The organism is Gelidibacter gilvus (genome assembly GCF_004115975.1).
In the GTDB taxonomy this organism is placed as follows: domain Bacteria; phylum Bacteroidota; class Bacteroidia; order Flavobacteriales; family Flavobacteriaceae; genus Gelidibacter; species Gelidibacter gilvus.
Genome location: NZ_SDDZ01000001.1, coordinates 57,672 through 173,014, shown reverse-complemented (window position 1 = coordinate 173,014; position 115,343 = coordinate 57,672). Strand labels below are relative to the sequence as shown.

At 37.9% G+C, this 115,343-nt stretch carries 100 protein-coding genes and 2 tRNA genes (2 of these 102 cut by a window edge); 51 read left to right on the top strand and 51 right to left on the bottom strand.

Annotated elements, in window-relative coordinates; genetic code table 11:
* Window positions 1-151: the final stretch of a hypothetical protein gene (locus ESZ48_RS00750; protein ID WP_129015399.1), read on the top strand. The gene continues 239 nt to the left of window position 1, outside the view; 151 of the gene's 390 nt are visible here — the last part of the coding sequence; its start codon lies off the left edge, out of view; its stop codon occupies window positions 149-151.
* Window positions 152-279: 128 nt separating this feature from the next.
* Window positions 280-1,146: a TraB/GumN family protein gene (locus tag ESZ48_RS00745; protein ID WP_129015398.1), complete on the top strand. Its 867-nt coding sequence runs from the start codon at window positions 280-282 to the stop codon at window positions 1,144-1,146.
* 88 nt (window positions 1,147-1,234) lie between these two features.
* On the opposite strand, the gene ESZ48_RS00740 is transcribed toward ESZ48_RS00745, so the two are convergent.
* The 5 genes from ESZ48_RS00740 to ESZ48_RS00720 all read right to left on the bottom strand — a co-directional run bounded on the left by ESZ48_RS00740 (window position 1,235) and on the right by ESZ48_RS00720 (window position 4,665).
* A complete protein-coding gene (locus tag ESZ48_RS00740) occupies window positions 1,235-1,888 on the bottom strand; it encodes an HD domain-containing protein (protein WP_129015397.1) in 654 nt (217 codons plus the stop codon).
* 61 nt (window positions 1,889-1,949) lie between these two features.
* Complete coding sequence (locus tag ESZ48_RS00735; protein WP_129015396.1) at window positions 1,950-2,939, bottom strand: acyl-ACP desaturase; 990 nt, start codon at window positions 2,937-2,939, stop codon at window positions 1,950-1,952.
* A 12-nt stretch (window positions 2,940-2,951) separates the two neighbouring features.
* Window positions 2,952-3,689 (bottom strand): lysophospholipid acyltransferase family protein, encoded by a 738-nt coding sequence (locus ESZ48_RS00730; RefSeq protein ID WP_129015395.1) that lies wholly within the window; start codon window positions 3,687-3,689, stop codon window positions 2,952-2,954.
* 35 nt (window positions 3,690-3,724) lie between these two features.
* Entirely contained in the window at window positions 3,725-4,120 is a 396-nt protein-coding gene (locus tag ESZ48_RS00725; protein WP_129015394.1) for a hypothetical protein, read from the bottom strand.
* 134 nt (window positions 4,121-4,254) lie between these two features.
* The gene (locus ESZ48_RS00720) at window positions 4,255-4,665 is read right to left on the bottom strand and encodes a BrxA/BrxB family bacilliredoxin (protein ID WP_129015393.1); all 411 of its coding nucleotides are present in this window, start codon (window positions 4,663-4,665) and stop codon (window positions 4,255-4,257) included.
* A 200-nt stretch (window positions 4,666-4,865) separates the two neighbouring features.
* Between ESZ48_RS00720 and ESZ48_RS00715 the strand changes: the two genes are divergently transcribed.
* From ESZ48_RS00715 to ESZ48_RS00700, 4 genes are all read left to right on the top strand, one after another.
* Window positions 4,866-5,633 (top strand): TerB family tellurite resistance protein, encoded by a 768-nt coding sequence (locus ESZ48_RS00715; RefSeq protein WP_129015392.1) that lies wholly within the window; start codon window positions 4,866-4,868, stop codon window positions 5,631-5,633.
* A 205-nt stretch (window positions 5,634-5,838) separates the two neighbouring features.
* Window positions 5,839-6,849: a dipeptide epimerase gene (locus ESZ48_RS00710; RefSeq protein ID WP_129015391.1), complete on the top strand. Its 1,011-nt coding sequence runs from the start codon at window positions 5,839-5,841 to the stop codon at window positions 6,847-6,849.
* 6 nt (window positions 6,850-6,855) lie between these two features.
* Complete coding sequence (locus ESZ48_RS00705) at window positions 6,856-7,896, top strand: aminotransferase class I/II-fold pyridoxal phosphate-dependent enzyme (protein WP_129015390.1); 1,041 nt, start codon at window positions 6,856-6,858, stop codon at window positions 7,894-7,896.
* 284 nt (window positions 7,897-8,180) lie between these two features.
* A complete protein-coding gene (locus tag ESZ48_RS00700) occupies window positions 8,181-9,497 on the top strand; it encodes a D-alanyl-D-alanine carboxypeptidase/D-alanyl-D-alanine-endopeptidase (RefSeq protein WP_223266321.1) in 1,317 nt (438 codons plus the stop codon).
* Between the two features lie 9 nt (window positions 9,498-9,506).
* Here the strand turns inward: ESZ48_RS00700 and ESZ48_RS00695 are convergent, their stop codons facing one another.
* The 6 genes from ESZ48_RS00695 to ESZ48_RS00670 all read right to left on the bottom strand — a co-directional run bounded on the left by ESZ48_RS00695 (window position 9,507) and on the right by ESZ48_RS00670 (window position 16,416).
* Complete coding sequence (locus tag ESZ48_RS00695) at window positions 9,507-10,973, bottom strand: M14 family zinc carboxypeptidase (RefSeq protein WP_129015389.1); 1,467 nt, start codon at window positions 10,971-10,973, stop codon at window positions 9,507-9,509.
* 90 nt (window positions 10,974-11,063) lie between these two features.
* Window positions 11,064-11,726: an N-acetylmuramoyl-L-alanine amidase gene (locus ESZ48_RS00690; RefSeq protein ID WP_129015388.1), complete on the bottom strand. Its 663-nt coding sequence runs from the start codon at window positions 11,724-11,726 to the stop codon at window positions 11,064-11,066.
* 269 nt (window positions 11,727-11,995) lie between these two features.
* Entirely contained in the window at window positions 11,996-13,156 is a 1,161-nt protein-coding gene (locus ESZ48_RS00685) for a metal ABC transporter permease (RefSeq protein WP_129015387.1), read from the bottom strand.
* Complete coding sequence (locus tag ESZ48_RS00680; RefSeq protein WP_129015386.1) at window positions 13,149-14,276, bottom strand: metal ABC transporter permease; 1,128 nt, start codon at window positions 14,274-14,276, stop codon at window positions 13,149-13,151. Before ESZ48_RS00680 ends, ESZ48_RS00685 begins: the two co-directional genes overlap by 8 nt.
* A 243-nt stretch (window positions 14,277-14,519) precedes the next feature.
* Complete coding sequence (locus ESZ48_RS00675) at window positions 14,520-15,245, bottom strand: metal ABC transporter ATP-binding protein (RefSeq protein ID WP_129016029.1); 726 nt, start codon at window positions 15,243-15,245, stop codon at window positions 14,520-14,522.
* Window positions 15,246-15,504: 259 nt separating this feature from the next.
* A complete protein-coding gene (locus tag ESZ48_RS00670; protein ID WP_129015385.1) occupies window positions 15,505-16,416 on the bottom strand; it encodes a metal ABC transporter solute-binding protein, Zn/Mn family in 912 nt (303 codons plus the stop codon).
* A 363-nt stretch (window positions 16,417-16,779) separates the two neighbouring features.
* On the opposite strand from ESZ48_RS00670, the gene ESZ48_RS00665 reads away from it, so the two are divergent.
* The 3 genes from ESZ48_RS00665 to ESZ48_RS00655 all read left to right on the top strand — a co-directional run bounded on the left by ESZ48_RS00665 (window position 16,780) and on the right by ESZ48_RS00655 (window position 21,880).
* A complete protein-coding gene (locus ESZ48_RS00665) occupies window positions 16,780-17,445 on the top strand; it encodes a metal-dependent transcriptional regulator (protein WP_129015384.1) in 666 nt (221 codons plus the stop codon).
* An 89-nt stretch (window positions 17,446-17,534) separates the two neighbouring features.
* Complete coding sequence (locus ESZ48_RS00660; protein WP_129015383.1) at window positions 17,535-19,559, top strand: S9 family peptidase; 2,025 nt, start codon at window positions 17,535-17,537, stop codon at window positions 19,557-19,559.
* Between the two features lie 350 nt (window positions 19,560-19,909).
* Complete coding sequence (locus tag ESZ48_RS00655) at window positions 19,910-21,880, top strand: aconitate hydratase (protein WP_129015382.1); 1,971 nt, start codon at window positions 19,910-19,912, stop codon at window positions 21,878-21,880.
* An 83-nt stretch (window positions 21,881-21,963) separates the two neighbouring features.
* Here ESZ48_RS00655 and ESZ48_RS00650 read toward each other — a convergent pair.
* Window positions 21,964-22,045 (bottom strand) — tRNA-Leu (locus tag ESZ48_RS00650).
* A gap of 154 nt (window positions 22,046-22,199) precedes the next feature.
* Between ESZ48_RS00650 and ESZ48_RS00645 the strand changes: the two genes are divergently transcribed.
* From ESZ48_RS00645 to ESZ48_RS00625, 5 genes are all read left to right on the top strand, one after another.
* Window positions 22,200-23,141 carry a ribose-phosphate pyrophosphokinase gene (locus ESZ48_RS00645; RefSeq protein WP_129015381.1) on the top strand — a complete coding sequence of 314 codons (942 nt, stop codon included), beginning with the start codon at window positions 22,200-22,202 and terminating at the stop codon, window positions 23,139-23,141.
* A 125-nt stretch (window positions 23,142-23,266) separates the two neighbouring features.
* Window positions 23,267-23,929: a 50S ribosomal protein L25/general stress protein Ctc gene (locus ESZ48_RS00640; RefSeq protein WP_129015380.1), complete on the top strand. Its 663-nt coding sequence runs from the start codon at window positions 23,267-23,269 to the stop codon at window positions 23,927-23,929.
* A 523-nt stretch (window positions 23,930-24,452) separates the two neighbouring features.
* On the top strand, window positions 24,453-25,085 hold the full coding sequence (gene pth / locus ESZ48_RS00635) for an aminoacyl-tRNA hydrolase (RefSeq protein ID WP_190246175.1): 633 nt from the start codon (window positions 24,453-24,455) through the stop codon (window positions 25,083-25,085).
* A 166-nt stretch (window positions 25,086-25,251) separates the two neighbouring features.
* Window positions 25,252-26,454 (top strand): porin, encoded by a 1,203-nt coding sequence (locus tag ESZ48_RS00630; RefSeq protein ID WP_129015378.1) that lies wholly within the window; start codon window positions 25,252-25,254, stop codon window positions 26,452-26,454.
* Window positions 26,455-26,523: 69 nt separating this feature from the next.
* A complete protein-coding gene (locus tag ESZ48_RS00625) occupies window positions 26,524-28,842 on the top strand; it encodes an inorganic phosphate transporter (RefSeq protein WP_129015377.1) in 2,319 nt (772 codons plus the stop codon).
* 367 nt (window positions 28,843-29,209) lie between these two features.
* Here ESZ48_RS00625 and ESZ48_RS00620 read toward each other — a convergent pair whose 3' ends face one another.
* From ESZ48_RS00620 to ESZ48_RS00605, 4 genes are all read right to left on the bottom strand, one after another.
* Window positions 29,210-32,710 (bottom strand): efflux RND transporter permease subunit, encoded by a 3,501-nt coding sequence (locus tag ESZ48_RS00620; RefSeq protein ID WP_129015376.1) that lies wholly within the window; start codon window positions 32,708-32,710, stop codon window positions 29,210-29,212.
* A complete protein-coding gene (locus ESZ48_RS00615; RefSeq protein ID WP_129015375.1) occupies window positions 32,703-33,890 on the bottom strand; it encodes an efflux RND transporter periplasmic adaptor subunit in 1,188 nt (395 codons plus the stop codon). Before ESZ48_RS00615 ends, ESZ48_RS00620 begins: the two co-directional genes overlap by 8 nt.
* Before the next feature lie 137 nt (window positions 33,891-34,027).
* The gene (locus ESZ48_RS00610; RefSeq protein WP_129015374.1) at window positions 34,028-35,371 is read right to left on the bottom strand and encodes a TolC family protein; all 1,344 of its coding nucleotides are present in this window, start codon (window positions 35,369-35,371) and stop codon (window positions 34,028-34,030) included.
* A gap of 4 nt (window positions 35,372-35,375) precedes the next feature.
* Window positions 35,376-35,978 carry a TetR/AcrR family transcriptional regulator gene (locus ESZ48_RS00605; protein ID WP_129015373.1) on the bottom strand — a complete coding sequence of 201 codons (603 nt, stop codon included), beginning with the start codon at window positions 35,976-35,978 and terminating at the stop codon, window positions 35,376-35,378.
* A gap of 120 nt (window positions 35,979-36,098) precedes the next feature.
* Here ESZ48_RS00605 and ESZ48_RS00600 point away from each other — a divergent pair, with 120 nt between their 5' ends.
* A complete protein-coding gene (locus ESZ48_RS00600) occupies window positions 36,099-37,073 on the top strand; it encodes a polyprenyl synthetase family protein (protein ID WP_129015372.1) in 975 nt (324 codons plus the stop codon).
* A 6-nt stretch (window positions 37,074-37,079) separates the two neighbouring features.
* Window positions 37,080-37,433, top strand: a complete 354-nt coding sequence (locus tag ESZ48_RS00595) for a hypothetical protein (RefSeq protein ID WP_129015371.1) — start codon at window positions 37,080-37,082, stop codon at window positions 37,431-37,433.
* A gap of 79 nt (window positions 37,434-37,512) precedes the next feature.
* Here the strand turns inward: ESZ48_RS00595 and ESZ48_RS00590 are convergent, their stop codons facing one another.
* Window positions 37,513-38,004, bottom strand: coding sequence for an alpha-ketoglutarate decarboxylase (locus ESZ48_RS00590; protein ID WP_129015370.1), 492 nt, complete (start codon window positions 38,002-38,004; stop codon window positions 37,513-37,515).
* A gap of 164 nt (window positions 38,005-38,168) precedes the next feature.
* On the opposite strand from ESZ48_RS00590, the gene ESZ48_RS00585 reads away from it, so the two are divergent.
* Window positions 38,169-40,955, top strand: a complete 2,787-nt coding sequence (locus ESZ48_RS00585; protein WP_129016028.1) for a 2-oxoglutarate dehydrogenase E1 component — start codon at window positions 38,169-38,171, stop codon at window positions 40,953-40,955.
* Window positions 40,956-40,984: 29 nt separating this feature from the next.
* A complete protein-coding gene (gene odhB, locus ESZ48_RS00580) occupies window positions 40,985-42,253 on the top strand; it encodes a 2-oxoglutarate dehydrogenase complex dihydrolipoyllysine-residue succinyltransferase (RefSeq protein WP_129015369.1) in 1,269 nt (422 codons plus the stop codon).
* A 775-nt stretch (window positions 42,254-43,028) separates the two neighbouring features.
* On the opposite strand, the gene ESZ48_RS00575 is transcribed toward odhB, so the two are convergent.
* Together ESZ48_RS00575 and ESZ48_RS00570 are read right to left on the bottom strand one after the other, a co-directional pair.
* Window positions 43,029-43,664: a response regulator transcription factor gene (locus tag ESZ48_RS00575; protein WP_129015368.1), complete on the bottom strand. Its 636-nt coding sequence runs from the start codon at window positions 43,662-43,664 to the stop codon at window positions 43,029-43,031.
* Window positions 43,665-43,724: 60 nt separating this feature from the next.
* On the bottom strand, window positions 43,725-44,180 hold the full coding sequence (locus ESZ48_RS00570) for a retropepsin-like aspartic protease (RefSeq protein WP_129015367.1): 456 nt from the start codon (window positions 44,178-44,180) through the stop codon (window positions 43,725-43,727).
* Window positions 44,181-44,556: 376 nt separating this feature from the next.
* Here ESZ48_RS00570 and ESZ48_RS00565 point away from each other — a divergent pair, with 376 nt between their 5' ends.
* From ESZ48_RS00565 to ESZ48_RS00530, 8 genes are all read left to right on the top strand, one after another.
* Window positions 44,557-45,324, top strand: coding sequence for a TatD family hydrolase (locus tag ESZ48_RS00565; RefSeq protein WP_129015366.1), 768 nt, complete (start codon window positions 44,557-44,559; stop codon window positions 45,322-45,324).
* Between the two features lie 2 nt (window positions 45,325-45,326).
* A complete protein-coding gene (locus ESZ48_RS00560; protein ID WP_129015365.1) occupies window positions 45,327-46,358 on the top strand; it encodes an asparaginase in 1,032 nt (343 codons plus the stop codon).
* Between the two features lie 72 nt (window positions 46,359-46,430).
* A tRNA-Ser gene (locus ESZ48_RS00555) sits at window positions 46,431-46,518 on the top strand.
* A gap of 196 nt (window positions 46,519-46,714) precedes the next feature.
* Entirely contained in the window at window positions 46,715-47,497 is a 783-nt protein-coding gene (locus ESZ48_RS00550) for a MotA/TolQ/ExbB proton channel family protein (RefSeq protein WP_129015364.1), read from the top strand.
* 21 nt (window positions 47,498-47,518) lie between these two features.
* Window positions 47,519-47,971 (top strand): hypothetical protein, encoded by a 453-nt coding sequence (locus ESZ48_RS00545; RefSeq protein ID WP_129015363.1) that lies wholly within the window; start codon window positions 47,519-47,521, stop codon window positions 47,969-47,971.
* A 2-nt stretch (window positions 47,972-47,973) separates the two neighbouring features.
* Window positions 47,974-48,573: an ExbD/TolR family protein gene (locus ESZ48_RS00540; protein ID WP_129015362.1), complete on the top strand. Its 600-nt coding sequence runs from the start codon at window positions 47,974-47,976 to the stop codon at window positions 48,571-48,573.
* 21 nt (window positions 48,574-48,594) lie between these two features.
* Entirely contained in the window at window positions 48,595-49,074 is a 480-nt protein-coding gene (locus ESZ48_RS00535; RefSeq protein WP_129015361.1) for an ExbD/TolR family protein, read from the top strand.
* 104 nt (window positions 49,075-49,178) lie between these two features.
* Complete coding sequence (locus tag ESZ48_RS00530; protein WP_129015360.1) at window positions 49,179-49,877, top strand: porin family protein; 699 nt, start codon at window positions 49,179-49,181, stop codon at window positions 49,875-49,877.
* Window positions 49,878-49,922: 45 nt separating this feature from the next.
* On the opposite strand, the gene ESZ48_RS00525 is transcribed toward ESZ48_RS00530, so the two are convergent.
* The 12 genes from ESZ48_RS00525 to mutY form a co-directional block, all read right to left on the bottom strand.
* Complete coding sequence (locus ESZ48_RS00525) at window positions 49,923-50,531, bottom strand: hypothetical protein (protein ID WP_129015359.1); 609 nt, start codon at window positions 50,529-50,531, stop codon at window positions 49,923-49,925.
* Window positions 50,528-51,988 carry an RNA polymerase factor sigma-54 gene (gene rpoN / locus ESZ48_RS00520; RefSeq protein ID WP_129015358.1) on the bottom strand — a complete coding sequence of 487 codons (1,461 nt, stop codon included), beginning with the start codon at window positions 51,986-51,988 and terminating at the stop codon, window positions 50,528-50,530. The genes ESZ48_RS00525 and rpoN overlap by 4 nt, the downstream gene beginning before the upstream one ends.
* Before the next feature lie 142 nt (window positions 51,989-52,130).
* On the bottom strand, window positions 52,131-53,564 hold the full coding sequence (asnS, locus tag ESZ48_RS00515) for an asparagine--tRNA ligase (RefSeq protein WP_129015357.1): 1,434 nt from the start codon (window positions 53,562-53,564) through the stop codon (window positions 52,131-52,133).
* 106 nt (window positions 53,565-53,670) lie between these two features.
* Window positions 53,671-56,070, bottom strand: coding sequence for an efflux RND transporter permease subunit (locus ESZ48_RS00510; protein ID WP_129015356.1), 2,400 nt, complete (start codon window positions 56,068-56,070; stop codon window positions 53,671-53,673).
* A 50-nt stretch (window positions 56,071-56,120) separates the two neighbouring features.
* A complete protein-coding gene (locus tag ESZ48_RS00505; protein WP_129015355.1) occupies window positions 56,121-57,404 on the bottom strand; it encodes a hypothetical protein in 1,284 nt (427 codons plus the stop codon).
* 58 nt (window positions 57,405-57,462) lie between these two features.
* On the bottom strand, window positions 57,463-58,020 hold the full coding sequence (frr, locus tag ESZ48_RS00500; protein ID WP_129016027.1) for a ribosome recycling factor: 558 nt from the start codon (window positions 58,018-58,020) through the stop codon (window positions 57,463-57,465).
* Window positions 58,021-58,078: 58 nt separating this feature from the next.
* The gene (gene pyrH / locus ESZ48_RS00495) at window positions 58,079-58,786 is read right to left on the bottom strand and encodes a UMP kinase (protein ID WP_129015354.1); all 708 of its coding nucleotides are present in this window, start codon (window positions 58,784-58,786) and stop codon (window positions 58,079-58,081) included.
* A 60-nt stretch (window positions 58,787-58,846) separates the two neighbouring features.
* Window positions 58,847-59,425: a gliding motility lipoprotein GldD gene (gldD, locus tag ESZ48_RS00490; protein ID WP_129016026.1), complete on the bottom strand. Its 579-nt coding sequence runs from the start codon at window positions 59,423-59,425 to the stop codon at window positions 58,847-58,849.
* Entirely contained in the window at window positions 59,425-60,756 is a 1,332-nt protein-coding gene (locus tag ESZ48_RS00485; protein WP_129015353.1) for a gliding motility-associated protein GldE, read from the bottom strand. Before ESZ48_RS00485 ends, gldD begins: the two co-directional genes overlap by 1 nt.
* A 25-nt stretch (window positions 60,757-60,781) precedes the next feature.
* On the bottom strand, window positions 60,782-61,216 hold the full coding sequence (locus tag ESZ48_RS00480) for a single-stranded DNA-binding protein (RefSeq protein WP_129015352.1): 435 nt from the start codon (window positions 61,214-61,216) through the stop codon (window positions 60,782-60,784).
* Window positions 61,217-61,314: 98 nt separating this feature from the next.
* Window positions 61,315-61,692 carry a GxxExxY protein gene (locus ESZ48_RS00475; protein WP_129015351.1) on the bottom strand — a complete coding sequence of 126 codons (378 nt, stop codon included), beginning with the start codon at window positions 61,690-61,692 and terminating at the stop codon, window positions 61,315-61,317.
* Between the two features lie 166 nt (window positions 61,693-61,858).
* Window positions 61,859-62,902, bottom strand: a complete 1,044-nt coding sequence (gene mutY / locus ESZ48_RS00470) for an A/G-specific adenine glycosylase (RefSeq protein WP_129015350.1) — start codon at window positions 62,900-62,902, stop codon at window positions 61,859-61,861.
* A 134-nt stretch (window positions 62,903-63,036) separates the two neighbouring features.
* Here mutY and ESZ48_RS00465 point away from each other — a divergent pair, with 134 nt between their 5' ends.
* A complete protein-coding gene (locus ESZ48_RS00465; protein WP_129015349.1) occupies window positions 63,037-63,327 on the top strand; it encodes an HU family DNA-binding protein in 291 nt (96 codons plus the stop codon).
* Window positions 63,328-63,645: 318 nt separating this feature from the next.
* The gene (locus ESZ48_RS00460; RefSeq protein WP_129015348.1) at window positions 63,646-65,187 is read left to right on the top strand and encodes an Rne/Rng family ribonuclease; all 1,542 of its coding nucleotides are present in this window, start codon (window positions 63,646-63,648) and stop codon (window positions 65,185-65,187) included.
* Between the two features lie 98 nt (window positions 65,188-65,285).
* Here the strand turns inward: ESZ48_RS00460 and ESZ48_RS00455 are convergent, their stop codons facing one another.
* The 6 genes from ESZ48_RS00455 to ESZ48_RS00430 form a co-directional block, all read right to left on the bottom strand.
* Entirely contained in the window at window positions 65,286-67,613 is a 2,328-nt protein-coding gene (locus ESZ48_RS00455) for a transglycosylase domain-containing protein (protein ID WP_129015347.1), read from the bottom strand.
* Window positions 67,614-67,704: 91 nt separating this feature from the next.
* Entirely contained in the window at window positions 67,705-68,397 is a 693-nt protein-coding gene (locus tag ESZ48_RS00450) for a DUF4369 domain-containing protein (protein ID WP_129015346.1), read from the bottom strand.
* 97 nt (window positions 68,398-68,494) lie between these two features.
* On the bottom strand, window positions 68,495-69,709 hold the full coding sequence (locus ESZ48_RS00445; RefSeq protein WP_223266351.1) for a DUF819 family protein: 1,215 nt from the start codon (window positions 69,707-69,709) through the stop codon (window positions 68,495-68,497).
* Window positions 69,710-70,261: 552 nt separating this feature from the next.
* On the bottom strand, window positions 70,262-70,447 hold the full coding sequence (locus ESZ48_RS00440; protein ID WP_129016025.1) for an Arc family DNA-binding protein: 186 nt from the start codon (window positions 70,445-70,447) through the stop codon (window positions 70,262-70,264).
* A gap of 141 nt (window positions 70,448-70,588) precedes the next feature.
* Window positions 70,589-71,449 carry an SPFH domain-containing protein gene (locus ESZ48_RS00435; RefSeq protein WP_129015344.1) on the bottom strand — a complete coding sequence of 287 codons (861 nt, stop codon included), beginning with the start codon at window positions 71,447-71,449 and terminating at the stop codon, window positions 70,589-70,591.
* A gap of 227 nt (window positions 71,450-71,676) precedes the next feature.
* On the bottom strand, window positions 71,677-72,606 hold the full coding sequence (locus ESZ48_RS00430) for an alpha/beta hydrolase (protein WP_129015343.1): 930 nt from the start codon (window positions 72,604-72,606) through the stop codon (window positions 71,677-71,679).
* A 572-nt stretch (window positions 72,607-73,178) separates the two neighbouring features.
* On the opposite strand from ESZ48_RS00430, the gene ESZ48_RS00425 reads away from it, so the two are divergent.
* Entirely contained in the window at window positions 73,179-73,694 is a 516-nt protein-coding gene (locus ESZ48_RS00425; RefSeq protein ID WP_190246174.1) for a DUF5004 domain-containing protein, read from the top strand.
* Window positions 73,695-73,765: 71 nt separating this feature from the next.
* On the opposite strand, the gene ESZ48_RS00420 is transcribed toward ESZ48_RS00425, so the two are convergent.
* The 3 genes from ESZ48_RS00420 to ESZ48_RS00410 all read right to left on the bottom strand — a co-directional run bounded on the left by ESZ48_RS00420 (window position 73,766) and on the right by ESZ48_RS00410 (window position 76,764).
* On the bottom strand, window positions 73,766-74,800 hold the full coding sequence (locus tag ESZ48_RS00420) for an aldo/keto reductase (RefSeq protein WP_129015341.1): 1,035 nt from the start codon (window positions 74,798-74,800) through the stop codon (window positions 73,766-73,768).
* Window positions 74,801-74,934: 134 nt separating this feature from the next.
* On the bottom strand, window positions 74,935-75,891 hold the full coding sequence (locus ESZ48_RS00415; RefSeq protein WP_129015340.1) for an OmpA family protein: 957 nt from the start codon (window positions 75,889-75,891) through the stop codon (window positions 74,935-74,937).
* A gap of 108 nt (window positions 75,892-75,999) precedes the next feature.
* Window positions 76,000-76,764 carry an exodeoxyribonuclease III gene (locus tag ESZ48_RS00410; RefSeq protein ID WP_129015339.1) on the bottom strand — a complete coding sequence of 255 codons (765 nt, stop codon included), beginning with the start codon at window positions 76,762-76,764 and terminating at the stop codon, window positions 76,000-76,002.
* Between the two features lie 140 nt (window positions 76,765-76,904).
* Between ESZ48_RS00410 and ESZ48_RS00405 the strand changes: the two genes are divergently transcribed.
* The 5 genes from ESZ48_RS00405 (at window position 76,905) to ESZ48_RS00385 (ending at window position 88,270) form a co-directional block, all read left to right on the top strand.
* Window positions 76,905-80,315, top strand: a complete 3,411-nt coding sequence (locus tag ESZ48_RS00405; protein ID WP_129015338.1) for a hypothetical protein — start codon at window positions 76,905-76,907, stop codon at window positions 80,313-80,315.
* Between the two features lie 52 nt (window positions 80,316-80,367).
* The gene (locus tag ESZ48_RS00400) at window positions 80,368-80,757 is read left to right on the top strand and encodes a hypothetical protein (protein WP_129015337.1); all 390 of its coding nucleotides are present in this window, start codon (window positions 80,368-80,370) and stop codon (window positions 80,755-80,757) included.
* 68 nt (window positions 80,758-80,825) lie between these two features.
* Window positions 80,826-85,136, top strand: a complete 4,311-nt coding sequence (locus ESZ48_RS00395) for a CusA/CzcA family heavy metal efflux RND transporter (RefSeq protein WP_129015336.1) — start codon at window positions 80,826-80,828, stop codon at window positions 85,134-85,136.
* Window positions 85,136-86,281 carry an efflux RND transporter periplasmic adaptor subunit gene (locus ESZ48_RS00390; protein WP_129015335.1) on the top strand — a complete coding sequence of 382 codons (1,146 nt, stop codon included), beginning with the start codon at window positions 85,136-85,138 and terminating at the stop codon, window positions 86,279-86,281. The genes ESZ48_RS00395 and ESZ48_RS00390 overlap by 1 nt, the downstream gene beginning before the upstream one ends.
* A 9-nt stretch (window positions 86,282-86,290) precedes the next feature.
* A complete protein-coding gene (locus tag ESZ48_RS00385) occupies window positions 86,291-88,270 on the top strand; it encodes a heavy metal translocating P-type ATPase (protein WP_129015334.1) in 1,980 nt (659 codons plus the stop codon).
* Window positions 88,271-88,372: 102 nt separating this feature from the next.
* On the opposite strand, the gene ESZ48_RS00380 is transcribed toward ESZ48_RS00385, so the two are convergent.
* On the bottom strand, window positions 88,373-89,914 hold the full coding sequence (locus ESZ48_RS00380; RefSeq protein WP_129015333.1) for a glycine--tRNA ligase: 1,542 nt from the start codon (window positions 89,912-89,914) through the stop codon (window positions 88,373-88,375).
* A 62-nt stretch (window positions 89,915-89,976) separates the two neighbouring features.
* The gene (locus tag ESZ48_RS00375; RefSeq protein ID WP_129015332.1) at window positions 89,977-90,858 is read right to left on the bottom strand and encodes a hypothetical protein; all 882 of its coding nucleotides are present in this window, start codon (window positions 90,856-90,858) and stop codon (window positions 89,977-89,979) included.
* Window positions 90,859-90,947: 89 nt separating this feature from the next.
* Here ESZ48_RS00375 and ESZ48_RS00370 point away from each other — a divergent pair, with 89 nt between their 5' ends.
* Together ESZ48_RS00370 and ESZ48_RS00365 are read left to right on the top strand one after the other, a co-directional pair.
* Complete coding sequence (locus ESZ48_RS00370; protein WP_129015331.1) at window positions 90,948-91,628, top strand: ComF family protein; 681 nt, start codon at window positions 90,948-90,950, stop codon at window positions 91,626-91,628.
* A 53-nt stretch (window positions 91,629-91,681) separates the two neighbouring features.
* Complete coding sequence (locus tag ESZ48_RS00365) at window positions 91,682-93,313, top strand: Ig-like domain-containing domain (protein ID WP_129015330.1); 1,632 nt, start codon at window positions 91,682-91,684, stop codon at window positions 93,311-93,313.
* Here the strand turns inward: ESZ48_RS00365 and ESZ48_RS00360 are convergent.
* The 3 genes from ESZ48_RS00360 to ESZ48_RS00350 form a co-directional block, all read right to left on the bottom strand.
* Window positions 93,273-94,052, bottom strand: a complete 780-nt coding sequence (locus ESZ48_RS00360; protein WP_129015329.1) for an amidohydrolase — start codon at window positions 94,050-94,052, stop codon at window positions 93,273-93,275. The two genes, ESZ48_RS00365 and ESZ48_RS00360, sit on opposite strands and share 41 nt — an antisense overlap.
* 8 nt (window positions 94,053-94,060) lie before the next feature.
* Window positions 94,061-94,528, bottom strand: a complete 468-nt coding sequence (locus ESZ48_RS00355; protein ID WP_129015328.1) for a hypothetical protein — start codon at window positions 94,526-94,528, stop codon at window positions 94,061-94,063.
* Between the two features lie 106 nt (window positions 94,529-94,634).
* Window positions 94,635-95,777: a methionine aminotransferase gene (locus ESZ48_RS00350; RefSeq protein ID WP_129015327.1), complete on the bottom strand. Its 1,143-nt coding sequence runs from the start codon at window positions 95,775-95,777 to the stop codon at window positions 94,635-94,637.
* A 437-nt stretch (window positions 95,778-96,214) separates the two neighbouring features.
* On the opposite strand from ESZ48_RS00350, the gene ESZ48_RS00345 reads away from it, so the two are divergent.
* Window positions 96,215-98,347 carry a S46 family peptidase gene (locus tag ESZ48_RS00345; protein WP_129015326.1) on the top strand — a complete coding sequence of 711 codons (2,133 nt, stop codon included), beginning with the start codon at window positions 96,215-96,217 and terminating at the stop codon, window positions 98,345-98,347.
* A 71-nt stretch (window positions 98,348-98,418) separates the two neighbouring features.
* Here ESZ48_RS00345 and ESZ48_RS00340 read toward each other — a convergent pair whose 3' ends face one another.
* Both ESZ48_RS00340 and ahcY read right to left on the bottom strand, forming a co-directional pair.
* Window positions 98,419-98,889: a very short patch repair endonuclease gene (locus ESZ48_RS00340; protein ID WP_129015325.1), complete on the bottom strand. Its 471-nt coding sequence runs from the start codon at window positions 98,887-98,889 to the stop codon at window positions 98,419-98,421.
* 224 nt (window positions 98,890-99,113) lie between these two features.
* Window positions 99,114-100,430, bottom strand: a complete 1,317-nt coding sequence (gene ahcY / locus ESZ48_RS00335; RefSeq protein WP_129015324.1) for an adenosylhomocysteinase — start codon at window positions 100,428-100,430, stop codon at window positions 99,114-99,116.
* Window positions 100,431-100,587: 157 nt separating this feature from the next.
* Between ahcY and ESZ48_RS00330 the strand changes: the two genes are divergently transcribed.
* From ESZ48_RS00330 to ESZ48_RS00295, 8 genes are all read left to right on the top strand, one after another.
* Window positions 100,588-101,211 (top strand): 4'-phosphopantetheinyl transferase family protein, encoded by a 624-nt coding sequence (locus ESZ48_RS00330; RefSeq protein ID WP_129015323.1) that lies wholly within the window; start codon window positions 100,588-100,590, stop codon window positions 101,209-101,211.
* A gap of 188 nt (window positions 101,212-101,399) precedes the next feature.
* On the top strand, window positions 101,400-102,170 hold the full coding sequence (locus tag ESZ48_RS00325) for a geranylgeranylglyceryl/heptaprenylglyceryl phosphate synthase (protein ID WP_129015322.1): 771 nt from the start codon (window positions 101,400-101,402) through the stop codon (window positions 102,168-102,170).
* A gap of 92 nt (window positions 102,171-102,262) precedes the next feature.
* Complete coding sequence (locus tag ESZ48_RS00320; RefSeq protein ID WP_129015321.1) at window positions 102,263-102,523, top strand: thiamine-binding protein; 261 nt, start codon at window positions 102,263-102,265, stop codon at window positions 102,521-102,523.
* A complete protein-coding gene (gene pnuC, locus ESZ48_RS00315; RefSeq protein ID WP_129015320.1) occupies window positions 102,507-103,139 on the top strand; it encodes a nicotinamide riboside transporter PnuC in 633 nt (210 codons plus the stop codon). Before ESZ48_RS00320 ends, pnuC begins: the two co-directional genes overlap by 17 nt.
* Window positions 103,100-103,666 carry an AAA family ATPase gene (locus ESZ48_RS00310; RefSeq protein WP_129015319.1) on the top strand — a complete coding sequence of 189 codons (567 nt, stop codon included), beginning with the start codon at window positions 103,100-103,102 and terminating at the stop codon, window positions 103,664-103,666. The genes pnuC and ESZ48_RS00310 overlap by 40 nt, the downstream gene beginning before the upstream one ends.
* Window positions 103,663-105,216 carry a DUF4301 family protein gene (locus ESZ48_RS00305; protein ID WP_129015318.1) on the top strand — a complete coding sequence of 518 codons (1,554 nt, stop codon included), beginning with the start codon at window positions 103,663-103,665 and terminating at the stop codon, window positions 105,214-105,216. Before ESZ48_RS00310 ends, ESZ48_RS00305 begins: the two co-directional genes overlap by 4 nt.
* A gap of 62 nt (window positions 105,217-105,278) precedes the next feature.
* Window positions 105,279-105,683 (top strand): alternative ribosome rescue aminoacyl-tRNA hydrolase ArfB, encoded by a 405-nt coding sequence (gene arfB / locus ESZ48_RS00300; protein ID WP_129015317.1) that lies wholly within the window; start codon window positions 105,279-105,281, stop codon window positions 105,681-105,683.
* Window positions 105,684-106,267: 584 nt separating this feature from the next.
* A complete protein-coding gene (locus ESZ48_RS00295; RefSeq protein WP_129015316.1) occupies window positions 106,268-108,733 on the top strand; it encodes a TonB-dependent receptor in 2,466 nt (821 codons plus the stop codon).
* Here ESZ48_RS00295 and ESZ48_RS00290 read toward each other — a convergent pair.
* Window positions 108,730-109,152 carry a Rieske (2Fe-2S) protein gene (locus tag ESZ48_RS00290; protein ID WP_129015315.1) on the bottom strand — a complete coding sequence of 141 codons (423 nt, stop codon included), beginning with the start codon at window positions 109,150-109,152 and terminating at the stop codon, window positions 108,730-108,732. The genes ESZ48_RS00295 and ESZ48_RS00290 overlap by 4 nt on opposite strands.
* A gap of 152 nt (window positions 109,153-109,304) precedes the next feature.
* Here ESZ48_RS00290 and greA point away from each other — a divergent pair, with 152 nt between their 5' ends.
* Together greA and ESZ48_RS00280 are read left to right on the top strand one after the other, a co-directional pair.
* The gene (greA, locus tag ESZ48_RS00285; RefSeq protein WP_129015314.1) at window positions 109,305-109,778 is read left to right on the top strand and encodes a transcription elongation factor GreA; all 474 of its coding nucleotides are present in this window, start codon (window positions 109,305-109,307) and stop codon (window positions 109,776-109,778) included.
* Between the two features lie 204 nt (window positions 109,779-109,982).
* Complete coding sequence (locus ESZ48_RS00280) at window positions 109,983-110,372, top strand: HIT family protein (protein WP_129015313.1); 390 nt, start codon at window positions 109,983-109,985, stop codon at window positions 110,370-110,372.
* Between the two features lie 2 nt (window positions 110,373-110,374).
* Here ESZ48_RS00280 and ESZ48_RS00275 read toward each other — a convergent pair whose 3' ends face one another.
* Window positions 110,375-110,728: a hypothetical protein gene (locus tag ESZ48_RS00275; RefSeq protein ID WP_129015312.1), complete on the bottom strand. Its 354-nt coding sequence runs from the start codon at window positions 110,726-110,728 to the stop codon at window positions 110,375-110,377.
* A 9-nt stretch (window positions 110,729-110,737) separates the two neighbouring features.
* The gene (locus ESZ48_RS00270; protein ID WP_129016024.1) at window positions 110,738-111,889 is read right to left on the bottom strand and encodes a sensor histidine kinase; all 1,152 of its coding nucleotides are present in this window, start codon (window positions 111,887-111,889) and stop codon (window positions 110,738-110,740) included.
* A 181-nt stretch (window positions 111,890-112,070) separates the two neighbouring features.
* On the opposite strand from ESZ48_RS00270, the gene ESZ48_RS00265 reads away from it, so the two are divergent.
* The 3 genes from ESZ48_RS00265 to aat all read left to right on the top strand — a co-directional run bounded on the left by ESZ48_RS00265 (window position 112,071) and on the right by aat (window position 114,182).
* A complete protein-coding gene (locus ESZ48_RS00265; RefSeq protein WP_129015311.1) occupies window positions 112,071-112,940 on the top strand; it encodes a flavin reductase family protein in 870 nt (289 codons plus the stop codon).
* 99 nt (window positions 112,941-113,039) lie between these two features.
* Window positions 113,040-113,414: a DUF3127 domain-containing protein gene (locus ESZ48_RS00260; protein WP_129015310.1), complete on the top strand. Its 375-nt coding sequence runs from the start codon at window positions 113,040-113,042 to the stop codon at window positions 113,412-113,414.
* Window positions 113,415-113,546: 132 nt separating this feature from the next.
* Window positions 113,547-114,182 (top strand): leucyl/phenylalanyl-tRNA--protein transferase, encoded by a 636-nt coding sequence (gene aat, locus ESZ48_RS00255; RefSeq protein ID WP_129015309.1) that lies wholly within the window; start codon window positions 113,547-113,549, stop codon window positions 114,180-114,182.
* 344 nt (window positions 114,183-114,526) lie between these two features.
* Here aat and ESZ48_RS00250 read toward each other — a convergent pair whose 3' ends face one another.
* Window positions 114,527-115,093, bottom strand: a complete 567-nt coding sequence (locus tag ESZ48_RS00250; protein ID WP_129015308.1) for a DNA-3-methyladenine glycosylase I — start codon at window positions 115,091-115,093, stop codon at window positions 114,527-114,529.
* An 88-nt stretch (window positions 115,094-115,181) separates the two neighbouring features.
* Between ESZ48_RS00250 and ESZ48_RS00245 the strand changes: the two genes are divergently transcribed.
* Window positions 115,182-115,343 carry the start of a thioredoxin family protein gene (locus ESZ48_RS00245; RefSeq protein ID WP_129015307.1) on the top strand. The gene runs 462 nt beyond the window's last position, so only the first 162 of its 624 coding nucleotides appear in the window; the start codon lies at window positions 115,182-115,184; the stop codon falls past the right edge of the window.

Below are 115,343 nucleotides of genomic sequence, written 5' to 3'. Positions count from 1 at the left end.
CTATGCCAATTTTGATGCTGAAGTAGCACGTATTGATGGATTGTTGAAAGCCAAGGTGATTCGATTTGAATCCATTGATCTTATGACCCTGGATTTTATATCTGAAAGTGGAAAACGAAAAATAACCATCGCTAACGGCAAAATTAAATAGTTATGAAAGTAGATCAAAAAACAAATCAAAAAATCAGAACTATTAAATTTCTCCTTGGTATTGTAGCAGGAGTAGCTATTTATTTCACATTAGAATTATTATTTTAACTTTAAGCACTATATAAAATTATGAATACATTAGTAAAAATCATTGTAACCGTAACCCTGAGCATACTTTCTTTGACGTTAAGTGCTCAGGAAAACAAGAGTTCAAACCTTTGGAAAATTGAGGGAGACAACATCAAGACTTCCTATCTTTTTGGCACTATGCACCTTATTCCGCAAAAAGACTTTCAGTTGAAAGACAAAGTGAAATCTGCATTTGAAGCCTCTGAACAAGTTGTTTTGGAATTAGATATGACAGGTCCAGAATTTATGAAAGATATGATGGCGCATTCTTATTTAGAGAAAGGAACAGAGCTGAAGTCTTACATGGACGAGAGTGAGTACGAATTATTGGATAACTTTTTAAAGGAAAAAACGGGAAACGGCATGCCAATGTATAGCACCATGAAACCCTTTATGCTCATGTCTGTTATTATAATGGCATCGGTGGATGAACCTTTGGCAAGTTTTGAAATGACCTTGATGCAAATGGCAAAAGAAGCCAATAAGGAAATTGAGGGCTTAGAAACTCTCGCATCTCAAGTAGCTGTTTTCGATGCCGCACCTTATGAAAAACAGATAGATGATCTTGTTGAAATGATTAGCAAGCCAGAGGAAAATGCTGAGATTTTTAACAAAATGGCACAACTCTACGTTTCCGAAGATATTGAGGCAATGTATGGTTATATGGATGAATATATGAAAGGTGATATTGTAATGATGGAGAAATTTTTAGATGAAAGAAATAACAATTGGATTCCAGAAATTGCTAAATTCTCTAAAGAGGCTCCTACATTTTATGGTGTTGGTGCAGCTCATCTTGGAGGAGATCAAGGTGTTGTCAACCTATTAAGAGAAGCGGGTTATAGGGTGACGCCAGTAATGGATTAAGATCCACTAAACAGCTTAAGCAACTTAATTTTCTCCAGACCTCACAGGTTTTCCTCCTTCGGCGGACAGGTAAAACCTGTTAGGTCTCTTATTTTTCGCCATCCCACTCCGCATAAAATTGCTCAAGAAATTGCACCATAAATTGGTGCCGCTCTAAAGCGATTTTACGTCCTGTTTTGGTGTTCATCATGTCTTTTAACAACAATAGCTTTTCATAAAAATGATTAATGGTTGGTGCATTTGAAGCTTTATACTCTTCTTTGGACATGTCCAAATTTGGAAGTATTGAAGGATCGTAAAGGGTTCTATTTTTAAAGCCACCATAATTGAACGTTCGTGCAATGCCGATAGCGCCTAAGGCATCCAATCGGTCGGCATCTTGGACGACATCAAGTTCCGGGGATTTGAATTTTTGAACTTCATTGCCACCACCAAAGGAGATGTTCTCAATGATCTTGATGACGTGATCCATAACTACAGCATCCACATCGACGGTCGTTAAAAACTGACGGGCGATCTTTGGTCCGACGGTTTCATCCCCATTATGGAATTTACTGTCGGCAATATCATGAAGAAGTGCGCCGAGCTTTACCACGAAAACATCAACGTCTTCATTCTTCGCAATCAATAAGGCATTTTTATAAACCCGTTCAATGTGAAACCAATCGTGACCGCCTTCGGCATTCTTTAATTTTTCTTTTACGAAAGCGATGGTTTTCTCTATTATCAGATCTTCAGTCATATCTTAAATAAAAAATTCCTTTTAGATAGTTAAAAGGAATTTTGTATGTTTTTGTACTAGGTTATTTTAGACTAGCAGGTTCCACCCATTTAAATTGATAAGAGTTTTCAGGAATTCTCATACGGTCTGCCAAACGTTTCATACGGTCAGGAAGTTTCATGAGATAATCTCTAGCTTTTTCGGCGTCGTCAGAAAGATTTTTAATATTGCCAATTTCCCAACGGGCGATCAGTTTTTCCAAAATATCGACATAATCCGCAGAAGTATAAACCCCTATCCGTTGTGCAGTATTGGAGAATTCTTCAAAGGCGGTTCCTATTTCATTACCAGATTCTCTCAGGAAATGTGCAGGCATGGTGATTTTCTGCTTCATCATGGTTTGAAAGGCAATCATCATTTGGTTAGGATCTACCGCGAAAATGCGTTCTACAAATTCAGAGTAGGCATGGTGGTGACGCATCTCATCGCCGGCAATGATATTACACATTCTAGCGAGTGATCTATTGCCTTTTTCTCTAGCCATTTTTCCCACACGATTATGAGAAACATAAGTGGCCAATTCTTGGAAACTGGTATAAATAAAGTTTTTATAAGGATCTCTATCGGTGCCAATATCAAATCCGTCAGCAATTAAATGTTGTGTCGTCTTTTCAATTTCTCTCATATTCACGCGACCAGACAAGTAAAGATACTTGTTGAGCACATCTCCATGTCTGTTTTCTTCAGCAGTCCAATGGCGTACCCATTTTCCCCACGAATTTCGGCCTACCTGATCCACACCTTCTACATCCATCAACCACGATTCGTAAGTTGGTAAAGCTTCTTCCGTAATCATATCACCCACTAAAACCACCCAAAAGTCATAGGGTAAGTCTTTGGACAATTCACGAATTTCCCTAACATCGTCATAAAAGCTGTCGCTTTCTGAATCTGGTAAAAAATCGGTGGGCTGCCAAATTTTATCTATGGGAATTAAATATTTTTCTATAAGTGATTCGACGTCTTTTTCCAAGTGTTGCATCACTTCTAATCTCACATTTTTTAAAGACATAATCTTGTAATTTTAAGGATGAATATTAGAAGAAATCGTCTCTTCAACAGATCGGATTAATTCTTGCTTATCTACAAAGGTAGCAATTTTGATAGGTTGATGTACAGTGAATTTCAAATGATTTCCAATCCCCATAGGAAATTTTCCGTAGCGCAACATTTTCCAGGAATTGTTGATACTGATAGGAACTATGGTAGCCGAAGGGGCTTTTTTGATCATCATTTCCAATCCTTTTGTTTGAAAAGGTTTTGGAACACCTGTTTTACTTCTCGTGCCTTCCGGAAAAATAACGGCAGCGCGTTTGTTGTTTTCGATATATTCACCAAACTTCATAATGGCAGTTATGGCTTGCCTCGGATTTTTACGATCGATCAATACGGAGCCCCCATGACGTAAGTTGTAAGAAACACTTGGGATACCTCTCCCCAGTTCTTTTTTTGAAATAAATTTGGGATGATGCTTGCGCATATACCACATAATTGGAGAAATGTCGTACATACTTTGATGGTTGGCCACAATGATAAGCGGTTGGTCTGTGTCAATATCATAAGGGTTGGTGAAGGTGAATCGCGTTCCTAAAACATTAAGGCAGCGTATCAAAAAAAACTGAAGCCAATCCACGCTAATTTTATGCGCTTGATAACCAAACACATTGAAGCAAATCCATTGAATGGGATGGAATACAATCAGAGTGATTCCAAAACAAATGAAATATAAAACGGTCAAAGGATAAGCCAATATTTTTCGCATGCTACAAATTAAGAAAAACTCAACCTAAAAACCTATTAATAAATGGCAATGCATTTATTGTTTTCACATTCCAATCGAAGGGGTGGACTTACGAACATGCAATCTGAATATTGTTGACAGGCCACATTATACTCTTGTTCCATTTTGTTATAAGCATCCACGAGACTTCGGAGTTCCAAAGTGTCTATGGCTGTAGAATAGACTAAGTAACTCCACGGTCCGCCGCAGGGTTTGCTCCCAAACGCCAAAAAATGACATTCTAAATCTTTATTACATTCGGAAGTTTCGACAAGAGTTTCAATCTTAGTTCTTATGTCTTCTAGTTTTGAAACATAGTCTTCGCAGGACCTGTCATCCTGATCATCACAGGTAAAAGCGGTTAGTAATAGGAACAGAACAGCTAATTTTAAAACAAATGTTGATTTTCTCATAATAAAGTGCTTTTAATGAAGATGCATTTTGTTCTAAATGGTTGCGTATGAACAAAAAAACCACGATAGATTTACCGTGGTTTTTAAAATTTAAATCTAAAACTTCAAGCTTCGTGCTTCAAGCTGCTTGCTTTTTAACAATACTGGTTATAAGCATCCACAAGGTTTTCTGCAATCAATTCTGCAGGTCTTCCTTCGATATGATGACGCTCTAACATGTGCACCAATTCGCCATCTTTAAACAAAGCCATACTTGGTGAGCTTGGAGGAAATGGAACCATGTGCTGTCTAGCTTGGGCAACAGCATCTTTGTCAACGCCTGCAAATACAGTTACTGTATGGTCAGGATGTTTTTCGTTTTGCAAACTCATTCGCGCTCCCGGGCGTGCATTTGCAGCCGCGCAGCCACAAACTGAATTTATGACTAATAAGGTAGTGCCCTCTTTCGCTAAAGCGGTATCAACGTCTTGAGCGGTATGTAATTCTTCAAATCCAACCTTGGTCAAGTCTTCTCGCATTGGTTTTACTAATTCTGCTGGATACATATATTATAATATTTAAAAGATTAATAATTAATCCCGAAGTTCGGGACTGCAAAGATAAGAAAAAATCGCCTTATTACAGTTGTCGTGTGTTGGTAGTTTGAATGGTAGTATTTCTGTTGTCAATGGAAATTTAAGTAATTATTTAGAACATCAAATGACGAACTATAGTATATTTGGACTACTAAAAATAAAACAGATAGATGAGTTTTTCAAAATGGATAGGCGCAGGATTAGGCTGGTCTTTTGGTGGGCCAATTGGAGCCATCATTGGATTGGTATTGGGAAGTATTATAGATTCAGTTTCTGATAGTGGCACACCACTTTTGGGCGACTGGCAGACCAAGCAGAAAAATCAGCCAACGTACAGAAGACAAGCGCAACCGCAAACGCAGCCCGGCGATTTTGAAGTGAGCCTTTTGATCCTGGCGTCGGTGGTGATTAAAGCCGATGGCCATCAGGACCAACGCGAACTGGATTTTGTCCGACAGCAATTCGTGAATATGTACGGACAGGAACGCGCCAATAAAGCATTTAAATTGTTTAAGGGTATTAATCAGCAACAAATCCCTGTGCGTCAAGTGTGTATGCAGATCCAGCAAATGATGGATCATGCCTCGCGCTTGCAATTGTTGCATTTCCTCTTCGGAATTGCCAAAGCCGATGGGATGGTGACGGATCCAGAAGTGAATCAAATTCATACTATTTCAGGATATATGGGCATCAGCTCTCGGGATTTTGAAAGTATCAAAGCGATGTTTTATGACAGTAGTGACAATGCTTATAAAATCCTTGAAATCACAAAGGAAGCCACAACTGATGAAATTAAGGCGGCTTATAGGAAAATGGCAAAGAAATATCATCCAGATCGTGTGATCCACTTAGGTGAGGCACATCAAAAGGGCGCTGTGGAAAAATTCCGACAAGTTCAGGAAGCTTACGAGAAATTACAAAAGGAGCGTAGGTTTTAAATCCTGTTCTAAAAAAATCAATAGGTTTGAAATCGACTCTGGACGGTAATGGTCTCAGGTTTTTTCACGTTAAAAATCGCTCGGTTTTGGTCTTATATATTTATTCTTTCGTAACTCTTCAAACACTTATAAATTCATTAATTTAGTTTTTTATAAATAGACATTTTATTGATGTTAATTCAAAAAATGTATTAAATCTTATACTATGCAATTGATATTAAGACCCTATGTCTTAAAACTAAGACACACGTTTACCATTTCAAGAGAGTCTCGAGACGAGCAACCTTCATTGATTGTTGAATTAAAAGAAGATGGTATCTCTGGATTCGGGGAAGCCACTTCAAATCCCTATTACAATATAACCATCAAAGGAATGATGAATGATTTGCAGCAATTGGAGCCGCTTATCGCAGATTCCTCTGGCATGGCTCCCGAAGAATTTTGGGAGAAAATGAAGTCGCAGTTAACTCATGATATGTTTGCCCTGTGTGCTCTAGATTTAGCCTACAACGATCTTTATGCCAGAAAAGAAGGCAAAAAACTGTATGAATTGTGGGATTATGACATCAGCCACAATCCGCTAACAGATTATACCATTGGCATCGATACTATTGAAAAAATGGTCTCTAAGATGAAAGAAATGCCATGGCCGATTTATAAGATCAAATTAGGTTCGGATCGGGATATTGAAATCATTACCGAATTGCGTAAACATACCGATGCCATTTTTAGGGTAGATGCCAATTGTGGTTGGACAGCAGATGAAACCATTGCCAATGCCATAGCACTTAAGGAATTGGGAGTAGAGTTTATAGAGCAACCATTACCAGCCGACGATTGGGAAGGCCATAAAAAGGTGTTTGAACATTCTGTACTGCCAATTATTGCTGACGAAAGTTGCCAGGTAGAAGCAGATGTTGATAAATGCTTCGAACATTTCCATGGGGTGAATGTGAAGTTGACCAAATGTGGAGGACTGACACCTGCACGACGTATGTTGGTCAAGGCGAGACATCTGGGAATGAAAACCATGGTGGGCTGTATGACTGAATCCACTGTGGGGATTTCTGCCATTGCTCATTTATTACCACTTTTAGATTATGTAGATATGGATGGCGCTCTATTGTTGGCCAATGATATTGCTACTGGGGTGCGCATTGAAGATGGTGAGATTTTTTATAGTGATTTGCACGGAACCGGTGTGACCTTAACCTAATAATCAATGACTGTTGATCAATTTCCGGATCGGACCATTTTAGTTGATGGCAAAACCTATCTTTATTTTGGAGGCACTTCCTATTTGGGGATGGCTACTAACCCTGATTTTCAAAACCTGCTTTTTGACAGTATCAAAACATGGGGCACCTCTTACGGGAGTTCGCGGAATTCTAATATTCAGTTAAGAATATACCAAGAAGCAGAGGCCTTATTATCGAAAAACTCTGGCGCTGAAGCGGCGCTTACGGTTTCATCAGGGACGTTGGCTGGAAGACTAGTGATTGATTATTTGACAGAAACACACCAACATTTTTATCATTATCCAAAAACACATCCCGCCATTCTTGAAAATTCAAGTCGGCCTTTGTTTATTGATGGAGAATTACATCCAGGATTGAGAGATGAAGTAAAAGAAGCCGTTGTGGTTACTGCAGATGCGCTTTTATCCTTAGCGGTCAAACCTACAAACTTCGATTTCTTGGACGACATTTCTTCAAGTAAAACCATCACGTTATTAATCGATGAATCACATAGTTTGGGCATTGTCGGCAAAGACGGTACAGGCATTTTTAAAACGATTACCCATCGAAGTATTTCGCAAAAAATAATGATCAGTTCCTTGACCAAAGCTTATGGCTGTTCTGGAGGTGTTATTGTTGGAAATAAAAGGCTTGTTGACAGCATAAGAAATGCTGTGGTGTTTATCTCGGCTGCAGGAATGAATCCAATCTTTTTACAAACCTTTGTAAAAGGCCAGGACATCATCCAGGATCAACTTAAAAAATTGCGGGAGAACCTAAAGTTTGTATATGAAGATGGTTTGCCACCTCAATCTTATTATGATCAGGATTACCCTGTGATCTATTCCCATAGTAATGTCATTTTTGACTATTTGAAATCCAAGGGCATCATCATCACTAATTTTAAATATCCCAATTATGAGGCTTTGATGAATCGGATTGTCATCACTGCCAACCATACAAATTCCGATTTGGAAAAATTGAAATCAGCTTTGAGATTATTCCAAAAAGAAACCCTTCACTAAAATTTGTGAAGGGTTTTTTATTCCATTGAAAACAGATTTAATTTTGAGCGTCCCACCATACCGGCGTGACTGGAGTATTTTTTTGCATAATTTGAATTATTTTTATTAAAGTAGCACGGTAAATGTAATAAAATAATAGATAAGGTGCATTTTTGGCAATTCTTTAGACCGATTATAAATAGAATCGTACTTTGGCGATGATAAATTGATTTTCTTTACTGATTTCGCTTTTTTCAAAATTATCAACTAACTTTCGGAATATTAATATTTGTGTTTTATTTGATATGAAAAATTCCAGTAAATTCAAGAGTTTTGAAAGTGTGATAAACGTCAATTCAATGGTGCGTTTTAGTTTTTTGATACTCTTTTCCCTTCTTTTTGTTAACTGTAAATCGGCTAAAGTTTCCAAACACTTGGAAAACTCGTTGAACTCAAATTTTTTTGAAAATCAGTTTACGGGCCTCATGGTTTATAATCCCAGAACCAAGGACACGGTTTTTAATCATAACGCCGAACGCTATTTTACACCAGCGAGCAACACCAAAATATTTACTTTATTTACAGCTTTACAGTATTTGCCTGAAAAAGTTCCAGCCTTTAAATATGCAGTGCATCAAGACACATTAATTGTAAGAGGAACGGGTGATCCAAGTTTCTTGCATCATTATTTTAAGGACAGTACGGCTTTGGAGTTTATGAAAAATTATAAAGCCATAAAATTGGTGACAGATAATTACGCCAATGACAAATTTGGTCCAGGTTGGGCATGGGAAGATTATGACATGTATTACAGTCCAGAACGCAGTGCTTTTCCTCTGTATGGAAATGTCTTGTCAATTTCAAGTACTGGAGATTTGAATACTTATCCCGAAATTTTAAAACCTCAGGCAACTTTTACGTCAATGAATAAGCGCAGGGATTTTAATGAGAATAATTTTTATTACAAACTTACTCGTAAAGACACAATTGAAGTCCCATTTGTATTGGATACAACTCTAGTCAAACAACTTTGGAGTGATTTGTTGCCGGGTAAAGTAGAATTCATCCCTTATTCTACCGCCAAAACCGATCAAGTACTCTACAGCATTCCTTCAGACAGTTTATACAAACGAATGATGCATGTGAGTGACAATTTTTTGGCAGAACAGATCTTAATTTTGACATCCTCAACCGTTTCTGATACCTTGGATGCGGATCCTATTCGGAAATCGATTCTCGAAAATCAACTCAAAGATTTGAAACAAAAACCGAAATGGAGGGATGGCTCCGGGTTGAGTAATTACAATCTCTTCACGCCGTTATCCTTTGTTCAGGTTTTGGAAAAGCTTTACGACGAAATTCCAAGGGAACGCCTGTTCAACTTTTTTCCGGCCGGTGGTGTTAGTGGCACTTTGAAAAATTGGTATGCGGGACCTAATGGCCCTTACGTGTTTGCCAAAACCGGCACGTTGTCTAGCGCGAGTACTTTAAGTGGCTATTTGCTGACTAATTCTGGAGACGTTTTGATATTTAGCTTTATGAACAATAACTACAATACATCTACCAATAAGGTCAAAGAACATATGCAGGCTGTACTGGAATATTTAAGGGATAATTACTAAATGAGAGTTTTACTTTCCATAAAAAATAGCATTCTTAAAGTTACTCTCCTCGGTTTTTAGATCAATCAAGAATCCGTTGACCACCGCATAATCTACGCTGCCATCTTTTTGCAAAACAAAATTAGGGTTGTTGCCTATGTTCACATAAAAACCTGGAACTTTTTGATCTTTGTCCAAAATGTTTATCGGGAGCGAAACGTCTTTATCTTTTTGTGAAAAGTCCGCCAATCGGACATAGGTGTAGCCTGATTTGAGAAGTTCGTAAATGTCCATAGCTTCCAAATCTTTCATGGTCTGGATAGTTTCTGGATAAACCTTTCCTTCAATTAAGCGATACCCGGTAGCATCTACAGTTTCATATCCATAAAAGGTTGAGAGGTCGCCTTTTTCAACAATGCTGCCCACGTTATAAAAACTGTCGTAATTTTTGTCTTGGACTTCCAAATGATTGATTCCGATATCTAAAATATAATCCTTTCCTAAAAGATTATGGGTGAAACGTTCTATTTTTAAATCGAATAATTTGCGATCGTTTTGAGGGATTTTTTCATAATCGTCAATAGAGATATTTTTATAATTTCCATTGGCAATGGTATAACATGCCGATAAAATAGACACAAAATTGAGCTTTCTGATTTCCTGTTTTTCAACGTCATTTTTATAACCGCCGGATTCAATCAATATGGCACTCGTGCCCCATTTTTGAATGTTGTCGCCGAAAGCGCGAGGCTCAAAATCGTCGTTGTAGCGCCCCACTTGTCCTGGAGCATATTTTTGGATGATGCTGTTCATAAAGACAATAACCTTCATGGCATTTCCACGGACGTCATTGATGTCTTTTTCATAATTGTAAGCAGGTGCCAGATAAGAAATGGTCGCTGGTTTAGGCGTACGCTCGGCATTGTAATATGTGCTTTGGTCGTGAAGGTTGAAACCAAAATCGGCATCTAAACTGTCGCGGATGCGTTTTAAAACTTGACCTTCTGGAGACTGTAGCATGAGCGCATCTCTGTTAATATCAATGCCCAAGGCGTTACGTCTGGTAAACACTTCTGCACCATCGGGATTGAGCATTGGCATAAAATGAACCGTCAATTTGCTTAACAATTCTTTTTTTTCAGCTTTAAAATCGTTGCTGTTCAAAAAGTTAAAAATATCGAAAATAGCTTGGGTTGCGGTAGGTTCATCGCCATGCATTTGTGACCATAGAAAAACGTTGACAGCTCCCGTTCCAACACTGATCAAATTGATGTCTTTTCCTTTGATGCTTTCTCCTACTTTTTGAACCGTATAAGATGGATTGTTTTTAAGCTTGAGGATTAAAGGTTGGATGTCTTCATGTTTGATCCGACGTTTGTCCAAGCTTGGTTCTTTGTATTTTGAATAGCTGTCGTATAGACTTGTGGTCATATCATTGACCTGACCCATCATAGAGAATGAGAAAATGGCAAGTACTAAAGTGAAAATAGATTTCATTTGTTGCATTTTATTTGTTTTATTGATCAAAGGACTGTTCGGATAAGACAATCGGTTTATCCTAAATTCTGGAATAAACATATATCATCCTTAATTATTTCTTTTTACCGGAGCTGATTTCAATTTAAGTTTTCGTGTTTTTTTTCTGACGGCTCTCATAAAATCCTCGCCAGGATCAACCTTTTCGGTTCTATAGCCATCATCCTTCTCAAGCCATAACTCATGACCTTCAAAATTAGTATACTCATAGTGGCCAATAAGGTATTCAATAGGATATTTTTTACTCAAATAGTTGACCAACCAGATGTTTGCTTTTATTTGCTCATGGGTCAGAGGTACATCTTTAGTCCCTCCAACATTTTCAACCCCAATGGCGGTGTGGTTTAAACCAATCACATGTCTCGCCATGGTTAATTCTGGCATCAATCGGTAAATGGTACCATCCTGATCTACTAAAAACTGTGAGGATACATTTAAAGCACTTGCTGTAGCAATATCAGGTCTGCTTGGAAGTTGCGATGTGTAGAACGCATCAAAAGATTCTTGGAGTGTTGGGATTTCCGTCCAATGCAATACAATCATTTTGGGTACAATAATCGGTTTGTCTTGTTCTAAACCATAGCGTGTAGATAGATATTCTTTGGTGAGTTGGATCCGCTCTGCATCAAAAACAATCGGTTTATCCACTATTTTTTTGGAAGTGCCGCAAGAAAATAACAAAAACAGACTGATGCAAAAGAGTGCGTATTTCATTATAATAAATTAGGTGAAAATCAAAGTTAGCGAAATTATTTGTTACCAAAGATATTTGAAATATTTAACCGGTATACAAACGCGGTGATTAACTTAAGCTACGTGTCTGACTGACCATTCGGTGAAGTTTCACATCTATTTTTATCATTTGAATTCGTACCCTAATTTTTTAAGATTTACCTCAGGAATGCACAATGAATTCAGCTCATGGATTAGTGTTGATTTGTGGAATTCATGTCTAAAAAACAAAAAGCCGGTTTGGAAAGTCTTTACCCTCTAAATAAAAAGAAATGCTTTTTCATATCTTCAATCTGGGTGTCTTCATTGGTAATGATATAATCGATGGCCTGTGAGGTGAATTCATCACCTTTTTTGGTGAGCGAAACGATTTTATTGTTAATGAGGATCATATTGTTTTTAAGCGCCAAATCCAACACCGTTTTACTTTTCACTTTTTGCCAATTGATATGCTCGTTGAGATGATTGACATGGCGTTCTTCCTCTTCACTGTGATTTTTAAGATGGAGTAAAAAAGTCAACAATGAGACTTCAATGCGTTGTCTTTTTTCTCTGTACATCACGGCAATCAATCCTTTACTTGGGGCAAATAAATACACAAGAAAAAACACGACCCCGAGCATGGTTGCAATGGATCCCGCAATTGAAGCATCCAGCCAATGTGCCACCCAATATCCCGAAATGGCTCCAAAAACCCCGAAAAATATGGCGAGTCCGAGCATTTTCTTTAAATCTGTGGTCAGTAGATAAGCACAGGCAGCCGGGGCAATCATAAGTGCCACAACCAAAATTGCGCCAACGGCATCAAAAGCACCAACAGTCGTAATGGAAGACATGGTCATAAGGCCGTAATGAATGACTACTGGCGAAAAACCTAAGGAGGCGGATAATCCGGGATCAAAAGTGCTGACCTTTAATTCTTTAAAAAACGCGATTAAAAGCGCGACCGTAGCCAGTAAAATAATTCCAATAACCCATAAGGATTTCGGGCCTATATCTGTGCCGCCAATCGTGAGTCGGTCAAAAGGTGCAAAAGCCAATTCACCTAACAACACCGCGTCCACATCCAAATGTATATCATTAGCGTTTTTCGCAATCATGATGACCCCAATACTGAACATTGCAGGAAATACCAATCCGATGGCAGTATCTTCCTTTACCAAACCTGTTTTTTGAATGCGCTCTACTAAAATAACGGTAATAACTCCCGTAAGTGCGGCCAATAAAATGAGGAGTGGCGAGTTGAGGTCCTGTGTGATGAAAAAACCAACGACTAGACCTGGTAAGATAGAGTGGCTAATGGCATCACTGATCATCGCCATTTTTCGGAGCACCAAAAAGGTTCCAGGAATGGCACAGGCAACGGCAACCAAACTAGCAATGAGCTGTATTTCCAATTGGGCGTTACTCATGTTTCTTGAAATTTTGGTTGTATAAATTGGCCGCGGTTTCAAAACCTTCTTCTGTCAAACTCCACATAGCACCATCTAAGGTTACATAGTTTTTATCGGCTAATTTTTGAAGTGTCTTTCGTGTAAAACCTTGAAAGTTGTTTAATATTTTAATGGTATGCGGATGCGAAATATCCTCGTGGGTTTCGGCAATATGATACATAAAGGCGAGGGTTTTTTGAAATTCCAAATCTCTTCTGTTTTTAATAAATCGGATTTGACGAAACAATAAACCTCTTCCTGGTGAAAAGACGAAAGAGAAAATCACAAATACTGACGCCACAATAACAATGACCGGTCCAGTAGAAAGGTTGTCTTGACTGGCACTGATGGCCGTTCCAAAAACTCCTGAAAACGCTCCGAAAATTGCCGCTAAAAACACCATTGTACCTAGACTATTGGTCCATTGTCTTGCAGCTGCGGCAGGAGCCAATAACATGGCGCTCATCAAAACGACGCCCACGGTCTGCAACCCCAAAACGATGGCCAATACAATAAATGTAGTAATCAAAATATCTATGAATTTGGTGTTGAAACCTAAAGTCTTGGTATAGTCTGGATCAAAAAGTAAAAGCTTGAATTCCTTCCAAAATAACAGCATGACGATCAGACAAATTCCTGTGACGATAGCCATTAGCCAAACATCACTTTCCACCAAGGTTGCTGCCTGTCCGAATAAATATTTGTCCAATCCTGCTTGATTGGCATTGGGTTGTTTTTGGATGAAAGTGAGCAACAACATCCCAAATCCAAAAAACAGGGAGAGGATAAGACCCAAAGCAGTATCCGATTTTAAATGTGTTTTGGTCACGATACCCCGGATCCAAAAAGTGCCCACAAGGCCGCTGACCAAAGCGCCAAGAAGTAAGGTGTTGGTGTCTTTGGCACCGGTAATCAAAAATGCCAAGGCGATTCCTGGAAGGGCAGCGTGTGAAATGGCATCACCCAGCAAACTTTGTTTTCGCAACACTGCGAAACTACCGAGCATTCCCGTAACAGCACCCAAAATGGCGGTGCCGAAGGTGATGGTGCGAAGCGTGTAATCGCTAAAAACTAGAGAAAAATAGTCTTGTAAATTCATACCGTATTCCTGCGTGGGCAGGAATCTTTTTTATTTTTTAATTTCAAATGGTTGTGATGGATTCAATAATCATAGATTTATTTTCTTCAAACCTTTCAGGATATTCAATGATTTTTGCCAATGGTTGACTTTATAGATTTTTATTTTTTAATCATCCTGATTGTTTGATCGTTGCGCAAAAGCTCTAATATAGTTTGTGAGTTGGCTGCTATTCCTAAGATTCCTGCCTCCGCAGGAATTGTGCTACTTCTGCACACTCACCTTATAATTAATACCATAAGTCTTTGTCAAGTTATCATCATTAAAAATATCTTTTACAGGACCTGTGGCGATTTTTTTAACGTTTAAAAAAGTGACCCAATCAAAATATTCAGGAACTGTTTGTAGGTCGTGATGCACAACGACTACCGTTTTTCCTGCTTTTCGCAATTCTTTTAAAATATTGATAATGGCAATTTCTGTGGTCGCGTCCACACCTTGAAAAGGCTCGTCCATAAAATAAATGGACGCATCCTGCACCAAGGCCCTGGCCAAAAATATCCGTTGTTGTTGACCGCCAGAAAGCTGACTGATCTGTCTGTTTTTAAATGGGAGCATGCCCACTTTCTCTAAAGCTTCCAAGGCTGCTTTCTTTTCTTTAACTCCCGGACGCTTGATCCATCCCAAACTTCCATAAGTTCCCATCATCACAACATCGAGTGCAACCGTAGGAAAATCCCAATCCACACTTCCTTTTTGTGGCACGTAAGCCACATGGGAACGCTGTTTATGGTAAGGTTTGCCGTAAATGCTAACACTACCAGCAATAGGTTTTAGTATTCCTAAAATGGCTTTTATCAAGGTGGATTTACCAGCCCCGTTAGGGCCAACGATAGCCATGAGGACGCCTTCAGGAATTTCAAGATCGATATCCCAAAGCACAGGCTTATAGTTATAAGCCACAGTTAAATCGTCCACCTTTACCGCCATAACTACGGCGCCTGCCTCGTTGGCAGATATGGATGCAGTAGTCTCGTCCTTGGAATTCGTGTTTTTTATATTGTCCATTGATTTCATGTCATTTTGAACTCTGTGTTATTTTAAGGCAATATTTCTTGTCATGCTGTTGGAAGTCAAAATTAGAAGTTGGAAATTCTGGATTCATCCAATGTAGAGATTCCATTATATGAGTTCTGATTTTCCCGAGATTAACTATGTTGAACCAAACGGTTTCCTGCCTTCGCAGGAATTATCGTAATGCATTCACAATCGTATTTACATTATATTTAAACATCCCAATATAAGTTCCTTCAACAGTACCTGCGTTTCCTAACGCGTCGGAATATAGGGTGCCTCCAATTTCTACGTGATGGTTTTTTGAGTTCACGGCAGCTTGAAGGGCTTCGATGGTACGTCTTGGTACCGAGCTCTCAACAAAAATGGCTTTTATTTTCTTTTCGATAATAAAGTTAGACAAATTTTGAACATCCTGCACCCCAGCTTCGGTAGCCGTGGATAAGCCTTGTAAGCCAACAACTTCAAATCCGTAGGCCTGTCCGAAATAATTAAAGGCATCATGAGCGGTAACCAAAATTCTTTTTTCTTTTGGAAGCGTTTCGATAATGGCTTTGATCTCTGAATCTAAAACTTTTAACTCTTCAAGGTAGGTCTTTCCGTTTTCTTTATAAAGTGCTTCGTTTTTCGGGTCGGCTTCAGAAAGTTTTTGGACTACAAATGAGGTAATGAGTTCCCAGTTATGGACATTAAACCAGATATGCGGGTCATAATTTGAGTCGAAATATTCTGAACCTATTAACGTGCTTTTATCCAAAGCATCTGAAACGGCAATGGTTTTAATGTTCTGACTTTCCATTTTTTCAAAAACATCAACAAGTTTTCCTTCTAAATGTAACCCGCCATAAAAAATCAAATCGGCATTTGCCAATTTCGTGACATCCCCGGCGCTGGCTTTATATAAATGCGGATCCACACCACTTCCCATCAAACCTTGAATGTTCAGTTTATCACCACCAATGTGGTCTAATAAATCGGTAATTAAGGTGGTTGTGGTCACGATGTTGAGGTTGCCGTTGTCTGGCTTAGCATCTTTACAGGCTGAAAAACATATTAAAGTTAATAAAATGAAAACTATTTTTTTCATGAGTCTAAATATAAGTTACGAAAGTACTAAAAAAATGAGGATGTAAGGCTGATTATTAGCGATTTCTCACGATAAATCAGGTTGAAGTCTGGAAATCCATCGGTGTTAAGGTTTTTGAAGCGAGCCGAATAGGTTTTAAATTAAGTGAACAACAGACCGAGTTTTAGAGATTATCTAAAAAACCCAATCTGTTGCTGAATAAATACTCACTTAAAATCAAAATTCCGAATCATTCAATCCGAAGTGTAGGTGTATTTTTACGAGCTAAAAATAAGTCACTATCAAACGAATTAAAAGTTTAGACAAATCTAAATAATCTTTTTGTCTAAAAAAAATTTATATTTGTAGATAATAATATTATGTATGACTCTCGCTGAAGAAAATTACCTTAAAGCCATTTATCATTTAGAAAATCAGTCTTCCAATGATGTATCAACAAATGCGTTAGCCGAAGAAATGCAAACCAAGGCATCTTCCGTTACAGATATGATCAAGAAGTTGGCAGAGAAAAACATGGTTTCCTATATTCCTTATCAAGGCGTTACGCTTTCTAAGGCAGGTCGTGCCCATGCCGTTAAAGTGGTGCGGAAACATCGGCTTTGGGAGGTGTTTTTGTTGGAGAAGCTCAATTTCTCCTGGGATGAAGTGCATGACGTGGCCGAACAATTGGAACATATCAAATCAGAAAAATTAACGGATAAGCTCGATGAGTTTTTGGGTTTTCCGAAAGTGGATCCGCACGGTGACCCCATTCCTGATAAACATGGGCATATTGAAAAGATAGATAAAACCAGTCTTACCGACGCACAGGAAGGTGTGACCTACGTTTGTGTGGGTGTGCATGACAGTTCAAGCGATTTTCTAAAGTATTTGGACGCGAATCATATCAGTCTTGGCACCACTATAGAAATAATCCATAAGGAGCCTTTTGATAATTCGGTTAAAATTAAATTCAATGATGCTGAATTGGTGGTTTCAGAAAATGTCGCCAAAAACTTGTTCTTACAGGAAGTGTCGCATAATTCATAGGATTTCTACACATATCTCACCTCTAAATTTTTTTCAGTGCTGTAATTTTAAAATCAGTAACTTGAGCATTTAAAATTTAATTCTTTTTTATGGTCCGGTTTCTCAGTCTTTTAGTTGGTCTTTTTAGTATTCAATTTGCCGTTTCGCAAACGCAAAAACTGCCCTTTCAGCCTATGGATGTTTTCGCGCTGGAGTGGGCTACTGACCCACAAATATCTCCTGACGGCACTCAGGTTGTCTATAAAAGAAATGGGTTTGATATGATGAAGGACAATGCCAATGGCAACCTCTGGATTGTCAATGCTGATGGCACGTCTCATCGTAAACTGACGTCACGGGAAGTAAGCGAATCTCAAGCCAGTTGGTCGCCAAATGGAGATCGTATTGTGTTTTCAAGTACGACAGATGAAGGTTCAGAAATATATATGTACTGGACAGAAACTGGTCAAATTGCCAGAATTTCCCAATTGGAAACATCGCCAAGTGCCTTAACCTGGTCGCCCGATGGAAAATGGATTGCCTTTACCATGTTCATTTCAGAAAAACCGCCAGTTGTAGCGAAATTACCAGAAAAACCTAAAGGTGCCAAATGGGCTGAACCAGCAAGAATTACGGACCGACTCAAGCATGAAGCCGATGGCAGTGGCTATATGGAACCAGGATTTACACATGTTTTTTTAATTCCTGCCGAAGGAGGTACAGCCAGGCAATTAACAAGCGACAACTATAGCCACCGAGGCAATCTGTCTTTTTCTCCAGATGGAAAGGAGATTTATTTTTCCTCAAACCGATTTGAAGATTGGGAATACCGATTTAGAAATAGCGAAGTTTATAAGGTGAATGTTGCTACCAAAGAAATTACGGCATTGACCTCTCAAGATGGACCCGATCATTCTCCGCAAGTATCGCCTGACGGCAAAACGGTGGCATATTTGGGGTATGAAGATCGGGCGCAGGACCATCAAAACACCTTATTGCACTTGATGAACAGCGATGGCAGGAACAAACGCATTATTTCTTCAAATTTAGATACCAGTGTCTCTGATATTATTTGGGACTCGAGCGGGAAAGGCTTGTATTTTATGTATGACGAAAAAGGGAATACCAAGATAGGATATATCACGACCTCGGGAAAAATTACAAAATTGGCTGATAATGTTGGCGGAACAACCATTGGAAGACCGTATGCTTCAGGGTCGTATGCCGTGTCTCAAAATGGCACCTTGGTTTATACGCAATCGCGACCAGAATATCCAGCGGAATTGGCGGTCATCCAAAATAAAAAACCGGCTAGCTTAATCACAAATTTAAATGCCGATGTGCTTGCTTTTCGTGAATTGGGTAAAACTGAAGAAGTTTGGTACAAATCCACTTTTGACGGCAGAGACATTCAAGGTTGGATTGTTAGACCGCCATTTTATGATGCCTCTAAAAAGTATCCGTTGATCGTTGAGAATCATGGCGGGCCCATTTTGAATTATGGTGACCGATTTACCGCTGAAATCCAGTTGTTCGCTGCGGAAGGGTATGTTGTTTTTTATCCAAATCCGCGTGGGAGTACAAGTTATGGCGAAGAATTCGGGAATTTGTTAAAGAATAATTATCCAGGTCAGGATTATAATGATGTCATGGATGGTGTGGATTATTTAGTTGATAAGGGCATTGTTGAAAATGCTAAATTATACGTCACCGGAGGTAGTGCTGGCGGCATCATGACCACCTGGATGATTGGGAAGAATCATCGCTTTAAAGCTGCTGCAGTGGTGAAGCCTGTGGTCAATTGGATCAGTAAAACCTTGGTAGCAGATAATTATTATGGCTATGCCGATTCGCGTTATGACGGTCAGCCTTGGGAAAATTTTGAAGCCTATTGGAAATTTTCACCAATTTCATTAGTGGGCAATATAGAAACCCCAACTATGGTTATGGTAGGAATGAATGATTTAAGAACCCCGCCAAGTGAGGCAAAGCAACTTTATCACGCTTTAAAACTTAGAAAAATAGAAACCGTTTTAGTTGAAATTCCTGAAGCCTATCATAATATCGTCCAAAGACCAAGTAATTTGATCAGTAAGGTGGCGCATATTTTGGCTTGGTTTAAAAAGTATGAATAATTGTAGGAATTTGTAAAAGAGTGGCTGTGACGGAAATTATGAAAAAGACGTTAGATTGGTTGCTATAATTTTTTTATTTACAAAAAAACGCTATCAACACTACTTAGAACAAAAAAGACTACATAAGGTTTGTTGAAGCCTCTATTTGCAGAATCATATTTTTCTAATTCTTGGACAATTAGATATTTAACTGGCGTTGCAATCCTTAAATTTGTATCTTAGTCATATTGCGGATTGGATTTATCCATCGTCCATGACATGCAATTCTGTTTCCTAAAACGCCGGATACATCACGAAATAAAAAAATAATTACGGCATGTTATCTACTGCCTATTAAAAATCACATAATCATGAAGCAACATAATGTTACCCAAAAACTTATAGACTCCCATTTGATCATTGGAGAAATGACCCCAGGATCGGAAATAGGTATTAAAATAGATCAAGCTCTATTACAGGACGCAACGGGCACCTTAGTTCAATTGGAATTGGAGGCGATGGGCCTTAAGAAAGCTAAAACGGAGATTGCTGTTCAATATGTAGATCATAACCTGCTGCAGACCGATTTTAGAAATGCCGATGACCATGCGTTCCTTTTGTCGGCTTCACAGCGTTTTGGTTTATGGTACAGCCGGGCAGGAAATGGGGTTAGCCACCCGGTGCATATGGAACGTTTTGGTAAACCGGGAAAAACCATGGTAGGAGCGGACAGCCATAGTTGTGCCGCAGGTTCTATGGGGATGCTAGCAATTGGTACAGGGGGATTGGATGTGGCCGCTGCCATTGCGGGCGAACTCTTTTTTGTTAGGATGCCGAAGGTGATGGGCGTTAAATTGACAGGAAAACTTCCGGATTGGGTAAGTGCTAAGGACGTTATTCTGGAGATGCTCCGTAGACATGGTGTTAAGGGCGGGGTCGGGAAAATCTTGGAATATTACGGAGACGGGTTAAAAAACCTAAGCGCTATGGACCGCCACGTCATTGCCAATATGGGTGCCGAATTAGGGGCTACCACCACCGTCTTCCCAAGCGATGGTGAGATCAAACGCTTTTTAAAATCTCAAGGCAGGGAAGAAGATTGGATAGAACTCGTGGCCGATGAAGGTTGTGAATATGATTTACATGAAGAAATTAAGTTGGACGAGTTGGTTCCACTTATAGCCCAACCTACTAGTCCTGGAAATGTAGTTGCTGTGAGTGAAGTTGCGGGAAGACCTATTGGCCAAGTAGTCATCGGATCTTCCGCTAACCCAGGGCTACGTGATTTTTGGATTGCTGGCGCAATTGTAAAAGACAAATCGGTCAATAGCGAAGTATCATTTGATATCAACCCGACATCCAGACAACTTATCCAAAATATGATCGATAACCACGCCTTTGCGAACTTGATCAAAGCAGGGGCAAGGTTCCACCAGTCGGGTTGTATGGGGTGTATCGGGATGGGCCAGGCTCCGGCCTCAGATACCATCAGCTTAAGGACTATGCCACGAAATTTCCCAAGCAGGTCGGGGACGGAAGATGACCAGGTTTACCTTTGCAGTCCTGAAACGGCTGCGGCTTCTGCCCTAACAGGAAAAATTACTGATCCTAGAGACCTTGAGAAATTATATGGCATGAGCTATCCCCAATATGAAAATCCAGAAATGGAAATCATCAATACCGAACTATTGGTCGCTCCTCCCGAGGATGGTTCGCAAATTGAATTAAAGAAAGGTCCCAATATTAAAGCATTGCCTCATATTAATCCACTGATGGACGATTATGAAGTGCCGGTTCTCTTAAAAATGGGGGATGACGTATCTACCGATGAGATTTTGAAAGCCGGAGCAGAAGTATTGCCTTTTAGAAGTAATCTTCCAGAAATTAGCAAATACACCTTTTCGGTGATTGACCACACTTTCTATGATAGGGCCATGGAGTCAAAAACCCTGTATGGCGGGCACATTGTAATCGCCAAGGAAAATTACGCCCAGGGATCAAGTAGGGAACACGCTGCACTTGCACCTAAATATCTGGGTCAAGTTGCCGTCATAGCCTTGTCCTATGCTCGTATTGCTTGGCAAAACCTTGCAAATTTCGGGATATTGCCTCTTGAGTTTAAGTCTATCAAAGATTATGACAAGATCGAGCAGGGAGATACCGTGAGCTTTAAAAATTTAAGGAACGATATTAGAGACCGGAAGCCCATTAGAGTCAAGGTCAGTAATGATTCAGGTAAAAAACTTGAATTTGAGACTAAACATACCTTAAGCGACCGCCAGATAAATATGCTGCTTAAAGGTGGTATCATTAATGAGTTTAAGGAAAAACTCAAATCTTAAGAAAGATTGTTTTATAAGATAAACCCTAATTGTTGTATCTGAAATAAAAAAGCCGAGAATTATATCTCGGCTTTTTCTTTCTGTACTCAAGGCGGGAATCGAACCCGCACGTCTCGCGACATTGGATTTTGAATCCAACGTGTCTACCAATTCCACCACTTGAGCAAGGATGTACTAATCGGACTGCAAAATTATAAAAATTTTTTCTACAAACAACTAAAATATCTTTCTTTTATACTTTTTCTGTCCAATTAAATTCTTAAATTTGCAGCCTGTTAAAGAAAACGAGGATTAATTCGTTATAAAACACTCTATTACAATGCCTAATTTTATTACAGAAGCCAAAATTTTTGCGTGTTCACAGAGTACAGAACTTGCTGAAAAAATAGCAGCCACCTTTGGTGCGCCTTTAGGTAAGGTCATTACATCTACCTATAGTGATGGGGAGTTTCAGCCGTCTTATGAAGAATCTATAAGAGGGACGCGAATTTTCATCATTGGATCTACACATCCTGGCCCTAAAAACTTAATGGAAATGTTATTGATGATTGACGCCGCAAAGCGTGCATCAGCAAGACATATCACAGCGGTTTTACCTTATTTTGGTTGGGCAAGACAGGATAGAAAGGATAAACCAAGAGTGCCAATTGCTGCCAAACTTGTGGCAAAAATGCTGGAAGCAGCCGGAGCAACCCGAATCATTACTATGGATTTGCACGCAGATCAAATTCAAGGATTTTTTGAAAAACCTGTAGACCATTTGTTTGCATCTACGATATTTCTTCCTTATCTGAGAAGTCTGAATCTTGACAACTTGACTATCGCTTCACCAGATATGGGGGGGTCCAAAAGAGCCTATGCCTATTCCAAAATAATGGAAAGTGATGTGGTCATCTGTTATAAGCAACGTGAAAAAGCCAACGTAATTTCGCATATGGAATTGATTGGTGATGTTACTGGTAAAAACGTGGTGTTGGTAGATGATATGGTTGATACTGCAGGAACATTGACCAAAGCCGCTGATTTGATGATGGAGCGTGGCGCATTGAGCGTTAGAGCAATTTGTACACATCCTATTTTATCAGGAAATGCTTATGAGCGCTTGGAGAATTCAAAATTGGAAGAATTGATCGTTACCGATTCCATTCCTTTAAAACAAAAAAGCGACAAGATCAGAGTGATCAGTTGCGCCGATTTGTTTGCTGGGGTAATGCATAACGTACACTATAACAAATCTATCAGTTCTAAATTTCTGATGTAGGTTTCGACAGGCTCAACCGACATTCGACTGGCTCAACCAACATTCGACAGGCTGACGTCAGTAACAAATAAATAACACGAATAAACAATAGTAAATAAGAGTACTAATTAATAAATAAATTTTAAATGAAATCAATTACAATCAACGGATCTCAAAGAGAAAGCGTGGGCAAAAAAGCAACAAGAGCCTTACGTAATGCTGGTCAGGTTCCTTGCGTACTATACGGAGGAGACAACCCAGTGCATTTCTCAGCACCTGAATTGGCTTTCTCTAAACTGGTTTATACGCCAAATGCGCATACAGTTGTGATTGCCTTAGAAAATGGAACGTCATTTAACGCGATTATGCAAGACATTCAATTCCATCCAGTAACTGACAGAATCCTGCACGTGGATTTTTATAAGTTATATGAAGACAAAGAAATCATGATGGAGATTCCTGTACACGTCATTGGAACTTCAAAAGGGGTGCTAAATGGTGGCGTATTACAAAGAAACCAACGTAAGCTTAGAATCAAAGCGATCCCAGCAAACTTGCCAGATTTTATAGAGGTTGATATTACACCTTTAAAAATTGGAAGTAAAATGTACATTACTGAACTGGAAAACCCAAATTACGAGTTCTTACACCCAGATAATACCGTGATTTGTCAAGTAAGACGTTCTAGAGCAAGTATTGCCGAATTTGAAGGTGAAGATGAAGACGAGCTTGAAGAAGGAGCAGAAGGTGCAGAAGGTGCAGAAGCAACTGCTGAAGGCGCTGAAACACCTGCAGAAGGTCAAGAATAAATCTTGTTTCGCAACATATTTAAAAGCATTCTGTTCATTCAGGATGCTTTTTTTAGTGAAACCCAAAACTCAAAAGCGAAGCGCATTGAGTTTTGCTGGTTGAACTAATCCCGCCTTTTGGCGGGATCTCTAGTTCCACGTTACTATCTATGTTGTTACAAGCCGAAGGCGCATTGAGTTTTGCTGGTTGAACTAATCCCGCCTTTTGGCGGGATCTCTAGTTCCACGTTACTATCTATGTTGTTGAAAGCCAAAGACGCATTGAGTTTTGTTGGTTGAACTAACCCCGCCTTTTGGCGGGATCTCTAGTTCCACGTTACTATCTATGTTGTTAAAAGCTAAAGACGCATTGGGCTTTGCTGGATATCTATGATCTACTGAAATAGCTTCGATTTTTTTAGCAAGATCTCCGTTAAGACCTTTTTCTATCCCCAATTGAAGATTGTTTACCGGAATTATCCCGAAATTTTCTCAAAAAAGGTTATTTTTCACTTTGATAAATTGGTTTTAAGATAGCACTTGCATGTTCAGTTTTTTACGCAATTTTTTTAGATCTTCAAAAAACGCAACACCTGTTGAAGAAAATACTATGAAAAAATATCTCATTGTAGGTTTAGGCAATATTGGCAGTGATTATGCCAACACGCGCCATAATATTGGTTTTAGAATCTTGGACCATTTGGCCAAAAAGGAGAGTTTAACTTTTGAGACTCAAAAATTAGGAGACGTGGCCGTATATAAATTTAAAGGGCGACAGTTTATTTTATTAAAACCCAGCACCTATATGAATTTGAGCGGGAAGGCCATCGTTTATTGGTTGAACAAAGAAAACATTCCTCTTGAAAACCTATTGGTAATTACCGATGATTTGAATTTGCCTTTTGGTACCATTCGTCTAAAGACCAAAGGAAGTGATGGTGGCCATAATGGATTAAAGGACACGCAAGACAAATTGCAAACTACCAACTACAACCGCTTCAGGTTCGGTATCAGTGATGCCTTTAGCCAAGGCCGACAGGTAGATTATGTTTTGGGAGAATGGACGCCAGAAGAAGAAGCGAAATTATCAGAACGTCTGGACAAGGCCTTCGAACTCATAAAATCCTTTGGAACCGCTGGTATAAATATTACAATGAATACGTTTAATGGTCAGTAGAAATTTTATCTAATAATTCTACAAGTCTCATGGAAACATGCACTTCCATTGTGTTTTCTTGATAAAGGATGTGTTCAACCCTAGTGTTTTTTAAAAAACTTAACGATTAGGAAACATTAAGTTAACATTAAATTCAGTTCTTTGTCTTTGAAAAAAACTATGATTAATGACCTTTCGACCAACACTTTTGGTGTTTTTTTTTGTTGCGTTTTCAGTTGTCCATGCTCAGGAGGTGTCTGCTCCTAAGTTTGGAGATGGCATTCTTAATCTTAAAGGAAAAGATAGTACGTGGTCAATGAAAGTAGGTATGCAAATGCAATTTCAGGCATTTGCACAATGGGAAGAGGAAAACGCCAGTTTTACTAATGGACAAACGAATTTTTTAATCAGAAGAGCACGCCTCAAACTTGATGGATTTGTCTACTCCCCAAAATTAACTTATAAAATAGCCATCGGTCTCGCCAATAGGGATATTTCCGGAGCTTCCGAATATACCTCTAATGCGCCCCGCTATATTTTAGATGCGGTTATGAAATGGAATTTTCATGAAAACTTCGAATTATGGTTCGGACAAACAAAACTTCCAGGCAATAGGGAGCATCTCATATCTTCAGGCAATCTTCAGCTCGTTGATAGATCACCTTTGAACGGTAATTATAATATTGATCGGGATCTTGGATTTCAATTAAGACATCATTTTAAAGTTTCTGAAAAGTTTGTCATTAAAGAGGCATTTGCATTGTCTCAAGGTGAAGGACGCAATATTACCTCTGGAAACCTTGGCGGTTTTCAATACACATCGCGGTTGGAGTTGCTTCCGTTCGGCAATTTTACAAAGAACGGAGATTATATAGGTGGTGATATCTACAGAGAAGACACACCTAAATTAGCATTTGGTGTGACCTATGATTTCAATAACAATGCCGTCAAAACACGAAGCAATCAAGGCTCATATATGGTGACGGATACAGGATTTTTTGAAACTAATATTTCAACGGTCTTTGTTGATGCCATGTTTAAATACCAAGGGTTTTCGTTGATGGCGGAATATGCTGATAGAACTGCTACCGATCCGGTGGCGAAGAATTCTGACGGGACGCTTACCGGTGATGCCGTTCAAATAGGAAACGGTCTGAATTTCCAGGCAGGTTATCTATTTGAAAGTAATTGGGAAGTTTCTGGAAGGTATACGAATATAGAATTTGACAAAGATATAACAGCTAATAATGCTCAAAATCAGTTCACTTTAGGAGTTTCGAAATACATTATAGGTCATAAATTAAAAGTCCAATCTGATGTAAGCTATTTAGCGATGAATATCTCAAATGACCAACTGATGTGGCGATTGCAATTTGGCATTCACTTTTAAAAAATAACATTGAGGTAACATGCGCTTCAAAAACTGTAAGGATATTTGCAAACTATTTTAAACTAAATTATGGACAATATTTACTTATACATGATCATTGCCTTAGCCATTCTAGCAGTTGCTGATTTGGTGGTTGGTGTCAGCAATGATGCCGTGAATTTTCTAAACTCGGCAATGGGTTCGAAAGCGGTGTCTTTTCGAACGCTGATGATTGTGGCGAGTCTTGGAATTGGAATTGGTGCGATATTTTCAAGTGGGATGATGGAAATAGCCCGTAGTGGGATTTTCCTTCCTGAACAGTTTATGTTCAGTGAAATTATGATCATTTTTATGGCGGTCATGCTCACTGATATTTTACTTTTAGACTTCTTTAACTCTATTGGGTTGCCAACTTCCACGACGGTCTCCATTGTCTTCGAACTCCTTGGAGCATCTGTTGCGATGACCTTGATTAAATTAAGTCATAGTGGTGGGGGGTATATGGAAGTCTTGGATTACATCAATACAGATAAAGTATCGGAAATTATCTTCGGAATTTTGCTTTCTGTAGTGGTGGCGTTTTCTATTGGTGCCTTTGTACAATGGGTGGCCAGACTCTTGCTTTCTTACGATTTTGAAAGAAAAGCAAATTGGGTAGGTGCGTTATTTGGAGGATTGGCCTTGACTTCAATAACTTATTTCATTTTCATAAAAGGAATTGGCGGTACCAATTTTGCCAGTCAAAGTTATGATCTGATTGGAGGTGAAACCATAAAAGCGTTTTTAGAGCATCAAGTAGTATATATCGTGACCATCAGCCTTGTTTTTTGGATAGCGCTGTCTTACGCAGTAATTGAATTTTTAAAGGCTAACATTTATAAATTGGTCATTTTGGTAGGTACTTTTGCCTTGGCATTGGCTTTTGCAGGGAATGACTTGGTCAACTTTATCGGGCCTACAATTGGGGCCTTCCAGGCCTATTCTGATTTCATGGACCCCGCGGTCAATACGCTTGGGCTGTCGGCCTCAGAATTTTCCATGGAAAGTTTGGGCGAATCTGCTGCAACTCCTACCTTATTATTGTTCTTGGCAGGTGTCATTATGGTAGTGACCCTTTGGTTTTCCTCTAAGGCTCAAAATGTGGTAAAAACTTCTATTGACCTTTCAAGTCAAGGGGATACTAAAGAACGGTTTCAACCCAATTTTTTATCGAGAATATTCGTTAGGGTAGCAATGGGATTGTCACAAGCATCCTCATATATCCTACCCAAATCATGGGAAGCTAAAATAGATAAGCAGTTTCAGCCTCCTGTCATTCAATTGGCAAAAGATAAAGTACACGAATTACCTTCTTTTGACTTGGTAAGGGCTGCTGTAAACCTTATGGTTGCTGCTGTGTTGATTGCCATTGCAACGTCTTGGAAGTTGCCTTTATCTACAACCTACGTTACGTTTATGGTTGCTATGGGATCTTCCCTTGCCGACCGTGCCTGGGGAGCTGAAAGTGCTGTGTATAGAGTGGCAGGTGTGATCAACGTGATTGGTGGATGGTTTTTTACCGCGATCAGTGCCTTCCTTTCAGCGGCTTTAGTGGCCTATTTACTGAATCTGAATATTAAGGTCATGTTCCCGATTTTATTGTTAGTTGCATTTGGCTTACTGATCAAAAGTTCCATTGCGCATAGAGACAAGTTGAAGGAAACGAAAGCTGAAGATCGTTTGAACAAAACCGAAAGCAGTTCTGTACAGGGCGTGATTCATGAAAGTGCAAAGAACATTGCCAATGTTATCAAACGTGGGAATAGGATATATACCAATGCTATTAACGGACTTGCTTTACAGGATCTTTCACTGTTGAAGAAAAACAAGAAACAAGTTCGAAAACTCTCTGATGAGGTGGAAGAACTGCGTGACAACATCTTCTATTTTATTAAAAACTTAGACGATTCAAGTGTTGGCGCCAGTAATTTTTACATCAATATTTTAGGATATCTGCAGGATATGACCCAGTCTTTGGAATACATTTCTAAAATGAGCCACAAACACATCCACAACAACCATAAAAAACTGAAGTTCAGTCAAATAAAAGAACTTAAGGAAGTGGATGAACGTTTTGAGCGCTTGTTCAACAATTCTAGAAATGCCTTTGAATCTCATTCCTTTGAGGAAATAGGAATCATTCTCGGGAGAAAAAAGGAAATTGTATCTCTTGTTACGGGCAAGATCCAGAAACAGGTGGAGCGAACACGAACAGAAGAATCGAGTCCGAAAAATACGACCTTATATTTCAGCATTCTGTTAGAAACAAAAGACTTGTTGACGGCTACCATGAATCTGTTGGAAGAGTATTATCAGGCACATGACAGTTCTGTAAAACCAATTCCGTTTCCTGATAAACACAAGAAGTAGGACCGGATTTATCTGCTAAAAACAAAACACCCTAAATGGATATCATAGACATTTAGGGTGTTTTTATTAATTATCTAAAGGTTGAAATTCTACAATTTTATTGCAACTACTTTGGTTTCTTTAAATGTTTTAGCCACGTCCCGATGGCTAGAGGGATCACGAGTAATTATGTATTTTTACATATCCTAAACCGGCTATTTCACGAGTTAGACTTTCAGTCTGCTAATATAAAACTATAGATTTTCAAGTTATGGTGGTTTGTTTATCTCAGCAAGCAATGATTTGTAATATCTTAATGATGCGATAAAAAAAGACCAACTGAACGGGGTGTCAGTTGGTCTTTTATCAGTGTTCTATTTAACTGAGGCTATTCTGCCAATTCTTGATCCAGATCTTTATTGACTGATTTAATTTTAACACGCAACCACATTTTAAACTTGGTCACCAAAAAGAATAGAATTGGCACGACTATCAGCGTAAGGAAAGTTGCAATCAACAATCCGTAAATAACCGTCCAAGCTAAAGGGCCCCAGAATACGACGTTATCACCACCCATATAAATATCGGCGTCAAATTCTTTAAATAATGTAAAGAAATTAATATTGAGACCGATGGCCAAAGGCACCAATCCTAAAATGGTGGTAATCGCTGTTAACAATACCGGGCGCAAACGCGCTTTCCCAGCCTTGACAATGCTTTCAAAAAGGTCTTCAATTTCTAAATAATCACTTTTATCGAGACCGAGCTCGAATTTTTTACGCTCGATGAGCAATTCGGCGTAATCCAAAAGTACGACCCCGTTATTCACCACAATTCCTGCCAAGGAAATAATTCCAACCATGGTCATCATAATCACAAAAGCACTTCCTGTAATCACGATGCCTCCAAAGACACCAATAAAACTCAAAAATATGGCCAACATAATAATGGCGGGTTTTGATATGGAGTTGAATTGGAAAATAAGGATAAAGAAAATTAATCCAAGACCCGTTAAGAATGCACCTACCAAGAATGTCATTTGTTTTTGTTGCTCTTCAATCTGTCCTGTATAATCAATTTTGATATTCTCGGGCATTCCTTCGTAGCTTTTCATTTCGTTTTGAATCTGTCCTACAATGGCGCCTGCGTCCGTAAACCCAGGAGATAGTGCTGAATAAACAGTAACCACACGATTAGTGCCCTTATGCTTTATCGCACTGAAGCCTGAAGTATTCTCATATTTAATGAGCGTAGATAACGGAATGTCCTTTATCTGGCCCTTATTATCCCGGAACGTAATGTTCTGGTTAAACAATGCGTTTATGTTATAACGGTTCTCTTGATTAAAACGCACGTAAATATCATAATTATCGCCTCCTTCCTTATAGATGCCTGCTTTAGCTCCAAATATGGAATTACGTAATTGCTGGCCAATCTGTGAAGCACTTACGCCAAGCTCTCCTGCTTTTTCCCGATCGATGATGACACGCATGGTTGGCTTGTCTTTATTCACATCAATTTTAAGCTCGTCAATGCCCGCAACATTTTTGGCGTTTATAAATTCGCGCATATTTTCCGCAGTGGCAATCAACTCATTGTAATCTTCACCTTGAATTTCTATATTGATTGGTGCTCCTACCGGTGGCCCATTGGCGTCTTTTTCGACGGAAATTAAAACCCCAGGATAGATGCCTACCAAGGCTTCCTGAACTTTTTGACGTAGCAATTCACTGTCAGCGCCTTGTCGGTATTTATATTCGCGCATGGAAGCTGTGATCTTTGCTTTATGAGGCATTTCTGCAGCTGATCCCATATCTGCTTGAGGATCTCCGGCACCTTCACCAACTTGAGATACGGCACTCTCTACCAAAAAGTTGTAATCGTCGTCTCGATACTGTTTATCGTTGATGACGCTATAGACACGTTTCTCAATCAGTTTTGTGATGGTATTGGTTTTTTCAATCGCAGTACCTTGTGGATACTCAATATATACAATGATTTGATTGGGTTTATTGTCTGGAAAGAACTCCACTTTTGTGCGTTGCGATGACAAAGAAGCGCCAAACCCCACAAATGCCAAAATCAACAAGGCAAAAGTTCCGAGGCTTAAAATATAAGGCATCTTTCCGGTGAGTGCTCCACGCAGTTGGCGTTCATACCAGTTTTCTAATTTAACAAGCGTGCTATTTTGAAAGTTATTGGCCCATTTTCTTAGGAAGAAACGATATACCCAAAGCATAATGGCAGTAAATATCATAAGTGTTCCGAGGGCGCGATATTCGCCTGCTACAAAAAACACGATCAATCCGATAATAGCCATTACACTTGTGGTGATGATAATGCGTTTTAACGGCATGTTTTTATCTTCAATGCTCATAAATTGAGACACTAAAACGGAGTTGAAAAATATGGCGACAAACAATGAAGACCCAAGAACTACCGATAGGGTGATTGGTAGGATCATCATAAATTCACCCATAATCCCTGGCCATAATCCCAATGGGATAAATGCCGCTACTGTTGTAGCCGTTGAAATAATGATTGGGAAAGCAATCTCACCAATACCTTTTTTGGCAGCTTCCAAACGGGTCATTCCTTCTTCATCCATCAAGCGATAGACGTTTTCAACCACTACAATACCGTTATCTACTAACATTCCAAGACCCATAATCAGTCCGAAAAGTACCATCGTATTTAAACTATGACCTAACAGATTCAAGATCATTAAGGACATGAACATGGACATCGGAATAGCAAATCCGACAAAAATGGCATTCTTAAATCCTAAGAAGAACATGAGCACCGTAACGACCAAAATAACCCCAAAAATAATGTTGTTGACCAAGTCATCCACCTGACCAATAGTTACTGTAGATTGGTCATTGGCAATAGAAACCTTAAGGTCATGTGGGAAGACGTCAGCCTTAGCTTTATCAATAATAACCTTAACTTGCTCTACGGCATCAACCATGTTCTTTCCGGCACGTTTTTTTACGTCCAACATGACCACAGGATCTCCAAATTCGCGCGCAAATGTCGTATTATCTTCTTCTTGAAAAGAGACGGTGGCAATATCTTTAAGATAGATAGCGTTCCCGTCTTCTGACTTTACGACAAAGTTTTCCAATTCTTTAGGTGAATCAATTTCTCCCAAAATACGAATGGTACGTCGTTGTCCGCTGGCAATTAAATTTCCTGCAGACATGGTAACATTCCCGTTTTTAATGGCGCCGATCACATCATTAAATGTGACCTGTGATGCCATCATTTTATAGATGTCCACGGCAACTTCGATCTCCTTTTCTTGAGCGCCACGAATGTCTGCTTTTTTAATTTCTTGAACATCTTCAATTTCATCCTGAAGGTATTCCGCAAACTCCTTAAGTTTTTCAACCGTATAATCTCCAGAAATATTAATGTTAAGGATTGGCATTTCTTCAGAAAGGCTCATCTCAAAGACATCTGGAACCACTTTCGCGTCATTAAATGTTGGCCAATCTTCACTCGCGGTTTCACTGTCTATTTCATCCTTTACTTTTTGTTTGGCCTGTTCTACAGTAATGTTCTCATCAAATTCTACAACTACCATAGAAAAATCCTCTTGGGAGGTAGAGGTGATCTCCACCACATTACTTAAGGTTTTTAATCGATCTTCAAGCGGATCTGTAATGAGTTTTTCAATGTCTTCTGCTGTGTTTCCAGGGAATATGGAACTCACAAAAACTTTAGTGATGTTGACTTCTGGAAAACTCTCCCGAGGCATACTAAAAAATGCGGAAACACCTAAATAAAAAATCACGGCAATAAGCACATACATGGTGGTCTTATTGGTAATTGCCCATGAAGACAAGCCAAATTCCTTTTCCACTTGTTTTTTCTTCTTACTCATTCTTATTGTTGTCTAGTATTAATACCTCTACGGTTTGCCCGTCTTTTACACTTCTTGCACCTTCATCAATCAGTTCTGCATCACTTTCTATCCCTTCCAAAACCTCAATCAGATCGCCTTGGGTTCGCCCAGTTTTGATGATCACTCTGGAAGCAATGCCTTGATTTTTATCGTTTTTATCCTTGACAACATAGACATATTGTTCCCCTTCGGCATTCTCAGAAATTATGCTTTGTGGAATCAATACAGCGTCTTTATTCGTGTAATCGTTGATTTTTAGACGGGCTGTAAGATTTGGTTTAAACGTCCCTTCCTTGTTTGGAATGCCAATTTCTGCCTTGAACGTTCTGTTGGAAGCGCTGATCACATTACTGGTTTGACGAACTTTAGCTAATATTGTTTTACCAAGTATGGGGAAATTGACTTCTACATCTTTCCCTACAGTAATAGTTTTGAGATGACGCTCAGGAACTTCGGTTTCAATATACATATTGTCTAAGTTGACAATGCGCATTAATTGGGTTTGACCTGCTGCAACAACACTACCTTGTTCAGAGATCACCGCATCAATTGTTCCTGAAAATGGCGCTTTTACAATAGTTTTTGCTATTTGCTGCTTGATTTGGTTAACGGCTTCCACCTGACCTTCATAAGTGGATTTGGCTTGAAGAAACTGGATTTCACTTCCAATTTTTTGATCCCATAATCTTTTTTGACGTTCAAAGGTTGTTTGTGCTAAATCTGTTTGAATTTGCTGTTGTGCCAATTGTTGGCTCAAACCACCATCATCAATTTTACCAAGAGATTGACCTTTGCTCACCCGTTGCCCTTCCTTAACATAAACATGAGTCAAAATACCACTGTACTCAGGTGTTATAATCATTAAATCTTTTGTAGTGACATTGCCTTGTAGTTCCAATACGTGATTGAATTCTTCAGGAGTGGCTTTAAAAGTCGTGATTAGCGGTACGTTTTTGGTGGTGTCCAAAACGGAAATTTTTTCATCAAGCAACACAATCTTGCCGTGAAGTATTTGTTGTTCATCTACAAGTTCTGCTCTTTTCTTTCTGATGGTTTCAAGATTGTTGCTTTCCAATGCTTTTTCAACCGTATTTTTTTTGCCTTCTCCACAGGAGGTAAGAAGAACACTTAATGTTAAGATGGTGAGTATGTATTTCATGTTTGAATGGTTTATTGTGCTGAGGTATTTATTGTTATAAGTTATTTGCAAATTTTTTAAACACTAGGTTCGCAGCGGGTTCTTCGCAAGGTGAATTATCATCGCGACCTTTGCTATTCTCCTTGTGTCCTTTACGGTTAATTCGTTATCACATTCAATGCAGTCTCCAACTCCGCTTTGGCATTAATAACATCTAACATGGCCTGTAAATATTGTTGTTGTGCTGAGTATAATTGCGTTTGTGCTTGGCGCAAATCAAAGCTTGAAGAAATACCTTCAAAAAATTTTGTTTCATTTTTTGCTTCAATACGCTCGGCAAGTTTTAAGTTCTGCTTTTTATTGTCATAATCTTCTATAGCGAATAGGTAATCGCTTTTTGCGGCGGCAATCTCAAATTGAATGTTCTGTTCTTTTTCAATAAGATCAGTTTTTGCTTTTTCCAAATTTATCTGTGCGCGTTGTGTTGATGCACTTCGCATTCCCGAACTGAAAATTGGGATGTTAAGACTGACACCAAACAAGGAGGATCCAAACCACTTTTGATCTTTGTCCATAAAAGTAAATTCATCAGTAAATGCTGAATAGCCGCCATTTATGAAACTGGTCAGCGTGGGCAACGCCTTGCTTTTTTCTAATTTTAATAAAAGTTCCTTGGAAACTTTATCATTTTCTGCAATTTGATAATCAATAGTGTTTTCAACATTAACTTCTGCATCCAACAGACCTAGAGAAATGTTTTCTTGCGTTAATCGCTCCAAATCATCAGTTAAAATTGTCGGCCAGTTTATTTCCAAACCGAGGGTCATATTGAGCATTTGGTAAGCCAATGTTTTCATTCGGCTCGCGTTTTTTAAATTGCTTTCAATACCAGTGAGGGTAATTTGTAGCTGCTCTACGCTTTCTTCTTCTGCCAATCCGTTTTCAAATATTTTTGTGGTTTCGCTGAGGTTTTTTTGAAGCACTTTTAAATTGCGCTCTAAAATTTCAACAGTTTCTCCAGCTAACAATACATTTCCGTAGGCATTGATAACTGCTTTTCTGACTTCCAATTCCGTTTTAGTATTAGCGTTCTGAGAAATCTCCAAAAAGACCTTAGCCGATTGTAAGCCGACAAGATAAGAACCATCAAAAATTTGTTGACTTAAAGTTGCGGTGGCGTTGATGTTTTGTTTGGTCCCAAAAATAACTTCGGCGAATTCTCCTGGATTCCCACCAAAAAACTCAGCCGGAAGAACTTGAACCTGTTGTTTTAAAAAGTTTTGATAATCAACTGAAGCATTTATTTGAGGCAAACCACTTGCCGTTGTTTCCCATTTTTGTGCCTTTGCAGCTTCAATGTCCCGTTGGGAGTTGATGGCCCTTCTATTATTGACAAGTGCAAAATCAATAGCTTCCTGTAAGCTGAAAGTTTTTGGTGTCTCCTGTGAGAATGCAAGAAAAGGGGACAGAATGAATAAAAGTATATAAAACTTGTTTGTCATAGGACTATATTTGATTGTTGATGGTTTTTGAGAGTACTTCCAGACCTTTTGGGGTGCAAATGCCCCTAACGTGATATTCAAGGTAAAGATTCATTAAGGAGGTCATGGAAAAATTTTTCAAGGGAAACAGTTGCTTGTCTTTTAGTGCCATTATAGAGGTGAAATATATTTTTGAAATAAATTCAATTTCCAGATTGCTCCTATAAAGTCCAAGAGCAATTCCCCGTTTCAAATTATCAGCAACACAATCTTCCATCAAACGGTATTGTTTTGACCTTAAGGAATTGAATATTTTAGGATAAAATTTTTGTAATTGATGGTAAGGCGATGATTTTTCATTTTTTAAATGCTCCATCACAAGCTGTTTTATGTCGTAAATTTCTTCAATAGGATCTTTTTGTAACTGACAAATGCAATCGATGCCATGAGAAATAAGCTCAAACATTTCTAATGTTGAGGACTCCACCAATTTGGTCTTATTTTCAAAATGAACGTAGATGGTTTTCTTAGAGATGCCTAATTCATTAGCAATATCGTCCATAGTAACACTCTTGAAACCAAGTGTCAAAAACAATTCCGTAGCTCTATTTATAATTTTTTCTCGCATAATCGGTTGCAAAAGTACAACAGGAAACTTTAAAAACAAAAATAGTTTCCAAAGTTTAATAAAACTTTAAAATGGATGTTAGGTTTGCATTACTCATGCTATTTCCCTTATTTTTGTCCTATGCAAAAAATTTCGTTCTACCACACTGCTTTTGTTGCCTATTTAGAAGAAAATATCCGATCAAAAGAACCTGCTTCTTTATATGATCCTATACTTTATATCTTAGGATTGGGAGGTAAGCGCCTGCGGCCAATTTTAACCTTAATGACTGCAGAAGCTTTTGATGATGATTACAAAAATGCGCTTGATGCCGCTTTAAGTATCGAAATTTTCCATAATTTTTCTTTGATCCATGATGATATTATGGATGCGGCCCCCTTGCGTCGCGGCCAACCGACAGTACATGAAAAATGGGATATCAATACTGGGATTTTATCGGGAGATGCCATGCTGATTTTGGCCTATCAGCTTTTTGAGCGGTATGACGCCACGACCTTTCAGGATTTGGCAAAATTGTTCAGTAAAACTGCTTTGGAGGTTTGTGAAGGGCAACAATATGATATGGATTTTGAAAATCGTGATGATGTTTCTGTAGAGGAATATCTCAAAATGATAGAATTCAAAACAGCGGTATTGGTAGGTGCAGCCATGAAAATGGGCGCCATAGTGGCTTCGGCATCAAAAGGGGATCAAGACTATATTTATGAATTTGGACGATTATTGGGCATAGCCTTCCAGCTTCAGGACGACTATTTGGATGCGTTTGGTGATCCGGAAACCTTTGGGAAGCAGGTTGGTGGTGATATTATTGAAAACAAGAAAACTTTTTTATTCATTAAAGCCTTAGAGTTCTCTAACGATGACGATAAGTTACAACTACAACATCTGTTCGCGATCAATCCGACAGATCCCGCAGATAAAATTGAAACTATAAAGCAACTTTTCCAATCGAGTGGCTCGGCAGATGCAACCCGCAACGAAATTGAAAATTATACGAAAAAGGCATTTGCAGTGCTGCATGAACTTTCTATTCCAGAAAACAAGAAGGAAGTGTTAAGAGCATTTGGCAATGATTTAATGAATAGAAGAGTATAAGGTTCAATGGAAAAACTGAAAACGTTTGAAGAATTGGTTGATGAAGCCAATAAATGGGAGCTTTATGGTAAACTTGTGGAGCAGCTCAATAAAGATTTGGCATTGGCAAATGTGGATCTAGAATTTGATTCCGAAGTTTTACCTACAAGTTTGAAGTTACTTTTGCACGAAGAAGTGCATCGTCTCATTCAGCATAAATTTATGGATTATCTCAACCTATTATATATAGTTGATGTATCCGAAGAAAAAATAAAACAATTGGATGGTAATGATACCCTACAGTTGTCAGAAAATGTCATGTTTTTAATTCTCAAACGGGAATGGCAAAAAGTGTATTATAGGAATAAGTTCAGTTCCTAAGACTCTCCGTAGGGTAAGTTCTTCCTTCATTATAAAGAAAAATGGTTCAAGTCTTCTCAGGAAGATTTGGGCATTTTACTTAAAAATAAACCCTTACAAAAGGTGCCCAAGGATCGGCATAGATACTTTTCTCTTTATCATATAACACATCGTATCTAATTCCAACCGCAACATTTTGCGATCTAAAGGCCGCGCCTAAAAACAGACCGGGATACCAGTAGTTCTCGTTTGCAATGTTGTATCGGTCGTCCCACTTCCGGTTGACGTTGAGCTCTTCAAATTCCGCCGACAGTTGAATTTCTTTTATGGGATTGAACAAACCTATCAGACTTCCTCCAAAAACTGTTGATTTATAAAAATCTTTACGCTTGTTGTAGGTACCGTTGAGTCCGACACCTAAAGCAAATTGCTCGTTAAATTCGTAAATGGCACTTGGAGCCAATGTTCCACTGAAAAAACCATCGCCAAAACTCAACCCGATTCCACCTCCAAAGCGAACATGACTCCAGAAATCTGGAGAAGATTGCCTCGCATTTATTTGCGCCAATCCGCTTAAGCTTAATGATATCATAATTACGCAAGAAAACAGGGTTTTATTTAGTGAGAATCGCATAAATTTGGTATTTTGTTTATTGATACAGTTATATCATATAAATATACTAAAAGCAATTCTTATTTTACTAAAAGTTGTATTTTTGAATAAAATTTGAAAACATCTGAACGTTTTACAAAATGATGGATAAATATTCCTTTTTAAATGCCGCTCACTCAGCTTTTTTTGCTGAATTATACGATCAATATTTACAATACCCAGATTCCGTTGAGCCGAGCTGGAGAGCCTTTTTTCAAGGCTTTGACTTTGGTTCCGAAAACAGCGAAGTTGCCAATGTTGCCAATGTTGCCAATGTTGCCAATGTTGATGGTGTTGACTGTATTTCGCCAGAAATTCCTGATCATCTGCACAAGGAATTCAACGTCATCAGACTGATTGATGGGTATAGAAACCGAGGTCATTTGTTTACAAAAACCAATCCGGTTAGAGAGCGAAGAAAATATGAGCCTACTTTGGCGCTTGAAAATTTTGGACTTTTAAAAGAAGATCTCAAAACTGTTTTTTCCGCGGGAGATGTTTTAGGGATTGGCCCACAGACTTTAGAAAGTATTGTGGACCACCTAGAAAAAATCTATTGTTCCTCCATTGGTTTGGAATATATGTACATCAGAAACCCGAAGGAAATTGAATGGATCCAGAAAAAACTGAACATCAATGATAACCAGCCTAAATTTTCTTCTGACCAGAAAAAACATATCCTTAGCAAACTGAACGAAGCGGTTACTTTTGAAAGCTTTTTGCATACCAAGTATGTTGGTCAAAAACGTTTTTCATTGGAAGGTGGCGAATCTTTAATTCCGGCCCTAGATGCACTCATTGAGAGTGCTGCTGAAATTGGCGTGAAGGAATTTGTTATGGGAATGGCACATAGAGGCCGTTTGAGTACACTGATCAATATTTTCGGAAAATCGGCTAAAGATATCTTTAGTGAATTTGATGGAAAGGATTACGAACAGGAAATATTTGATGGAGATGTCAAGTATCACTTAGGATGGACTAGCGATAGAGAATCTAAAGGTGGAAAGAAAATAAACTTGAACATTGCGCCAAATCCTTCTCACTTGGAGACTGTAGGTGCAGTGGTTGAAGGTATTGCAAGAGCCAAGCAAGATGATAAATATGTTGATGATCCTTCGCAGGTTTTACCTATAATTGTTCATGGAGATGCTGCTATTGCTGGACAAGGCTTGGTTTATGAAGTGATTCAAATGGTAAATTTGGACGGTTATAAGACCAATGGTACCATACATATAGTGATCAATAACCAAATTGGGTTTACTACTAATTATCTTGATGCCCGTTCAAGTACTTACTGTACTGATGTTGCCAAGGTAACCTTATCTCCAGTATTGCACGTTAACGCTGATGATGTTGAAGCCGTAGTGCATGCGATGCTTTTTGCATTAGACTTTAGAATGACCTTTAAGCGTGACGTATTTATTGATCTTTTAGGATACAGAAAATATGGGCATAATGAAGGTGATGAACCACGTTTTACGCAACCAAAATTATATAAAGCCATTTCAAAGCATGAAAATCCTAGAGAGATTTATGCTGGTATTCTTATAAAAGAAGGTATTGTTGATAAGGATTACGTCAAAAATCTTGAAGAAGCTTATAAGGCGTCTTTGGAAGAAGAATTAGAGGTTTCACGTAAGCAAGAAAAGACCGTAATTACGCCATTTATGCAAGATGAATGGACAGGTTACGACTATGCTGACGTTAATATGATGATGCAGGATGTTGATACCACATTTTCTAAAGAAAAATTATCAAAGATTGCCGATGTCATTTCAACCTTACCAAAAGATAAAAAATTCATACGTAAAATTGAACGGCTTATTCAGTCCAGAAAAACCATGTTTGATGAAAACAAGTTGGATTGGGCAATGGCTGAACATTTGGCTTACGGAACACTTTTACAAGAAGGTCATGACATTCGCATATCAGGCCAGGATGTTGAACGCGGGACGTTCTCACATCGTCATGCCGTTATAAAAGTGGAAGACAGTGAAGAAGAAATTCTACTTTTAAACCAGATCGCAGACGATCAAGGTAAATTCTATATTTACAATTCATTGCTTTCTGAATATGGAGTTGTAGGTTTTGATTATGGTTATGCCATGGCAAGTCCTAATACACTGACCATTTGGGAGGCACAATTTGGAGATTTCGGTAACGGTGCACAGATTATGGTAGATCAATATATCTCTGCTGCAGAAGATAAATGGAAACTACAAAATGGATTGGTCATGTTATTGCCACATGGTTATGAAGGCCAAGGTGCTGAACACTCCTCAGGACGTATGGAGCGTTTTTTACAACTTTGTGCAAGTGACAATATGTTTGTTGCAGATTGTACAACTCCTGCAAACCTTTACCATTTGTTAAGAAGACAAATGAAAACAAACTTTAGAAAACCGTTAATTATATTTACTCCAAAGAGTTTATTAAGACATCCTTTAGTCATCTCAACCGTAGACGAATTTGCAAACGGAAGTTTCCAAATGGTCATTGATGATGAGAAAGCTGAGGTTGATAAAGTGAAAACTTTGGTCTTTTTGACGGGGAAATTTTATTATGATCTTTTAGAAGTGAGAGAGGAGCAAAAAAGAGAGGATGTTGCATTGGTGAGAATAGAGCAATTATTTCCTTTGCCTGCAAAACAGATGAGAGACCTCATGAAAAAATATAAAAATGCCGATGATATCGTGTGGGCACAAGAAGAACCTCGCAATATGGGAGCTTACAGCTTTATGATGATGCATTTTGAAGAGTCCAAATCGTTTAGAATTGCTTCGCGACGCGCTTATGGTGCCCCAGCCGCAGGAAGTGCAACACGTTCTAAACGTCGTCATAAACAAGTGATTGATTATGTGTTTGACAAAACAAAGAACAACCAACGATAAATAGAAATAATACTAAAATATAGAATACGATGATTTTAGAAATGAAAGTTCCTTCACCAGGAGAGTCCATTACAGAAGTAGAAATTGCAGAATGGTTAGTTGCTGATGGTGACTATGTAGAAAAAGATCAAGCCATTGCTGAAGTAGATAGCGACAAAGCTACCTTGGAGCTTCCAGCAGAAGCCAGTGGAATTATTACCTTGAAGGCTGAAGTAGGAGATGCAGTTGCCGTGGGTGCGGTGGTATGTCTGATTGACACATCTGCCGAAAAACCAGCAGGTGATTCAGACGCTAAGTCAGAAAGCAAAGGTGATGAAGGCTCTGGTGACAAAAATGTTGAGAAAGAACTTTCCAAAGAGCAAAAGGAAACGCCTAAAAAGGAAGAATCCAAAAAAGCACCTAGCCCAGACCAAACAACATATGCTACTGGTGCAGCTAGTCCTGCAGCCAAAAAAGTATTGGCAGAAAAAAACATGTCGGCTTCAGATGTTAGCGGTACAGGAAAAGATGGCCGTGTCACTAAGGATGATGCTGTAAAAGCAACCCCTTCAATGGGTACGCCAACAGGAGGAAGCCGTGGTGTTTCTCGTTCAAGATTGTCTATGTTGCGCCGTAAGGTTGCAGAACGCTTGGTAGCTTCCAAAAACGAAACAGCAATGTTGACGACCTTTAATGAGGTAGATATGACCGCAATTTTCAAATTGCGAGAAGAATACAAAGAAACCTTCAAAAGCAAGCACGGAGTTGGATTGGGCTTTATGAGTTTCTTTACTTTGGCAGCAGTTAGAGCTTTAAAGGAATATCCAGCGGTCAACTCCATGATTGATGGTCAGGAAATGGTCAGCTATGATTTTTGTGATATCAGTATTGCCGTTTCAGGCCCAAGAGGTTTGATGGTTCCGGTGATTAGAAATGCTGAAAATCTTTCCTTTAGAGGTGTGGAAAACGAAGTAAAACGATTGGCAATCAGAGCCCGTGACGGACAGCTTACTGTAGATGAAATGACCGGTGGTACCTTTACTATTTCCAATGGAGGTGTTTTTGGTAGTATGTTGTCTACACCAATTATCAATCCGCCGCAAAGTGCGATTTTAGGAATGCATAATATTGTGGAACGTCCTGTAGCCATTGACGGTCACGTTGAGATTAGACCAATCATGTTCTTGGCAGTATCTTATGACCATAGAATTATTGATGGTAAAGAAAGTGTCGGTTTCTTAGTAGCAATCAAAGAAGCTCTAGAAAACCCGATCGAGCTCTTAATGGATAATGACATTAAGAGAACCTTGGAATTGTAAGTAAAAACAAGAATTTATAAAATAAAAAAGGGCAACTTATTTAATTAAGTTGCCCTTTTTTTGACCAACTAACAATTAAAAGAAATTAACAAGAATATTTGCAGTTATAATCAATATTGCGCTCGATATCAATCCTATGATTAGTAAACGATTGCCACTTTTGAAATTATCTTTCATGATTTTCATAAGTTTTTTAGAGATTTAGGTTGTTTCTATTAGCTTACTTGAGTATGTGTCTTGCCCTAAATAGGGGATCAATCAAATAGTACTGTAAATTTCACTAATAATATGATGTCAAACAATACGTAGTTCTACGTATTTTTTAATGAGATTTGGTTATGAAGCAATAAAGCCCTGAACCAATAAAGATCCAGAGCCTTATGAATAATTCCCCTAAGAATTAATAGCACTGTAAATTTCGACAATTATGTAATGCCAAACAATACGTAGTTCTACGTATATTTTGAGTGATTATGTACTTTTTTCTTAAAATAAAGGCATAATCCAATAAAATGACTGCGGATTTGAGACTTCTTTAATGAACTTTTGAAATAAAACATCCCACGATGCTACTCGTAGGAATGGCTGTAATGAAAGAAGAAATTAAAATGGGAGCAAAAAAAGAAATGAAAGATTGAAAATATTCTTCATACTATTTCCCTTTTGAAAAAGCTCTGGATTATTGACAATCTAGAGTTTTTTCATTCTCCTAAAGAGAATTGATTAATAGCATTGTAAAGATGGCTATAATCTTAATACCAAACAATACGTAGAACTACGTATTTAAATCAAGAAATTCCTCGTTTTCTTTGGCAAAGAGTGCTAAACTCCCTCCTTTGGACTCTAACTCCAATTTTCTAATGATATGGCTTTTGTGTTTTTCGACCGTTCTACTAGAAATGAAAAGAATGCTACCGATTTCTTTGGCTGTTTTATTTAAGGCAATATGTTTTAATACTTCAATTTCAGTTGGAGTTAGTAGCTGTAATTCTTTTGGCGGTTCAGGAATTTCTAAATACTCAATCAGTTCCGGACTAAAATAGGATTTTCCGTCCAATACAGCTGCTATACAATTTTCAATCTCAACAAGTGCGAATTCTTTAAGTACATAGCCGTAGATTTCGAGAGCTTTTGCTTGCTTATAAATGGCTTCGTCCTTTTCAAAAGTAATAAGGATGATTTTTGTAGAAAGATTTAAATCCTTACACTTTTCTGCGATTTCCAGACCACTTAAAAATGGCATTTGTATATCTAAGATGGCAATTTCTGGCTTCTTGGATATAACCATATCTAAAGCTTCCTTGCCATTAACGGCACTTCCAATGAGGTTGTAATCTTTTTCCTTTAAAAAATCGGTGAGACCTTTAAGGATAAGAGGATGATCATCTGCTATAATGATAGACGCTGCCATTAATGATAATTAATTAGGGATTTAAAGGTAGCTATTTTTTATTAAAAAGCGGGAATATCATTACAATTTCAAATACAAATAGCGTTTGTCATAATCGATAATGGCCTTGGATTTCTTTAAAATGTCGGCACCTATAATGCCGTCTACTGGTTTTGAATTATAGTTAAGAAGTGCCGTATTGACATGGGTTAAATTGAAAAGCACGAGAGGCACCTTATCCTTCTTCCACTTTCCTATTTTAAGCTTATTTTTTTTGGAAACCTGGGTGAGCATATCAGTTGCACCAGCACCTGCAGCTTTAATTTCAGAATCTTTAGCGGTTAGGTTAAAGGTTTCAATGGCTTCAAAACCTACGCAAGAATTAGATGCACCAGTGTCTAAAATAAACAAGCCCTTGACGCCATTTAGGGTCGCTTTGATTTCGAAATGGTTTGTTTTGGTCAGTTTTAATTTGACTTTAATATATCCTTTTTCTAAAAGAAAATCCTGAAGTGGCATGTCAATACTATTAATCATCTAAATTATTGGTTTTTCGTTTTCTATGCCATAAAAATAGGACAATTACCAATGACAATATCCTAATCCAATAATAATGTGAAAGTATTTTTGGCATATGGAAATCAGCATGCGTGTGATGCAGGTTGTAATCTTTATCTTCAGACTAAAGTTTTTTTGGAACAAAACTTTTGGGCGAAGAATAATGATTAAAACCGAAGAGACGTTTGAAAGTGCATCGGTTTTAAAAGCCATTTTTGAAAACGTAGAAGCTGATGAAAGCGCGCAGAATCTTCCAAAAACCTTATAATAATAAGACCATATTTTCGCAACGATTTCTTTTAACACTATAGGTGTTAATTGGTGTTATTTGCAAAAGAACTTATACTTTTGCAGCATGATTGTTACAGATACACACACCCATTTATATAGTAGTGCTTTTGACGAAGACCGAAAAGCAATGATGGAGCGCGCCATAAAAGCGAATGTGACGCGTTTTTTTATTCCTGCCATAGATTCAACTTACACAAAAGCCATGCTTCAGTTGGAAGCCGATTTCCCAGATTATGTTCATTTGATGACGGGCTTGCATCCCACTTCAGTCAAGGAAAATTATAAAGCCGAATTGAGCCACGTTGAAGAGCTGCTTTCTCAAAGAAAGTTTATCGCTATTGGAGAAATCGGTATCGATTTGTATTGGGACAAAAGCACCTTAAATATCCAGCAAGAGGCTTTCAAACATCAAATACGCCTTGCAAAACAGTACCAATTGCCCATCGTGATCCATGGTAGGGATGCTTTTGATGAAATCTTTGCGGTTCTGGAAACTGAAAGATCTGAGGATCTATTTGGTATCTTCCATTGCTTTACTGGCGATTTAGAACAGGCAAAACGTGCGATCTCGTTCAATATGAAATTGGGTATTGGTGGCGTGGTCACTTTTAAAAATGGTGGCGTCGACAAATTTTTGAATCAAATTGATTTAGAACATATTGTTTTAGAAACAGACTCTCCTTATTTAGCGCCAACACCATTCAGAGGCAAGCGCAATGAAAGTGCCTACATTATAATGGTACTTGAAAAACTATCTGAACTCTACGGACTATCCCAGGAGAAAATTGCCGAAATTACAACTGAAAATTCTAAAGCCATCTTTAAAGTATAATTATGTCCAACCAACAACCCAACATTTTATTAATATATACCGGCGGAACCATTGGCATGATCAAAGATGCTGATACTGGCGCTCTCAAAGCTTTTGACTTTAGTAATTTGCTGAAGCAAATCCCAGAATTGAAATTATTGGATTGCGAAATCAGAACTATTTCTTTTCAAGAACCGATTGATTCCTCTAATATGAATCCGGAGTATTGGGTTCAAATTGCTGAAATTATTGAGCTCAATTATGAGTCTTTTGATGGTTTTGTAGTTTTGCACGGGAGTGATACCATGAGCTATACCGCATCTGCGTTGAGTTTTATGTTAGAAAATTTAGCCAAACCAGTCATTTTAACTGGATCTCAATTGCCCATCGGGGATTTACGTACAGATGCCAAGGAAAACCTCATTACATCCATTCAAATGGCATCCTTGCGCCATCATGGCAAACCAGTAATTAAGGAAGTGGGACTTTATTTTGAATATAAACTCTATCGAGGCAATAGAACCACAAAAATCAATGCAGAACATTTTGAGGCCTTCGAATCCTTAAATTATCCTGATTTAGCAGAATCAGGAGTGCATTTAAAAGTGTCAAAGGAGCATCTTTTCAAACCAAATGTCCGTAAAAAATTCACGGTTCATAAGAAACTTGAAAATAATATCGCATTAATTAAGTTGTTTCCGGGGATTTCAAAATCGGTTTTAGAGTGCATGTTTTCCTCTCCTCATATTAAAGGAATCATCATAGAAACTTATGGCGCAGGAAATACAACTACAGAAAATTGGTTTATTGAGCTGATCAAGCAAACGATAAAAAAAGGAATTCCTGTGATAAATGTAACGCAATGTTCTGGCGGAAGTGTCATTATGGGGCAGTATGAAACCAGTTCCCAACTCAAGAATATAGGTGTTATTTCAGGAAAAGACATCACAACAGAGGCTGCCGTGACCAAATTGATGTATATGTTGGGAGAGAAAATTTCTGCTAAAACGTTCAAAACCATCTTTGAAACCTCTTTAAGAGGGGAAATGTTTTAAAATTAACGAATAAAATTTTTTACGCCAATATTTTTTTTCGTTATTTGGCAAAGCAATTAAGCTATAAGTTTTAGAGAGGTGGCCGAGTGGTCGAAGGCGCACGCCTGGAAAGTGTGTACACCTCAAAAGGGTGTCGAGGGTTCGAATCCCTTCCTCTCTGCAATTTAATTTTGAGATGATAATTTTTCTTTTTTATTAAAGTCAAACTATTTAATTGAAATTCATTTTGCAATCCATGGGTGAGATAAACGGTTGGAAACAATATTAAATCTGATAGACTCTCCCTTATTTTTATTTTTTAATTGCAATTTTTTTATATCTTTAACACTTTAACTAATAAAATTAAGATCAGAACAATGAAAAGACTATTTTCTACCCTAGCCATTGCAGGAATCATGGCTTTCGGAACTGTAAGTGCAAATAACTATGCGGCTACAGCGTCAATGGCAACTACAACTGTTGCAACAGTAACACAAGAAGACACTTCGGCTCAGGCTGGAGAAGAGGATCTTGGGTTTCATCAAGAATTAAAGAAACGTTTTATTGAAGGTGGCCCAGGCTTTATGGGTATTGTATTGCTTTGTTTAATTTTAGGACTAGCTATCGCCATTGAAAGAATTATCTTTTTAAACTTATCAACTACCAATACTAAAAAATTAGTACAGAATGTAGAAGATGCTTTACAATCAGGTGGTATCGAAGCTGCAAAAGAAGTTTGTAGAAATACAAAAGGACCTGTTGCCTCTATTTATTACCAAGGATTGGATAGGGCTGATGAAGATTTGGATGCTGCTGAAAAAGCTGTTATTGCTTACGGTGGTGTACAAATGGGTCAGTTGGAGAAAAACGTGTCTTGGATTTCATTGTTCATCGCATTGGCGCCAATGCTTGGTTTCATGGGTACAGTAATTGGTATGATCCAAGCCTTTGATAAAATTGAAGCTGCTGGAGATATGCAACCTTCACTTGTTGCAGGTGGTATTAAAGTAGCACTTTTAACAACGGTATTTGGTCTTATCGTAGCTATTATTCTTCAAGTTTTTTACAATTACATCATCGCTAAGATTGATAGCATTGTAAATGATATGGAAGATGCATCTATCACGTTGATGGATATGCTAGTGAGATACAAAAGATAAACCGCACAATTAAAGAAAACTATGAATTTACACAAAATATTAAAAATAGTAGCGGCACTTTTGGGTCTTGCAGGTATTATCTTTTTGGTGACAATTATCTCAAAAGGTGATACGGCAATTCAATCTGCGGCTACAGATGGCGATAGTGCCATCCTTGATCCAATGCTTTATGTAACTTACTTTATTTTTGCTTTGACCATTGTACTTGTTCTAATTTTCGTATTACAAAACTTGTTTACAAATACAAGTTCCTTGAAAAGTACGTTAATTGGCGTAGGGGCCTTTGTAGGAGTATTGATAATATCTTACGTATTGTCTAGTGGTTCGGATGCTGGTAATTATTATTACAACGGCGCTCCAGCCACAGAAGGTGAGTCACACATGGTTGGTGCAGGCCTAGTAGCATTTTACATTCTTATTATTGGTGCTGCGGCAGCAATGGCATTATCAGGAATCAAAAAAATAACTAAGTAACTATGGCAAAAAGATCAGCACCCGAAGTTAATGCAGGATCCATGGCTGATATTGCATTCTTACTTCTTATCTTTTTCTTGGTAACAACTACCATTGAAACTGATTCGGGTTTAAACAGAAGATTACCTCCAATAGATGATACAGAAGTGACGCCTCCTATTATTAGGCAGAAGAATATTTTTACAGTTCTTATTAACGGAAGAAATCAGCTTATGGTTGAAGATGAGTTAATGGAGCTTAAAGATCTGAGAAAAGCAGCGGTCGAATTTTTGGACAACGGTGGTGGTTCAGGAGAGGATGCTTGTACTTATTGTAAAGGGAAAAAAGATCCTAAATCATCTGATAATCCCGACAAGGCCATCATTTCATTGAAAAATGAGAGAGAAACCAAGTATGGTACTTATATCTCTGTTCAGAATGAGTTGGTAGCAGCTTATAATCAACTGAGAGATAGAAGAGCCACAGAACTTTATGGGAAGACTTTAAAGGAAATGGAAGCCAATTATAGCGATGTCAATTGGATAGGAAACAAGGAATCTCTGAAAGAGAAAATCGATAGGGTTAAAGTTGAATATCCTCAGAAACTGTCAGAAGTTCAATAATAATTTAGAAAAACATCAATAATGGCCAAATTTAATAAAAAGAAGTCAGGAGATTTACCGGCAATATCGACAGCGTCATTACCTGACATTGTATTTATGCTATTGTTCTTTTTTATGGTGGCAACTACAATGCGTGAAACGACATTGAAGATTGAAAACAAATTACCATATGCTGACCAGGTTGAAAAACTTGATAAGAAGGATTTGATAATGTATATTTATATTGGAAAACCACAAGAAGCTTTCCAAGGACAATATGGAAAAGAATCTCGGATTCAGCTTAATGATAAGTTTGCCGATTTAGTAGATATTAAATCTTTCATAGCGTCTGAAAGAGCGACAAAAAGAGAGGAATTAGTACCTTTTTTGACCGTAGCTCTTAAAGTGGATGAGAATGCCAATATGGGCCTGGTTAGTGACGTTAAACAGGAACTTAGAAAAGAGAATGCATTAAAAATAAACTATACTACCAGAAAAGGTGATATATCTCAAAACAAGTAAACAAGTTTATTAGTTAAATAGTCTACACAAGCATCCTAATAAAACGGGATGCTTTTTTTGTGAACTAAATTTAAAGGCGTGGCATTATCAATTATATTTGTAGTATGAAGACAGCCATATTTAGTGTCGTGTTCGCGTTTGTAACGTCAATCTTGTGGGCACAGCAACCTGTAGATACCACTTTTGTGGACTATAAATACAAAGAAGATCAATTTTACTTTTCAATTACCTATGATCTGCTGGGTAAAAAGCATAGTGAAGTCAAACAGAGTGGTTTTTCTAGTGGCATTCATTTTGGGGTCATCAAGGACATGCCCATTAATGAACGTCGAAACAAGGCTTTTGGAGTTGGATTGGGACTTTCTATAAATTCTTACAATCAAAATATGTTAATTTCACAAGATCAAGACGGGGAATATACCTATCAAATAATTGATGAAAATGAAATTACAATCAGAAGAAATAAGTTCACTACTTATTTAATTGAACTACCTATACAATATAGATGGCGCACTTCTACTGCAAAGGATTATAAGTTTTGGCGTGTACACACAGGTGTGAAACTTGGCTATGTGCTTTATAATTCCTCAAAATTTGTGGGCAGCATTGACGATATCAAACTGAGTAATATTGATGATTTCAACAAGTTGCAATATGGGCTCACACTTAACGCCGGTTATTCCACTTGGAATTTTCATGTCTATTATGGCCTGAATTCTATTTTTAAGGATTCAGCACAGTTGGATGGAAAGTCTATAGATATGAACAGTATTAAGATTGGCTTGATGTTTTATGTGCTTTAATTTTTGGTCAATAAGCATAGTTTTCAATCCGTAGTTCTAAGCGTTCTACAGCCAGTAATTCAACAACACTAACTGCGGCACAAATCCAACAAAAAAACCAATTAACAACTCTACATTCGTGTGTGCCTTCAAGTGCAGTCGAGATGTCGCGATGGCACCAATAATAATACACATCAATGCTATAGTGCCGTTTATGTTGATCTTAAAATGAATGCTCAACGCCACCGCAAACATAAAGAACCCAGCACTTCCAATCATATGAATGCTGGCTTTGAATTTTAAAATCGCCAAGAATAAACAGGTTAAGGTGGAAAGGAGAATCCCTAAATAGAAATAGTATAATTCTGGTATTTCGTCATAAGGCAACACCCTCTTTAAGATCAATAACATGATCAAGACGTTTAAAATCAAAGGAATAATGCGCTCTTTAGTTGTTTTTAGTTCTAGAGATTCTACTCTTTTAATAGTCTTGAGCAGAAAATATAAAAGAATTGGTAAAATGATGGTCAAGATAGTGACGGAGAATAGTTTCGCCTTCATTACCGGCTCAGGAATAAAACGAGGTGTTTTTGAGAAATAAAAAATCACCCCAAGTAGGGGCATGAGCAAAGGATGAAAAATATAGGAGATACTTTTTAAAAGATAGTGAATCATAATTGTTTTCGTAATCGCGCCACAGAAATGTCTAATTGTTCCCTGTATTTGGCAACTGTACGTCGAGCGATAGGATAGCCTTTTTCTAATAAGATAGCCGCTAATTTTTCATCGGTAAGTGGCTTGCGTTTATCTTCATCTTCAATGACGGTTTCAAGGATTTTTTTTATTTCTCGTGTAGAAACTTCTTCTCCTTGATCGTTGGTCATGGATTCCGAAAAGAATTCCTTGATCAATTTCGTGCCATAAGGTGTGTCCACATATTTACTATTCGCTACACGGGACACCGTTGAAACATCCATTTCAATTTCTTCCGCAATATCCTTCAAGATCATGGGCCTAAGCTTGCGCTCATCGCCAGTTAAGAAATAATCCTTCTGATAGTGCATTATTGAACTCATCGTCACAAATAAGGTCTGCTGACGCTGTTTGATGGCCTCAATGAACCATTTGGCAGCATCAAGCTTTTGTTTGATGAACATCACCGCATCTTTTTGCGATTTAGATTTTTCCCTGGCTTCCTTATAGCCTTTCATCATGTTGGTGTACTCTCTAGATACATGAAGTTCTGGCGCATTCCGACCATTTAAGGTAAGTTCCAGCTCACCATCCACAATTTTAATTGCAAAATCAGGAACAATATGTTCTACAACACGATTATTACCTGAATAGGAACCTCCTGGTTTTGGATTCAGACGTTCTATTTCTTCAATGGCGTCTTTGAGTTGAAGTTCACTAATGTCAAATTTCTGAATTAACTTTTTATAATGTTTTTTGGTGAACTGATCGAATGCAGTGTCAATAATCTCAATTGCCAATTCCACATCTGGATTTTTTTCCTTTCGATGTAGTTGGATGCTTAAACATTCTTGCAGATTACGTGCTCCAACGCCGGCAGGATCCAATTGATGGACCACATGAAGTACCTTTTCTATTGCTTTTTCATCCGTAAACACATTTTGCGTAAACGCAAGATCATCAGTGATATCAGCCAATGAGCGTCGGATATAACCGCTTTCATCGACACTGCCCACTAAAAACTCAGCAATATCCCGTTCGTCATCAGTCAATCTAAAAGTGTTAAGCTGATTGGTTAAATATTGGTTGAAAGACGTACCTGCAGCAAAAGGCATATCTCTGTCCTCATCATCGGCACTGTAGTTGCTAATTTGGGTCCTGTAATCAGGAATGTCGTCGTCACTTAGGTATTCATCAACATTGATGTCCTCACCAATTTGCTCATGCTCTTCATAATCGTCCTGAGTGTTGTCAAATTCATCATGTTGGTCGTCAAATTCATCTGTTTCCTTTCCAGACTCTAAGGCTGGATTTTCTTCCATTTCTTGCTTTAAACGCTGTTCAAATGCTTGCGTAGGCAATTGGATCAGCTTCATTAACTGAATCTGTTGCGGCGACAACTTTTGCGATAATTTGAACTGTAAATACTGTTTAAGCATGGGTTTTAAAAGATTTACTCTAAAAATAGAAAAAACAATCTACATAAGTAATAAATGCAGATTGTTTTGTGAAAAATTTACGTTTTCAGACCTTATAGCTGCTGAGTTTGAAGCCTAAAAGCTTGTTGGTTTTTTTTACTCTCTAGAAGTCCGCGTTATGCGGTGTTCTTGGGAAAGGAATCACATCACGGATATTGCCCATTCCAGTGACGAACATGACCAAACGTTCAAAACCCAGCCCGAAACCAGAATGTACTGCGGTTCCGTATTTGCGCAATTCCAAATACCACCATAACTCTTCTTCATCAATATTTAAGGCCCTCATTTTTTCTTTAAGAACATCTAAGCGTTCTTCACGTTGCGAGCCTCCTACCATTTCGCCAATTCCTGGGAACAGGATATCCATGGCGCGAACAGTTTTTCCATCTTCATTCAAACGCATATAGAATGCTTTGATATTGGCTGGATAATCAAATAAAATCACTGGACATTTAAAGTGTTTTTCCACTAAAAAACGCTCATGTTCACTTTGAAGATCAGTTCCCCATTCTTCAATGGTATATTTGAATTGCTTCTTTTTATTCGGTTTTGAGTCTTTTAAAATATCGATGGCTTCTGTATAACTTACGCGTTTAAAATTGTTTTCGATCACAAATTTCAATTTGTCGATCAGGTTCAATTCTGAACGATCAGCCTGTGGCTTAGATTTTTCTTCATCCAGCAAACGTTGCTCTAAAAATTCTAGGTCTTCACGGTTGTGTTCCAATACATATTTCAGGACTGATTTCAGGAAATCTTCAGCCAAATCCATATTGCCTGCCAAATCCATAAAAGCAACCTCTGGCTCAATCATCCAAAATTCTGCCAAATGGCGAGACGTATTGGAGTTTTCAGCTCTAAAAGTTGGTCCAAATGTGTAAACTTTACCTAATGACATGGCATAAGCCTCAGCTTCCAACTGACCAGAAACGGTTAAATTGGTTTCTTTGCCAAAGAAATCTTGTTTATAATCCACCTCGCCATCTTCAGTCAATGGTGGGTTTTTAGGGTCCAATGCACTTACACGAAACATTTCTCCCGCACCTTCAGCATCACTTCCAGTAATGATGGGCGTGTGCATATAATAAAACCCGTTTTCATTAAAATACTTATGAATAGCGAAAGATAAGGTAGAACGTAAACGCATCACGGCACTGAACGTATTGGTTCTGGTGCGTAAATGTGCGTTTTCACGTAAAAACTCAAAGGAGTGCTTTTTAGGTTGAATAGGAAAGGTCTCCGGATCAGAATCTCCTAAAATGACAATCTTTTCTACTTGAATTTCAACGGATTGTCCCTTGCCTTGACTTTCAATCAATTGGCCTTTAATGTGGACTGCCGCGCCAGTGGTAATGCGCTTTAATGTTTTTTCGTCAGTGTTTTCAAAGTCCACAACACATTGGATGTTTTGGAGCGAAGAACCATCATTTAAAGCGATAAAGCGGTTGGCTCTAAAGGTTCTTACCCAGCCTTTAATGTCAATGTCTTCCGATTTAAAATCGGCTTTTAATAGTTGCGCAACAGTTTTCGATGTCATTGTCATAAATTTTAAGAGTGCAAAGATAAAAAAAGCCTATGAGGTTTCAAGTACCAAACGATGAAATTGTAAATTACAAACCAAACTGTTGGAATTTGAGGTTTTTTTAATTGGAGTTTCCCTCTGTGTCGTCGTCCTCAGGAATAATATTGATGGTAGGTTGCTTCAATGTTTCCTTGTTGGCAATACTTCTTTCTAAGGATAAAAGTAAGGATGGTAACAACAATAAATTGGACAACATCGCAAATAATAAGGTAGCAGATACCAAAGCACCCAAAGCGACAGTACCTCCAAAGCTGGAAAGTGTAAATACCGAAAATCCAAAGAACAAGACGATGGAGGTGTAGAACATACTTACCCCAGTTTCTCGTAATGCACCATAGACTGATTTTTTGATCTTCCAGTTATTGGCTTGTAATTCTTGACGGTATTTTGCTAAAAAGTGAATGGTGTCATCCACAGAAATACCAAAAGCAATACTAAACACTAAAATTGTAGAAGGTTTTAACGGGACGCCTAAATAGCCCATCAATCCTGCGGTAATCAGCAAGGGCAAAAGGTTGGGGATCAATGAAATGACAATCATTCTAAAAGATCTGAATAGATAGGCCATAAATAAGGCGATCAAGAAAATGGCAAGTGATAGAGAGATGGCCAGATTCTTCACTAAATAATTTGTTCCTTTTTGAAACACCAAGGCTTTCCCCGTCATGATGACGTTATAGTTTTCTGCAGGAAACAGTCTATTGATTTCCGTTTGAAGGTCTTCTTCTATCCGTTCCATTTTGTCCGTGCCAATATCTTTCATAAAAGTGGTGATACGCGCGTAACGCCCTGTACTGTCCACGAAGCTTTTTAAAAGATCGGCTTCTGTATTGGAGTTTTTGGCGTAAGACAGGATAAAACTATTTTCTTGACTGGTGGGTAACTGGTAGTATTTTGGATTGCCATTGTAATACGCTTGTTTGGAATATTTAACCAAACTCACTACAGAAATCGGACGGGATAATTGAGGTATTTCATTAATGCGTTCTTCCAATTCATCCATCCGTTTGAGCGTACTCAATTTCATGACCCCTCTTTTTCGTTTGGTGTCCACCATAATCTCTAAAGGCATGATGCCATTAAATTCATTTTCGAAAAATCGGATGTCTTTAAAGAATTCGGTGTTTTGAGGCATGTCTTCAATGAGGCTGCCAGAAATTTTAATTTGAAAAATTCCAATTAAACTTACGGTTAACAAAGTCACCGCTGTAATGTAGATGGTGATCCGGCGTTCTTTGACCATACGCTCCATCCAATTGACAAAGCCGCTGGTCCAACGACGGTTTAGGTGATCTAGATGACGTTCTTTAGGGTGAGGTAAAAACGTGTAAATAATAGGAATGATAAGTATTGAGAGCAAAAAAATGGCGATAATACTTAAGGACGCCACAACCCCAAACTCCTTTAAAAGTGCACTTTCTGTCAAGATAAAGGTGGAAAAACCCACAGCTGTCGTGGCATTGGTCATTAAGGTGGCATTTCCAATTTTAGTAATGACACGCTGTAAGGATCTAACCTTATTCCCATGGTTCTTGACTTCTTGTTGGTATTTGTTGATCAGGAAAATACAATTTGGGATCCCAATGACAATGATCAAAGGCGGAATTAGAGCCGTTAAGACCGATATTTCATAACCTAAAAGACCAATGATGCCAAAGGTCCACATGACACCAAAAGACACCACAACCAACGCGATTAATGTGGCCCTGATGGATCTGAAAAATAAAAAGAAAATGAAGGAAGTCACCAAAAGGGCTGCACCAATGAAGAGTCCAATTTCATCCACGATGCTTTGCGAATTGATGGTACGGATATAGGGCATTCCTGAAACCCTGACATCTAAATTATATTTTGCTTCAAATTCTTCTACATTGACTTGAAGAATATCAATGATAAAGTCTTTTCTTGCCGATGTGTTTACAATATCTTTATTGAGATATATGGCCGTTCTAATGGTGCGCGTCTCTTTATTGAAAAGAAAATTGTCATAAAAGGGATATTGTTGAAACAGCTCTTGTTGCAGCGTATCAATTTCAGCTAAAGATGACAAGGAATCTTTAATGAAAGGTTGCAAGTCAAATTTTTGCTTTTCAGTGTTTTTTACGAGTTTTTGTAGGTCTTTTATTGAAAGAACGGTTTCAACTTCGTCATAATGCTTGAAACTTTCTGAGAGACGGTTCCATGCATTCAACTTTTCTACAGTAAAAAGTGAGGGGTCTTTGACGCCGAGAACGATGAGATTGCCTTCCTCCCCAAAAATCTCCAAAAACTGGTTGTAGACGATATTGACTTCATGGTCATCAGGAAGAAGATTAGCTTCCGTAAATGTGAAACGCATGTTTTTCCATTGAGTGCTGAGGAAAAGCGTTGCTAAAACGATGAGAATGAGGATGATGATTTTGTTGCGTAAAATCAATCGCGCTACAACCTCCCAGAAACTTTTTGAAGACAGTTTGGACATAATGTTTATTGCTGCAACAAAGGTAAAAAAACAAAAGATTAAACTTTTATTTACAGACTAATATTAAAAGTAAACTTAGCGGCAACATTATCCTCAAATTTAGGCAGATGATAAGCGCCATAACGGTAGGCAAAACTTAACCCGAAACCAAAAAGGATTTTATTTACTTCAAGTCCCGCTTCATAATAACCTTTGTTGAGTGTGCCAAATTCAATTTCTTGATGGCGTTCTATATGATCCATATCTCCCAATGCAAAACGTGATATAAGAACCATTTGTGGCTGCATGCGTTTAGAGATATTAAAAGGCTTGAGATAATGTTTTAATTGAAGTGTTGCGAATTTGTCCGAAAAAAATTCGTTGAAATACATGGTTTCGAAACTGTTGATACCCGCAACAGAAAATCGCTGTATAATGGTTTCCTTATCAAGATTATTGGGGTAGGTATGGTACAAATGGGTCAATGGTGTTTTGCCTAGCGCAAGACCACCAGATAAAGTGGCTTCAGTAAAAGATTCATCTTCGGTGTTTAAATCCAATATATAGATCGTTCTGAAATCGGCTTTAAAGAAATTGAAATCGGCGCCAAGAACATCTTTAAAACTTTTGGAAATTTGTAGGGTAAAATTGGGAAATCCATCTTTCTCGACATCGATATCACCTACGGGTTCAAAGGTATTGAATGGGTTCCATTGTAAGGACACTTTAGCAATACTCATGCGGAATTCTTTAAAAGCCGTGTCATCTACAAAAAACGTGTAGTCGTAAGTAGTGTATACATTGCTTCTAGACAGTTCGGTTTCCGACAGCAAATAAGGTGTGATTCTATGTTCAAGAGAAATAGTTTTGGTAATATGATGATGAAATAAACTGATGTTCAACAATCGGGGTTCGAAAAATGAAAAGAATCGTTTATCTGTCAAAAAGGAAGAGCTCCCAGTTTCTTGTAGATCGTCTGTGTAAGAGAGGTCAACCCATGTGTTTGAATGTTTGGAAAGCCTAAATCCGCCACCAATACTGTATTTAAAGTTATGGTCTTTAAATCCATATACCACGTAACCATTCAGACGGTATTTTTCAGATAGGTTATCGTTGGTTTTTCCGCCAAGCCCTGTTCTTAACCCTTCATACTGATTGTATTTTATCAAGTACCTTAGGTCAATATCGATATATTTAGTTGGAAAGAAGCCATTCCCAATCTGTTTGAAAAATTTACTTTTTTTGATTGAATCTTGTTCAACGATGCTGAGTGTATCTCCTATTTTACTAGGGACTTGTGACTGCGCTGACCATATACAGATGATAAAAAAAATCCAAACGCAGTATTTTTGCATATAATGAACGGTGATTAATTGATTTAAAGCTTAAAAGCGACTTTTGAGTCGCTTTTAATTATACGGTCATGATTTCCTTTTCCTTTACTTCGAAAGCTTCATCAATCTTCTTAACGTACTTATCGGTTAATTGTTGCACGTCTATCTCTATGCCTTTTTGAAAATCTTCAGAAAGATCTTCTAGTTTTTTGATTTCTGTATTGGCATCTTTTCTTGCACTACGCACGCCAATTTTGGCGTCTTCTGCTTCCGCTTTTGCTTGTTTTGCCAATTCACGGCGACGCTCTTCAGTTAAAGGTGGCACATTGATAATGATAAGGTCACCATTGTTCATTGGGTTAAACCCCAAATTTGCGATCTGGATGCCTTTCTCAATTTCTTGGAGCATCTTTTTCTCCCAAGGCTGTACGGCAATTGTTCTACCATCAGGTGTATTCACGTTGGCCACTTGTGCCAATGGTGTTTGGGCGCCATAATAATTGACCATGACATTCCCCAACATGGCAGGGCTTGCCTTACCTGCTCTAATGTTTGAAAATTGCTTTTCAAGATGCTTGATGGCATTCTCCATCGCTTCTTTTGTGCTGTCTAATATAAAATTAATCTCTTCGTTCATCATTAAAATTTTTAATTTCTAAAACATTTCAAAAAATGGGCCAAATGGCTTTTTTGATCTATAGATTTACTTTTGTTCCAATTTTTTCTCCCAAAACCACTTTTAAAAGGTTTCCTCTTTTGTTCATGTCAAATACAATAATTGGTAATTCGTTTTCCTGACTCAGTGTAAATGCTGTAGTGTCCATGACTTTTAATCCTTTACGTAACACATCGTCAAAAGTGATATGGTCAAACTTTATTGCAGATCTATCTTTTTCAGGATCGGTATTGTAAATGCCATCTACACGAGTACCTTTTAAAATAACATCGGCCTCTATTTCAATAGCTCTTAAAACCGCTGCAGAATCTGTTGTAAAATAAGGGTTTCCAGTGCCACCACCAAAAATGACCACACGGCCTTTTTCTAAATGGCGCATGGCTCTTCGTCTTATAAACGGCTCTGCTACTTGATTGATATGAACTGCAGACTGCAGCCGTGTTGGTATACCAGCATCCTCAAGGGCGCTCTGTAAAGCTAAACCGTTAATAACCGTGGCCAGCATTCCCATATGGTCGCCTTGTACGCGGTCCATGCCATGGCTTGCCCCTGCAACACCTCTAAAAATGTTTCCTCCACCTATAACAATGGCTACTTCAACGCCTTTTTCTGTAATGGCTTTAATGTCTTCGGCATATTCTGCCAGTCGTTGCGGATCAATTCCGTATTGACGGTCTCCCATTAAAGCTTCGCCAGATAATTTGAGTAGAATTCTTTTATATTTCATGTTGTGTTGAAAAGTTTAGCAAATATAATGATTATTGTAATTTACAAAAGTGGAAGTTGTTTATTTCCATCTTAAGGTTTCCATGATGTGCTTGATATCTTTTTTTAAATAGTCTGCCGCAGGCAAAATTGAATCATAATTTGGTTTCGCATAAAAATAGAGTGATCCATTAAGAAAATGATTGACGCTATCTGTGACATAAAATTGTGATTGTGATGCTGCATTGCCACCAACTTCATAGAACATGCCGTAAACTTGATGGTCTTTGTTCTCATAAAAATCGCCTTCAATAACATCAGCTTTTTGCGTGTGTTCTTGGGTAAGGTTCTGCGAGTCCCTAATCAGTGGGATAAGATTGTCTTCTGTTACTTTGATGTAGGTCAAATAAATAGTCCCTTTTAGACTCGGGTAGTCAATATTGACACCAACAGAAACGTCCTTAGAATCCATTTTGATTTTCCTTACGCGTTCAGCCAAAGTGTTTTTTTCAAAAACGAAGGGCAAATCAACATCGGTTTCTTGGTATTCTGCTTTCGGATAATCCAATCGTAAAAAACCTTTTGGTTTTGGAACTGGATCATCTCCGCAGGAAAAACAGAGTAATACGGTCAATACAAAAACAAAAAGTTTGGATTTCATCATTTTAAAATGGTAAATTTTACTAGTTTGATTCGTTTTTTATCTAATGCTTCAATGGTAAAAACGTAATTTTTAAAATTTATTTTACTGTTTCTTCTCGGGAATATTCCTGAAATTTCCAGTACAAAGCCTGCAAGAGTTTCTGCTTCACCTTTGTGGTTTTCAAAATCAGAGTCGTCATCGAGGTTGACAATTTTGTAAAAATCCTTTAATGGTGTTTTGCCGTCAAAAGAATAGTTGTAGTCATCAATCTTACTATAAGTCAAATCATCATCGTCAAACTCGTCACTGATGTCGCCTACAATTTCTTCAATAACATCCTCCAAAGATACTATGCCTGAAGTACCACCATATTCGTCCACCACAACTGCCAGGTGTACTTTCTTCTCTTGGAATTCCGCCATTAAATCGTCCAACTTTTTGTTTTCAGGCACAAAAAACGGATCACGTAACAAGGCCGTCCAATCAAATTGCTTTCGGTCAATATAAGGTAGGAGGTCTTTTACATATAAAATCCCAACCACACTATCGATAGTTTCTTTGTAAATAGGAATCCTGGAATAGCCGTTTTTGATGATCTCTGGAATGATTTCAGAATATTTTAGTTCTTTATTCAACGCGAAAATATCAATTCGTGGACGCATAACTTGCTTGGTGTCCGTATTGCCAAATGAGACGATTCCTTGCAGGATTTTATGCTCTTCCTTGGTGGTTTCATGTTCGCTCGTAAGTTCTAAGGCCTGAGATAATTGGTCCACACTAAGGTTGGATTTCTGTTTGCCCAATTTATTGTGGATGCCAAGGGTAATTGAACGCATTGGCAAACTAATTGGTGAAAAAAAGATGTCCAGGAATTTGACAGGTTGCGCCATGAACATTGCGAATTTGATTCGGTTTCTATTGGCATAAATCTTTGGGAGAATCTCGCCGAAGAGTAAAATTAAAAATGTGGCAATTACAACGTCAAAGATAAAAGCCAGGTCCAATTTGAAATTGAAAATTTGGACGATCATGTTTCTCCCTTCAAATATCGTTTTACTAATAGTGGCAAAGAGCAATACTGTAGCAATATTAATGAAGTTATTAGCAACAAGAATGGTGGCCAATAGCTTTTTAGGACGTTCCAATAATCGTGAAATAATCTGGAATGCAGTCGATTTTTCCTCCAAACCTTTATCAATATCTGAACGGGTTAAAGAGAAGAATGCCACTTCGGCACCAGAAATAAGGGCAGAGCAAGCGAGCAGAACAACTATTAAAATGACACCTATAATAAACTCGAGGTTCTCAGAAGATTGAATGATTAGTAATAGCGTGGGTTCAGGGTCCAATACAAAAGAAATTAGTTAGATTTTTTTAAAATGGTAAATCATCATCTTGTTTAGGATCCGCAACGTTTGGATTTGGGTTTGTTGCAGATTGCCCTTGGTTTGAAGCATTATCCTGACTTTCATTTTTAGTGGTTAAAAATGTGAAATCTGTACATTGGATTTCTGTTGAATAGCGTTCAATACCTTTGTCATCAGTCCATTTTCTTGTTTTAATGCGACCTTCAATATAAACTTTATCGCCTTTACTCAGGTATTTCTCGCAAATCTCAGCGGCTTTATTACGAACAACAATATTATGCCACTCTGTATTTGTAATGCGCTCATTGGTTTGCTTACTTGTATAAGTCTCATTGGTGGCCAAAGGAAATCTCCCAACGCAATTTTTATCATCGAAATAGTGCATTTTCACATCATCTCCCAAATGTCCAATTAACATGACTTTATTTAAAGTACCTGACATAGTTGTTTTAGAATTTATTTGCAAAATTAACCATTTGCATTGATTTTCTTAAAAGTAATAAAAAAATCTGAGTTAATATTTCTTGGGCTTTGAATTTGTTATGCTGAATTGATGATTCTTTTGATGCCATTCTTCAGCTCGGGTACATAAAAATTTAAGAGCAATCCGAGTTTATAATTACTAAGTTTCAGATAGGTGAGAACTTGAGCACTATGAACTTCTATGAACATTTCCACCGTTTTAATTTCTATGACGACCTTGTTATCTACAAGTAGATTTATTCTGTAACCATGGTTGAGTTTAACGTCTTTATATACAATGGGCATTGGTTTTCCTTTTTGAACGCTTAGGTTTTTAATTTTATTTTCAAACAATAAGCATTCTTGATGTGCAGATTCCGGTAAGCCCGGGACCAATTGCTTATGGACATCAATTGCGCATCCAATAATGATGTTGGAAAGTTCGTTTCCTATCATATCTCTATAAGTTGTTGTTTAGTTATATGACGCAAAGCTGCGCAAAGTTTAAAATGAAGTTACGCAAAGAGATTTGATTAATACTCATTTATTTCTGCAGTTAAAGCTCACTTTGCGAACCTTCTTTTTTCTTTGCGTGACTTTGGGTAATAGCTTTTCATTATTCTTAAACATCAAAAAACTCATCAATAAAATTACTTATCAAAATAGACGTGGGATAGCTTTTTAAATCTGCTATAGGAATACTTTTTTGTGGAAGTTTATCAATTTCTATAATCCAAAACTTGGTATGCAAATGCTGGTGCGAAAGTTTGTGAACAATATCTTTATTATTATAGAGGCTAAATTCAAAAGGGGTATCTCCAAAATAGGTTTTTATAAAAGCGTGCTTTTTAAAATCGGCAGTCTTGAGTTTTTCATCCGTTTCCAATAGAGGGAACTGGTAAAGATTCTGCCAAATGCCTTTGTTTGTTCTCTTTTGAAAAACTGTTTGTTTGTCGGTAGAGAGCAGCACTATAAAATTGAAATATTTTGTGCTGACCTTTGTTTTTTTCAATTTGACCGGCAGTTCGTCAATCCGGTCTTTTTGAAGTGCCTCACAACTTTCATTTAAAGGACAGGTATGACAATTCGGATTTCTTGGTTTGCATTGTATGGCACCAAACTCCATAATGGCCTGATTGTAATCTGATGGGTTTTGGTGGTCAATCAAAGATGTGGCGATTGCTTTGAACTCCTTAACGCCCTTGGTGGAATTTATGGGGGTGTCAATTCCAAAGTAACGTGACAATACTCTATATACATTACCATCCACAACTGCGGTGGGTTCATTGTAACAAATGGAGGCTATTGCGCTGGCTGTATAGTCACCAACGCCTTTCAGTTTTAAAAGGTCTTTATAAGTGTTTGGAAAAATGCCATTGAGTTCATTGGCAACATACTTTGCTGAGGCATGTAGATTTCGAGCCCTAGAATAATAGCCCAAGCCTTGCCAAAGTTTTAAAACGTCACTTTCTTGGGCGTTTGCCAGGTCAAAAACTGTCGGATATTTGCTGACAAAAGCATCATAATAAGGCTGTCCTTGCGTAATTTGGGTCTGTTGTAAGATTATTTCTGATAACCATATATAATAGGGGTTTTTGGTGTTACGCCAGGGCATGTCTCGCTTATGTTCTGAGTACCAAATGATTAATGTCTTGTTGAAATCCATATTTTTTTGTGAAACTTGACAAAAATAAACCTTTACAACGTTAAATTTTAATTAATTAGGCTTGAAGTATTGAAATTAAAATGCCTATATTTGCATCCCTTATAATTAATAGATAACCCTAAAAATTAATAACAATGACAAAAGCTGATCTAGTAGCTAAGATTTCTGAGAGATTAGGAATGGAAAAAGGAGATGTCCAAGCAACGGTTGAGACGTTTATGGATGAAGTGAAAACATCTTTAGAAGATGGAGAAAACGTTTACTTAAGAGGTTTTGGAAGCTTTATTATTAAAACAAGAGCTGAGAAAACAGGTAGAAACATTTCTAAGAATACCACTATCAAAATACCAGCACACAACATCCCTGCATTTAAACCTGCAAAAGTATTTGTAGAAAGTGTAAAATTGAACGTTGAAGTAGAGTAAAAACATTAAAGGAAATATTAATCTAAAAAAAGACTTGATTTATGCCAAGTGGTAAAAAAAGAAAAAGACATAAGGTAGCGACGCATAAGCGTAAGAAACGTAGACGCGCTAACCGTCACAAAAAGAAAAAGTAGTTTTTTAACTACTTTTTCAGTTTTACAGTAACGTTCTTTGATATAAAATTTATGCTGGTCCGCTGGTTGTGGACTACATTGATTTACCGGAATTATCCCGATATTTTATCGGGAATCCTGTGTCAAAAAATTTAGTATAATCCATCTGTTGTGATGTATGTCGCAACGGATTTAAATTAACAACATGGATAAAGAATTAATTATTCGTTCGAGTTCAGATTTTGTTGATTTTGCCTTATTAAAAGATGGAAAACTTATTGAATTACATAAAGATGAAGAGGATAACAACTTTTCGGTTGGTGATGTGTTTATCGCCAAGATCCGAAAAGCTGTTCCTGGGCTAAATGCTGCATTTGTTAATGTAGGTTATGAGAAAGATGCGTTTTTGCATTATCATGATTTAGGCCCAAAATTACCTTCACTTTTGAAATTCATAAAACGTGTAAGCACAGGGAAACACACAGATTTTCTACTCAAAAACTTTCAATTTGAAAAAGATATTGATAAGAACGGCAGTATTGCCGACGCTTTAAAATCAAATCAATCTATCTTGGTCCAAATTGTAAAAGAACCTATTTCAACCAAAGGACCTCGCTTAAGTAGCGAGTTGTCAATTGCCGGAAGGTATATTGTTTTGGTGCCATTTTCTGACCGAATTTCTATCTCTCAAAAGATAGAATCGAAGGAAGAGAAAGATCGTTTAAAACGATTGGTCAAAAGCATTACTCCTAAAGGTTTTGGCGTTATTGTCCGGACTGTTGCGGAAGGTAAAAAAGTGGCTGAGTTAGACACTGATTTGCAGAATTTGTTGGGCCGTTGGACCGCAATGTGCAAAAAACTCCACAAAGCCCCCCACCCAAGTAAGGTACTTGGAGAAATGAACAAAGCGTCCTCAATTTTGAGGGATATTTTTAATGATTCATTCTCAAGTATTGTTGTGGATGATGAGGAACTTTATATGCAAATCAAAGATTACGTGCATCAAATTGCACCAAAAAAGGAATCAATTGTGAAACATTATCAGAATGGCGTGCCCATTTTTGAAAAACATGGTATTGAGAGACAAATCAAGACCTCCTTCGGACGTACCGTCTCTATGGCAAAGGGCGCGTATATTGTGATAGAACACACCGAAGCGCTCCATGTGATTGATGTGAACAGTGGCAATCGATCCAACAAAGAAAAAAATCAAGAGGATACTGCTTTAGAAGTCAATTTAATTTCAGCTACTGAAATTGCCCGACAGTTGCGTTTACGCGATATGGGAGGCATCATTGTGATTGATTTTATTGATATGTCCAACGCAGAGAATCGGAAAAAACTGTACAATCATCTTCGTGAAGAAATGAAAGATGATAAAGCAAAGCATAAGATATTACCTCCTAGCAAATTCGGTCTGATACAAATAACCAGACAACGAGTGCGCCCAGAAAGGAATATTGAAACAAAAGAAGAAAATCCAGATGGCAGTGGAGATGATATTGAAGCACCAATCAAGGTTGTTCAACGCATTACCCAAGACATGGAACGGATTTTCAAAAAAGACTACAAAAAGGTGACCTTAAACACACATCCTTTTATAGCAGCCTTTTTGACCAAAGGATTTCCATCCTTAAGATCAAAATGGTTTTTAGAACATAAAAAATGGGTAAAAGTAATGCCCAGAGATGCTTACACATATCTTGAATACCATTTTTTCGATAAAAATGGAGACAAAATCAATTAATAGACAAACCTCTTTTTATAGTATAAGAAGGGGTTTTTTTATTTTCATAGGTCGGGAAATATTGATTATAAATGCCTTTTAATCAGGGATATAACATGCTACTGTTCTTCTTTATCTTTCTTTTTTAACCATCCAAAAATACCACCACCTTTCTTTTTCTCTTTCTTTTCAAATTTACGCTCGTCTTTATTGTTGCCAAAAAGGCGTTTGAAAAAGCCGTCAGTACTTGTAGCTTCGCAATCCAAAGAATTCAATACAGTTTCTGAAGGCGTTTCAAAAGACGCTTTGGTAATCTTGTTGTAATTAGAATCAGCATTTAGTTTTTGAATGTATTTTGCAAAAATAGGCAACGCTGAGTTGGCACCTTGCCCAAGTCCGGTAGAACTAAACCCTATTTGTTGATTGTCATTACCAACCCAAGTTATCGTAACCAACTTTGGCATAATTCCAACAAACCAACCATCCTTATTATCTTGAGTTGTTCCCGTTTTTCCTGCAATGGCATTAGATAATTGGTAGGTTGATCTTAATCTGGCTGCCGTGCCTTCGTTGACCGTAGCTTTCATGAATTCTAAAATCACTTGTCGGGTGTCATCACTAAAAGCCATAGCTGTATTGGAGTTATCTTCTGGATGCAGATCTTCATAAGAAGCGATAATGTTTCCATCTTTATCTTCGATTTTCGTGATAAAAACAGGATTTGAAGGTTTGCTTCCGTTAACATATGTGGTATACGCTGTAGCCATTTCCAAAACTGTAAGATTAGAAGATCCCAAGGCTATGGAGGGAACTGCTTCAATATTACTTTTGATGCCCATGTTTTTTGCCTGACCTATAACGTTAGCAATGCCGGTTTCATAAAGAACTTTTACAGCAATGGTATTTATGGAATTGCTCAATGCATTTTGAAGTGAATAATTCATATCATCATCTTCAGAACCTCCAGCGTTAGTAGGACGCCAATTATCTACATCAGTATACGTAATTGCTTTTATGGGAAAGTAGGAGCACGGATCCATCCCGTTTTCCAAAGCGGCGGTATAAACAATGGGTTTGAATGTAGAGCCTACTTGACGCTTGCTTTGTACGATATGGTCAAACTGAAAAAAGCCGTAATCTATACCGCCTACATAAGCTTTTATGGCACCATTGGAAGGATCTAAAGACACAAGACCAACGTTAAGAAACTTTGAATAGTATTCCAAACTGTCTAATGTAGACATGGATTTGACGGTGGTTTCATCCCAAGAAAATAAATCGGTTTGATGTTCTTGTTTTAGCGAATCTTCAATAGCTTTTTCGTCTAAACCCTGAGCTTTGAGTTTTTTGTAGACTGGTAAGCGTTTTTTTGCAGCCTCAAACGCATGTTTTCCCTTTAACCAAGGGGCATTCTGTCCGTAAGCTTTTTCAAACTGGCGTTGCAAATCCCTCATGTGTTCTTTCATTGCTGCTTCGGCATAACGCTGCATGGTATTATCTAAGGTGGTGTGGATCTTTAAACCATCATGATAAATATTATACATCTCCCCATCCGGTTTAAAGTATTTTTTTTGCTTCAGTAAACTGTCCAATTGTTTTTTAATCTGTGCTCTAAAATAAGGAGCTAATCCTTCGTTAGGTGCATAATTTTGATAGTCTATCGTTATGCTATCGGTTTTAGCTTTGGTGGCTTCAGAGGCAGAGAGGTAGCCGTATTTTTCCATTTGCTGGATAACCACGTTTTTCCTGGTATTTGATTTTTCAGGATAGCGACGCGGATTATAACTGGTGTTAGCTTTAAGAGATCCAACCAACGCTGCCGACTGTACTAGGGTCAGATCTTTGGTGTGGGAATTGAAGAATTTTTCTGAAGCACTTTCAATACCGTACGTGTTATCGGGAAACGGAACCGTGTTTAGGTATAATGTGAGGATTTCTTCTTTTGAATAAAGGTTTTCGATACGTTTTGCGACGATACTTTCCTTAATCTTATTGATCACAATCCCAAATACACCATGGTCTTTTCTTCCAAAGAGATTTTTAGCCAATTGTAAGGTAATCGTACTCCCACCACCAGAAGAATCATTGGACATTAAAATACTTTTGAAGAAAACACGGAGCAAACTCTTGTTGTCAATGCCATTATGTTCATAAAACCGTACGTCTTCGGTGGCGATTAAGGCATCAATTAAATGTTGTGGGAAATCAGAATATTTGATGGATTGCCTATCGTAGACATAAATTTTACCAATCAAATCATTGTTAACATCCAATACTTGGGTAGCTTGACTTTGTTTTAGTCGTGCCAATTCTTCTGAATCTGCTATTTGCCCCCAAAGGCCAAAATAAATACTCGAATAAAAACCAATAAAAATAGCTAAGAGAATGCCTAAACCGTAGCCTATTCTCTTAGCCCATTTGATGAGTTTTACCTTATTAATGTTCATTCTTTTATATCTCTTTTACAAAATAACGGAGATCTGTGTTAAGTATTTCAATTATATTGTTGATTAACGAATGATCTTAAAAACGGAAAAATTATTCTTTTCTTCGTTCATCTATTAAGTCTTGCAATTCCTTTCCGTATTTAGAGTCTTTAATTGCTGGAGGTAAGGCCTTATTAATGGTATCCAAATATTTAAGATTGGCATCAGGGATTTCTGATACTGCTAAATACGGAGCAATTTCACTTTCTTTGTTATTGATGGCAAAGTTGATGGTGTACAAATATTTTCTGACGATCAAATTGTTGTATTCCTTTAAACTTGAATCTATTTGAAGAGAATCTTGGCTTCTTCGAGCTTCTAAGTTATTTTTAATTAGATCAAGGTTCTTATCCTTAAACTTGTCCATCATCAATTTGTATTCTTCTAGTTTTTCCTGTTGCACAGAGCCTTTGATTTTCGCATCCATAAAGAAATTTTTCAACGTGGTGTTGATTTCTGTAATTCCTTCAGCGGCAAAGAATGGGATAATTCCGCTGTCTTCACCGTTTTTATCAAGTTTCAGAAAGAGAACTTCTGGTGCATCCAAGTATGTGCGAAGCTCAAATGGTGATTCCCCAATGATATTAAGAGAATCAATAGAAACAAGTGTACTGTCTTCAATCTTTTGAAGATACACTGTTCCTTTTTTTAAATCTTTAATGGTTCCTTTAAGTGTGAAATTTGACTTGTCCTTTGCGCAGGACGATACAATAAGTAAGGTGATGATAAACGCTAATCTTTTCATTTATTTTTTTTCGTATTTAACTTTCTTTTTTTAAACCCTGAACTCTGAACTCTGAACCCGAAAAGTCGGCAAATATCCTATAAAATTCCTTTAAAAACTAACCTACAGAAACTATTCTCATGAGCTCAGCACATAAAAGTGCGCCATAGGTTCCTACGACATAACCAAAGACAGCCAACAGTGCGCCAACCGTTGCTAATGACGGATGAAATGCGGCTGCAACAACAGGAGCTGAAGCTGCGCCACCAACGTTTGCCTGACTTCCAACGGCCAAGAAAAAGTATGGGGCTTTAATAAGTTTCGCTATAAGAATCAGGAATGCAGCGTGAATGGTCATCCACACCAAACCGATTAAAATAAGTCCTGGGTTTTCAAAAATCTTGCCCAAATCCATTTTCATCCCAATAGTAGCCACCAAGATGTAAATAAAAACACTTCCTATTTTACTGGCGCCAGCACCTTCATAATTCTTGGCTTTGGTAAAGGATAATAAGATACCAATTAAAGTGGCTATTGAAATCAACCAGAAAAATTGACTCCCAAAAGACGATAATGCACTTCTTGGGTCGCTCACCGCAACAAAATTATTAGAGAGGTATGTTGAAATGACGTCAGCGCCATAATGTGCGATACCAACGGCAACAAAGGCAAATGCCAAAATCATGAGAAAATCAGTCAATGACGGAATACGAATGGTTTTTTCGCTGAACGTCTGTACTTTCTCTTGTAGCGCGTTGATTGCGGTGTTGTCGGCTTTTAACCATTTGTCTATCTTTTCTCGCTTGCCAATCCCCAATAGAAGTACCGCCATCCAAATATTGGCCACCACAATATCAACCAAAACCATTCCTCCGTAAAGCTCTTGGTTAAAACCGTAAATTTCCAACATGGCGGCTTGGTTGGCACCTCCGCCAATCCAACTGCCCGCTAATGTGGCCAAGCCTCTCCAAACCGCGTCAAAACCTGCACCTCCAACAGTTTCGGGAGAAAATGTGGAAATGATTAGGATCGCAATTGGACCGCCAATTATAATGCCGATAGTGCCGGTAAAAAACATGACCAAAGCTTTCCACCCTAAGTTGAAAACAGCTTTCAGATCGATGCTAATAGTCAATAAAACTAATGAAGCGGGTAGGAGATAGCGACTCGCAATATAATAAGTCTGCGAAACATCAGCAGAAATCAATCCCAAGGAATTGAAAATTGCCGGAATCATATAACACATTAAAAGTCCTGGAATATATTTGTAAAATTTTGGCCAGAAACCTTCTTTTTTGGATTCGGTATAAAAAACAAAACCAAGTGAGAGCATTAAGAGTCCAAAAACAATGGCATCATTCTTAAAAAACACAAATTGATTCACTGTAGAAGGCTTGATATGGTGTGTGACGGAAATCAGATTTGATTGGTTATAAAAACTGCTTTCATTGAGAACAATTAGGTTTTCATCTGAGAAACGGTTGGTTGTATTCAATTTCAAATCGAATATTTTCTCCTTTTTTGTAATAGTAATTGGGTTTTCAGTTGAATAATCAATAGTATAGGTGGAGCCGCTAGAGTTAAATTGTAAAGTCCCTCTTGAGAATTTCTTATTAAGGATCACCTGATTAATAATGAGTGTAGGATCACTTGTAGAGAGTTTGATCTGAAACCTATTAAAGCTAATGGAATCGATGTTTACTGGAACATCAAAGTTTTCAGAATAGTTGTCGTTGGCTTTCTCAAAGGTTAAAGTTTGAGCGTTTGCTGAAACAGAAGCGAGAATAATTAATCCTAAAAAAAATAAAATTTTATGAAAATGCGACATGGTAAGTGAGTTTGAACCGCAAAATACCACAATTTAAGTTTTAAAAAAAGCGACATTTTAGTTGTCGCTTTTAGGAGTATCGTTGTTGGATTGTCTTGGATGACGGTTCGCTTTCTTTAAAGCCTGCATGAGGAGATACTCAATTTGACCATTTGTGCTCCTGAATTCATCGGAAGCCCATTTCTCAATGGCATTGAGCATCTCTTCATTGATGCGAAGTGCAAAGGCTTTCTTTTTGGACATTAGACTATTTATTTTTATTGAATTGTTTTTGATCACATCTATGAAAAATGTGCCTTCTTGATGCGTGAGAGAACTTGGTTGATTTTCCATTTTTTGCTTTATGGGATCAACTATTTTCGAATCACTTTATGTTTTTTATGGTTAATGATTTAACGTTCCGGCATTCACGATAGGCGTAGCATCTTTGTCGCTGCACAGAATAACCATGAGGTTGCTTACCATGGCTGCTTTCCGCTCTTCATCCAAATGTATGATGTTTTTCTTGCTTAATTCTTCCAATGCCATTTCAACCATGCCTACGGCACCTTGCACAATTTTGTGACGTGCTGCAACAATGGCGGTGGCTTGTTGACGTTTGAGCATGGCATTTGCAATCTCTTGCGCGTAAGCCAAATAACCAATTCGCGCCTCCAGAACTTCAATTCCTGCAATCGCTAAACGTTCTTCAAGTTCTTTTTCAAGGGCTTCACTGACTTCGTTCACACTTGAGCGCAAGGTGATATCTTCGGTCAATCCTTCATCGGCAAAATTGTCATAAGGATACATGCTTGCCAGCTTTCTCACTGCAGCATCGGTTTGAACGCGAACAAAATTTTGATAATTATCAACATCAAAAGCGGCTTTGTAAGTGTTCTCAACACGCCAAACCAAAATGGTACTGATCATGACAGGGTTTCCCAATTTATCATTCACCTTTAAACGTTCACTGTCAAAGTTACTTGCTCTTAACGAAATCCTCGTTTTAGTATAAAACGGAATGACCCAGTAAAAACCGTTCCTTTTAACGGTTCCGACATATTTTCCAAATAACAACAAAACTCTTGAGTTGTTGGGTTGCACCATTAAAAAACCTGGGGCGATAAAAATTGCAGCCATGATTGCCAAAGCAAATAAAGAGTTTTGTGTCATTGCTATGGCGACAATACCACCGATAAATAGGATAAAGAACATAAACAGCATTAAGTAGCCGTTGGCTGGAATTATAATTTTTTCTTCTTTCATGTGGTTTTCATTTAAAATGATATCATATTGATATCATAAAGATAGATCAAAGGTTTTTAACACGCAAATGGTTTCTGGCACGGAATTTGGAAAGGGTATGTTGTAATAATTATGCTCTACATTACAAAAAAGGAGTAGTTAACCTTTAGAGACGTTAATATTACGATTTGGTTGGTTAGTTAGTAAAAAAGCATCTCGATTTCGAGATGCTTTTTTTATGGAAGTCATTAGGGTGCGTACTTTTTTATGAAGGCGACAATGTCTTTTATTAGTTCCTCTGAAACTTTTCCATTAGGATCGTTATAGGATTTGGCATTTTCTTGATCATCTCCATGTATTATAAATAAAACATGGTTCATGTTTTCTATAAGTTTTAATTCTGATTTTTCTGAGGCTTCATGTAATGCCTCTGCTTCCGTCACACTAACTTGAAGATCTTTAGTGCCATTAATAATTAAAATGGGAAGGTCTAGTTTCTTGATGATTACCGATGGATCATGTTTCATCCAGCTCATCATAAATTCCTGTACACTGCTGTCAAAGATAGACGCAAGTGCCGGAGGATAGTCGGTAGTTGTTTTTCCAGATCTTAAAACATCAAATACCCGTTTGGTCTCCTCTGTAAACATAGGTGCCGTTTTTTGGACCTGATCAATAACCACAGCATCAATGGATTGACCTGCACCCGCAAGAGAAATAAGACCGTTGACATCTTGTTGAGCGGCCAACATCCCAATTAAACTCCCTTGACTATGACCTATGATATAGATGTTTTTAAATTTTTGTTTTGTTTTAAAATAATGGACCACATCAATGGCATCTGAAACGAAATCATCAAATTTAATGTTCGGATCCACAGAATTCATTTTGATCTGTTTTACGATACGTTTGTCATATCTAAAAGTAGCAATCCCGTTTAAGGCAAGTTCTTGCGCCAATTTTTTAAGATTGTTGGTTTTTAAAAAGTTCTGATTGCCATCTCTATCTGTTGGACCAGAGCCAGCAATAATAATGGCAAGTTGATCTGATCCAGAATTTGGAACCAACAAACTGCCATCAATCCATTTTGAAACGCTAATTGGCGTTTCAGAATAGGTCAGTTCTTGACCAAAAGCAAATGAAGTGATTAGACTAAAAAGAATAATTAAGGTTCTCATAAATTTATTTTTTACGTTACGAAGATACATCTCGCAATTTAATTTTAATAATTAACGTTCAAATATCAAAAAAATGATACTCCTTATGTGCAAATTTTAATAAAATGACGGTGTGTTTTGTCGTTGAAATGCAGCTTTTAGTCGTCAAGTGTTAAAGTTTGATGTATTTCATCGATTTAATATGTGTTTTAACTGATAATTTGAATAATAATTTTACATTTGAAGTGTACTGAAATTTAGGTTTTAGTTCAATGGATTAATTAATTAATATTTGCATATGTTGTTGACTTAGTGACCCTAAATCTACGCAATATAAAAAACGCAAATTAGGAGAACCGAGGTTGAGGGACCTCGGTTCTTTCTTTTTATAAGGTTCTGGTGTTTCTATCCGTTATATACCAATTTCATTTCCATACTATCGCTTTGATGTTTAGTGTTTCGCAGATTTATTCATCATAAATTTTCACTTAAATATTTTTTTATACTTTTTAGAAGCAACCTTTTCAAGTTTCGCGCATCTTACTTAATGAACTCAAAAAACTACAAAAAACATGAGAAAATCAATTTTAATTATGAAATCGTTAGTGGTGATCGCCGCCCTATCTATTGTTAGTTGCAATACTGATGATGGTATTCAATGTCCTGATGCCTTAACAGGTGACTTAAGTGCCACTGAAACCGAATTTTCCGGCTCTTATAAGCTTGTTGCCATGGAAGCAGATGAGGCCATAGATCTTACGGAAGACAATACCGACAACCCTATGACCGATGTTTTTGCTCAATATACAGCGTGTGACCGTGATTTGGTGTATAAGTTTATGAGCAACAGAAATTTAGAATATTTACAAGGATATTCGGCTGTTGATTGTACCAATAAACTAACTTTTCCTGGGACATGGAATTTAATCGGAAATGATTTGACGTTAGTAGCCAATTGCTCTTCTCAAAGAATAATGATTGAGAAAAGTGCTGAGGGGGATAAATTTTCCTATGACGCCATTCTTCATTTTCGAGATGTAAACGGAGCGAGTAAGACCATTAAGGTGAAATTTACGTTTGACAAGACGGTGAATGTACAGCCAGTATAACTCCAAAAACTCTATGAAATATAAAAAGCGGATCGTGTATGATCCGCTTTTTATATTTAATTCCTATTTGATTATGCAGATGGATTTGGAATTTCCTTATGAATCTCTTCAATAGCGTCCAAAACTTCCTGACTCAAGTTCAAATGGATGCTGTCACTATTTTCTTTAAGTTGATCTAAACTGGTTGCCCCAATAATAGTACTGGTTACAAAGGGTTGTTGGGTCACAAACGCCAAAGACATTTGTGCTAAAGATAAATTATGTTGGTCTGCTAAGGCAAGATATCGTTTTGTTGCTTCTGTACATTGCGGACTGCTGTATCTCGCAAACCTTGTAAAAAGATTTAATCTTGAATTTTTAGTATCCTCACCTTTGATATATTTTCCTGACAACACACCACAGGCCATCGGTGAATAAGCCAAAAGCCCAATGTTTTCTCTCATGGCTATCTCTGCCATATCCCCTTCAAAAATCCGATTGATCAAAGAATAGGCATTTTGGATGGTGAGCATTTTTGGTAAATTATGCAGTTTGGACTCTTCCAAAAAGCGCATCGTTCCCCAAGCTTTTTCATTGGAAATCCCTATATTCCTGATTTTCCCAGAGGCAATAATGCCGTCGAAAGTGTGGAGGATTTCATTAAAATTATCCTGCCATTGTTCATCTTCATGTTTATAGTCACGTTGACCTAGAGTATTCGTGTTCCGTTCTGGCCAATGCAATTGGTATAGATCTATATAATCCGTCTTCAAACGTTTTAAACTGTTGTTGACCGCATCTTTTATAGCTTCTGGACTAAAGCCATTGGTTCTTATATGGGCTGTATACTCTCCAGTACCTGCAATTTTGGATGCTAATACTACCTTATCCCTATTTCTGGTTTTTTCAAACCAGTTACCAATAATGCGCTCAGTATCCGCATAGGTTTTTGGTTCTGCTGGAACTGGATATAGCTCTGCAGTATCGAAAAAATTAATGCCCTGATCCAAGGCGTAATCCATTTGTTCAAAAGCTTCAGCTTGGGTGTTTTGGAGTCCCCAAGTCATGGTGCCCAAACACAGTTTGCTGACTTTTATGTTGGTGTGAGGAAGTGTGGTGTATGTCATGTCAATTCCCTGCGAAGGCAGGGGTCTTATTAAATCCCTGCGAAGGCAGGGATCTCATTTTTAGTTACATTTTTTCGATTTATGGATATACAGAGACCTGTCAGGTTTTTGAAACCTGACAGGTCTAAGATCAATTAATCATTCAACAGTTTAGAAATTTCATCTAATTTAGGTGTTAGAATAACTTCAATACGTCTGTTTTTGGCTTTACCTTCAGCGGTGTCGTTTGTTGCGATTGGTGCATATTCACCACGACCTGCGGCGGTCAAGTTCTCAGGATTGATGGCTGGGTTCTCTTTTAAAATTTGAACGATTGAGGTAGCACGTTTTGTTGATAGATCCCAGTTGCTATTCATTGGTCCAGTGCCATTATAAGGATCGTTATCCGTATGGCCTTCAATCAAAATGGCAATGTCTGGATTTTGAGCCAACACACTTCCCAATTGTTTTACGGCTTCTCTACCGTTGACGCCCACGGCCCAACTTCCCGATTGGAACAACAACTTATTTTCCATAGAAACGTACACTTTACCATCGCGTTGTTCAACGGTCAAACCTTTGCCTTCAAAATTGGTCAGGGCTTTGGAAATAGCATCTTTAAGTCTGTTCATGGCAGCATCTTTGGCAGCAATCATGCTTTCAAGTTCTGCAATCCGATGTGAACGGGCTTCCATGTCGTCCTTCAATTTTTGCAAACGCGTATTTTCATTGGCTAAAGCTTGTTCTTTCGCTTCTAATTGTGCTAATAACTCTCTATTCTTTTTAGCATTTTCGGCAATAGCAGAAGAGCTGTTTTTTTCTAAAGCTTGATACGATTCTTGCAGGTTTTTAAGATTGGTATTGGTGATATCATATTCCTTTTGAAGCTCATTCCGTTTAGCTGTGGTATCATCATAATCTCTTTGTAATTGCAATAATCTATTCTGAGACAGGATCAGATCTTTCTTCAGATCGGCGTTTTCATCAGAGATTTTTCGGTTCTCTTTTCTTAAAGAGGCGTATTTACTCTCTAAATCTGTATAGATTTTTTTTGACACACAAGACGTTGTCAATACAAGCGTTAATGCAATAAGGGACAATTTTTTAATCATGTTTATAGGTTTTTATTGTTAGGTTCATTTATTAGTCTGCAGTCTGCAGTCTTCGGTCTTCGGTCGTCGGTCATCAGTCTTCGGACTTCGGTCATCCGTCTTCAATCTTCAATCCTCAATTTCCAGCAATATCGGACAATGGTCACTATGCACAGCATCTGACAAGATAACGCTGCGTTTCAATTTTTCTTGTAAGGGAGCGTTCACTAATGCATAATCCAATCGCCAGCCCTTGTTTCTTGCTCTTGAGTTGGCTCTATAGCTCCACCAGGTATAATTATCAGGTTCTTTATTAAAATGTCTGAAGGAATCTATAAATCCGTTACTCATAAAATTTCCAATCCATTTGCGTTCCACAGGTAAAAATCCAGAAACATTGGAAAGTCCTTTCGGATTGTGGATATCTATTTCTTCATGACAAATGTTATAATCGCCTAAAATAATCAGATTTGGGATTCTTGTTTTCAGTTCATCGATATAAACCTGGAACATATCCATATAATCAAATTTATGTTGCAAACGAGCGTCATTGGTGCCTGATGGTAAATACAGACTCATAATGGAGACGTTGTCAAAGTCTACTCTTAGGTTACGTCCTTCAAAGTCCATGGATGCAATTCCTGTGCCGTATTCTACGTGGTTAGGTTTGGTTTTGCAGAGTATGGCCACGCCACTATAGCCTTTTTTTTGCGCACTGAACCAATAATGATATGGATATCCTGCTTCTTCAAAAACCGAGACGTCCAATTGTTCTTCCATGGCTTTGATTTCTTGTAGGCAAATGACGTCTGGATTGGCGCTTTTTAACCACTCGATGAATCCTTTATTGAGTGCTGCACGAATACCGTTGACGTTGTAGGAGATGATTTTCATATGTATTTCCCAGGAAAACGGGAATCTTTAAGTTAAAACTTGATTTCGCACAAACTTAAATAATACTGTACTTTTATACGATAATTTTAAAGGCATTTTAACGATAAAATAATATCTGTCTTTAGAAGTTAATGTATTAGATGAAAATTGCTGTTCTTGTTATCTCCTTTTTAACGTGTTGTTGTGTGTATGCGCAGGAACCAACGTCCAATTATAGGGTAAAGAAAATGGCGGTCAAAGATTCAATTAAAATTGATTCGGTGAGCATTAATTCCAGTCAATTCAGTCTTAAAACTAAAGAGAATGTCATCATTGACACTTCTTATTATAAAGTCGATTTTTCAAAAGCGCTTCTGACGTTTAAAAAACCTGTTGAAACAGACTCTGTAATCATTGATTATCTAAGGTATCCAAATTTTATCACTCGTAAATATTTTCAGCTTGACGATAAGATCATCGTTGAAAACACCAATAACATGCAGCAACTCTATAAGATGCAGCAATCGACCTTGACCAAAAATTTTACACCTTTTGATGGATTGACCACTTCAGGAAGTATTTCAAGAGGTGTGACCATTGGCAACAATCAAAACTCGGTATTGAACAGCGAGCTCGATCTTCAAATTTCTGGAAAGTTGAGTGATAAGGTGTCTTTGAGGGCGTCAATTCAAGATGCCAATATTCCGTTGCAGGAAAGTGGTTATTCCCAACGTCTGGACGAGTTTGATCAAGTTTTTATTGAATTGTTTAGTGATACCTGGCGGATCAGGGCAGGAGATATTGATTTACAAAACAAGGATTCGTATTTTGCCAGTTTCACCAAACGCGTTCAAGGCTTGAATGTGGATGTAGATTTGGACAACGACACTTCCAGAACTCATTTGTTTGCTGCCGGTGCATTGGTTAGAGGTCAATTTACGACCAGTCAATTTAGGGCGCAAGAAGGCAATCAAGGCCCTTACAAATTGAGGGGTCCAAATAACGAGTTGTATGTGTTGGTGGTTTCTGGCAGTGAAACGGTTTATGTGAACGGAACGCCTATAAAACGCGGTGAAAATCAAGATTACATCATCGACTACAACGCGGGTGAAATCATTTTCAACTCCACCTTCCCGATGACTTCTGAAATGCGCATTACCGTAGATTATCAGTTTAGTGAACGTAATTTCTCAAGGTTTACGGTATTTGGCGGGGGAAGTGTCGAAACCAAAAAATTTAAAATCGGTGCTTCCGTCTATTCAGAAGTCGATTCTAAAAATCAACCTTTACAACAAAACTTATCCCCGGAACAGGTCCAAATTTTGGCCAATGCCGGCGATGATCAATCCTTGATGGTCGCACCTTCTGGTGTGCCTGAGCCGTATAATGAAAACCGTATTTTATACAAAAAAATACTTTTAGATGGTGAAGAAGCTTATGTGTTTTCAACCAATCCTGAAGATGAATTGTACAGTGTCAAATTCCGTTTGGTTGGCGATAATCAGGGGGATTATGTCCTGATTAATAGCAATGCAGTTTCTAATATCTATGAGTACGTGTCGCCAGTTTCTGGTGTGCCTCAAGGAAATTATGCTGCGATCGTCCAATTGATTGCACCCACTAAATTGCAGGTGGCAGTGGTGAATGGAAGCTATAAACCTACCGAGAGAACGGATATTTATTTTGAAGCCGCTGGCAGTAAAAACGATTTAAATCTTTTTTCAAACTTGGATGATGACAATAACGACGGATTCGCCGGAAAACTTCGCGTCCGGCAAGAGGTCATAAAAAGCGATAGTCTTTGGAATTTGTCCGCCATTCTTGATGCGGATATCATTCAAAAGGATTTTAAATCCATCCAACGGTTGTATTATGCAGAGTTCAATCGGGATTGGAATTTGGAAATGCCACTCGGGAATCAAAATTTACTGACTGCAGGCCTTGATCTCTTTCATCCAAAAAACGGTATGGCCAGTTATAAATTTGAGCATCTTAATTATTCTGAAAATTTCAATGGCAATAGACATAGTGCATTTGCCAGTTTGAAGTTTGGAAGATGGCAAGTTTTTACCAATTCCAGTATTTTGAATAGTGAAAGTGATATCTCGGAATCGACGTTTTTAAGGACTTTTAATAGATTGACTTATAACTTCAAAAACCAATGGGTGGGAACGAAATTGGCTGCAGAAGATAATGAGCAACGCGAAATTTCAACCAACCAACTAACCACATTAAGCCAACGCTTTAAATCGACGGAAGTGTTTTACGGAATTGGCGACAGCACAAAAGTTTTTGCCGAAGTGGGGTATCGACATCGCGTCAATGATAGTTTACGTATGAATAGTGTAGAAAAGGTCAGCACTTCCAATACTTATTATATAAAATCGAAAATCATTCAGAATGCCTCGACAGATTTCGGTGTTTATATTAATTATCGCACATTAAAATCGGTGGATAAAGCCATTGAAAATGAAAATTCCTTAAATTCGAGAGTGACTTTCAATAAGCAACTGTTTTCTCAAATAGTGTTATGGAACACGGTTTTTGAGACCAATGCCGGAAGTCTGCCTCAACAGGATTTTACCTATGTCAAAGTGGAACCAGGTCAAGGTGCCTACACGTGGATTGACTATAATAACAATGGCATTCAAGAGCTCAACGAATTTGAAATTGCACAATTTCAGGATCAAGGTGAATTCATCAGGGTGCTGTTGCCCAATCAAGTATTTGTCAAAACGCATCAAAACAGATTGAGTCAAACTGTGACCATCAATCCGCAACAATGGGCAGTGAGTGAAAGTAGCAGCAAGAAATTTTGGTCGCATTTTTACAATCAGACCTCCTATTTAGTGGATCGGAAGTTAAAAAGACAAGACAGTGCCTTTGATCTCAACCCCTTTGCAGATAGCGACGAGAATCAATTAGCATTGAACAAGAGTGTTAGAAACATTTTGTTTTTTAATAGAGGGAAACAACAATACACCACATCCTACACATTTTTAACCAACGCCGCGAAAACTTTACTTTCCATCGGATTTCAAGAGAGTAAATTATATAGCCATCAACTTAATTTTAATCACAAGTTTGCCGAAAGTTGGCTGTTGAATTTAAAAACTAGTTTAGAAGAAAATCAAAGTTTGAGTGAAAATTTCGCAACTCGAAATTATAAAATAGACGAAACACGCCTGCAACCTAAATTGTCTTATTTGTTCAATGAGAATGCCCGCTTTGATATCTTTTACCAATACACTTCCAAAGACAATACCATCGGCAATATGGAAACTTTGCTTCAAAATAATTTCGGATTGTCATTCACCTATAATAAAGCTCAAAAAGTTGCCCTTACTGGTGAAATCAATTTTTATGACAACAGCTTTGAAGGCAATGCAAACACGCCAGTATCGTATCAAATGCTGGAAGGTTTACAGCCTGGTAAAAACTTCACCTGGACCTTATTGGCACAGCGGAAATTGACCGCATTTTTAGATTTAAACCTGAATTACTTCGGACGTAAAACAGAAACCTCTAAAACCATCCATACAGGAACAGTCCAATTGAAAGCTTATTTTTAAAAGGTGACTTATGTCACATAAGGTGTTAAGTTTTTTTCTTAGCTTTGCTCACATGTCAAAGTTAGTTGCCATATTCTATAGCGTCTTGATTCTTTTTCAAAGTCTGAATATCAGCTTTGAAGACCTGTCAAAATTTGGTGTGCTTATGGAGCATGCGTCTTATCACCAAGAAACCTATGGTGATTCTTTTTTTGATTTCCTTTCTGAACATTACGGTGAAGCTTCATTGCATCTTGGAGATGATCATTCTGAACATGAAGATTTACCCTTCAAACATATTGACCACAACTGTTGTCATATAAACACCTCTTTTACACTTCAAAATGTCGAGTTTTCAGACTCATACGAGGCTTTTGTTGAAATTCGTCTGAATTTCCATTATAAAGAATCGTTCTCATTATTTGAGAAACCATCTGTGTTTCAGCCACCTAAAACTGCATAATTCATTTTAGTTTAAGTTATTTTAAATAAACCATTTCGCAATGGTTTACAACGCTTTACGTATGAGTTATGTTAGAACATATTATAAGATTCAGTTTAAGGAATAAGCTTATTATTCTACTATTTATGGGCTTTGTGATCGGTTTTGGAATTTTTTCCTTAACCAGGATCCCCATTGGTGCCGTTCCGGATATAACCAATAATCAGGTCCAAGTAATCACAACATCGCGCAACCTGTCAACTCAGGATGTCGAGCAATTTATTACCTATCCTATTGAGTTGGAAATGGCCAATTTGCCTGGCGTTATTGAGATTCGTTCGACTTCAAAATTTGGACTTTCTGTGGTGACCATCGTTTTTGAGGATGATATGGGAACCTATTTACCGCGGCAACTCATTGCTGAAAAAATCAAATCGGCCTCAGAGAAAATTCCTGAAAGTTTTGGTGTGCCAGAAATGGGTCCTATTACCACAGGATTGGGTGAAATCTATCAATATATCCTTGATGTCAAACCTGGGTATGAAGACAAGTATAGCATTACTGAGTTGCGGACTATTCAAGATTGGATTGTAAAACGTCAGTTATCTGGGATTCCCGGTGTGGTGGAAGTCAATACTTGGGGCGGATTTTTAAAGCAATACGAGGTGGCCATCAATCCGCAACAATTGAATGCCATGAATATTTCCATCTCTGAAATTTATGAGGCACTCGAAAAAAATAACAGTATAGCCGGTGGTGGATACATTGAAAAAGCCAATCAGGCATTTTTTATCCGTGGTGAAGGTTTGGTGCAATCGCTTCAGGATATTGAAAATATCGTGGTCAGAAACGATGGTGTTCCTATATATGTAAAGGATATTGCTAAAGTTGGCTTTGGTAGCGCCACCCGTTTTGGAGCCATTACAGGAAATGGTGAAGGTGAGAAGGTGCTCGGACAAATTATGATGATTAAGGATGGTAACTCCAAAAAGATCATTAATGCGGTTAAAGAACGTGTAGCCTCTATTGAACAAACACTACCCGAAGGTGTTTATATCAATGCGTTTTTAGAACGCACCGAACTTATTGATAAGACGACTTTTACTGTGGCAGAAAACCTCATTTTGGGCTCGTTGATCGTTATTTTTGTAGTGGTCCTATTATTAGGAAATTGGCGTTCTGGTTTGGTAGTAGCCTCTGTGATTCCGCTGAGTTTGCTGTTTGCCATTTCAATGATGAATATTTTTGGTGTTGATGCCAATTTGATGAGTCTTGGAGCTATTGATTTCGGAATTATTATTGATGGTTCCGTCATTATTGTGGAATTCATCGCCTATCAGATTGTGACGAAAAGTGCCAAGATTCAATCACTTTCAAAGGTTGAGCAGCAATCTGAAATCGATCAGATTACCTTAAAGAGTGCTTCCAAAATGATGAATTCGGCCATTTTCGGGCAACTTATTATTCTAATTGTCTTTATTCCGATACTATCCTTGAGTGGAGTGGAAGGTAAGATGTTCAAGCCTATGGCGATGACCTTCAGCTTTGCCTTGATTGGTGCCATGATTTTTTGTCTCACTTACGTTCCGGTGGCATCCTCCATGTTTTTAAAAGCCGTTAAACCAAAGGATTCCAACATTTCAGTGCGTTTGATGCGATTTTTAAATAGGCAATACCGACCAGTAATCAATTGGGCATTATTAAATACGCGCTTGGTAATTGGGGTATCGGTAGTGTTATTAGTATTAAGCGGTTGGATTTTTAGCAGAATGGGCGGCGAATTTGTACCAACACTTGATGAAGGGGATTTTGTCATCCAACCTGTTTTAAAAACAGGAACATCGTTGAGCAAAACGATAGAGATCACCACCAGAATCGAACAGATACTATTGGATAATTTCCCTGAAGTGGAACAAGTGGTGACACGAATTGGTGCTGCAGAAGTTCCAACCGATCCGATGTCCATGGAAGAAAGTGATGTCATCATCAAACTCAAACCAAAGAAGGAATGGGTATCTGCCAGCTCAAAAAATGAATTGGCCGATAAGTTTGAAGAAGCGCTGCGGGTCATCCCAGGAATGGAAGTGGAGTTTACACAACCCATAGAAATGCGATTTAACGAATTGATTACAGGTGTTCGCGCCGATTTGGCCATCAAGATTTTTGGAGAAGATTTATCGGTTTTAGCCCAAAAAGCGGACGAAATAAAGAATTTGATTCAAGACGTAGAAGGTGCTTCTGATATTATTGTTGAAAAAGTAGAAGGTTTGCCTCAAATGAGCGTCAAATTCAACCGAAGTAAAATTGCCAGATATGGCGTGAATATAGCGGATTTGAACGATTTGATTTCTGCTGGTTTTGCCGGGCGAACCGTCGGCAGTGTTTTTGAAGGTGAAAAACGATTTGATTTGGTCCTAAGGCTTGAGGAATCACAAAGACAGAATATTGAAAGTCTTAAAAATTTATATGTGGATATTCCGAGTGGTGGAAAAATTCCGTTGAGTGAATTGGCGGAGATTACTTATACGACTGGACCAGCGCAAATATCTCGAGATGATACCAAACGGCGAATCGTAGTTGGGGTGAATGTCAGAAATCGGGATTTGCAATCGGTGGTGGACGAAGTTCAGGATCTTATCGAGAATAATCTGAAACTTTCAGCAGGATATAGTATAACCTATGGTGGGCAATTTGAGAACTTGCAAAGTGCTAAGGCGCGATTAATGGTGGCTGTCCCCGTAGCGTTGGTGCTGATTTTTATCCTGTTGTACTTCGCTTTCCATTCCGTTAAAGATGCGTTGTTAATTTATTCGGCCATTCCTTTATCAGCAGTAGGTGGCATCTTATTTTTATGGATGAGAGATTTACCATTCAGCATCTCCGCTGGTGTTGGATTTATTGCCCTATTTGGAATTGCCGTACTTAATGGAATTGTCTTGATAGAACATTTCAAAGAACTTAAAAGCCAGGGTGTTATGAATATAGAAGAACGTATCAAACGTGGCACACAGGAGCGCTTAAGACCTGTTTTGCTAACGGCTTCAGCGGCTGCCTTAGGGTTTTTGCCCATGGCCATTTCCACAAACGCTGGTGCTGAGGTGCAACGTCCGTTAGCCACAGTGGTTATTGGTGGATTGATTAGTGCTACAATTTTAACCTTGGTGGTATTGCCAGTATTATACGCTTGGGTAGAAAAGAAAAGAGAATTAAAAATGAATAAAACAGGAATTGTAACTATTGCGTTGCTCATGTTGACGTTTCATGTGAGTGCACAAGAACGGCCAATGAACGTTGAAGAGGTTATGAATTTGGCCATTGAAAATAATTCTGGATTAAAGGCGTCTTCGCTTCAAGTTGAGGAAGCCGTTGCTTTAATAGGAAGTGCTTTCAGTTTTGATAAAACCTCTGTTTATTACAAGTATGAAAATAATGCCAATGAAGTGGATCCTTTAAAGGTTTTTGGAGTTTCACAGGATTTTAAATTTCCCACAGCTTATATAGCGGATAGAAACGTGAACAGGGCGAAGGTCAGATTGCAGGAGTCTGCACATGCTATAGGACTTCAAGTTCTACAGAAAGAGGTGTATTCAGCCTATTACAATTTGACTTATGCCAAAAACAAGGCCAGATCCTATCATTTTTTAGATAGTTTGTACCAAAATTTCGCACAATCTGCCAAACGACGGTTTGAATTGGGGGAAACCAATTATTTGGAAATGATCACTGCGCAATCCAAACAAAAACAATTGGAAACGCTTTATAGACAAGCCCAGCAAGAAGTGATCATGTATCAGTCACTTCTAAAAAAAACTGTCCAGGTTGAAGATCTTGTCGTTACGGATGAGCCTTTAGGAAAGTTGTCAATGCATTCAGAATCTATAAATGAAAATGTGGGGATGCTCTATTTTGAACAGTCCAAATCCTTTTATGATGCGAGATTGCGGCAAGAAAATCAGAGTTTAATGCCTGATATAAGTTTGGAATATCTTCATGGTATTAATGACGGTTTGAGCAAGGATTTTGTGGGTTACCAATTAGGTCTGAAGATTCCTCTATTGTTCGGGGGGAATTCCTCTAAAATAAAGGCCTCAAAAATTGCTCAGGATATTGTAGAAGAAAGACAACAGGATTACCGATCAAAATGGCAGGCTGAAAAAGAAGCCTTATTTGCTAAGCTGCAGCAGTATGATGAGGCCGTTCTTTATTATGAAACACAGGGAAAGCACCTTTCAGAAGAAATTATCAAAACGGCAGAACGAACGCTTAAGGAAGGAGAAATTGATTTTTTCCAATACATTCAAAGTATTGAGACGTCTAAAGATATTGAAATGACTTATCTAGATAATCTTAATGCTTACAATCAAACTATTATTGCAATCAATTATTTAATTTTAGACTAATGAAACAGCTATATATCGTATTTATTTTCATGCTTTTGGTAGCTTGTGGAAATGATAAAAAAGAAGAACAAATCGAAAAAATTCAATTGAAATCAGACGAACTAGTCGTTTCGAAAGAACAGTTCGATGGTGAAAAAATGGCATTCGGAACTCTTTTAGAACACGACTTTAATTCCATTGTAAAGGTAAGTGGACTGATTGAAGTACCCACCCAAAACCAGTCGAGTGTCAGCACTTTTATGGGAGGTTACGTCACTAAAAGCCCATTGCTTATTGGGGATGAGGTTAAGAAAGGGCAGTTTTTACTCACGTTGGAAAGTACAGAATTTGTAGAAATCCAACAACGGTATTCAGAAATTGCACAACAGCTAAATTTCTTGAAATCTGAGTTTACACGGCAAAAAACCTTGTATGATGAAAAGATTAGTTCGGAAAAGAACTTTTTAAAGGCAGAAAGCGATTATAAGAGCAGTTTGGCACATTATAACGGTCTCAAAAAGAAACTTCAGATGCTCAACATAAATCCTACATCTGTAGAAAGCGGAACCATCACTTCCACAATTAATCTTTACGCGCCCATTGATGGATTCGTGACCAAGGTCAATGTTAGCAATGGTACTTATGTTTCGCCTGCGGATATTATTTTAGAAATAATTGATACAAAACACATCCATTTGGAGTTGTCAGTGTTTGAAAAAGATATTCTCAAAGTAAAGAAAGGCCAAGGCATTGATTTTAGAATTCCAGAAGCTTCAGATAGTATTTATAAGGCGGAAGTGCATTTGGTAGGAACAACAATTGATCCCACAAACAGAAGGGTGGTAGTCCATGGTCATATTGAAAACGACCATACCGCTTTTATTGTTGGGATGTTTGCAGAGGCTGATATTATCGTTGGTTCTTCAAATGGGATTGCATTGCCTAAAACTGCGGTAATTCAGGTTGAAAATGATTATTTTGCGTTGGTTTTGGATAAGGAAACTTCCAGCGACTATTATTTCACAAAGGTGAAATTAGATATAGGTTTACAAACTGAAGATGTTGTGGAAGTTTTAAACGCAGTATCTTTAAAGGATAAAAAAATAGTAGTGAATGGTACCTATATGTTGCTGAATGAAGCAGACGACGGCGGACATGCACATTAAAATTAAACTATGACAGATCATCATAAAGAAGACCATCATCACGATCATGATGGCATATTTGGCCCACGTACTGAATTGTATTTCTCATTATTATGTGGCCTTTTTCTATTAACGGGTTTTTTACTCAAAATTTTCGGATCTGATACCCAATCGGTGTGGGTATATCTTGTTCCATTTTTAATTGCCTACGGATTTGGTGGCTACTATATCACTATTGAAGCTTTTGGAAAAATAAAAAAAGGCGAATTTGAAATTGACTTCTTGATGATTGCAGCCGCTATTGGGGCTGCTTATATTGGAAGTTGGGCGGAAGGTGCGCTGTTGCTTTTTTTGTTCAGTTTGGGGCACGCTTTGGAAAACTATGCCATGGACAAAGCCAAAAAATCCATTGAGGCTTTAGGAGATTTAACGCCCAAAACCGCATTGATTAAAAGAGACGGGAAAATTGAAGAAGTTGGGGTTGAGGATTTGAAGATCAATGACGTTATTGTGATCAAACCAAATTCTAAAATTGCAGCAGATGGAGTGATCATCAAAGGAAGTAGTGCCATTGATCAGGCTCCCATTACTGGAGAAAGTATGCCGATTGATAAAATTGCCATTTCATCTACAGATAACCTTCCAAATTTTAATGATATTGATTCATCTCATGTGGTGTTTACAGGAACAATTAATGGCGATGGAAGTATTGAAGTTTTGGTTCTGAAATTGAGCAAAGATTCCACTGTAGCGCGATTGATCAAAATGGTCAGCGAGGTAGAAACGCAAAAATCGCCTACACAACGGATGACCAAAAAGTTTGAAGAACGCTACGTACCCATCGTTATTTTGGTAGTATTTGCGTTGTGTTTTGCCTATTTGGTGGTTGACGAGTCTTTTGATGACAGTTTGTATCGTGCGATAACTGTTTTGGTAGCAGCGAGTCCGTGTGCTTTGGCTATTTCTACACCAAGTGCGGTTTTAAGTGGGATTGCTAGAGCTGCTCAAAAAGGGGTGTTGATCAAAGGAGGAAAAGCTTTAGAAGATTTGGGTTCTATCCAAACCATTGCCTTTGATAAAACAGGAACCTTGACGGAAGGGAAACCCAAGCTTACCAATATGATTCCACATGACAATTACTCAGAAGAAGATTTGGCGCGGCTTGTTTTGGAAGTTGAAAGTTTGAGCAATCATCCGTTGGCCAGAGCTATTGCAAAAGATGTCCAAACTAAATATGGCATGCAACATGAAAATCTGGCATCAAACGTCAACGCCATCCAAGGCAAGGGGATTAGTGCCACCTATCAAGATAAAACTGTTTTTATAGGCAATGAAAAATTAATGACCGATGAAGGCATGACCATTGCCTCCGAATTACGTTCAAAAATGGAAGGTTTGTTGCGAGAGGGGCACACCGCAATGTTGGTCGCTCATAATGATATGGTTATTGGATTGGTGAGCGTAATGGATGTCCCAAGAAAAACAGCTGTCGAAACCTTAAAACGATTGAGAGCGATAGGTATTAAACGCATGATCATGCTTACGGGAGATCATCAAAATGTGGGAGATGCCATAGCGAAACAGATTGGACTGACCGAAGCAAGAGGCAATTTGCTGCCCGAAGACAAGGTAGAAGCGGTCAAGAAACTCATGGAACGCGATGGGAAAATCGCGATGGTTGGTGATGGCGTCAACGATGCACCAGCAATGGCCTTTAGCACGGTAAGTGTCGCCATGGGAGCTGCGGGAAGTGATGTTGCACTAGAAACTGCAGATGTGGCATTGATGTCAGATAAAATTGAAATGTTACCCTTTGCTATTGGTTTGAGTAGAGCATCCAAACGTATCATCACCCAAAATATTTGGATCAGTATGGGTGTGGTGGCCTTATTGGTGCCTGCAACTATATTTGGTTTAACCGGAATTGGATTGGCAGTTGTTTTTCATGAAGGTTCAACATTGGTGGTGGTGCTTAATGCGTTGCGGTTGCTGGCTTATAATGAGAAATAGAATTTTGTGCACTATAGGGTTTTGAAAAATGACAAAACAAAAATCCCAAATTCCAATGTTGCTTTATTGGAATTTGGGATTTGGTTTTTGGTATTTCAAATTTTACATTTTCATTAACCAGGATTTAATATCCACTTCTTTCTTGATGATCTTGCTTAGATCTTCAATCTTCACACGGGTCTGTTCCATGGTATCTCTATGTCTGATGGTTACTGTGTTGTCTTCTAAAGTGTCATGATCCACAGTAATACAAAACGGTGTGCCGTTCGCATCTTGTCTTCTGTAACGTCTTCCTACAGCATCTTTGTCATCATAAACGACGTTGAAATCCCATTTTAAATCCTCCTGAATTTGACGTGCAATTTCTGGTAGGCCATCTTTTTTCACTAATGGAAAAATAGCTGCTTTCACAGGTGCTAATACTGAAGGTAATTTTAAAACAGTTCTTGTAGTATTGTTGTCCAGTTCTTCTTCCACCAATGAATTGGAGAAAACGGCCAAAAACATACGGTCCAAACCAATCGAGGTTTCCAATACATAAGGCGTGTAGCTTTCCTTCGTTTCGTGGTCAAAGTACTGAAGTTTTTTACCTGAAAATTCTTCGTGCTGTTTTAAATCGAAATCCGTTCTTGAGTGGATGCCTTCCAGTTCTTTAAAACCAAATGGAAATTTGAATTCTATATCTGTAGCAGCATCGGCGTAATGTGCCATCTTCTCATGGTCGTGGAAACGGTAATTCTCCTCGCCCATCCCTAAAGATAAATGCCATTTCAAGCGTTCTTCTTTCCAATGTTCAAACCATTTTTGTTGCGTTCCTGGTTTGATGAAAAATTGCATTTCCATTTGTTCAAACTCACGCATTCTAAAAATGAATTGTCTTGCAACAATCTCATTTCTAAATGCTTTTCCTGTTTGGGCAATTCCAAACGGAATTTTCATACGTCCTGTTTTTTGAACGTTGAGGAAATTTACAAAAATACCTTGTGCCGTTTCCGGACGGAGATATAGGTCCATTGCACTTTCGGCTGAAGCTCCTAATTTGGTGCCAAACATTAAGTTAAACTGTTTAACTTCTGTCCAATTTCTACTACCGGTCAATGGATCAGCAATTTCTAATTCTTCAATAAGGGCTTTTACATCTGCCAAATCTTCATTTTCCAAAGATTTGCCCATTCTTGAGAGGATGGTTTTTATATTTTCATAATAGCCAACAACTCTAGGGTTGGTGGTTATAAATTCTTCTTTGTTAAAAGCATCTCCAAAACGTTTTTCAGCTTTGCTGACTTCTTTGTCAATTTTGCCTTCAATCTTGGCACAATGGTCTTCTATTAAAACATCCGCACGGTAGCGTTTTTTAGAATCCTTATTGTCAATTAAAGGATCATTAAAAGCATCTACGTGACCGGAAGCCTTCCAAGTGGTGGGATGCATAAAAATTGAGGAGTCAATCCCTACAATATTATCATGTATTTGTACCATGGCTGTCCACCAGTAGTTACGAATATTTTTCTTTAACTCAGCGCCATTTTGTGCATAGTCATAAACTGCACTTAGGCCATCATATATTTCACTGCTCTGAAATACGTATCCATATTCCTTAGCGTGAGATATCACTTTCTTAAATTGGTCGTCCTGATTTGTCATGCTGCAAAAATAGAAAACCGTTCTAACTAAAGGAACGGTTTGTATAAATAAATTTTATGGGCTTAATTTAATTCAATTTGGGTGCCTCCAAGTTTTCGTTCTTTATGGAAAACCGACACATAATAGGTGCCCTCGGTGAACGGCTTATCGTTTTCTTGAGCCGGTATCGTGGTGCAAATATGGATGACATCATTATCGTAGTTGATGCGTTGTTTGTGGCTATAAAAAAGTAAAAATTGCCCAAATTCAACGGCACCTTTTTTTCCAATGACATTGTTTAACGGATTCAAAACTTGAATGTAGATATCTTTCATCCCTTTTTCCGTCAGTGTGTTTTCGGCTAATGTAAAACATACGTCAATCCCTTTAGCTTGAGCGGCTTTAGTTGTTGAAGACGTATTAGCGCCCGATTTATAAGCTTTGGCTGTAAAGGAGTTTGCTGTTAATAACGCCGCTTTATCGATCTTGCTATTTAAGGATTTATTGATTTTTACTAGCGAAGTGTTGGATTGCTTTTGTTCGTTTAATTCGGCATAAGCCACTAACTTTTCATTTTCCAAACGTTCGTTTTGCAAGTTGATGGAATCTACTGTGTTGAAGAGAGCGCTGTTTTTAGATTTGATATCTGAAAGCTCCGATTTGAAACGTGTTAAAACCGAAAAGTCGCTTTCCGTCAGCCTTAATTGTTCTAACGCTGATTTGGTCGTTTTTTTGGCGCTATCAAGTTGTTCAGATATCAGATGGCTGGTGAGACTTAAGTCATCATACCTTAAAATCATTTGAGACAATTCACTTTCAACAAGCTTTTTCTCTTGATCCAAGAAGTGTTGATGTGCTTTACTGGATTCATAGGTATTAAAACTAAAAACGCCTAAAGCAGTCATGCCAACAATTAAAGTACCAATAATAATTCTGTAGTTAAAAAACTGAGGGTTAACTATCATAATTTACTATTAAGAAGGGATAGGGATTATTTAATTAATTCAAGCGAAAATATATATTAAGTTTGTATTAGCTGTTTTTAATCGATAAAATGATAAAAAATTTGTTAAACTTGTTTTTTCCGCAGGTTTGTCTGTCGTGCGACAACCAATTGGAAACGAATGAACTATATGTTTGTACGATTTGCAGACATGAATTGCCTTTGACAAATTTTGAAACCACAACTAATAATGAGCTGACCAAAATTCTATATGGACGTGTTATGTTGAGAAATGCTTCCTCGCTTTTATGGTTTTCGAAAAAAGGATTGGTGCAGCACTTACTTCATAATTTAAAATACAAGGGTCACGAAGAAATTGGTGAGTTTTTGGGGAAGTGGCTTGGTGAGGAACTAAGCAAACACAATGAATTCAGGACTGTTGATGTGGTTGTTCCTGTACCATTGCATTCCAAGCGTTTGAGACAACGGGGCTATAATCAAGTCCATAAATTTGGAAAAGAACTCGCCGATGCTTTGGAATGTGATTTCAATACGGACGTTTTGCAAAAGACGAAAGCTACAAAAACCCAAGTGTTCAAAGATCGGATCATGCGCTGGATTAATGATGATGCCTTGTTTATGGTGACTGACTTTGAGAGTTTAAAAGGGAAACACATTCTTTTGGTGGACGATATTGTTACCACAGGGGCAACAATTGAAACTTGTGCGCATGCGCTGTCTAAAATTGAGGGCGTCACAATAAGTGTGGCCACCATGGCAATTGCGGAATAATTTTTTCGTTTCAGTTAAATATATCGTTAATTTGCTGAAATTTGTGTGTGGTGATGTTTAAATCCTATTATAAACTCTTTCTTTTTTTTGGTATTCTTGCAATGCTTGTCAACTGTGCCAACAGAGGCATGCCAACAGGTGGTGAAAAAGATACTGAACCTCCAAAAATCAGATATTCTACACCAGATAATTTCACTACCAATTTCAAAGGAAACGAGATCAAAATTTATTTTGATGAGTATGTCAAAATAAAAAATGCCCAAAAACAGCTAATCATTTCCCCACCTATGATTCCGGCTCCAGACATTATGCCATTGGGCAGTGCAAGTAAATTCATCACCATTAAAATTAATGATACCTTACAGCCCGACACTACTTATGCCTTTAATTTTGGGCAAAGTATTGTAGATAACAATGAAGAAAATCCTTATTCTTATTATAAATATGTGTTTTCTACGGGCACTTATATTGATTCTCTTTCTTTAAAAGGTGCTATTGTTGATGCCGAAAAACGGGAGCCAGAAACCTTTGTTTCCGTTATGTTGTACGAGGTGGATTCGACTTACACCGATTCGACAGTTTATAAATCCAGACCAAAATATGTGACCAATACTTTAGATAGTGTCAGTACTTTTAGTATTGATAATATTAAGGCGGGAAAATACCGTTTGGTAGCATTAAAAGATGAAAACGGCAATTATACCTATCAGCAGAAATCTGATAAAATTGGATTTTATGATAAAGAAATCACGGTGCCTACCGATTCATTTTACGAAATAAAACTGTTTAAAGAGATTGCCGATTTCAAAATGGAACGTCCAACACAAATTGCCAAACAGAAAATACAATTTGGATATTATGGCGATAATAGAGATTTGACCATTGAAATGATGGGCGATAAGCCCGACGGTTTTGAACAACGTATCGTGAAAGATGCCCAAAAAGATACTCTATATTATTGGTATAAACCAAATGTTGAGTTAGACACCACGTTCTTTGTAGTCAAAAATAAAGGATATGTGGATACTCTAAAACATCGTTTTAGGGATTTAAAAGTCGATTCACTATCCATTAAATCCTCGACATCGGGGTCCATCGATTTTGATGCGGATTTTTCAATAGAAGCTAATATCCCTTTTGACAAACTAGATCTCGATAGGATTTCTATAATTGACAAAGATTCTTTAAACGTCGATTTCAAAACAGAATTTGACACCTTAAGGAATACCTACCGATTTAAGTTTGACAAAATCGAGGACAATTCGTATAAAATTCAATTCTTGCCAGAAGCGATAACTGATTTTTTTGGGAAGGTCAATGATACCTTGAGCTATACAGTTAAAACCAAGAAGTTTTCTGACCTTTCAGATGTTCGCGTTAATTTAATTAATGCAGAATATCCTTTGATCGTGCAATTAACAGATAAGAGCGGTAAGGTGAAATACGAACAGTTTGCAGACACACCACGAATGTTCGATTTTAGACACATCAATCCGGGGGCATACTATTTAAGGGTTATTTATGATACCAATGCGAATAGAAAATGGGACACCGGTAATTACCTCAAGAAGATCCAACCTGAGCGTATCAGTTACAGACCGGATATCGTCGATGCCAGAACCGGATGGGATACGGTTGAAGAATTTACTTTATTGAAAACTGATCCTGATCCGCCAAAAAATTAAATTTGGCCCTATTGTGTTCAATATGCTCTTTATTAAGGCTTACAATTTCTATAGCTTCTTCATCAAAAGGGATATTGTCTATCCGATTTCCTAATACATCATATACGGCAGAGTGTCCTGAATAGTCATGATTGTTATCGTCTTTACCAACTCGGTTGACACCCACACAATAGCTCATGTTTTCAATGGCACGTGCTTTCAATAGGGTGTCCCACGCTACCATGCGTACGGCAGGCCAATTGGCAACATAGATAAGCACGTCATAAGTTTCAGCATTTCTGGCCCACACAGGAAATCTAAGATCATAACAAATTAGCGGACAGATTTTCCATCCGTTATAATCAACAATAATCTTTTTGGTTCCGGGCTTATAGACTTTGTCCTCACCAGCAAAGGTAAAGGTGTGTCGTTTGTCGTAATGTTCTATCGTTCCATTTGGATGCACAAAAACCATACGATTATAGTAGTGGTCATTTTCTTTGATGACCATACTTCCGGTAATTGCCGATTGCTTATTGGCTGCCAACGTCTTTAACCATGAGATGGTTTCTCCTTGCATAGTTTCGGCAACATGAGAAGGATTCATGGTAAATCCGGAAGTAAACATTTCAGGCAAGACAATAATATCCACTGGGTCAACAAGAGTATCTATTTTTTTAGAAAGATTACCTCTGTTTTGTTTAGGATTTTCCCAAACCAACTCAGTTTGAATCAGGGCGATATTTAAGGTTTTAGACATGATGACCTTTATAAGCTTTTTCTCCTTTTTTCTACATTCTTTTTATAGCGGTCTAATTTCTTGAGCCATTTATCTTCATCATTTGGAGAAAGTCTGCCTCTTTCCTTGAGCCTGTCGTACTTTGCTTGATTCTGCTCCAATGTTTTCGTTGCCTTAAGATACCTGTCCTGCGCTTTTTGTTTCTTTTTTAGATTCTTTGCAGCTTTTTTTTTGGCTTTTTCTTGCTTCTTTCTTGCTTTTTCAGCTCTTTTATCAGCCCTTACTTTGTTCTTGTGGGATTTGAAAATAGTATTCTTTTCGTCTGTATGGAGCGTATGCGTGACATCAGCTCCGTTGCTAAAGATTGATCTCCCTTTGACTTCATAAGCCGTTCCTTCGTGAATGACGTGTTGCGCATTAAGGGCGAATCCTAAGCTTAAAAAAAATATAAATATCCAGTTTTTCATAAGATTTTTTATTAGTTTTTTAGATGTCAAAAACCGTGCAGAGGTCAGTGTGACTCTATGATTTTTGGTAGTGCAAAGGTAGTGATTTTTAAGATAAAAATTAAACTTTTAACAAGGTATTGAGGCACTCTTAGTTTTAAATAGTGTTTAAAATATCAGCGGCTTGTTTTAGGGTGTCATCGGTTTTGGCAAAGCAGAATCTCAGCACTTTATTGTCCAAATTATCGGTGTTGAATACTGAAAGAGGGATCGATGCAATTTTATGATCAATGGTCAGTCGTTTGGCAAAATCCACATCATTTTCCAAAGTGATCTTTGAATAATCCAAGATCTGAAAGTAAGCGCCTTCAGCCGGGGTGAATTTAAATCGGGAGTCTTTGATCAAACTTAAAAACAAATCGCGTTTACGCTGGTAAAAGGTTGATAATTCCAAATAATGATTAGGGTCTTGTAAATACTCCGCCAAAGCCTTTTGCATCGGATGGTTGACGCAGAACACATTAAATTGATGGACTTTCTGAAACTCGATCATCAATGCTTTTGGGGCACAACAGTAACCTAATTTCCAGCCCGTATTGTGGAAGGTTTTCCCAAAGGAAGCCACAATAAAACTTCGCGCTTTAAGATCGGGGAACATACAGGCACTTTGATGCTTTTTGTCGTCAAAAATAATATGTTCGTAAACTTCATCGCTCAACAAAATGATGTCGGTGCCTTTTAATAATGCCTCTAATTTGAGCATGTCCTCCCTAGAAAACACCGTCCCACTTGGGTTTTGTGGCGTGTTGATGATGACCATTTTGGTTTTGGAATTGAATTTTTTTGAAACCACTGACCAGTCTACTTGATAATGCGGTGCTTCCAGTTGTACCGAAATTGTTTTTCCGCCATTCAATGCTATGGCAGGTTCATAGCAATCATAAGCAGGTCTAAAAATTAGGACTTCATCTTCGGGTTTAATAAAAGCGGAGATGATGGTGAAAATCGCTTGTGTGGCACCAGCAGTAACGGTAATTTCTGAATCTGGATGGTAAGATGTGTTGTAGAGTTGCTCAAGTTTATTGGTGATGGCAACGCGTAGTTCTAAATGCCCTGCCATAGGTGCATATTGATTGAAACCCGAGTTCATGGCGTTGGTGACCAAATCAATTAATTTTTGATCACTTTTAAAGTTTGGAAATCCCTGTGATAAATTGAGCGCCTTGTGTTTTTGAGCCAAGCTGCTCATGACAGTGAAAATTGTGGTGCCCACATGGGGAAGTTTTGAATTGTGATGCATTCTCAAGTTCTTTAATTATGAAATATAAGATAAACAAAAAGTTTCAACTGCTTTAATCGAATTTTTCTTTGGCGTGTAATAGTTGATTACATGGGAATTTAGGCTTAGATATTATTATCATCCAATTTATGCTGATTTCATCTTGTGTCTATCCATTCGATTAAGTTTTCTAGATAATGTGCATTTTATGTTTAAAGTCATTTATAGGACTTTTTAATTGGTTCTGAATTTTGATTGAAGATACAGTTTTTCGAGTTTTGACGATTCAAGTCTTTGTTTCCTGCCTGCCGGCAGGCAGGTTGATTCTAAAAGCGCCCTGTGCTGAGCGCAGTCGAAGCAAGCGGTCTTGATTCTTTAAACTAACATACATCACTAAATAGTTTAGTTTTCGTGGTGGCTTTCTTATATTTGGGGTCTTTTTAAAAACAATTTCCGATATGAAAATTTTCAGAATTTTATTTCTTTTTATTGCATTTCAAGTTTCTGCTCAGCAAGGTGGTATGTGGATTCCGTCTCTACTGCAAGGTATGAATGAAGACGAAATGCAAAGTCTTGGTAGTAAATTGTCTGCCAAAGATATTTATGATGTCAATAATTCGAGTTTAAAGGATGCCATTGGCCATTTTAATGGTGGGTGTACCTCTGAGGTGATTTCCGATAAAGGTTTGGTTTTAACCAACCATCACTGTGGATTTGGTCAAATTCAATCCCATTCCTCTTTGGAAAACGACTATTTGAAAGATGGGTTCTGGGCAAAAAATCTTAAGGAGGAGTTGCCAAATAACAGCTTGTATATTGAATTTATTGTAAGAATAGAGGATGTCACCAAACAGGTTTTGGAAGGTGTTACTGATGCTATGTCAGATAGAGATCAGCAAGTGATTAGAGGACGAAACAGTACGGCCATTGAAAAAGCAGCCAAAAAAGAGGATTGGCAGGACACGAAGATCAAGGCGTTTTATAAAGGCAATCAGTATTTTCTTTTCGTTACTGAACGTTATAATGATATCCGATTGGTTGGTGCGCCACCTTCAAGCATAGGAAAGTTTGGTAGCGATACTGACAATTGGGTATGGCCACGTCATACGGGCGATTTCGCGTTGTTCAGGATTTATGCCGATAAGAATAACCGTCCTGCGGCCTATTCGGAAGATAATGTTCCGTTTAAACCACGTCATTTCTTGCCTGTTTCTTTAGATGGTGTGAGCGAAGATGATTTTACAATGGTGTTTGGTTTTCCTGGAACTACTGACGAATACCTCCCTGCGGTTGCCGTAGCACAAACCGTTGAGAAAATCAACCCAAGAGCGATAGCGATTAGGGAAGCGGCATTAAAAGTCATTGATGCAAGCATGAAATCGGATGATCAAATCAGAATCCAATATGCCTCAAAACAAGCCCGAATTGCCAATGCCTGGAAAAAATGGCAAGGTGAAAATTTAGGGATTGAAAAAAGTGGTGCCATCAACATTAAGAAAGCACAAGAGGCTGAATTTACAAAACAACTAAAAGCGAAAGGTCTAGAGAATAAATACGGAAAAATTTTACCGGAACTTGAGCAACTTTATAACGAAATTGAAGATACAAACGTCAAGCGAACCAGTTTTATGGAAGTCTTTTTAAGAACCAATGAATTGACGCCGATGATCTTTGGCCTTGCACAATTGGAAGGCGCTGCAGCCAACAGTGAAGAAGCTTTTGAAAAACAGAGAGATGCCAATATCGGGCGTATGAAAGGTGTTTATAAGAATTATAATGCCACCGTAGATAAAGGTGTTTTTGAAGCGGTCATGCCATTATACACGGATCATGTGGATGCGTCAATTTATGATAAAACCGCATTTACCAATTTGGAAGATGCTTTAAAAGTTTTGGAAGGTTCCTCAAATGAGGTGTTGGAAAAGTTGAATAATGATGCCGCATACCAATATATCAAACCTTTTATCATGGCGTTTTATACGGAGATCGAACCTCGCTTCCAAGAGTTGAATCCTCAGATCAATAGCCTTGAACAGAAATATATGACGGCATTGATGGAGGTGTTGCCAGAACAACGCTATTTCCCGGATGCCAATGGCACTATGCGTGTGACCTATGGAAAAGTTAAGGGATATGAGCCACGAGATGCAGTTTATTACGAGCCTTCAACATATTTGGACGGCGTGATGGAAAAATACATCCCAGGGGATTATGAGTTTGACGTGCCTGAAAAATTACAGGAATTATACGCAAATAAGGATTATGGACAATACACAGATGCTACGGGCAAAGTACCCGTTTGTTTTTTAGGAACCAATCACACTACTGGAGGAAATTCTGGAAGTCCAGCAATTGATGCCTATGGAAACTTGGTAGGTCTGAATTTTGACCGTGTCTGGGAAGGGACTATGAGTGATATGTATTATGATCCTGAGATTTGTAGAAATATTATGGTTGATGCGCGCTACATCCTTTTCATTATTGATAAGTATGCAGGTGCACAACATTTAATTGACGAAATGAGCTTGGTGCGTCCAAAATCGGGAAACAAGCAATCCAAAAAGGTTAAGAAATCCAAGGCTAAAAAATAGTCAACGCTATAACTTAATAACGAAGCCCTTTCATATATTTTTGAAAGGGTTTTTTTGTGAATACCTATGCCCTAAGTATTTTCTCCGGTGGCAATAAACACAAGAACATCATTAATACAGCGATCCAGATCATTTAATATTTCTTTAGACCAAAATCTGAAAACAGTGTAACCGCTTTCAACCAATTCTTGATTGACTTGTCTGTCGCGTTGCATATTGCGTTCAATCTTAGGAAGCCAGAATTTGCGATTGCTTTTTATATGCTCTTTACGTTCGTCCCAATTGTAACCGTGCCAAAATTCGCCATCAATAAAAATAGCGAGGTTGTATTTCTTGATGGAGATATCTGGTTTTCCTGGAAGTTCTTTGCTGTCCACTCGATAGCGGACGTTTTTATGCCACAGGGCTTTCCTGAACAAAAGCTCAGGTTTTGTGTTTTTCCCACGGATTTTGCTCATGATTTTTGAGCGCTTTTTAGTGGTGTAAAAACCAGAGGCTTCATTAAATCTTGGGACGATGATGTTGGGTTCTTCGTAGGTCATGATACTCTCTAAAATAGAAAATTTCAAGTTTATATAGAAAAAAAATTAGAGGTTTAACAAAAGTTTTGATGCGTTTCTCGAATCTTCCAAAGCTTTTGTTTCAATAAAACATTTGAAATAACAACTTTTTATGATGTGCCCAAAAACAAAAAACCCAAACAGTAATTGCTTGGGTTTTTAGTTTTATAGTTTGATCATGAGATTCCTGCTTTCGCAGGAATTGGTTAATAACGGTAGTATTCCGGTTTGTATGGTCCTTCAACTGCAACACCAATATATTCAGCTTGGTCTTCCTTAAGTTCAGTCAATTCCACACCAATTTTAGCTAGGTGTAAAAATGCTACTTTTTCATCTAAATGTTTAGGCAACATATATACCTCATTTTTGTAAGCATCTCTGTTGGTCCATAACTCTAACTGTGCTAAAACCTGGTTGGTGAACGAGTTGCTCATTACAAAACTTGGATGGCCTGTAGCGCAACCTAAGTTTACCAATCGGCCTTCGGCGAGAATGATAATATCCTTCCCGTCAATCGTGTATTTATCAACCTGAGGTTTAATTTCGATTTTTGAAGCACCATGGTTTTTATTTAACCAATCCATTTGAATTTCGTTGTCAAAGTGACCAATGTTACAAACTACAGTTTTATCTTTCATCGCTTCAAAATGTTCAGCACGAACGATATCCTTGTTTCCAGTAGTGGTAATTACAATATCAGCATTGGCAACAACAGTTTCAAGACGTTTCACTTCAAAACCGTCCATAGCGGCTTGTAATGCACAAATTGGGTCAATTTCAGTAACGGTTACGATACTCCCAGCACCTTTAAAAGACGCAGCGGTACCTTTACCAACATCACCATAACCACAAACCACCACGCGTTTTCCAGCCAACATCAAGTCGGTGGCACGACGTACCGCATCAACTGCACTTTCTTTACAGCCGTATTTGTTGTCAAATTTCGATTTTGTTACAGAATCATTCACGTTGATGGCAGGCATAGATAATGTGCCATTTTTCATGCGCTCGTAAAGTCGGTGGACACCTGTAGTTGTTTCTTCAGAAAGGCCGTTGATTCCAGCCATTAACTCTGGATATTTGTCAAAAACCATATTTGTCAAATCGCCACCATCATCCAAGATCATGTTTAATGGTTTTCTGTCTTCACCAAAAAATAAGGTTTGTTCAATACACCAGTTAAATTCTTCTTCGTTCATTCCTTTCCATGCGTACACCGGAATTCCAGCAGCGGCAATGGCAGCAGCAGCTTGATCTTGGGTTGAGAAAATATTACAAGAACTCCAAGTAACGTCTGCTCCAAGAGCAATTAAGGTTTCAATCAACACCGCCGTTTGAATGGTCATGTGCAAACATCCTGCTATACGAGCACCTTTAAGTGGTTGTGAGTCGCCATATTCTTCACGAAGACTCATGAGTCCTGGCATTTCAGCTTCAGCCAATTCGATTTCTTTTCTTCCCCAGTCAGCAAGTGACAAGTCTTTTACTTTAAAAGGGACGTAAGGCAATGTTTTAGTATTCATCTGTTATTTTTTAAGTGATTCAATAGAGTTTATAAAATCCTATTATAATATTTTTTCCAAACAAGCGAGGTTGTGTATAGAATTACATAATTGTATATTTGTTTCTATACTTTCGGTTTGCGACTGCAAAGATAAATAATAACTTCGAGAAACTTAAATGCCATTATATAAAACCATTACCCCAAATTCACAAACTACTGTTAAAATCTGGCAGATTACGGAATCCTATGAAGAGCTCATGCAGCCTATCACTTTAACAGATATATGCATGGCCCGTGTCTTGGGAATGAAAAGTGAACTCCACCAGCGCGGATTTTTAAGTGTGCGCCATCTTTTGGCGGAATTTGGCTACACCGACCACGATTTGTTTTACGACGAAAACGGCAAGCCCCACTTAAAGGATGGCAAGTTCATCTCAATTACCCATTCCTATACATTTTCAGGCGTTATTATTAGTGATCGCGAAGTTGGGATAGACATTGAAAAGCGACGTGAAAAAATAGCGGTAATCGCCCATAAGTTTATAGGTTATGAAGGGGATTATTTAGAGGCTAATGCCGATGATTATATCAATAAATTGACTGTGATTTGGTGTATCAAAGAATCTTTATACAAATTATTCGCAACGCCGGGCATGATGTTTAAGCATCATTTTTTGGTCATTCCTTTTATGGTCAAAGATGAAGAAACTGTAGCTTGGATTGATTATGAAGATAAGAAATACAGATATGATACTCATTTTTTTGAGTTTGAAAGCTTCACTTGTGCGTATGTGGTGTGAGGCATTAGGTATTAGGAATGAGGGATTAGTTAAAATTTTATATGATAGTCAGAGAAATTAAAAATATAATTATAGACAAACATTCGGGCTGTCGATAGTAATCTGGACGTGGCTTAAATAAAAGACTTTGATCGAAATTTCAAGTAGAGCAGTTTAAAATAAAATTATAGAAAAACATTCATGCATTCGTGGCTAAAAAGAAGAATTTATATCAAGATATATTAACCGCAATTTCTCTAAAGGAAAAGCTGCTGGCCGTCTTGATCGATCCTGATAAATTGAAATTAGAAGCTGTTTCGACTTTCATGATAAAATTGAAAGCTTCGTCCGCCACTCACATTTTTGTTGGTGGAAGTACAGTTGAAGAAAATGAAACGGATCTTTTGATCCAGGAATTAAAAAGATGGACCAAATTGCCAATCTTAATTTTCCCTGGCGATGTTTCTCAATTGTCATCTCACGCCGATGGCTTATTGTTTTTGTCATTGGTTTCGGGCAGGAATCCTGACTATCTAATCGGCAAACAAGTTGAAGCCGTATCCGTCTTGAGGACCATGCAGCTTGAAATCATACCAACGGGCTATCTGTTAATCGAAAACGGAAAAAAAACTGCCGTAGAACGTGTGACCAAAACCCATCCTTTAAATAGACAAAACATCCAGACTATTGTTGATACCGCAAAAGCAGCGGAGCTTTTAGGTATGAAATGTATTTATCTGGAAGCTGGAAGTGGCGCCATTGATCCTATCAACTCTGAGATTATCCAATCGGTAAAACGTGAATTGCAAATTCCGTTAATTGTGGGTGGCGGTATTAAATCCAAAAATCAATTGGATGCTGCTTATCATTCTGGGGCAGATTTGGTGGTGATTGGAACAGCATTTGAAGAAAATGACTTGTTTTTTGAGGAGATAAATAAGCCAATGATGTTTGAACATGTGACTAAAGAAGAAAAATAAATTAGCATAGTATGAATAGATTCCCTCCTTCGAGGGAATGAAAATAAAGTAAGTTTAACTAAAATGAGATTCCTGCCTTCGCAGGAAGTGTTATGAAAATATCAGTAGAATTAACCTTTACCCCTTTGCATGATGACTATGAACCAAGCATCATTCATTTTATTAAAAAGTTGAGAGCTTCTGGGCTTACGGTTTTGGAAAATCCGTTGAGCACCCAAGTATATGGCGATTATGATGCCGTCATGGAACTTTTGACCACCGAAATAAAAGAAGCATTCACCTTGATTGAACGTGGTTTGCTGTATATGAAAATAGTCAAATCTGATCGACACGATTATGAGCCACATTTTTGATTTCCTTTTCGGACAGTATTCAGGTTATGATACCATGGATATTGCGTTAGAAATTGTAGCCGTTATCTTCGGATTCCTGTCAGTTTGGAGCTCTAAGCAAAATAATATTTGGGTATTTCCAACCGGAATGATCAGTACGGGCATTTTTGTGTACCTGCTTATAAAATGGGAGCTTTTGGGAGATATGATGATCAATGGCTACTATTTTATTATGAGTGTGTATGGATGGTATATTTGGACCAGAAAAGTGGACAGCGCGCACGTTACTCCAATTTCAAGAACGACAGCTTGGGAGCATAAAGTCAGCCTAGTGATATTCCTGGCAACATTAGGTTTTGTGTTCATCATTTATAAAACCTTTGACAAATGGACCAGTTGGATGGCTTATGTGGATACCATTACCACCGCAATTTTCTTTGTGGGCATGTGGCTTATGGCACGGCGTAAAGTTGAGAACTGGATTTATTGGATTGTTGGGGACCTCATTTCTATTCCACTTTATTTCTACAAAGGATTTACCTTTACGAGCATTCAATATTTTGGATTTACCTTTATAGCGATTTACGGATATATAGCATGGAAGAAAAGCTTAGACAAAACGCCTCAGATTGCATAAAAGTAGTTTTATTTGGTCCTGAGTCAACCGGGAAAAGTACTTTAGCAGTGCAATTGGCGGAAAATTACCACACGGTCTTTGTGCCGGAATATTCGCGTATTTATGCCGAAGAGAAATTGCTTTTCAACAAGACATTGACTTTTGATGATGTCTTGCCGATTGCTGAAGGACAGATGCAACTTGAAAACAAACTGACTCCAAAGGCTAACAAGGTGCTTATTTGCGACACCGATCTTTTGGAAACCAAGGTCTATTCTGAAGCCTATTATGATGGGAAATGTGATCCAATTCTGGAAAAATATGCCATACAAAACACTTACGATCTCTACTTTTTGACTTATATTGATATCCCGTGGGAAGCTGACGACTTAAGAGACCGGCCTAATGACCGGGAAGCCATGTTTAAAGCCTTTGAAAATGCTTTAAAAAAATACAGCAAACCCTACATTTTATTGAAAGGGTCTATTGAAGAGCGATTTAATGTCGCAGTAGATCATATTGATGAACTTATAAAAAAGAAAGCGTGAAATTTACAGAAAAAGATATCCAACAAATTGAAAACAAAGGGCTGACTTTAGCGCAGATCCAGTCGCAGCTTGAACTTTTTGAAACGGGTGTGCCGTTTGTTAACCTTCATTCGGCTGCCACCATAAATAACGGGATTTTAAAATGCTCCGAAGCTGAAAAGGCACATCATATCAATTATTTTGATACCAAAAGGAACGGGGTTTCCATAGCGAAATTTGTTCCTGCATCTGGTGCAGCCACGCGTATGTTCAAAACATTGTTTCGGTTTATTGATGAGTATGTTCCAGAAGATGAAAGCATAAATTCTTTTGTAAATAAGCATAAAGATGCCGATTTATCCTTGTTTTTCGTGGGGATGGAAAAGCTGCCGTTTTATGAGAAGGTACTTGAGCAATTGAAGGTGTTTTATCCCGATCATGCAACATTTTCCAGCGATAGACAAAAATTACTCTTCGTCAAAACCATGATGGATGAGGATAAAATGAATTATGGTTTTTACCCAAAGGGATTGTTGCCATTTCATGAGTATAAAGATCATTTGGCTACAGCTTTTGAAGAGCATTTATTTGAAGGGGCATTATATGCATCTACAAACAATACCGCATTTTTGCATTTTACAATCTCAGAGCTTTATAAGAAAATGTTTGATGATGAATTTGCGCGTATTCAGGATATTGTAGAACATAAAACAAACACTAAATTTCATATTTCCTTCTCATATCAAAAGGGATCTACCGATACTATCGCTGTCACTCCCGAAAACGAGCTTTTCAGAGAAGAAGATGGTCAGCTGAGCTTCAGACCTTCAGGACATGGTGCGCTTTTGGAGAATTTGAACCAATTAAATGCTGATATCATCTTTATAAAAAACATTGATAATGTGGTGGTCTATAAATATGAAGATGAAGTTGCCGAATATAAAAAAATGTTAGGAGGCATGTTGCTGGAAATCCAGCATGACCTATTTAAGCATTTGAATCATCTTGAAGTTGGAGACGTATCGGAAGAGGATATACTCAACATATCTGAGTTTTTGGAGAATAAGTTGAACGTGGTCATCAGTACTGAATTTAAAAAATACGCCACAAAATATCAAATCGAATATTTATTTGATAAGTTGAACAGGCCCCTCCGAATTTGTGGAATGGTGAAAAATGAAGGTGAACCTGGTGGTGGTCCGTTTTGGATAAAAGGAGAGAATGGACAAATAACACTTCAAATTGTAGAGTCGGCTCAAATTGATACAGATAATAAAAAACAAAACGAAATCCTGAAGAACGCGACACATTTTAATCCTGTCGACTTAGTATGTGGTATCAAAAACTATAAAGGAGAGGTTTTTGACTTGCAAAAATATGTCGATCCTACAACGGCATTTATAACCATGAAAACCAAAGCTGGAAAGGATTTGATGGCTTTGGAGTTGCCCGGACTTTGGAACGGCAGTATGGCGGGTTGGAATACTATTTTTGTTGAGGTGCCACTGATTACTTTTAATCCAGTAAAAACGGTCACTGATTTATTGAAGCCAACACATCAAATTGAGTAGTGTTCAGTTAGCAGTCTGCAACTGTCAGCCTGCACTTTTCGGACATTTTTTTAAATAACATAATGGACAAAGATATTCTACAATCGGAATTGCAATTTAAAGCCGTGAGGAGCTCAGGTGCCGGGGGTCAGAATGTCAATAAAGTGGCTTCAAAAGTGGAGCTGATTTTTGATTTGGAAGCTTCAAACGGATTAAACGAAGATGAAAAAGCATTATTAAAGCAGAACCTTAGCAACCGCCTCACCAAAGAAAATGTTCTCTTGCTCCAATGTGAAGAGAGTAGGAGTCAGCATAAAAACAAAACACTTGTCGTGCAACGTTTTTTTGACCTTCTCGAAGAAGGATTAATCGTTCCCAAAGAACGTATTCCCACCAAAACACCTCGTTCCGTTATAAGAAAACGATTGAAGGCAAAGCGAAAAACTTCGGATAAAAAAGCTAATCGGAAACCCCCGGAAATTGAGTAGTCTTCAGTTGGCAGCCTGCCCGAACCGATAAGGCACGTTCGGGGCGGGTCTTCAGTCCCTCACTGTCAATGTCTCTAATATACCATTACATTACAAATCGTTTATCTTCGCGCCCCGTGGTTCTACGAGAGAACCTTCTACTTAGGGTACAAATCAAAAATCAGCATTCAACAATCAGCAATCCATTTGGGTCTCTGCGAGAGATGCTTAAAATTATACGTAGATAAATATATTCGTAATTCGTAATTCAAAAATCGTAAATCCTTTATATCTTTGCACCGTTCTCAAAAAAGGGGTGCCTGATAGATTGAAGATGGGAGATTGATGATTGTTGAATTAAGAGTATTCAAAAATCAAAAATCAAAGATCAACAATCAAATCGGCTGAGATCATACCCATTGAACCTAGAACGGATAATGCCGTTTAGGGATATAAGTTTTAAAACGTGTCTGAAAGACATATTTAACGGTTGCCGGCAAAAATATCTTAATAAGATACCGTTGAATTTTAAAGCTTAACTAATTATTTAATATTTAACCAAAGAATAATTACCTCTTTTTATTCGTCTAAATTTATTTATTCGAATGAAATCTTTATTTTCAAACTTATCGGACAAGAGCCGATTCAAACCATCTTTCAAGTTTATTTTAATTTATGTTTTGCTTTTCTCAAGCGTTACTGCTTTTGCGCAAAACTATCGTGTATCCGGTCACGTCACCCAACAAAACTCAGAACCTCTTGCAGGTGTGAGCATTCAGTTGAAGAGAAGTACAACTTGGACGCAAACAGATCTTAATGGTCACTATACTTTGGATTTACCTAAAGGGAAACACACTTTAGAAATTCGTTACCTCACCGCACAACCTATTGAGAAAACTTTTGATCTTAACTCGGATTTAGTTCTGGATATTATCATTAACGAAACTACCGAAGTTTTGGATGAGGTTTTGGTCAATGCTGTGCGCGTGGGCTCAAGTTCGCCAATTACCCACTCTAATATCTCCAAAGAAGATCTGGAAAAACGCAATTTAGGCCAAGATATTCCTATGCTTCTTAACTTCTTGCCCTCGGTGGTCACCACCACGGATGCTGGAGCTGGAGTAGGTTATACTGGCATTCGAGTGCGAGGTATTAATGCACAATCTACCAACATCACCATTAATGGTATTCCGTATAATGATGCAGAATCTATGGGGACTTTTTGGGTGAATTTGAGTGATTTTGCATCTTCCACAGAAAGTATGCAATTGCAGCGTGGTGTAGGAACATCTACAAATGGTTCTGGTGCATTTGGTGCCAGCATTAACGTGCTTACTGAAGGCGTTTCCAATAAAGCAAGTGCAGAAATCGCCAATAGTTTTGGGAGTTATAACACCCACAAGCATACGCTTAAGTTTAGCACAGGACGCTTAAATGATCATTTTGAAATTTCAGGACGATTGTCAAATATTAAGTCGGATGGCTATATCGATCGGGCAACTTCAGATCTAAAATCATATTTCTTACAAGGTGCTTATGTGGATACCAATCGACTCATTAAAGCAGTTGTTTTTGGAGGTCAGGAAATCACGTATCAAGCTTGGAACGGATTGGAAGACTTGGAGCTATTGAAAAACGATAGAACTTTTAATACGGCAGGAATGTATACGGATGCCGACGGAAACATTCAGTTTTACGATAATGAAATTGATGATTATAAACAGGATCACTACCAATTGCATTGGAATGAGCGCATCAACAACAATTGGTCCACAACCTTGGGCTTGAATTATACCCGTGGACTGGGCTTTTTCGAGCAGTATAAAGAAAAGCAGAAATTAGTGGAGTACGGAATGGAAAACGTCGATTTGGGTGGCGAAAGTATTACGCGCAGTGATTTGGTGCGCCGCCGATGGTTGGATAACCATTTTTATGTGATAAATGCCAATGCCAATTATAAAAAGGAAAACTTAGATCTTTCATTTGGAACATCGTATAGTACTTACGATGGCGATCATTATGGTGAAGTGATTTGGGCGCAATATGCTGGCGATTCTCCTAAAGGACACCGCTATTATGATGGTAACGGAAAGAAAACTGACGCGAATGTATTTGCAAAGGCAACCTTTCGATTTGATGAACAATTAAGTTTTTATGGCGATTTACAGTATCGTAATGTAGGTTATGCCACCACAGGAACAAATTCGGATATGGACCTCATGGAAATTGACGAAACGTTTAATTTCTTTAACCCAAAGGCAGGATTGACCTATCAATTCGATTCGGCCAATGCATTGTATTTTTCTTATGCAAGAGCTAACAGAGAGCCAAGTCGGAAGGATTTTCAAAATAATATGGACGTAAAACCAGAACAACTTAATGATTTTGAGTTGGGATGGCGATATGATAATCCAGCGTTTCGGATCAATGCCAATGCCTATTATATGTTGTATAATGAACAACTGGTATTAACTGGGGAACTTGACACTACCGGAAATCCAATTAGGACCAACAGTGGGGATAGCTACCGTTTGGGCTTGGAAATTGAAGCGGCGTTAAGACTGACTTCCCAATGGAGTTTACAACCGAGTGTGACGGTAAGTTCCAATAAAACCAAAGCATCAGTTATGGAGCGGGATGGTGAGTTAGTGGATTTAGGCAAGACGAATATTTCGTTTTCGCCGGAACTTGTCGCGTCAAATGCCTTAGTGTTTCAACCTAAAGAACATTATCAAATCAGTTTGTTGAGCAAATATGTTGGGGAACAGTTTATGGGCAATACCGATTCTCAAGCTTCAAAATTAGACGCTTATTTTGTGAATGATATTAATGTCACTTACGAATGGACGTTGAAATCTAAAGATGATGCTCAGAAAAAGCCTCTTATCAAGTCGATCCTATTTTCTGGATTAGTAAATAATATTTTAAACAAGAAATATGTGTCCAACGGATTTTATTACACCTTTGATGATAACTGGAGCGATCCAAATCAAATAACAACAATAGAAGGTGCAGGATATTTTCCTCAAGCCACCACTAACTTTTTGGTTGGAGCTACCTTAAAATTTTAATTTGTAATAAGGAGGGAATTTCCAGACACGTTCACGCGGTATTCCTTGAGCCCGCACGGTAATTGTTTCCCGATAGAACCTCCCGTAAATAAGCTATAAGTATTGGCGTCAACGCACCCACAAACCGCATTGGCGCCAGTAATTGTAAGTAAAGAACATGTGCTCTGCTCATGGTTGGGATCGGCAGCATCCCAAGCTCGGAATCCGCTACCAACATTAATTACGATAACGCCTTTATTGCCTTGGTTGGCTATATAAACGGAGTTGCTGGTAAATTGTAATTGGTTGTACTGTGGTAAATTCATGTTGACAGTGACGTTCACAGCAGCATTGACCAAGAATCTGCAATTCTCATCACTATTGTTTCTACTACAAGCTGTTAAAAGAATAAGACCAACAAATAAAAAAAACTGTTTCATCAAATATATAATTGTAACGCAATTTACAACAATCTCAAAGTTGACGTAAATATTTTGTATATTTGTTTGATATCTCGTGCTAGCGAGATTTTTTTATGCTGTTCTCCACAACGGGGTTTCAGCATATTTTATATACAGTAAAACGAAGAATTATGAGTAAAGTATCTTATTATACCCCAGAAGGTCTAAAGAAGCTAAGGGAAGAACTCAGTCAATTAAAAGACGTTGAGCGACCAAACGCTTCACGAGCGATTGGTGAGGCGAGAGATAAGGGTGATTTGAGCGAGAACGCCGAATATGATGCAGCCAAAGAGGCACAAGGCATGTTGGAAATGAAGATCTCCAAATTGGAGGAAACCTTATCCAATGCTCGTTTGATTGACGAATCACAGTTGGATAGTTCCAAAGTATTGGTGCTTTCTAAAGTGAAAATAAAAAACCAAACCAATGGTATGGAAGTGACCTATACTTTGGTGGCTGATGGTGAAGCTGATTTGGCTTCGGGTAAAATTTCAGTGAACTCCCCGATAGGAAAAGGACTTTTAGGCAAGACGGTAGGAGAAGTCGCAGATATTCAAGTGCCCAACGGTACTTTGAAATTTGACATCCTTGAAATTTCCAGATAACCTCATTCCTGCGTAGGCAGGAATCTATTGGTTTTTCTTTTTAATTAAAAAACTCAACATTCCTGTTAAGATCAATTCTAACAGGAATTTTCTTTTTATCTTTATAGAGTTCACGCCTTCGCTAATACTACGGACGGGCAGAGATCGAGATTTAAGATAAAAAATGTTAAACTGAACAATAAACTATAAACCTGAAACAATAAAATGGCATCCATATTTACAAAAATAGTCAATGGTGAAATTCCATGTTACAAAGTTGCTGAAACGAAAGATTTTTTGGCCTTTTTAGATGTAAACCCTAATACAGAAGGGCATACGCTCTGTATCCCTAAAATTGAGGTCGACCAACTTTTCGATTTGGATGAAACCACCTATGTAGGATTAATGGAGTTTTCGCGAAGTGTCGCCATCGCACTTAAAAAAGCAGTGCCATGTAAACGCGTCGGGATGGCTGTTGTAGGTTTGGAAGTACCGCATGTGCATGTACATTTAATACCGCTACATAGCATGGATGATATACGTTTTACCAACAAGGTGAAATTGGAAAAGGAAGAGTTTGAAGCGATAGCGCAACGAATTTCAGACCGATTATAATTCTAATTCTCAAAAACTCCGAGAAAGAAAAGCCCAGTCGCGACTAAAATCACTACGAATATCACAATTAAAATCCAAGATGAAGTTTTCAATTTAAACGACGTGGGTTTTGGTGGTGATGCACGTTGTTGGTAATCAAAAACTCTATCAATATCATCTGTCCATCGTGCAGGGAAAATCATGGTTTCACAAACCTTGCAAAATAATGAGTGTGCGGTATCTGTTGAAATGGCTTTGTAAAAAAAGTTTTCAATAAAGCGTTGCTTGAAGGTCAGCTGCAACCCGTCTCTTGAATAACATTCAGGACAGTTGTTGTTTAATTCGACCTCTCTTAATGTGAAAAACTTGTTCTCCATGAGCCAAATCTACGGAATTAATTTTAATGAAATCTGCATGGTTGTTCCTTTGTCAATTTCTGAATGTAACACCTTTATTTTTCCGTCGTGGTAATCTTCTACAATCCGTTTTGCCAATGAAAGTCCTAAGCCCCAACCTCGTTTTTTACTGGTAAAACCCGGTTCGAAAATCTTGTTGTACAAGCTTTTAGGTAGTCCCTTGCCCGAGTCTGTCACTGTTATTTTAACATCTTTATCATTTTCAATGATCATTACTTTCAAATTGCCTTTTCCTCTCATGGCGTCAATGGCATTTTTGACTAAATTTTCAATCGTCCAACTGTATAACTGCTGATTCAAATCGACATAAATGGGATGTTCTGGCGCTTCAATTTCAAAACCTATTAATCGGCTTGAACGTGCTTTTAGATATTCATAGGACTCGACAGTTTCCTTAACAATATCCGATCTTTTTAAAGTCGGCATAGATCCGATCTTACTAAATCGATCGGTGATGGTTTGTAATCGTGTGATGTCTTTTTCAATTTCCAAAAGATAAGATGGATTGACATCTTCAGAGCGCAAAATTTCTGTCCATCCTATTAAAGACGATAGCGGCGTACCAATTTGATGGGCGGTTTCCTTGGCCATTCCCGTCCAAAGTTTGTTTTGTGCGGCAATTTTTGAACTGCGATAGAAAAAATAAACAACTGCCGCAAAAAGCACAATAATAAGCAGCAGTGCTAACGGATAGTATTTAAGTTTGTTGATTAAGGGTGAATTGCCATAATAAATGGTGTAATAAATATCTTCGTTATAATACACCTCAATGGGCTGGTTTTCACTTTCAAATGCGGTTATAAGATGTTGGACTGAGACGGGATTCTCAACTTTCTTTTTATCAATATTTTTGAAGGTGCCTAAACTTCCATCTTTATTAATGGCCAACATAGGCGTGGTGTGGTTGCTTTCTAAAATCTTAAGTGTAAGTTCCACATTCTCATCAGCGCCAGATTTTAAGAGTTCTGATTGGGCAAACGACCAGTTTTGCATTTTGATGCGCTCTTCAGCCTTGAAATTCTGAAAGAAAATATACGTATTCCACAAAATTAAAGAGATAATTATAAAAGACGAAGCAATAATGATCCACCGTAAGATATTTCGGTTCATAGAGTAAGGCATCAATACATTTGTGATTTTAAATATACTTAAAGAAATTAGCAAATAGAAAATCTTTATTACGATAATTTTTAAGTACTAGTTAACTAATGCAATTATGTTGATATTATTGTTTGATTCTTGTTCTATTTCATTTTTATAGGTTTAACAATATGGTTACATTTGCAACTAACAATTTTTTTAGATGGTAAGTTTTGAAGCTAAAGACCTGGAAACAGGTAAATTACATGGTTATTTGTTAAGTGCTGTGGCCCCGCGGCCAATTGCCTTTGCAAGTACTGTGGATGCGGATGGGAATCCAAATTTATCACCTTTTAGTTTCTTTAATGTGTTTAGTGCTAATCCGCCAATACTCATTTTTTCGCCCGCAAGGCGCGTGAGGAACAATAGCGTGAAACATACCTTGGAGAATGTTGAAGCCACGAAGGAAGTTGTAATAAATGTTGTCAACTATGATTTGGTGCACCAAGCGTCATTAAGTAGTACAGAGTATGAAAAAGATATTAATGAATTTGAGAAAGCAGGTCTGACCATGCTAAAATCAGATCTTGTAAAACCTTTTAGGGTAGCAGAATCGCCAATCCAATTGGAGTGCAAGGTCAATGAAATTATAAAATTAGGCACAGAAGGCGGTGCAGGTAACTTGGTTATTTGTGAAGTGGTTAAAATTCATATTTCGAAGGAAATTTTGGATGCCAATGAAATGATCGATCAGGAAAAACTTGATTTGGTGGCAAGAGCGGGAGGCGATTATTATAGCCGAGCTAAAACCGGCTTTTTTAAAGTGCCAAAACCATTGCGAACCATCGGTATCGGAATTGATGCGATGCCAGATGAAATTAAAAACAGTATGATTTTTACTGGCAATGACCTAGGCATGTTGGGCAATATTGAAAGGTTCCCAACGGAAGAGGATATTGCGGATTTTATAAAGAGCGTCGGTGAACATCATGAGGGAATTAAGGAAATGACACATCGTGAAAAACACAAAATGGCCAGAAATTACCTTAGCTATGGCGATGTTGACAGTGCTTGGAAGTTGCTGCTTTCTTAATTTTGGAGTTTAGGATTGAAAATTCAAAATTCAGAGCAATAAAGAACAATAATCAATAATAGAGAATAATAATAAATAGGAATAATAAAAATTAGTCAAATGGAAGTACAAGGAAAAATCAAAATGGTAGGAGAAACTCAAACTGTTGGAAGTGGTGGGTTCAGAAAAAGAGAAGTGGTAGTGACTACAGAAGATCAATACCCTCAACATATTCTGGTTGAGTTCGTACAGGATAAGACCGATTTGTTAAACAATTATCAAGTTGGTCAAAATGTGAAGATCAGCATCAATTTGAGAGGTAGAGAATGGGTGAATCCACAAGGCGAAACTAAATATTTCAACGCTATCCAAGGATGGCGTATTGAGAGTTTACAAGAAGGTTCTTCTGGAGGCATGCCTCCTGCAGCTCCTGCTGAAGCGTTTCAACCAGCAAACGATTTAAAAGAAGACGATCACGACGATCTACCGTTTTAAGTCAACAGAATTTTCCACTTTGAAACGTTGAGATTGTCGAAATGTTTGGAAGCGGAAATCCTATAAAAAAACCTCAATGCTATAAACGTTGAGGTTTTTTTTTGATATTTAGCATTGATAAAAGTGTAACCCATGATTTTTTTAACCGATAAAATCGAATTCCCAAATCCAGCTCAAGCCGACCCAGATGGCTTGTTGGCTATTGGTGGCGACTTGTCAGTGGAGCGCTTGCTTTTAGCTTATAGAAATGGCATCTTCCCTTGGTTTAATGATGATGGCGATTTGATTTTATGGTGGTCTCCAAATCCGAGGTTTGTTCTCCTTCCTGATCGCTTGAAAGTTTCGAAAAGTATGTCTCAAATTCTTCGGAATAAAGAGTTCACCGTCACCGTCAACAAGGATTTTAATTCGGTTATTTCAGAGTGCTCAAAAGCCAAACGTGGAGGGCAGGCTGGCACCTGGATAACAGATGAAATGATTAAAGCATATACCAAACTACATCATTTGGGTTACGCTACTTCTGTTGAGGTCTGGCAGAATGAGAGCTTGGTAGGTGGTCTCTATGGAATTGATCTGGGGAATGGTGTTTTTTGTGGTGAGAGCATGTTCACAAAAGTAAGTAACGCGAGCAAAGTGGCTTTTATCACCTTTATCCAAAACACAAACTACAAGCTTATCGATTGTCAGGTGTACACCAATCATTTGGCAAGTTTGGGTGCTGAAGAGATGGAACGAAGTGAGTTTTTGGAATATTTGAAAGAGAGTTAGTTATTAAAGTTCCAAGTTCCAAGTTCCAAGTTCCAAATTCCAAATTCCAAATTCCAGGTTTCAAGTTCCAAATTCTAATTTTGCGACGATTATAAACTTTTTTAGTTTTTTTGTAAAACCATAGTGGTTATTTCACAAAAGACACAAAGAAGTCACAAAAAACACTAAGGAGAATTTGACAAAATTTTTTGAGGAATGACTTTTTTAGTCCTCAGTCCTCAGTCCTCAGTCCACAGTCTGCAGTGATAGTCATAAGTTGTCAGCTTATTGAAGACTTTGTGCCTCCTTCGTACACCTTTGTGGAATAGCTTTTTAATTTTCGTCAATCAAAATCATCTTTGGCATTAATGAATCTCCTCGTACCTAAAACAATCCACCTCATGATCATTCACCATCCCTACCGCTTGCATATAGGCATACATGACCGTAGAACCCACAAACTTAAAGCCTCGTTTTTTTAAATCTTTACTCAACGCATCACTTTGGGCTGTAGTTGGAGCTGCCTCTTTGTAGTTTTTAACTTTATTCTTGATGGGTTTGCCATCTACAAATCCCCAGACATAGTTGGAAAAAGAACCAAATTCCTCCTGAACCTTCATAAAGAGCTTCGCGTTGGCAACCGTTGCATGGACTTTCAATTTGTTTCTGATAATACCGGCATCTTGAAGTAGGCTGTCAATTTTATCTTGATTGTAGTGTGCTATTTTTTTGTAATCAAATTGGTCAAAGGCTGTTCTGAAATTTTCGCGCTTGCGTAAAATGGTAATCCAACTCAATCCTGCCTGAAAGGTTTCCAAGACTAAAAACTCAAAAAGTGTGTCGTCGTCTTTTACCGGAACACCCCATTCTCTATCGTGATATTGCTCATAAAGCGCATCACCTTTGCACCAACCGCATCTCTGTTTTCCCATTTTCTAGGTAATTTGATTAGAATTACTAATGTAACAAGGGTTACCCAATAAGACATAAAATAGGGTTAAATTTGCAAAAAATATATTTATGGATACTATCACTCAAAACGAAATAAAAAAAATCATTAAAGAAAGCTTGGACAACAGTATGTCATATAAAGAATACAGATTGTTAATGGCTGATTTAGTTAAAACCCAAGCCACAACAGGATTGGACAAAAGTCTTGACATGGTTGCCTATACGGTTTTG

Bases quoted from the DNA above. Each gene is read 5' to 3' on its own strand.
- ESZ48_RS00745 (WP_129015398.1), top strand. From the start codon at position 280: ATGAATACATTAGTAAAAATCATTGTAACCGTAACCCTGAGCATACTT.
- ESZ48_RS00740 (WP_129015397.1), bottom strand. From the start codon at position 1,888: ATGACTGAAGATCTGATAATAGAGAAAACCATCGCTTTCGTAAAAGAA.
- ESZ48_RS00735 (WP_129015396.1), bottom strand. From the start codon at position 2,939: ATGTCTTTAAAAAATGTGAGATTAGAAGTGATGCAACACTTGGAAAAA.
- ESZ48_RS00730 (WP_129015395.1), bottom strand. From the start codon at position 3,689: ATGCGAAAAATATTGGCTTATCCTTTGACCGTTTTATATTTCATTTGT.
- ESZ48_RS00725 (WP_129015394.1), bottom strand. From the start codon at position 4,120: ATGAGAAAATCAACATTTGTTTTAAAATTAGCTGTTCTGTTCCTATTA.
- ESZ48_RS00720 (WP_129015393.1), bottom strand. From the start codon at position 4,665: ATGTATCCAGCAGAATTAGTAAAACCAATGCGAGAAGACTTGACCAAG.
- ESZ48_RS00715 (WP_129015392.1), top strand. From the start codon at position 4,866: ATGAGTTTTTCAAAATGGATAGGCGCAGGATTAGGCTGGTCTTTTGGT.
- ESZ48_RS00710 (WP_129015391.1), top strand. From the start codon at position 5,839: ATGCAATTGATATTAAGACCCTATGTCTTAAAACTAAGACACACGTTT.
- ESZ48_RS00705 (WP_129015390.1), top strand. From the start codon at position 6,856: ATGACTGTTGATCAATTTCCGGATCGGACCATTTTAGTTGATGGCAAA.
- ESZ48_RS00700 (WP_223266321.1), top strand. From the start codon at position 8,181: ATGAAAAATTCCAGTAAATTCAAGAGTTTTGAAAGTGTGATAAACGTC.
- ESZ48_RS00695 (WP_129015389.1), bottom strand. From the start codon at position 10,973: ATGAAATCTATTTTCACTTTAGTACTTGCCATTTTCTCATTCTCTATG.
- ESZ48_RS00690 (WP_129015388.1), bottom strand. From the start codon at position 11,726: ATGAAATACGCACTCTTTTGCATCAGTCTGTTTTTGTTATTTTCTTGC.
- ESZ48_RS00685 (WP_129015387.1), bottom strand. From the start codon at position 13,156: ATGAGTAACGCCCAATTGGAAATACAGCTCATTGCTAGTTTGGTTGCC.
- ESZ48_RS00680 (WP_129015386.1), bottom strand. From the start codon at position 14,276: ATGAATTTACAAGACTATTTTTCTCTAGTTTTTAGCGATTACACGCTT.
- ESZ48_RS00675 (WP_129016029.1), bottom strand. From the start codon at position 15,245: ATGGCGGTAAAGGTGGACGATTTAACTGTGGCTTATAACTATAAGCCT.
- ESZ48_RS00670 (WP_129015385.1), bottom strand. From the start codon at position 16,416: ATGAAAAAAATAGTTTTCATTTTATTAACTTTAATATGTTTTTCAGCC.
- ESZ48_RS00665 (WP_129015384.1), top strand. From the start codon at position 16,780: ATGACTCTCGCTGAAGAAAATTACCTTAAAGCCATTTATCATTTAGAA.
- ESZ48_RS00660 (WP_129015383.1), top strand. From the start codon at position 17,535: ATGGTCCGGTTTCTCAGTCTTTTAGTTGGTCTTTTTAGTATTCAATTT.
- ESZ48_RS00655 (WP_129015382.1), top strand. From the start codon at position 19,910: ATGAAGCAACATAATGTTACCCAAAAACTTATAGACTCCCATTTGATC.
- ESZ48_RS00645 (WP_129015381.1), top strand. From the start codon at position 22,200: ATGCCTAATTTTATTACAGAAGCCAAAATTTTTGCGTGTTCACAGAGT.
- ESZ48_RS00640 (WP_129015380.1), top strand. From the start codon at position 23,267: ATGAAATCAATTACAATCAACGGATCTCAAAGAGAAAGCGTGGGCAAA.
- pth (WP_190246175.1), top strand. From the start codon at position 24,453: ATGTTCAGTTTTTTACGCAATTTTTTTAGATCTTCAAAAAACGCAACA.
- ESZ48_RS00630 (WP_129015378.1), top strand. From the start codon at position 25,252: ATGACCTTTCGACCAACACTTTTGGTGTTTTTTTTTGTTGCGTTTTCA.
- ESZ48_RS00625 (WP_129015377.1), top strand. From the start codon at position 26,524: ATGGACAATATTTACTTATACATGATCATTGCCTTAGCCATTCTAGCA.
- ESZ48_RS00620 (WP_129015376.1), bottom strand. From the start codon at position 32,710: ATGAGTAAGAAGAAAAAACAAGTGGAAAAGGAATTTGGCTTGTCTTCA.
- ESZ48_RS00615 (WP_129015375.1), bottom strand. From the start codon at position 33,890: ATGAAATACATACTCACCATCTTAACATTAAGTGTTCTTCTTACCTCC.
- ESZ48_RS00610 (WP_129015374.1), bottom strand. From the start codon at position 35,371: ATGACAAACAAGTTTTATATACTTTTATTCATTCTGTCCCCTTTTCTT.
- ESZ48_RS00605 (WP_129015373.1), bottom strand. From the start codon at position 35,978: ATGCGAGAAAAAATTATAAATAGAGCTACGGAATTGTTTTTGACACTT.
- ESZ48_RS00600 (WP_129015372.1), top strand. From the start codon at position 36,099: ATGCAAAAAATTTCGTTCTACCACACTGCTTTTGTTGCCTATTTAGAA.
- ESZ48_RS00595 (WP_129015371.1), top strand. From the start codon at position 37,080: ATGGAAAAACTGAAAACGTTTGAAGAATTGGTTGATGAAGCCAATAAA.
- ESZ48_RS00590 (WP_129015370.1), bottom strand. From the start codon at position 38,004: ATGATATCATTAAGCTTAAGCGGATTGGCGCAAATAAATGCGAGGCAA.
- ESZ48_RS00585 (WP_129016028.1), top strand. From the start codon at position 38,169: ATGGATAAATATTCCTTTTTAAATGCCGCTCACTCAGCTTTTTTTGCT.
- odhB (WP_129015369.1), top strand. From the start codon at position 40,985: ATGATTTTAGAAATGAAAGTTCCTTCACCAGGAGAGTCCATTACAGAA.
- ESZ48_RS00575 (WP_129015368.1), bottom strand. From the start codon at position 43,664: ATGGCAGCGTCTATCATTATAGCAGATGATCATCCTCTTATCCTTAAA.
- ESZ48_RS00570 (WP_129015367.1), bottom strand. From the start codon at position 44,180: ATGATTAATAGTATTGACATGCCACTTCAGGATTTTCTTTTAGAAAAA.
- ESZ48_RS00565 (WP_129015366.1), top strand. From the start codon at position 44,557: ATGATTGTTACAGATACACACACCCATTTATATAGTAGTGCTTTTGAC.
- ESZ48_RS00560 (WP_129015365.1), top strand. From the start codon at position 45,327: ATGTCCAACCAACAACCCAACATTTTATTAATATATACCGGCGGAACC.
- ESZ48_RS00550 (WP_129015364.1), top strand. From the start codon at position 46,715: ATGAAAAGACTATTTTCTACCCTAGCCATTGCAGGAATCATGGCTTTC.
- ESZ48_RS00545 (WP_129015363.1), top strand. From the start codon at position 47,519: ATGAATTTACACAAAATATTAAAAATAGTAGCGGCACTTTTGGGTCTT.
- ESZ48_RS00540 (WP_129015362.1), top strand. From the start codon at position 47,974: ATGGCAAAAAGATCAGCACCCGAAGTTAATGCAGGATCCATGGCTGAT.
- ESZ48_RS00535 (WP_129015361.1), top strand. From the start codon at position 48,595: ATGGCCAAATTTAATAAAAAGAAGTCAGGAGATTTACCGGCAATATCG.
- ESZ48_RS00530 (WP_129015360.1), top strand. From the start codon at position 49,179: ATGAAGACAGCCATATTTAGTGTCGTGTTCGCGTTTGTAACGTCAATC.
- ESZ48_RS00525 (WP_129015359.1), bottom strand. From the start codon at position 50,531: ATGATTCACTATCTTTTAAAAAGTATCTCCTATATTTTTCATCCTTTG.
- rpoN (WP_129015358.1), bottom strand. From the start codon at position 51,988: ATGCTTAAACAGTATTTACAGTTCAAATTATCGCAAAAGTTGTCGCCG.
- asnS (WP_129015357.1), bottom strand. From the start codon at position 53,564: ATGACATCGAAAACTGTTGCGCAACTATTAAAAGCCGATTTTAAATCG.
- ESZ48_RS00510 (WP_129015356.1), bottom strand. From the start codon at position 56,070: ATGTCCAAACTGTCTTCAAAAAGTTTCTGGGAGGTTGTAGCGCGATTG.
- ESZ48_RS00505 (WP_129015355.1), bottom strand. From the start codon at position 57,404: ATGCAAAAATACTGCGTTTGGATTTTTTTTATCATCTGTATATGGTCA.
- frr (WP_129016027.1), bottom strand. From the start codon at position 58,020: ATGAACGAAGAGATTAATTTTATATTAGACAGCACAAAAGAAGCGATG.
- pyrH (WP_129015354.1), bottom strand. From the start codon at position 58,786: ATGAAATATAAAAGAATTCTACTCAAATTATCTGGCGAAGCTTTAATG.
- gldD (WP_129016026.1), bottom strand. From the start codon at position 59,425: ATGAAATCCAAACTTTTTGTTTTTGTATTGACCGTATTACTCTGTTTT.
- ESZ48_RS00480 (WP_129015352.1), bottom strand. From the start codon at position 61,216: ATGTCAGGTACTTTAAATAAAGTCATGTTAATTGGACATTTGGGAGAT.
- ESZ48_RS00475 (WP_129015351.1), bottom strand. From the start codon at position 61,692: ATGATAGGAAACGAACTTTCCAACATCATTATTGGATGCGCAATTGAT.
- mutY (WP_129015350.1), bottom strand. From the start codon at position 62,902: ATGGATTTCAACAAGACATTAATCATTTGGTACTCAGAACATAAGCGA.
- ESZ48_RS00465 (WP_129015349.1), top strand. From the start codon at position 63,037: ATGACAAAAGCTGATCTAGTAGCTAAGATTTCTGAGAGATTAGGAATG.
- ESZ48_RS00460 (WP_129015348.1), top strand. From the start codon at position 63,646: ATGGATAAAGAATTAATTATTCGTTCGAGTTCAGATTTTGTTGATTTT.
- ESZ48_RS00455 (WP_129015347.1), bottom strand. From the start codon at position 67,613: ATGAACATTAATAAGGTAAAACTCATCAAATGGGCTAAGAGAATAGGC.
- ESZ48_RS00450 (WP_129015346.1), bottom strand. From the start codon at position 68,397: ATGAAAAGATTAGCGTTTATCATCACCTTACTTATTGTATCGTCCTGC.
- ESZ48_RS00445 (WP_223266351.1), bottom strand. From the start codon at position 69,709: ATGCTCTCACTTGGTTTTGTTTTTTATACCGAATCCAAAAAAGAAGGT.
- ESZ48_RS00440 (WP_129016025.1), bottom strand. From the start codon at position 70,447: ATGTCCAAAAAGAAAGCCTTTGCACTTCGCATCAATGAAGAGATGCTC.
- ESZ48_RS00435 (WP_129015344.1), bottom strand. From the start codon at position 71,449: ATGAAAGAAGAAAAAATTATAATTCCAGCCAACGGCTACTTAATGCTG.
- ESZ48_RS00430 (WP_129015343.1), bottom strand. From the start codon at position 72,606: ATGAGAACCTTAATTATTCTTTTTAGTCTAATCACTTCATTTGCTTTT.
- ESZ48_RS00425 (WP_190246174.1), top strand. From the start codon at position 73,179: ATGAAATCGTTAGTGGTGATCGCCGCCCTATCTATTGTTAGTTGCAAT.
- ESZ48_RS00420 (WP_129015341.1), bottom strand. From the start codon at position 74,800: ATGACATACACCACACTTCCTCACACCAACATAAAAGTCAGCAAACTG.
- ESZ48_RS00415 (WP_129015340.1), bottom strand. From the start codon at position 75,891: ATGATTAAAAAATTGTCCCTTATTGCATTAACGCTTGTATTGACAACG.
- ESZ48_RS00410 (WP_129015339.1), bottom strand. From the start codon at position 76,764: ATGAAAATCATCTCCTACAACGTCAACGGTATTCGTGCAGCACTCAAT.
- ESZ48_RS00405 (WP_129015338.1), top strand. From the start codon at position 76,905: ATGAAAATTGCTGTTCTTGTTATCTCCTTTTTAACGTGTTGTTGTGTG.
- ESZ48_RS00400 (WP_129015337.1), top strand. From the start codon at position 80,368: ATGTCAAAGTTAGTTGCCATATTCTATAGCGTCTTGATTCTTTTTCAA.
- ESZ48_RS00395 (WP_129015336.1), top strand. From the start codon at position 80,826: ATGTTAGAACATATTATAAGATTCAGTTTAAGGAATAAGCTTATTATT.
- ESZ48_RS00390 (WP_129015335.1), top strand. From the start codon at position 85,136: ATGAAACAGCTATATATCGTATTTATTTTCATGCTTTTGGTAGCTTGT.
- ESZ48_RS00385 (WP_129015334.1), top strand. From the start codon at position 86,291: ATGACAGATCATCATAAAGAAGACCATCATCACGATCATGATGGCATA.
- ESZ48_RS00380 (WP_129015333.1), bottom strand. From the start codon at position 89,914: ATGACAAATCAGGACGACCAATTTAAGAAAGTGATATCTCACGCTAAG.
- ESZ48_RS00375 (WP_129015332.1), bottom strand. From the start codon at position 90,858: ATGATAGTTAACCCTCAGTTTTTTAACTACAGAATTATTATTGGTACT.
- ESZ48_RS00370 (WP_129015331.1), top strand. From the start codon at position 90,948: ATGATAAAAAATTTGTTAAACTTGTTTTTTCCGCAGGTTTGTCTGTCG.
- ESZ48_RS00365 (WP_129015330.1), top strand. From the start codon at position 91,682: ATGTTTAAATCCTATTATAAACTCTTTCTTTTTTTTGGTATTCTTGCA.
- ESZ48_RS00360 (WP_129015329.1), bottom strand. From the start codon at position 94,052: ATGTCTAAAACCTTAAATATCGCCCTGATTCAAACTGAGTTGGTTTGG.
- ESZ48_RS00350 (WP_129015327.1), bottom strand. From the start codon at position 95,777: ATGCATCACAATTCAAAACTTCCCCATGTGGGCACCACAATTTTCACT.
- ESZ48_RS00345 (WP_129015326.1), top strand. From the start codon at position 96,215: ATGAAAATTTTCAGAATTTTATTTCTTTTTATTGCATTTCAAGTTTCT.
- ESZ48_RS00340 (WP_129015325.1), bottom strand. From the start codon at position 98,889: ATGACCTACGAAGAACCCAACATCATCGTCCCAAGATTTAATGAAGCC.
- ahcY (WP_129015324.1), bottom strand. From the start codon at position 100,430: ATGAATACTAAAACATTGCCTTACGTCCCTTTTAAAGTAAAAGACTTG.
- ESZ48_RS00330 (WP_129015323.1), top strand. From the start codon at position 100,588: ATGCCATTATATAAAACCATTACCCCAAATTCACAAACTACTGTTAAA.
- ESZ48_RS00320 (WP_129015321.1), top strand. From the start codon at position 102,263: ATGAAAATATCAGTAGAATTAACCTTTACCCCTTTGCATGATGACTAT.
- pnuC (WP_129015320.1), top strand. From the start codon at position 102,507: ATGAGCCACATTTTTGATTTCCTTTTCGGACAGTATTCAGGTTATGAT.
- ESZ48_RS00310 (WP_129015319.1), top strand. From the start codon at position 103,100: ATGGAAGAAAAGCTTAGACAAAACGCCTCAGATTGCATAAAAGTAGTT.
- arfB (WP_129015317.1), top strand. From the start codon at position 105,279: ATGGACAAAGATATTCTACAATCGGAATTGCAATTTAAAGCCGTGAGG.
- ESZ48_RS00295 (WP_129015316.1), top strand. From the start codon at position 106,268: ATGAAATCTTTATTTTCAAACTTATCGGACAAGAGCCGATTCAAACCA.
- ESZ48_RS00290 (WP_129015315.1), bottom strand. From the start codon at position 109,152: ATGAAACAGTTTTTTTTATTTGTTGGTCTTATTCTTTTAACAGCTTGT.
- greA (WP_129015314.1), top strand. From the start codon at position 109,305: ATGAGTAAAGTATCTTATTATACCCCAGAAGGTCTAAAGAAGCTAAGG.
- ESZ48_RS00280 (WP_129015313.1), top strand. From the start codon at position 109,983: ATGGCATCCATATTTACAAAAATAGTCAATGGTGAAATTCCATGTTAC.
- ESZ48_RS00275 (WP_129015312.1), bottom strand. From the start codon at position 110,728: ATGGAGAACAAGTTTTTCACATTAAGAGAGGTCGAATTAAACAACAAC.
- ESZ48_RS00270 (WP_129016024.1), bottom strand. From the start codon at position 111,889: ATGCCTTACTCTATGAACCGAAATATCTTACGGTGGATCATTATTGCT.
- ESZ48_RS00265 (WP_129015311.1), top strand. From the start codon at position 112,071: ATGGTAAGTTTTGAAGCTAAAGACCTGGAAACAGGTAAATTACATGGT.
- ESZ48_RS00260 (WP_129015310.1), top strand. From the start codon at position 113,040: ATGGAAGTACAAGGAAAAATCAAAATGGTAGGAGAAACTCAAACTGTT.
- aat (WP_129015309.1), top strand. From the start codon at position 113,547: ATGATTTTTTTAACCGATAAAATCGAATTCCCAAATCCAGCTCAAGCC.
- ESZ48_RS00250 (WP_129015308.1), bottom strand. From the start codon at position 115,093: ATGGGAAAACAGAGATGCGGTTGGTGCAAAGGTGATGCGCTTTATGAG.